Here is a 115,343-nt window from a genome sequence, read left to right on the forward strand (position 1 = left end):
ACCACTTCGACGTCGCGCGGCAGTTCGTCCCGGGCGGGGATGCCGGCGTCCGCGCACACCTCGCGGAGCAGCACCCCGAGGCCGGCGGCGCCGAGCCGGGTGGAGACGTACCAGGCGGTGCCGCGGCCCAGCCGGTGGCGGGTGACGGCGGGCCGTCCCGCGGCGGGTCCGTCGGCGTAGGTCCAGACGGTTCCGGCGCCGCGCGGCACCACGAACTCCGTCCACACGTCGGCGGTGAGGCGGTCCGGGTGCCCTGCGCCGCTGCCGCCGTCGTTGTCGTGGCCGCCGCGGCCGTCCCGCCCGCTCGCGCCGTCCCCGTCCGTCCCGCCGGCCCGGCGGAGCCCCACCCGCTCGCCCTCCCCCAGGGGTGAGAACTCCTCGACGGTCAGCCCCAGCACGTCCCGCAGGGCGCCGGGATACGGGCCGGGGTGGACGGCGTCGTGCTCGTCGACGATCCCGGAGAAGTAGGAGACGAGCAGGGTGCCGCCCTCCTCCACATAGCGGCGGAGATTGCGGCCGGCGGCGGCCTCGGTGAGGTAGAGGGCGGGGACGACGACCAGCGGATAGGCGGAGAGATCGGCCTCCGGATGGGCGAAGTCCACGGTGAGGTGGCGGTCGTAGAGGGCCTCGTAGAAGGTGTCGGCCCGCTCACGGGCGTCGTGGTCCTCGCTGGGGCGCCACTCCAGGGACTGGGCCCACCAGGACTGCCAGTCCCACACCACGGCGGCGTCGGCGGCCGTCGTACCGCCCGCGACCCCGGCGATCGACTCCAGGTCCGCGCCCAGCCGGACGACCTCCCGCCAGACCCGGGAGTCGGTGCCGGCCTGCGGCAGCATGGCGGAGTGGAACTTCTCGGCGCCGCGCCGGGACTGGCGCCACTGAAAGAACATGGCGCCGTCGGAGCCGCGCGCGATGTGGGCGAGGCTGTTGCGGGCCATCTCGCCGGGTGCCTTGGCGGGGTTGCGGGGCTGCCAGCTGACGCCGCTGGTGGAGTGTTCCAGCAGCAGCCAGGGGGAGCCGCCCGCGACGGAGCGGGTGAGGTCGGCGGCCATGGCGAGGTTGACGTGGGTCCGCCGGCCGTCGGTGATGAGGTAGTGGTCGTTGGAGACGAGATCGACCTCGCGCCCCCAGGCCCAGTAGTCGATGGACGAGCACTGGCTGAGCGCGGTCATGAAGTTGGTGGTGACGGGGATGCCCGGGGAGAGCCGGTGCAGGATGTCGCGTTCGGCGGTGAAGTTCTCCCGCAGGGTGGCGTCGGCGAAGCGGGCGTAGTCCAGCCGCTGGGCCGGGTTGCAGACGGTGGGGGTGGCGCGCGGCGGGTCGATCTGGTCGAAGCCGCCGTAGCGCTGCCCCCAGAAGGCGGTGCCCCAGGCCTCGTTGAGGGCGTCGGGCGTGCCGTACCGGGCGCGCAGCCAGCGCCGGAAGTGCTCGGCGCAGGAGTCGCAGTAGCAGGCGGAGACCGGGACGCCGTACTCGTTGTGGACGTGCCAGAGGGCGAGGGCCGGGTGGCCGGCGTAGCGGCGGGCGAGCTGTTCGGTGATCGCGGCGGCGGCTGCGCGGTAGGCGGCCGAGCTGGGGCAGATGGCGCCGCGTGAGCCGAAGGCCAGGCGCACGCCCTCCCGGGTGACGGGCAGGGCCTCGGGGTGGGCGCGGTAGAACCAGGCGGGCGGGGCGACGGTGGGGGTGCCGAGGTCCACGCGGATGCCGTGCGCGTGCAGCAGGTCCAGCAGCCGGTCGAGCCAGCCGAAGTCGTGGCGGCCGGGTTCGGGTTCGAGCAGGGCCCAGGAGAAGATCCCGGCGCTGACCATGGTCACGCCGGCCTCCCGCATCAGCCGGACGTCCTCCTGCCACACCTCCTCGGGCCACTGCTCGGGGTTGTAGTCCCCGCCGAACGCGAGTCGGGTGAGGCCCTGGGGAGGCGTGTACGGCATGGCGGGCTCCTGCTGGGGGTGGCGGGGCATGGCACAAAACTGTGAACGTGCACAGCACATCTCGGCGGCGCACATCCAACATAACCGCACAGCAACAACCATTGACAACGGTTGGAAATGTTTCTCTACTGTGAACGCTCACAGTTCGCCACCGCTTGTCGTCCGCCCAGGGGGCGGAGGCCCTTGCCAGGGGAGATCTCCATGCCATCCACCACGCGCCGCCGGTCGGCGGCCCTCTCCATAGCGGCGGCCCTGACCGCCGCGGCCCTCGCCGGCTGCGGCGGCGGAGGCTCGGACGACTCCGGCGGGGAGGGCTCCGGAGGTTCCGGGCCGGCCAAGCTGACGTACTGGGCCTGGGCCCCCGGCATGGACAAGGTCGTCGCCCTCTGGAACAAGGAACACCCGGACATCAGGGTCACGGTGAAGAAGCAGGCGTCCGGTGACGACCTGGTGACCAAGATCCTCACCGCCGCCAGGGCCCACGAGGCCCCGGACCTCGTGCAGGCCGAATACCAGGCCCTGCCCACCCTCGTCAGCAGCGACGTCCTCACCGACCTCTCCGGCGAGGAACCGGTGAAGAAGGCCGAGAAGGAGTTCGCACCGGGCGTCTGGCAGCAGGTGACCCTCGGCTCGGACGCGGTGTACGCCGTCCCGCAGGACTCCGGGCCGATGATGTTCTACTACCGCGAGGACCTCTTCGAGCAGTACGGCCTCGACGTCCCCGGGACCTGGGCCGAGTTCGCGGACACCGCCCGCGCCCTCAGGAAGAAGGCCCCGAAGAAGACCCTCACCACCTTCTCCGCCAACGACCCCGGCCTCTTCGCCGGACTCGCCCAGCAGGCCGGCGCGCGATGGTGGACCACCACCGGCGAGCAGTGGAAGGTCGGCATCGACGACGCCGCCAGCCGCAAGGTCGCCGACTTCTGGGGCGGTCTCGTCGAGGAGGGCGCCGTCGGCAACCAGCCGATGTACACCCCCGCCTGGAACAAGGCGCTCAACAACGGCTCGCAGATCGCCTGGGTCAGCGCCGTCTGGGCGCCCGGCGTCCTCACCACCGCGGCGCCGGACACCAAGGGCAAGTGGGCGATGGCCCCGCTCCCCCAGTGGTCGCCCGGCGAGAACAGGACCGGCAGCTGGGGCGGCTCGACCACCGCCGTCACCCGGGACAGCGAACACAAGCGGGCCGCCGCCGAGTTCGCCACCTGGCTCAACACCGACCCGGAGGCCCTCGCCGCCATGGTGAAGGAGGGCGGGATCTACCCGGCCGCCACCGCCGCGCAGACCGGCGGCGCGCTGTCCGAGGCGCCCGGCTTCTTCAGCAACCAGCCGGACTTCTACACCGAGGCCGCGGAGATCGCGAAGACCACGGCGCCCGGCGCCTGGGGCCCGAACGTCAACGTCGCCTACTCGGCCTTCCGGGACCGGTTCGGCAAGGCCGCCAAGGAGAAGTCGGACTTCGGGGCCGCGCTCGCCGCCATGGAGCGGGCCACCGTCACCGACCTGAAGAAGCAGGGCTTCGGAGTGGCCGGGTGACCCGCTCCTCCGCCGGCGCGGCCTCCGGGCCGCGCCGGGCCCCGTACCTCTTCCTGCTCCCCGGCGCCGCCCTGTTCGTCCTCTTCCTCGCGCTGCCCATCGGCTACGCCCTCTACCTCAGCCTCCGCAGGACCGAGGTCAAGGGGCTGGGCCTGGGCTCCGGCGCCCGCCAGGAGGTGTGGGCCGGACTCGCCAACTACACCGCCGCGCTCACCGACCCGGAACTGCTGAACGGCGCCCTGCGGGTGCTGGGCTACGGCCTCATCGTCATCCCGGCCATGCTGGGCCTCGCCCTGCTCTTCGCCCTGATGCTGGACGCCGACCGGCGCGGCCGGCGGGACACGGCCCTCCGCGGCTTCGCCCGGCTCTCGATCTTCCTGCCGTACGCGGTGCCCGGGGTCGTCTCGGCGCTGCTGTGGGGCTTCCTCTACCTGCCGTCGGTCAGCCCCTTCCACTACGCGCTGGAGCGGGCGGGCCTGCCCGGACCGGATCTCTTCAGCGGCGGGGCCCTCTATGCCGCACTGGCCAATATCGCCGTCTGGGGCGGCACCGGCTTCAACATGATCGTGATCTACACGGCGCTGCGCGCGATACCGGCGGAGGTGTACGAGGCCGCGCGGCTCGACGGCTGCTCGCAGTGGCAGATCGCCCTGCGCCTCAAGATCCCCATGGTGACGCCCTCGCTGATCCTCACCTTCTTCTTCTCGCTGATCGCCACCCTCCAGGTGTTCAGCGAGCCGACCACCCTGAGGCCGCTCACCAACGCCGTGCCCAGCGACTGGAGTCCGCTGATGAAGATCCACCAGGACGCCTTCGCCCGGGGCGACCTCCACACGGCCGCCGCCGGCGCGGTGGTCATCGCCGCCGTCACCCTGCTGCTGTCCTTCGGCTTCCTCCGGGCCGCCAACTCCCGCTCCCCCCAGGACACCTCACGATGAGCGCCACCACCACCGCCGTCCGCGCCACCACGGCGGACCCCCGCGGCCGCCGCCGCCCGGCCGGCCGGATCCCCACCGCGGTGCTGCTCCTGGGTGCCGCCTACTGCCTGCTGCCGGTCGCCTGGGTCGTGGTGGCTGCCACCAAGTCGGGCAGCGAACTCTTCTCCACCTTCACCTTCCTGCCCGGCTCGGGCCTCGCGGAGAACGTGGCCGAGCTGTCGGCCTACCGTGACGGCGTCTACTGGCGGTGGATGGCCAACTCCGCGCTCTACGCCGGGGTGGGCGCCCTGCTGTCCACGGCCGTCTCCGCGCTGAGCGGCTACGCGCTGGCGCTGCACCGCTTCCGGGGCCGTGAGGTGATCTTCAACGTGCTGATCGCCGGCGTGCTGATGCCGCCCGTCATCCTCGCCATACCGCAGTATCTGCTGCTGGCGAAGGCGGGGATGGCCGACAGCTATGTGTCCGTGCTGCTGCCGAGCATCCTCTCCCCCTACGGCATCTACCTCGCCCGGATCTACGCCGCCGCCGCGGTGCCCTCCGACATCGTGGAGGCGGGCCGCATCGACGGCGCCGGGGAGTGGCGGCTCTTCCGGTCCGTGGCGCTGCCGATGATGCTGCCGGGGCTGGTGACCGTCTTCCTCTTCCAGTCCGTGGCCATCTGGAACAACTTCATGCTGCCGTACATCATGCTCGGTGACGACGAGAAGTTCCCGGTCACGGTGGGGCTGTTCACGCTGCTCCAGCAGGGCGCCTCCGCGCCCGCGCTCTACACCCTGGTGATCACCGGCGCGCTGCTCTCCGTCATCCCGCTGATCGCGCTCTTCCTGGTGATCCAGCGCTTCTGGAGCCTCGATCTGCTCTCGGGGGCCGTGAAGTCCTGACCGCCCTGGACCACGGCGGATCACCGTAGAGTCGGGACCGCAGAACCACCCGGGACCACCGGGGAACGGACAGAGGAAGCAGCCGCATGAGCACCACGGGGCGACGCCGCCCACCGACCATCCACGACGTCGCCCGGGAGGCGGGCGTCTCGCGCGGCACGGTGTCGCGGGTGCTCAACGGCGGGCACAACGTCAGCCCCGCCTCGGCGGACGCCGTCAACGCCGCGATCCGCAAGACGGGGTATGTCGTCAACCGGCACGCCCGCAGTCTCATCACCGGCCGTTCCGACTCGGTGGCGTTCCTGCTGACCGAACCGCAGGAGCGGTTCTTCGAGGACCCCAACTTCAATGTGCTGCTGCGCGGCTGCACCCAGGCGCTGGCCGCGCACGACATCCCGCTGCTGCTGATGATCGCCGGGACGGAGGCGGAGCGGCGCCGGATCAGCCGCTACATCACCGCCGGGCACGTGGACGGGGTCCTGCTGGTCTCCAGCCACTCCGGGAATCCCATGGCCGAGCGGCTGGTCAAGGCGCGCATACCGGTGGTGGCCTGCGGCAAGCCACTGGGACAGGGGGCCCGGATCGCGTATGTGGCCGCCGACGACCGGGACGGGGCCCGGGAGATGGTGCGCCATCTCGCCGCGAGCGGACGGCGCCGGATCGCCACCGTCACCGGCCCGCCGGACACCCCCGGCGGGGTCGAGCGGCTGGCGGGCTACCGGGAGACCCTGGCCGAGGCCGGGCTGCCGGCCGACGAACGGCTCGTCGCCGAGGGCGACTACAGCCGGGCCGGCGGCGAGCGGGCCATGGCGGAGCTGCTGGAGCGGGCCCCGGACGTGGACGCCGTGTTCGTCGCCTCCGACCTGATGGCGCAGGGGGCGCTGACCGCTCTGGAGAGGGCGGGCCGCCGGGTGCCCGAGGACGTCGCGGTCGGCGGTTTCGACGACTCGCCCGCCGCTCTCGGGACGCGTCCGCCGCTGACCACGATCCGCCAGCCCTGGGACCGGATCAGCACCGAGATGGTGCGGGTGCTGCTCGGCCGGATCGCCGGGGAGGACCCGTCGGCGGTCATCCTGCCGACGGAACTCGTCCGGCGGGACTCGGCCTGAGCGGTGCCCTGGCCCGGGGCCGTCCGGACTGCCGGTCCCGCCCGGGCACGGCCCTCCCCGGCACGGCCCTCCCCGGGCGCCCGTCCATGGCGTCCCGACCTCTTCGTGTACCACCAGCGGAGACCGGTAACCGCTCAGCGGTGCGTTTCCGCCGTTACGGACTGGCCTGATCCGGCGTCCGGCCGTCCCGTGTCCGGCGCGGACAGCGCTGTCATCTCCGGCGCGCCACCGCTCCCCGCCGCCACTTCCGGCCAGCACTCCCCCGCACACATGCGCCGAAAAGCGCCGGGTTGATGTGCATTCGGGCGGGGTTCTCGGCAGACTCCGGAAACGTCAAAGCGGCGCACAACACAGCACAACAAGCGGAAGGAAACACATCATGAGGAACCGTGCGAAAGCTGCGTTAACCGGAACTCTGGTGCTGGCGGCTGCGTCCCTCGGCCCTCTGGGCGGCACGGCTCACGCCGGGGACTCCTCGCTCTACGCGCCCTCGGACCTCGTCCTCACCATCGCGCACGGGGAAGACGCGTCCTCCGTGGCCCCGGAACGCGCGGTGACCCTCACCTGTGAGCCGCGGGCCACGGGCACGCACCCCTCCCCGCAGGAAGCCTGCGTGCTTCTCGGGGACGCCGGGGGCGACGTGGACGCGATCGCGCCGCCGGCGGAGCCCCAGCTGTGCACCTACCAGTACGACCCGGTCGTCGTCACCATCAGGGGCGTCTGGCAGGGCCAGCGCATCGAGGAGGAGCGCACCTTCGGCAACGAGTGCGTGATGCGGGCCGAGACCGGGGCCGTCTTCGACTTCTGAGCCCGCGTTCCCCCTGTCCGTCCCCCGGGCTCCCGAGGAGCCCGGCGGACGGCACCGGCACGCCCCTGCCGCGCTGCACCGCCAACTCCCCCGCGCGGCAGGGAGATCAGGGGCCGGACGGGTGTTCTTCCGCGGCGGCGCGGAACGGGTGAGGATACTCCCTGGCGCACGCACCAGGCACATCCCCCACACCACCCCCGCACCCGACGAGGAGCCTGTTCGTGTTGAGAAGAAGCCCGCTGACGGCCCTGCTCGCGGCCCTGCTGTCGCTGTCCTTCGCCACCGCCGCCGCGCCCGCCTCCGGCGACCCGGGCTCCGGCCACGGGCACCGGCACCGGCACGGTCACGAGCACGGGAAGCACCACGGCAAGGGCCACCATCACCCCAGGGGCACCTGCACGGACGCCCCCGCGCTGCTGTTCTGCGAGGACTTCGAGTCCCTGCCACCGGGCGAGGCCGGCAGCCCCCACTGGGAGACCGACACCGAGAACGGCACGCTGACCGTCGAGCCGCACCCGGCGGGCCATCGGGCCGGGAAGCATCTGCGCGTCCGCACCGAGGGCAACGGCAAGGCGTTTCTCACGGTCACGGACCTGGCGCCGCCCGGCAACAGCTTCTGGGGCCGGGTCCGGCTGCGCGTGGCGGCCTTCCCCACCGCCCCGGACTGGGCCCACTGGACGATGGTCGAGGCCACCGGCCGCGGCCCCGGTTACATCCGCCCGCTCGGCGGGCAGTACGTGCCCTCCGCCGGGAAGAACCTGTGGGGAGTCGGCTCCGACGGCGGCCCGACCGGCGACTGGACGGCCTGGCAGGAGTCCGCCCCGGCGCGGGCCGGGAGCTGGAGTTGCGTGGAGTGGCGGATGGACGCCTCCGACAACCGCATCGAGGTGTGGTTCGACGGCGAGCCCCAGCCCGATCTCACCGTCGACACACGCAACCACGGGGGCGCCGAGGTGGACTTCGTCTTCCCCGAGTTCGACACGGTGAAGTTCGGCTGGCAGCTCTACCAGGGCGATCCCTCACCGTCCGGCTATGACGTGCGGATGGACGACCTCGCCCTCGGCACGGAGCGCGTCGGCTGCGAGCGCTGACCGGCTCCGGCGGAGGGCCCGGCCCCGGCCCCGGTCCCGGCCCCGTCACCGGATCTGCCGCCGCACCAGTTCGTGGAAGAGGCCGGTGGTGTCGGCGAGCAGGTCCGCGGGACGGCCCTGCTGGACGACGCGGCCCTCCGCCATGACGACGACCCGGTCGGCGTCCATGACCGTGGACAGCCGGTGGGCGATGACCACACGGGTGGCGCGGAGTTCACGGGTGCTCTCCGTGACGACGCGCTGGGTCTCGTTGTCCAGCGCGCTGGTCGCCTCGTCGAAGAAGAGGATCCGGGGCCGGCGGATCAGGGCCTGGGCGATCATCAGCCGCTGCCGCTGCCCTCCGGAGACGGTGCCGCCGCCGTCGGAGAGCACGGTGTGCATGCCCATCGGCATCCGCTGGATGTCCTCGGCCAGCCCGGCGAGGCGGGCGGCCTCCCACGCCTCCTCCAGGGAGAAGTTCTCGGCGCCGCGGATGCAGTCGAGGACGGAGCCGGAGAAGGGCTGCGCGTTCTGCAGGACGACGCCGCACTGGCGGCGGACGGCGGCCTGGTCGAGCGCGGCCAGGTCCTGGCCGTCGTAGAGGACCTCGCCGGAGGCCGGCCGGTCGAAGCCGATGAGCAGCCGCAGCAGGGTGGACTTGCCGCAGCCGCTGGCCCCCACGACGGCCACGAACTCGCCCGGTTCCACCCGGAAGGAGACGTCGTCCAGGACGAGCGGCCCGTCCTCGGTGTAGCGGAAGGAGAGCTGCCGGGCCTCGATGGCGCCGGAGAGGGCGCCGGGCCGGGTGGAGCCGCCGCGGACCTCGGGCAGCGCCCGGAAGACCGGCCGGACCTGTTCGAACATCGGCAGGACGGCCGCGGCGGAGATCAGCGCCCCGGTCAGCTGGGTGACCGAGCTCAGCATCATCGTCACGGCGGTGTTGAAGGTGAGGAAGCCGCTCGGTGAGAGGGCGCCGCGGGCCGGGCCGGCGAGCAGCATGAACATGATGAGGGTGCAGAGCGGCAGGTAGACCGCGTTGAGAACGGTGATGAGGTTCTTGATCCGGCCGACGCGCTGCTGGAGTTCGCGGCTGCGGGCGAACTCGCGCGCCCAGGCGGCGTAGGCGAAGCTCTCGGCGGCGGCGACGCGCAGCTTGGGCAGCCCGCGCAGGGTCTGGAAAGCCTGGTTGTTCAGCTTGTTGCCGAGGACGACGAGCCTGCGCTGCCAGCGCAGCTGCCACAGCCCCATGCCGAGGAACAGCGCGGCGATGACGACGAGCATGGCGACGGCCACCAGGGCCAGCTCGACGCTGAAGAGGAGCAGCAGCACGAGGTTGACGGCGCCGACCGTGCCAGCCTGGACGAGCACCGAGCTGATCCCGGACAGCACCTTGCGGATGGAGCTGATGCCCATCGCCGCGCTCGCCAGCTCACCGGTGGAGCGCTCGGCGAAGAACCGGGTCGGCAGGCGCAGCAGCCGGTCCCAGACCGCGGGTTGCAGGGTGGCCTCGACGCGGCCCTCCATGCGGAGGATGGCGGTGTTCTGCAGCAGCATGAACGCGGCGGCGACCACGGCGCTGATGATCAGCGCCAGGGAGACCTGGACGATCAGGCCGTTCTCGGCGGCCGGGACGTACACACCGAGGACCTGTCCGGTGGCGAGGGGCACCAGCGTGCCCAGGCCGACGGCGACGAGTCCGCCCAGCGTCAGGTTGCGCAGGTCGGTGCGGGTGCCGCGGAGGCTGAAGAGCAGCAGCCGCCAGGCGGGCAGCGGCTCGTCGGGCAGCGGCCGGTAGAACATGACGGCGCGGTCGTCGAACTCGGCGGCGTTGTCCCTGCCGACGCGCCACCGCTCGCCGCTCGCCGGGTCCACGGCCTCGTAGCGGCCGCGGCGCCACAGCAGCGCGACCGGGTCGCCGTTGTCGGACCAGTAGCCGACCAGGGGGCCGGAGTTGTCGCGCCACCAGCTGCCGGTGAGCCGGACGTCGCGGGTGCGGAAGCCGGAGCTCAGGGCGGTGCGTTCGACGGGGTCGAGCCTGCTCTCGGGCGCCCCGCCGGTGTCGGGATCGGTCACCGGGATCCGGGCCGCGGCGGCGACCGTGCGGCAGACGGCGAGGGCGGCGTCGTCGGTGCCGGCGGCCGTGCCGGACGGGGCTCCGCGGCGGCGCGGCCGGCCGATGGAGTTCAGCAGGGCCCGGTCGGCGCTCTCCCGTTCGGCCTCGCCGGCCTGGATGCCGGCGGCGGTGCGGTCCTCGTGGGCGCGTTCGAGCCGTTCGATCCAGCGGTCCAGGGCGGACAGCAGCCGCGTCTGCTGGTTGACCATGTCCTGCCACAGCGCGCCGTCGATGAGCAGGTCGGTGGCGGTGTCCGCGCCATAGGCGGAGCCGTACTGGACGCTGCCGGGGGCCATCGACATCCACAGGATGTTCTCGTCGCCGGTCCCGGCCGCGTCGTGGGGCGCGCCCGTTCCGTGGCCGCCGTCCGGGGCGTCCGCGTCCCCGTCCCCGTCCCCGTCCCCGGAGGGCCGCGGGGTCAGGTGCTGCCCGTCGAAGGGGGCTTCGAAGAGGACGCGCAGGCTGCGTCCGTAGCCGCGGGCGAAGGCGTCGTCCAGCGGGCTGAGGACCGGCTCGTGGGCGGGGTGCGTCCACGGGGTGCCGTGCACGTCGTAGGCGGCGTGGGTGGCGTGGGTGCCGTACGTGCCGTAGGCGTCGTAGGCGTGGTCCGGGCCGCCGTGGTGCGGGCCGTACGGGTCCGTGTACGGCTCGCCGGGGTGGCCGTACTGGGCGTATCCGCCGTAGGGGCTGTACGGGTCGCCGCCCCCGTGGCCGCCCTGCTCTCCGTACGGTTCGTACGCGCCGTACGGCCCCGGCCCGGGGCGGTGCAGCTCGCGGAGCTGGATACGGCGCAGCACGCAGTCCTGGAGCGGCCGGCCCACGAGGGTGTGCCGCGGGCCGTCGACGGGGCCGAGCAGCAGGGTGCCGGTCTCCAGCCGGCCGAGGAAGTGCCAGTGGCCCTGCCGGCCGGCGTCGACGGCGAAGAGGTCCATGGCCCCGGCGGTGACCAGCCACAGCACCTGCGGGCCTTCGAGGCCGAGGCTGCGGGCGGCGGTGTGGTCGACGGGGGTGCCGAGACCGCCCATGGCCGCGACGACCACATCGGCGGGCGAGACGACGGCGGGCGGGGCCCCGGAGAGCCCGGCCCCAGTACCGGTGCCGGTGCCGGAGGCGCCGGTCCCGCCGGCGCCGGCCCCGTGGCCGCCGGTTCCGGCCGGACCGGGGCCGAGGGCCGGGACGGCGCCGGTGGCGGTGAGGGCGGAGCCCTCGGCGGAGGGGTGGGGGGATGCCACGTCAGTGCTCCCTGACCAGGGCGGCGTACGCCCCGCCGGCGGCGGCCAGCTGCTCGTGCCGGCCGCGCTCCACGACGGTGCCGCGGTCGAGGACGACGATCTCGTCGCTGTCCCGCACGGTGCTCAGCCGGTGCGCGATCACGACGCAGGCGCAGCCGCGCCGCCGCAGGTTGTCGATGATGATCTGTTCGGTCTCGGCGTCGAGGGCGCTGGTCACCTCGTCGAGGACCAGGACGCTGGGGCGCCGGACGAGGGCACGGGCGATCTCCAGCCGCTGCCGCTGCCCGCCGGAGAAGTTGCGGCCGTCCTGCTCGACCCGGCTGTGGATGCCTCCGGGCCGGCGGGCGACGGTGTCGTACACCGCGGCGTCCCGGAGGGCGGCGACGACGGCCTCCTCCGGGATGGAGGGGTCCCAGAGGGCCACGTTGTCGCGGACCGTGCCCTCGAACAGGAAGACGTCCTGGTCGACGAAGGAGACGGAGGCGGACAGCGCGCTGCGCGGGATCTCGTCCAGCCGCCGCCCGTCGATGCGGATGACGCCCTCCCAGGGCTGGTAGAGGCCGGAGATCAGCCGGGAGACGGTGGACTTGCCGCTGCCGGAGCCGCCGACGAGGGCGACCTGGCGGCCCGGTCCGACCTCCAGGGAGAAGCCGTTCAGCAGCGGCTTGTCGAGCGGGCTGTAGCCGAAGGTGACGTTCTCCAGGGTGACGTGGCCGCGGAGCCGCTTGGTGCTGGCGGGTGGTTCGCGCCGGGTGTAGAGGGTGTCGGCGGGGAAGTTCTCGACGTCCTTGAGGCGGGCCACGTCGGCGGCGAAGTCCTGGAGCCGGCCGGCGACGCCGTTGAGCCGGGTCAGGGGCGCGGTGAAATTGGTGACGAGGGCCTGGAAAGCCACGAGCAGGCCGATGGAGACGGCGCCCTCCACGGCCCGCTGCCCGCCGATGAGGAGGATCAGCGCGCTGTTGAGGGTGGCGAGGGTGGGGGCGACGACGGCCAGGAAGGCGCTGGGCACGCCGAGCCGCTGCTGGGTGTCGAGGGTGGTGGCGTGCTGCCCGGCCCAGCGGCGGAACCAGCCGTTCTCGCCGCCGGTGGCCTTCATGGTCTCGATCAGCTGGAGGCCGCTGTAGGAGGTGTTGGTGAGCCGGGCGCTGTCGGCGCGGAGCTTCTGGGTGCCGACGGAGCGCAGATGCATCACGACGCGCAGTGCGACCACGTTGAGCAGGGCGATGCCGATGCCGACCACCGTGAGCTGGGGGTCGTAGCTCCACAGCAGCACGGCGTAGAGGACCACGACCACGACGTCGACCCCGGCGGCGGCGAGGTCCCGGGCCAGGGTCTCGGCGACGGTGTCGTTGGACTGCAGGCGCTGGACGAGGTCGGCCGGGTTGCGCTGGGAGTAGAAGGTGACCGGCAGCCGGAGGAGGTGGCGCAGGAAGCGGGCGCTGCCGAGGGTGGAGGAGATGATGCGGCCGCGCAGCAGGTTGGCCTGCTGCAGTCCGGTGAGGACGGCCGTGAGGACCACCATCGTGCCCATGGCGGCGAAGAGGACGCCCAGCAGCGAGGTCTGGTCCCCGAAAAGGAACATGTCGATATAGGTACGGCTGAGCGCGGGAACGGCGGCACCGACGAGGACGAGCAGGAAGCTGGCGACGAGAGCGGCCAGCAGGGTGCCGCTGGTGCCGCGGAGCCGTACGGGCATGGCGCCGAGGACGCCCGGCCTGCGGCCGCCGCGGCGGAATCCCTCACCGGGTTCGAAGACGAGGACGACGCCGGTGAAGCTGGTGTCGAAATCCTCCGGGGAGACGTAACGGCGGCCGCGGGCGGGGTCGTTGATGCGGACCATGCGGCGGCCGAAGCGGCGCACCGTCCCCTCGTAGACCACGTAGTGGTTGAACTCCCAGAAGAGGATGGCCGGCGCCCGCACCTCGGCGAGGGCGGCGGGCTCCATCTGCATGCCCTTGGCGGTGAGGCCGTAACTCCGGGCGGCCTTGAGGAGGTTGCTGGCCCGGGAGCCGTCGCGGGACACGCCGCAGGCGATGCGGAGCTCCTCCAGCGGGACGTGCTTGCCGTGGTGGCCGAGCACCATCGCCAGGGACGCGGCGCCGCACTCCACGGCCTCCATCTGGAGGACGACGGGGCTGCGGACGCCCCTCGGCACCCGGGCGCGCTGCTTCTTCCCGCCGCCCCGCGGCTGCCTGCGGCCTCCCTTGCCGCGGCCCCTCGGCGGCGCGTCCCGGCGGGCGCGGTCCGCGCGGCGGCGGCCGTCGGCGGGCGGGCGGCGGCGGCCGTGCCCGGGAAGCTGCGCCCGGGGGGCGGCGGCCGTCCCCTCGGCGGGCCGGGCCGAGGGCCTGCCGGCGGGGGCGGCAGGCTCGACGGGCGCGGCAGATCCGGCGGGCGCGGCAGCCCCGGCGGCGGCCGGAGCCGGCCCGCCGGCGGGCATCGCGGCGGACGGCGCGGGGAGGGCGCCGGCGGGGGCCTCCGGCCCGGCCGCGGCGCCGGTCTCGTAGGGGGAGTTCATGGCAGCAGCCAGTCGACGGGACGTTCGGCGGTGAGGTGGATGGCGCCGCTCACCGGCGTGGGGGACTCGATCGCGAACGGCGGGCCGTCGTCGCGCGACCAGGCGTAGCCGGACGGCGTCCCGGCGGACCGCTCCAGCTCGACGAGGACGGCCACGGCCGGGCCGTCGGCGGAGAACCGCTCGGCCAGTTCGGCGCTGCCGAGGAAGCCCGCGATGCGCTGCGCGGTCTGCGGCACCCGGCCGACGGTCTTGACCCGCCCCTTCAGCACGCCGAACTGCTGGGCGGGCGCGGACTGGACGGTGAGGTCGACACGGGCGCCCACCGGCACGGGGGAGCCCTTGCCGCCGGGGACGTAGAGCATGGCCACCAGCGGCTCGTCCCGGTCCTTGACGCGCTCGACGGTCGCCACCTGGGCGCCGGGGGTGATGACGGAGCCGGTCTCCGCGACGAGCGAGGTGACCCGGCCCGCCTCCACGGTGCGGACGGCGCGGGTGCCCTGCTCCGTACGGACGGCCAGCACGGGCGCCTTGGCGGGGAGGCTGTCGCCCTCGCGGGCCAGGACCTCGGTCACCTGCCCGGCGAAGGGGCTCTGCAGGACGTAACTGCCCCCGGCGCGGGTGAGCACCCCCGGGGACTCCAGCCGGGACGAGACGGAACCGGTCACGGCCCAGAAGGCCGCCCCCGCCATCACGAGGAGCGTGACCACCAGCACCAGCAGGCCCTGGGGCCGTGCGAAGCGCACCGGAATGTCGAGCTCTTCGGGTGACTGCAGCTTGGACAGCGCCTTGTGGCGGAACTGCACGGTCTCCATCCCTCGCCTGCGAAGATGTCGGGCGTTCCGACGCGGTGGCGCACGGCCGCCCGGCCGCCGGCCGACGGCATGCATGGGCCCCGGAAGGGGAATTCCGGGGCCCATGGTCAACCCTTTCCGGTCTCAGCCAAACCGGCGGGTCGTGAAACGCTCCGGCTTTTCAGGGCCGGACAGCGGACGTCCGGATCAGAGACCCGCGACGAGACCGGTGACCTGGCTGGTCGGCAGGCCGGTGACGTCCTGCACGAGACCCAGGCCCTCGGAGAGCGGGGCGACGGAGTCGACGGCGCCCAGAACCGGGGCGACGTTGACGCCGACACCGCCGGACACGGTGTCGAGGTCGGCGTCGTCGATCTCGCGGGTCTCGACCTGGGGGGTGAAGTCGTTGCGCACTTGGGCTTCCCTTCAATTTCTGCTGGGTGTTTCTGCATCACACCGGCCGGTTCAAGGGGGACGAAAACCGAGCCGATTTGATGGGGCGTCAGCTGCCCCTAAACCCGGGAACCATTTTTCAACAGCTTCCGTGTACCGCCAGATGAAAGCACGTCACGCCGCCGGCGGGCCACCCGCGGCGGCCGTCACACGAGTCCGCCGGCCGGGTCGTACCGCAGGTCGGGCACGGGATGGTGACGCCTTCTTCACAGACTCCACTGCCTGGTCACCGCGGGCGGACACCCCGGCGGAGACAAAGCGGACTGAACGCCTCCGCCCCCGCGGGGGATTCGGGGAAAACCGTTTCCACACCCCGCCCTGTGCCGCTTCTGCGAAAACGGTGTGCAGGACCGGCCGAATGCGACATGGCCCGACAAGAGAACCCGCGAGGGAACACCCGGCGGAGCCGGTATTCCCTGCCGCGCCGTCCGTATCGGGTATGTCCGGCCGATCTCGTATGACCCGCGGTATACGTCATCGCGCCCCTTCCGCCGGTTGGCCACGCCTTTCCGGCACAGGCGGTCCGCGGCTCCGCCGGAACCGGTCCGGTCGGGCCCGGTCCGACCCAAAAGGGAATACGAGAAGGAGAAGGTGTGAAGAAAGGAAGACGGTTGGCGCCGGAAAAGGTTTCCGGTTTCCGGCCGGCTGCCGGGACGGCGGTATCGGTACCCCGCCGGACCGTACGCGGACGGCACCGGCCGCGGCGCCCTCAGTGCTTCAGGCCGCCGCCGAGGTTCATCACCAGGACCCCGGCGACCACCAGCCCGACGCCGATCAGCGTCGTGGGGCGGGCTTCCTCGCCGAACAGCAGAACGCCCCCGATGAACGCCCCCACCGTCCCCACGCCGGACCAGATGGCGTAGACGGGGCCCACGTTGAGGGTCTTGAGCGCCTGTGCCAGGAGCACGAAGGCGAGCATGTATCCGACCACGACCACGGCCGAGGGCCCGAGCCGGCTGAAGCCGTTCGAGGCGCGCAGCGCGAGGGTGGCGACCACCTCGGAGACGATCGCACAGGCGACCAGCAACGCCGCGACCATGACGATTCCTCCTCCGTGGCTCTCCGGTCCCGCACAGCACAGTAGCGCGTGGTCAGGCCGGTCCCCGACCACGGAGCCCTGGTGAGGGGCCCGGCCGCTCCTACCGGGTGCGGTAGGCGTCGAGGATCGTCTGGGTCAGCTCGTGGCCGCTGCCGCCGGTGACCTCCGCCCTGAGGGAGACACCCGCCCCGGGCTCCTCCGGGTTGCGGACCCGGACCACGCCCCCGCGGACCGGGAGCTCCGTCCAGGTGCGGCCGCCGTCGGTGGAGGCGTGGACGGTGAGCGCCCCGGCCCCGTCCGCCGCGGCGGAGCCCTGCACGGTCACCGGGATCTCCGTGACGGATCCGGCGGGGACGGTGGAGTCGGGGGCGAGCCGGGGGGTGAAGCGGACCGCCGAGGCCGGCAGCCGCACCCGCTCCCCCTCCCCCGCCGCCTCCGAGGTGAACGTCCAGGAGGAGGTGACCTCGCGGGAGACGGTGGCGGCACCGCTGCGGGTGACGGTGGTGACGAGCCGGTAGTCCGCCTTCTCCGGGGGCAGGGTGAACTCGGCGCGGTCGAGGATGTCGCCGGCCGTGGCGTGGAGTTCCCCGTTGCGGTAGAGCGTCGTGGAGGCCGTGTCGTGGAGGCTCTCGCCGCGGTGCCCCGCGCCGTCGGCCAGGGGGTTGAGGCGGCCGGAGAGGGTGTCGCCGCGCCGGAAGAGCCCGTCGTCCCCGCCGCCGTCGCCGCTGCCGTCCCCGTCCCCGCCGCCGATCAGGGGTCCGAAGACCCCCGTGTTGTAGGTGTGTTCGTACCGCTCGCCCGCCGTGTACGCGGACCGCCGCGGACCGGTGTACACCGCCTCCACGACGTCCCCGCGGGTCTGCTGGAAGCGGTGCGACCAGCGCACGCCCTCGGTGTTGAGGTACTGCGTGAGGGTACCGGGGAGGTCCCGGACGCCGGCCACCGTCCAGCCGTGACCGGCGTCGCCGGTGTCCGGCTCGGTGATCACCGAGCCCTGCCGCCCGGCCGCCGACGCGCCCTGGTGGATCGTCAGCTCGGCGAGTTCCTCCGGCCCGACGTCCTTGCGCAGGCCGGTGAAGAGGCCGCCCTCCCGGCCGTACGCCACCCGGTACTCGGTGCCGGGGCCGCTGTGGAAGCTGCCGACCGTCTTGGCGTGCATCCGTCCGTCCGGCAGTTCGGGGCCGACGTGCCGGGTGCGGAAGCCCAGCGGCATCGGCGGCCGCACCAGCAGGACGCTGCCGATGCCGCGGCCGTCCACCGTCGCGTCGAACGACATGGCGGTGTCGGACGGCTCGGCCTCCGGGTCCGGCACGGTGATCTCCACCGGCTCGGCCTTCCGGGCGTCGAAGGTGACGGTGGTGTCCCCGGTGAGGTCCAGCCGCGGCTGGAGCTGCCAGTCCAGTCCGGCGACGTCCTCCCCGGCGCCGGAGAGGACGGTCTGGTGGCTCAGGAGATAGGTGCCCCTCGGCAGCCGGAGCGTGGAGGTTCCGCCGTCACCCGTGGTGCCCGTGAAGCCGCCGCGCTCGTAGTCGTGGACGATGACGGACCAGTCGGCGGGCGCCCCGCCGTCCCGGCCGACGGTCTCCACCGTGAGGTCGTACGACTCCCCCTCACGGGTCACGGCGCCGACCGTGCGGACCGACTGCCCGCCGCCGCTCGCCGTGACCGCCACCTCGAAGTCCCCGTACCGCTCCCCGCCGGGCCGGGTGTCGGCGGTCAGCCCGGTGGAGACGGTGCCGCCCGCGGGGACGGTGATCCGCTCGGTCTCCAGGACGAACATGCCCTCGGGGGCGGGTTCGCCGTCCGGGCCCGTGGCCTCGGCGGAGAGGGTGAGGGTGAGGTCCTCCTCCCCCGTGTTCCGGTGGACGAGGTCCCTGGTGACCGGTTCGTCGTCGGCGTGCGGCCAGCGCGCGGAACCGAACCCGACGGAGGACGTGCCAGCGGCGAGGGTCTGCGCGGCGGCCCGGCCCACGTCGAGCCGGCCGGCGCCCTCCTCGTGGACACCCTGCCCCTCCCCCGCCGCGGCGGCTCCGGTCAGCGCCGACTTGATCCGCTCACCGCTCCAGTCCGGGTGCCGCTCCGCCAGCAGGGCGGCGGCGCCCGCGGCGTGCGGGGCCGCCATCGACGTCCCGGAGAGCGCGCCGTAGCCGTCGGCGACCGGCCCGGCCTCCCCCGCCAGCACGCTGCCCTCGGCGAGCGCGGCGCCGATGGAGACGCCCGGGGCGGTCAGATCGGGCTTCAGCCCGCCGTCCCCGGTGCGCGGGCCGACGGAGGAGAAGCCCGCGAGCCGGTCCTCCCGGTCGACGGCGCCCACGGTGAGCGCGGCCTCCGCGCTGCCCGGTGTGCTGATGGAGCCCGGGCGGGGGCCGGCGTTGCCCGCGGCGGCCACGAACAGGGCGCCGCTCTCCGCCGACAGCCGGTTCACGGCCTCCTCCATCGGGCCCACCCCCGGGGCGTCGCCCGCGCCGATGCTGAGGTTGACGACATCGGCGCCCTGCCCGACCGCCCACTCCATGCCCGCGATGACCGAGGACTCGGTGCCGCTGTTGTCGTCCCCGATCACCTTGGCGTTCAGCAGCCGCGCGGCGGGCGCCACCCCGCGGTAGACGCCGCCGGACGCGGCCCCCGTCCCCGCGGCGATGGACGCCACATGGGTGCCGTGGCCGTACCGGTCGGTGGTACCGGGGGACGCGGAGAAGTTCTTCGCCGCGGCGACCTTGCCGCCGGACAGATCGGGGTGCGCGGTGTCGATGCCGGAGTCCACGACCGCGATGGTGACGCCCTCGCCCTCCCGGCCCGTCTCCCAGGCGGCGGGGGCGCCGATCTGCCGGACGCTGCGGTCGAGTGCGGCCCGGACCAGCCCGTCGAGCCGGAGGGAGGCCACGCCCGGCGCGGCGGTGCGCCCGCCGCTCCCGCCGGAGGGGCGGGTGAGGGCGGCCCAGGCCGCCGCGGTGTCCCGGGGCCCGGTGGCCACGGCGTCGGCGCCGATGCTGCGCAGCGGGCGGACGCCGGCGTCCCCGGCGGCGGCGCGCAGCCGCTGCCCGGCGCCGGGGCCGCTCTCCCCCGGGCCGCTCCGCCCGGCGTCCCCGTCCCCGTCCTCGTCCTCGTCCTCGTCCTCGTAACGGACGATGAACGGCAGCGCGTCGCCGTGCAGGGCGCGGAAGGCGGGCCGGCTCAGCTCGGTGACGTCGAACAGCCTGCGGTCCACGGTGCCGTCGAGGACGAGGGCGGTCGCGTCCCGGGGGATGACGTAGGTGTGGCCGTCGCCGTCGCGCTGCGCCTGGACGGGGATGTGCTCGCGGCCCTCGGCGGGGAGGACGGCGGTGACCCGGCCGGCGCCGCTCACGCGGACCCGGTCGCCGGTGATCAGCGTGACGAGGCGCTCCCCGCCGGCCGGCGGACCGGCGGCGGGACCGGCCGCCAGGGGTGCGGCGGCGGGGGCCGGTGACGCGGCGGCGGGCGAGGCCGCGGCGGGTAACGCCGACACGGCCGTGACGGCCGCGGCCAGCGCGGCCAGGGCTCTCTGGGCGCGGATGGGCACGGGGTTCCCCCTGCTCGCCTCGGAAGGGCCGCGGACCGGCCTCGGAGTGGAGAGCCCGGCCGGAGCGGCCGGACGCGGCACCTTCCGCGTCACGGGGGACAGCTCGGTCACAGACGTGTCCCCGGGCTCTGCGCGCCTCAGTATCGACGGCACGGAGAGGGCGGACAACGGTCGGAAACCGGCCAGGAGCGAGCAGGCGAAGAAACGGGAAAGTTCCGGGAATGTCATGGAGAAACCGCAACGCCCTTGTGGGGCGGTGCGGTTGACACGGACCGGTGACCCTCATGGGACCGGCGGCTCTCATGGGCGGCCGCGGAGCGCCGCGGCTCTCCGCTCCCCCGCTTCGGCCCTGCCGCAAGCCGTCCGCCGCGCTCGCGTGGCCCGTCCCGCCGGTCTCCTCGTGGGGGCGGGGCGAGGGCGGTCGCGCGCGGCGGTGGGCGGCTCAGCGCCGGTCGTACGACTGCTGGGCCGGCGCCTGGATGGGCGGCGCCGGGCGCGTCTGCAGCCCGAACAGCGAGCCCGCCGAGACGACGAGTTCACCGGCGGAGCCGATGGCGACGTCGGCGGGGACGTTCATCCGGCGCAGCGCCCCGGAGAGGGTGTCCTCCACGAGCGCCAGGCGCACATTGAGCGCGCCGGGTCCGCCGCGGGCGCGGCCGGACAGATCCGTCAGCACCTCCTGGGCGCTGTTCTGCAGATCGGCCATCGTCTGCCAGCCCCCCGGCTGGCGGGCGGGAGCCTGGCCTCCGGCGGCCGGGGCGCCGAGCGTCTGGGGCAGGCGGACGGCGAGATCCGCGTACCACTCGGAGAGCACACCGGACATCTCCGAACGCAGTCCGTCGAGGAAGACCAGGAGGACGGCCGCCCCCATGTTCGTGCTGACGGGCGGATGGGCCGCGGGGCCACCGCCGTTCGGGCCTCCGTTGGACTGAACCCCCAGGTACGAACGGAGGACGACGGGTACGTCCTCCTGCTGCTGCTGGGGCCGGAAGGGCACCAGTATGTCCCGGACGGGGGTGATCCCTCGAGCGGCCCGCTCCGCCGCTGCCTGGCAGGCGTAATCAGTGGGCACGGGGCACACCACTCCTCTCCACTGGCCATATCGGCAGTGGCTTCACATGTTTGGCTTGAATGATCGAGGTCGTACCGTACCCCCATTCGAGTGGTTCGGGGAGGTCTTCGGGCAAGTGGAATTTCACGCATCGGAGGCGGACGGTAGCGGAGCGGGTTGCGGCGGAGCCCCAACTCTCCTTCCTCCGAAGGGCGTACCGATCGGTAGCCGGATAGTGGAGGTTCCGGCGGAAAACCGGATGGGACGGGGGCGGGCCTCTCCGCCGGCTTAGGACGGGCACCCGGCGGCCGGCCCGGACACGCTCCGGCGGCACCGCGGGACGCTGCGGGGCGGCGGGCCGGTTCTCCGCTTCCCGCGCCGGGGCGGTGACCGGTGCCGGACCGCCGGGACGCCTCCGGGGGCGGCGGCGAACCCGCGGGCCGTCCCCCACGAGAGCTACGCGCAGGTGTCCACCCGGTGGTGACGACTCGGGGCCGCCGGATCCGTAGCGTCCGGTGCAGCCGCGGCGCTCCGGCCGCGGATCCGGCGAAGGACATCTCATGAGACTGGTTTGGCAACTCCTGGCCGTCGTGGCGGTCATGCTCATCGGCGGCAGTGTCGGCACCGGGCTGCGGGACGACCCGTGGCTCGCACTCGCCTCCGGCATCGCGACAGCCGTGCTCACGGTGCTGGTCTACGGGTGGGTCGTGCGGCGCACCGAGCGCCGCCCGTCCACGGAAGTGGCCCTGGAGGGTGCCGGGGCCGCGACCGGCCGCGGGGTGCTGACCGGCGTCGCGCTGTTCGGAGCCGTCATCGCGAACCTCGCCTTCCCCGGGCATTACGAGATCCACGGCATCGGCACGGTGACCGGCGCGGTGGGCCTGTTCGGCCTCATGGCCGGCGCCTCCGTGACGGAGGAAGTGCTGTACCGCGGCGTGCTGTTCCGGATCATCGAGGAACGCACCGGCACAGTGATCTCGCTGGCGGTGACCAGCGTGCTCTTCGGCCTGTCGCACCTGCTCAACCCGCACGCCGGTCTCTGGGGCGCCGTCACCATCGCGATCGCGGGCGCCATGCTCGGCGCCGCGTACGCCGCCACCCGCACACTGTGGCTGCCCATCGGCCTGCACTTCGGCTGGAACTTCGCCGCGGCCGGCATCTTCAGCACCGAGGTCTCGGGCAACAACACCCCGCAAGGGCTCCTGGACGCCTCGGTGTCGGGCCCCGCGGTGATCACCGGCGGCGATTTCGGCCCGGAGGGAAGCCTGTACACGGTGCTGTTCACCGCGCTGGCGACGGCCGTGTTCCTGTGGCTGGCCCGCCGGCGCGGGCATCTGGTGCCCCGCCGCCGGCCCGCCGAGCGGGTCGGCGCCGCCCCTACAATGCCCCGGTGATCAGTCGTCCGCGGGTCCCGGAGCGGTGGCGCCGGTTCGACGTCACCGTCCGGGACCTGCCGCTCGCTCTGGCGTTCCTCGCCGCGACGTTCCTGCCGGCGTTCCAGAGCCAGGGGACACGGCTCGGCGGCCTGCCGGACCGCCCCTTCGACGCACTGGCCCTCGCGGCCGTCGCCCTCCAATGCCTTCCGCTCGCCGTGCGCCGGCGGTGGCCCGTGGTCTGTCTGGCCCTGGTGTCGCTGGGCTTCGCCGCCGACCAGCTCCGCGGCTACCACTCGGTCGCGGGTGCCGCGCTGCCCATCGCGCTGCTGAGCGCGGGCGCGCATCTGGAACGGCACCGGCGCGCCACCGCGCTGCTCTTCTCCGCCGCCTACGTGCCGCTGGCGGTCGCGCTCTCCCGGCTGGGTTCGGGCGAGCCGCCGGGCGAGTTCGTGACCTTCTATCTCGCGCTGGTCCTGGCGTGGGGCGCCGGGGCGTGGCTGCGTTCCACCCGGGCCGCGGAGGCCGCGCACCGGCTCCGCGTCGCCGAGGAGACCCGCGCCGCCGAACGCACCCGCATCGCCCGCGAATTGCACGACGTCGTGACCCACCATGTGACGGCGATGGTCGTGCAGGCCGAGGCGGCACGCTATCTGACCGCGGCGCCCGACCGCCTCGACGGGACCCTGACCGCCGTGAGCGACACCGGCCGCCGGGCGCTCACCGATCTGCGCCACCTGCTCGGCCTGCTCAGCCCCGGCCACGGCACCGGGGCGGGCTCCGGGGCCGGGATCCCGCCCGCCGGCGGGCTGCTCACGCTCGTGGAGCAGACGCGCCGGGCCGGCCAGCCCGTGGAGTTCAGCGAGGAGGGCACGCCGGCGGTGGCGGCCGGCAGCGCCGACCTCGTGGCCCACCGGGTCGTGCAGGAGTCCCTGACGAACGCCCTCAAGTACGCCCACGGGAGCCCGACTTCGGTCCGGGTGCGCCATGGCGGGCAGGAGATCTCCGTGGAGGTCGGCACGGACGGCCCCGGCTCGCGGGCCGGGTTCACCGGCGGGAGCGGGCGGGGCCTCGCCGGGCTCCGGGAACGGGTCGAGGTCCTGGGCGGTGACTTCAGCGCGGGCCCCGGGGCGGGCGGCGGGTTCGTCGTGCGGGCCCGCATACCGGCGGGGAGCCCGTCGTGACCGCGCCGGTCCGGGTCCTGGTCTGCGACGACCAGGTGATGGTCCGCACCGGGCTGGCGACCATCATCGACGCGCAGCCGGACCTGGAGGTGGTGGGCGAGTGCGGGGACGGGCGGACGGCGGTGGACCTCGCCGGCCGGCTGCGTCCGGACGTCGTCGTGATGGACGTGCGCATGCCGGTGCTCGACGGCATCGAGGCCACCCGCCTGCTGGCCGGAGCCCGCGTGCCGCGTCCCGTCAAGGTGCTCGTGGTGACCACGTTCAACCTGGACGAGTACGTCTACGAGGCGCTGCGCGCGGGAGCGAGCGGGTTCCTGCTGAAGGACGCGCCTCCGGATCAACTGCTGCACGGGATCAGGACGGTGGCCACGGGGGCGGCCCTGCTGGACCCCGAGGTGACGCGCCAGCTCGTGGGCCTGTTCGCCGAGCGGATCCGGCCCGCCGCGGCCACTCCGCACGACCTCCCGCTGACCCCTCGCGAGCTGGAGGTCCTGCGCCTCATCGCGGACGGCCGCTCCAACAGCGAGATCGCCGGGATCCTGCTGATCAGCCAGGAGACCGTCAAGACCTTCGTCTCGCGCATCCTGGCCAAGCTCCATCTCCGCGACCGCGTACAGGCGGTCGTCTATGCCTACCGCCACGGCCTGGTGACCTGAGCCCCGGCCCGAGCGCGCCGAGTGCGGGCGCGCCGCGCGGCCCGCCGGGCGCCGGGGCGGTCAGTCGGTCAGCGGGCAGGTCCGCCGCTCGCCGGACTCCGGGGTGGGGAGGGTGAAGCGGACCCGCACCTTCGTGTTCCGCGACCCGCCGCTCTGCACGTGCACGCCCAGCGCCGTGCACACGATCTGGTGGATGCCCAGCTCGGTCACGTCGTCGATCGTCAACGGCATCATCAGCCGGATCGTGTCCGGTGTGGTGGTCACCACGGTCCGCGGGGTCGCGCTCGGCGCGATCTCCGTGCGCAAGCCCGAGGTGCCGGGCCCGGACAGCAGCAGCGCCAGCGCCTCGGAGACCGTGCCCAGACGGCCGGTCCGCCGCAGCTGCGGCCGGAGTTGGCCGTGCGCGTCGACGAAGTAGAGCGTCACCCCGGGGGCCACGCCCGTCGGGGCCTCGCCCCCGCGGGTCACCCCGGAGGGCTGGATTGCGCAGCCCGCGAGCAGCACGGCCGCCGCCACCCACACGATCCGTCTCAACCGTCCTCCCCGTCCGCCCAGTCCGCCCCGACCGCCCCGTACCGCGGCAACCGCAGCACGAACCGCGCCCCGGCACCGCCGGCATGGCCCGCGGTGAGGTCGCCGCCGTGCAGGCGGGCGTTCTCCAGGGCGATCGCCAGCCCGAGCCCGCTGCCCGGCGTGCGGGTGCGCACGGCGTCGGCCTTGTAGAAGCGGTCGAACACCTGCGGCACCACCTGCTCGGGCAGGCCCGGTCCGCCGTCGGTGACCTCGGCCCGCACCTGTTCGCGGGAGGCCGAGAGGCGTATCCGCACCGGCGGTCCGCCGTGCCGCAGCGCGTTGCCGACCAGGTTGGCCATGATGACGTCCAGCCGGCGCCGGTCCAGCCGCAGCCGGATGTCCTCCGGTGCCTCCACGTCGACCCGGTCCAGCCAGCCCCGGGCGCGCAGGCAGTCCCGCACGGCGCCGGTCAGTTCGGTCTCCTCCAGCCGCAGCCGGGCGGTGCCGGCGTCGAAGCGGGACACCTCCATCAGGTCCTCGACGAGCCGGACCAGCCGGTGGGTCTCGGTGATCGCCAGCTCGGCGGACTCCCGCGCGTCCGCCGGCATCCCGTCGGCGGCGGTCGCCAGCACCTCCACCACCGCCGTCAGCGTGCTCAGCGGAGTGCGCAGCTCGTGGGAGACGTCGGCGGCGAACCTCCTGGCGTCGGCCTGCATCCGCCGCATCGCCGTCATCGACGTCTGCAGCGACTCGGCCATCCCGTTGACGGTGGCGGTCAGTTCGGCCAGTTCGTCGGCGCCCCGGGGCGGCAGCCGCGCGCCGAGGTCCCCGTCGGCCAGGCGCTGTGCCGTGTCGCGGAGCCGGCGGACCGGGCGCAGGACGCTGCGCGAGGCCAGCAGCGCCAGGAGCACCGCGGGCGGCAGCGCCAGGGCCGCGGTGCCGGCCGCGGCGGCGGCGAGGCCGTCGATCTGCCGCTCGACGCCGGTGAGGTCGTGCACGGAGTACACCTCGATGCCGGACGGGGTGCGGGCGCCGTCCGGCGCCGTGATCATGACGGGTGTGCCGACCAGCAGCCTCGGTCCGCCGTCCGCGGTGATCCGCTGTGTGACGAGCTCGTGCCGGGTGCGCACGGCGGTGCGCAGCTCGCCGGTGACGAGACCGGTGCCGTCGCCGTCCGCCGACCGCAGGTTCCGGTAGGTCACCAGCGTGTCCGGGCCGGCGGCGGCGCGCAGCCGGTCGAGCGCGTCCCGGTCCGGCGGGTGGGGCAGCTGGGGGGTGACCGCGTCGATCCGGCCGGTGAGGCCCTCGGTGAGCCGCTGTTCGGCCGAGGCGACGAGCGCCGTGCTCGCGGATCCGGCGCCCGACCAGGCCGCCGCGGCGGCGCCGAGGACGGTCACCAGCACGAACGCGACGAGCAGCCGGGCGCGCAGCCCGCGCGGCCGCGGCCTCACCGTCACAGCGGCCCGAAGCGGTAGCCGAACCCGCGCACCGTCTGGACGTAGGACGGGGGCGCCGAGCCGTCCTCGATCTTGAGGCGCAGGCGCTGCACGCAGTTGTCGACCAGCCGTGAGTCGCCGAGGTAGTCCTGCTCCCACACCTCCTCCAGCAGCTGCTGCCGGCTGAACACCCGGCCGGGAGAGCGGGAGAGGGTCAGCAGCAGCCGCAGTTCGGTCGGCGTCAGCATCACCGGCTCGCCGCGCAGCGACACCGTCAGCGCGGTGCGGTCGACGCGCAGGCCGCCGTACTCCCGGACGCCGTCGGGGGTACTGGTGCGGCGCAGCACGGCGCGGATCCGCGCGTCGAGGACGGTGGGCCGGGCCGGCTTGACGACGTAGTCGTCCGCCCCCGCCTCCAGGCCGCCGACGACGTCGAAGTCGTCGCCCCGCGCGGTGAGGATGATCACGGGCACGTCGCCGTCCGCCCGGATGCGGCGGCACACGCCGAACCCGTCGAGGCCCGGCAGCATCAGGTCGAGGACCACCAACTCCGGTTGTTCGGAGGCGAATTGACGCAGTCCGTTCTCGCCGGTGTCGGCCGTGCGGACGGCGTGGCCGTGCCGGTTCAGCGCGAGCTGGAGCCCGCGCCGGACCAGGGGGTCGTCCTCGATGAGCAGAATCGCCGCCACCCGCCCAGTATGAACAGCGCCGGGACGGCCGGGGGTGGCGGCGGTGTCCTGCGACACGTCTGCGACACAGTTCGGAAGCCGCTCGGACAGTGCCGGGCGAGGGTGCCGCTCATGGATCTCTCAGGGAACGAACGCATCCGCCGCGGCCGCGGACGGGGCGGGCACCGCGGGCCGCTGGTCGCCGCGGTCGTGCTGGCCGGTCTGCTGGTGGGCGTCGGCACGAGCTTCGGCACCGGCGCACCGCCGCAGACCCGCCCGCCGGCGGGCACGGGGCACGGAAAGGCGGCCGGCGGGAGCATCGACGTCACCGGCTACGACATCACGATGAACTATCGGCCGGACTCCGGCACCCTCCGGGGCGTCACGGTGGTCAGCGCGACAACGGCCGGAACACTGGACAGCTTCACGCTGCACCTCGGCGGGCTGACGGTCCGTTCGGTCACGGTCGACGCGGAGGCGGCGAAGTCCTTCTCCCGGTCGGGCGAGAAGGACCTCGTCGTCGTACCGGCGCGGACGATCGGCCCCGGCGACCGGTTCCGGGTCCGGATCGCGTACGACGGAGAACCGGGAGCCGGGTGGCTGCCCACCGAGTCGGGCGGGGCCACGGCGTTCATGGGAAGCTCCAGCGCGTGGTTCCCGGTCCACGAGGACGCCCGCGACAAGGCGGACTTCCGCCTCACGGCGACCGTGCCGGAGGACTGGAGCGTCATCGCCGTCGGGCGGGAGGGCCCGGTGCGGCGCGAGGCCGCCACGGCCACGTTCTCCTGGACGGAGCCGGACGTCGACCCCGCCCACATCGCCGTGTCCGTCGACCGCTTCACGGTGGAGCGATCGGCGCCGGCCGACGGCACCCCGGTGGTCAACGCCTACGCGCCGGGTCTGCGGGAGCGGACGAAACCCCTGGCGGACCGGCTGCCGGAGATCCTCGAGTTCCTGTCCGGCAGGTTCGGCCGGTACCCGTTCCGGGCGGCCGGCAACGTCTTCGTCCAGGTGAACGACGACGGACCGGCCACCGCGCCGCAGACCCGGCCGGTGTATCTCGGCGCGGGCAACGAGCGGTTCATGACGCTGGAGTCCGTCGTCCACGAGCAGGCCCACCAGTGGTACGGGGTCTCGGCCGCCGCCCGCCGGCCGGAGGACAAGTGCCTGGCCGAGTGCTTCGCCGTCTACGCCACATGGCTGTGGGACGAGGCCGAGGAGGGCGCCGACCTCGACGCCCGCTACCGCCAGCGGGTCGTAGCCGGGAGGGACGACCCGTCCCTCTGGGAGGAGCTGTACCGCCCCGGCCGCACCCCGGGGATACGCATCTACGACAAGGGGCCGCTCGCCCTGCACGCCCTCCGCCGGCAGGTGGGCGACGAGGCGTTCGGCCGGCTGCTCAAGCGGTGGCCGCAGGAACACCGCGGTGACTACGCCGGCTGGCCGCGGTTCGAGGAGTTCGCCGAGAAGGTCACCGGGCAGGATCTGACCGGCTTCTCCCGGGCGTGGTTCCGCGGTGCGACGGTGCCCGCGGACCCGTACCTCTGGCCCGGCGGGCTGAAGCCGTAGCGCGCCGCCGGCCGCGGCACGCCGGGGGCGGCCGGGACCGGGACCGGATACGTCGCAGCCTGCCAACTCCGGTTCGGGAAGGGATCAGTTGCTGTGTGAGGATGCCGGGCAGGGACCGGTCCGCTTCGGAGACCGGCCATCCGGATCTGGGGACAGGGCAGGAGCGCAGGGTGGGGAAGAACGGGGCGTCCATACCCGACGAGGAGTGGGAACGCTTTCTGCGGGAGGCCGAGGCCGGCACGCAGGACGCACCGCGGGAACCGTCCGCACGGGCCCGCATGGTGGCACGGCGGCTGCGGGAGGAGCCCGGCCCGCCCGCCGGGTGGCGGACCCATGAACCGCCCCGGCGGCCACGGGGCAGGGGCTGGTACGCGGTCGGTTTCGTTCTCGTGGTCGGCCTGCTGGCCGTGGCCCTGTTCCCGGGGCGGGTGGCGGGATGGTTCGCCGGCGGGAGCGGCGGAGGTGCTCCGCTCGCCGCGGAGTCGGAGCGCCCGGTTCAGCCCCCGGTCACGGAGGCGGCGGTTGAACCGCCCACGCCGGAGGAGCCGTTCAGAGGATCACCCGCGGCCCGCTGGAGCGACGGGGCGGCGGGCATTCACGTGCCCGCGGCGCGGGCGACCGGCTGGATGAGCGAGGACCGGGTCGCGCAGGCGCTCGACCGGACCCGGTCCTTCCTCGTCGCGTCCAGCCTGGACGCCGGTGTGCTGCGCGGGGAGCGGCCGGAGAAGGCCATCGCGTTGATCAACCCGCATCAGCGGGACGTCCAGGACTATCTGGCGGCCGCGTTCCGCGCGCCCGGCCGGGACAGCAATCCGCTGCTGCTGTTCAGCCGTTTCGCGCGGGCGGAGGTGCGGCCGGCCGGGAACGTGGTCAAGACCCGGGGCCGGATCACGTACCGGGAGGGCAAGCGCGGCGCGCTGGAGGTGACCGCCGATGTCACCTACGTCTATCCGGTCGTCCGCGCCGCGGCCGGCAGCGACGAGGTCACGCGGACCATCGTCCGCCGCGAGACCGTGATGAGCTGGGACGACCCGGCGAAGGTCGTGGTGGAGCCGGGAACGTTCTCTCTCGTGTCGTACCGGGCCGACATCACCAACGGAGGCTGCGGCCCCGTCACCGGCTACCTCACCCCCGAGTTCGGCGCCGAACGCGCCGCCGGCCCGGGGGACGGCCCCGGGACCGATCCGTACGACCGGAGCACCACGATGGACGTCCGCATGCGCGAGTCCGCCGGAACGGAATGCGGGACCGCCACCCGGTCGTGACCAGGCCCGGCCGCCCTCCCGCCCGTGACGGGATGAGGGGGTTGCCCGTGCTCAGGGTGACACGAGAGGATGACGTCGCGCCGGGCCCCGGGCCCGGCGATGTTCCGCTCCCCACCGGGAGGATCAAGCACACCCGGGGCACACCCGGGACGCACGTCCGGGGAAACCCGTCGATCACCGCGATGTGATCGCGCCGCACACCGTTCCGCGCACTGAGTACCGCCGAGTCGAGCAGGATGGATGACCGGTACATGGGGTTAGGGAAACGCACGCTTGTCGAACTGTTCGACAGCAGGGCCGCGCAGTTCTCGGACAGGGTGGCGGTGACAGCCGAGGACGGCGACCTCACCTACCAGGAGCTGAACCGGCGCTCCGGCCTGCTCGCCGCTGAACTGCGCGCCGTGGGCGCGGGACCCGGAACCACGGTGGTCCTGCTGGCCCCGCGCGGTGCCCGGCTGCTGATCGGCGTCCTGGGAATCCTCAAGACGGGCGCCGCCTACGTCCCCGTCGATCCCGGCGACCCGCCGGAGCGCATCGCCTGGACGGTCGGCGACAGCGGAGCGGCCGTGATCGTGACGACGCCGGAGCGGGCCGGGACCGTCGTGGGCCACGGGGCCCGCGTCGTGCTGCTGGACCGGCCGGCGGCGGAACCCGCGGCCGGGGCGGAGCCCTCGGCGGAGGGCGCGGCCCCGACCCCCGGCAGTCCGGCCTACGTCATCTACACCTCCGGTTCCACGGGCGTCCCCAAGGGCGTACCGGTGGAGCACCACCAGGTGGTCCGCCTCTTCGACGTCACCCGGGAGCGGTTCGGCTTCGACGAGAACGACGTGTGGACCCTGTGCCACTCGGCGGCCTTCGACTTCTCCGTCTGGGAGATGTGGGGCGCCCTGCTGTTCGGCGGGCGGCTCGTCGTCGTCCCGCTGGAGACCGTGCGCTCCCCCGAGGCGCTGCACGCACTCCTGCGCCGTGAGCGGGTGACCGTCCTGAACCAGACGCCGTCCGCCTTCGGCCGGCTCGCCGCGGCCGACGCGAGGTCCCCCGAGCGCCTGACGAGCCTGCGCGTGGTGGTGTTCGGCGGTGAGCGCCTCGAACCGGCGATGCTGCGCGACTGGTTCGAACGCCACGGCGACGAGAGCCCCCGCCTGGTGAACATGTACGGCCTCACGGAGGCCACCGTCCACGCCTCCTGCCGGCCGCTCACCGTGGGCGACCTGGACGCGCACGGGGTGAGCCCCATCGGCCACCCGCTGCCCGGCCTGGTCTTCCACGTGCTCGGCGACGACGGGCGGCCCGTGGCGGAGGGCGAGCCGGGAGAGCTGTACATCGAGGGGGCCGGCCTCGCCCGCGGCTATCTCGGGCGCCCGGACCTGAACAAGGAGCGCTTCGTCGACCACACCGCTCCCGACGGCACGGTGCGCCGCTGCTACCGCACCGGGGACCGGGTCGTCGCGCTGCCCGGGGGCGGCTACGGCTATCTCGGCCGGACGGACGACCAGATGAAGATCCGGGGTTACCGGGTGGAGCCGGGTGAGATCGAGGCGGTTCTCGTCCGCCACGAGGCCGTGTCGGCGGCCGTCGTCCTGCCCCACGACTACGGCGGGAGCGACGTGCGCGTGGTGGCCTACGTCGAGTCCGGGGCGCGGGCGGAGACACTCGCCCCGGAGCTGGGCGAGGCGGCGGGCGCCGCCCTTCCGCCCCATATGCGTCCGTCCGCGTACGTGGTCCTGCCGGAACTCCCGCTGACCCGCAACGGCAAGGTGGACAAGGAGAGACTGCCGGCACCGGTGGCCGGGGCCGCGAGCGCTCCCGTCCACCTCCCCGCCGGCGACGGCCCGGAACTCACCGGCACCGAGCGGCGCATCGCCGGAATCTGGCAGTCCGTCCTGGACGTGTCCGAGGTGCCCGCCGACGCGGACTTCTTCGATCTCGGCGGCACGTCGCTGTCCCTGTTGCGCATGTTCGAGCAGGTCAACGAGGCCTTCGGCAGCGAACTCGAGATCACCGTACTGATCGACGGCGCGACGGTGCGGGCCCTCGCCCGCCACGTCGACGGCGCCCTGCCCGCGTCGCCGGCCCCCACCGGCTGAGCGTCTCCGGACCAGCCGGCCCCGCATCCCCCAGGAGGGACACGTGACCACCCCGCAGCGCCCCGGCTTATCCCCGAACGACTCCTCCCCGACCGGCTTCTCCCTCAGCGACGAGGAACTGGCGGCCTTCCACCGCGACGGCTACGCCGGCCCCTTCACCCTGTACGAGCCCGACGAGATCAAGAAGACGTGGGCGCGCACACGTCTGGAACTGCTCGACCGCAGCGCCGCTGTCTACCGGGACGACGCGGCGATATCCGGCGCGACGAACATCTCCAACTACGACCGCCACCTCGACCACGGCTTCCTGGCGGAGCACGTCACCCGCCCGGAGATCGTCCACCGGGTCGCGAGCGTCCTCGGCCCGGACGTGCTGTGCTGGCGCACCGAGTTCTTCCCGAAGTACCCGGGGGACGAGGGCACCGACTGGCACCAGGCGGACACCTTCGCCAACGCCTCGGGCACACCGCAGATCCAGTGGCCCGGCGGTTCGGACTTCGGCGGCACCATCACCGTGTGGTGCGCGTTCACGGACGCCTCCGCCGACATGGGCTGTCTGCAGTTCATCCCCGGCTCGCACCGCAGCATGCACTACGACGAGGCCAAGCGCATGCACTACGACCCGGACCGGAACTCCTCCGTCGAGAAGGGGGGCGTACGGCGGGGGTTCTTCGGCTACGACTACCGCGAACTGCAGATCGACCCGGACTGGAAGCCGGACGAGTCGAAGGCCGTGTCCATGGAGATGAAGGCGGGGCAGTTCATCGTCTTCTGGTCCACGCTGATGCACGCCTCCCATCCGCACGAGGGCAGGACCAGAGGCATGCGCATGGGCTTCGCGGCCCGCTATGTGCCCACCTCCGTGGAGGTCTACCCCGGCACCGGCGAGATCGAGGAGTACGGCGGCCGGGTCAGCCTCGAACGCTACGGAGCAGTGCTGGTCAGCGGCGACGACACATACGGCCACAACCGGATCGCCGAACGCACGACCCGCGGCCGGCCCTTCCGGCCCGCTTCCGGGGCCGGGGAGTGATGCCGGCGGGTACCGCGGCGGGTGCCGTGCCGGAGACCGGGGCGCTGGACGCACTGGCCCGGGCCCTCCTCGACACGGCGTCCCTCACCCGGGTCCTGCCGGAACCGGTACGGGTCGCCCCGGCCGGACCGTTCCCCGGTGGCATGTCGTCCGCCCAGGCGCTCCTCGACCGGGTCACCGGTGCGCTCGGCCTCCCGCGGCTCGCGGTGGTGCCGGTGCCCGGACCGCTGCCGGCCGCGGAACTCGCCGTCAGCCGGCGCCTGGCGCTGCGCCCGCCGCCCGGCGGGCCCCCCGGCGGCGACCTGCTCGGTGACGTGGCGCGCCGCGCCCTGGCGGCGTTCCCCGGCCGGCCCGTCGTGGTGCCCGCCCACGACGGCACCCCGTTGCGCTGCTGGGCGGCCGGGCCGGAGGGCGCCCCGGCCGTCGCGGTGGTCAGCGCCTGCGGCATGCCGGCCGGGCTGGCGGTGCGGTGGATGGCGGCCCTGTCCTCCACGCACCGCGTCGTCACCTGGGAGAGCCGCGGGCTGTTCGCGGGGGACGACGGGTCCGGGCTCGGTGAACTGAAGGGCCACGGCCTCGACGTCCAGGGCGACGACCTGCTCGCGGTGCTCGACGGCTTCGGCATCCCCGGAGCCCACGCCATGGGGCTGTGCGGAGGTGCGGCGGTCGCCCTGTCGGCGGCCGCCCGCTCGGAGCGGATCACCTCCCTGAGCCTCTGGCACGGGGACTACGAACTCGGGGACGGGGCACCGAAGACGGCACACCAGCGGGACATGGAGTCGCTGCTGGCCATGGCCGCACGCGGCCGGCGGCAGGCCGCCGGGATGCACCGGCTGATGAGCCGTCCGCCGACGCTGGAGGCGTTGCGCCCGGACATCGCCCACTACCTGATCCATCCGTACGCGACGCCGGAACTGCTGTACCGCTACGGCCTGCTGAACGGGGCGATCATGTCCACCGACTGCCGTCCGCTGCTCACCGCCGCCCCGCCGGCCCTGGTCGTCACCAGCGCCGGGGACTCGACGGCTCACCCCGCGGGCTCCGCGTACGTCGCCGCGCATCTGCCGCGGGCGGAACTGCGCACCCTGCCGGAGGGGGATCACCTCACGGCCTTCGATGCGGGGAGCGACCTGGTCGGTCTGGCCCGGCGGTTCCTGTGCGACCTGACCACCGAGGACCGGAAGGGCCCATGAACGACTCCGCCGGCAGCACTCGGGAGCACGCCCTGACCGAGGTGCTGCGGAGCCATCCCGCCGTGGCCGACGCGGCCGTCGTCACCGGCGAGGACGGGCGGTGCCCGTCCGCCCGGATCGTGCCCGACCCGGGCGTGGCGCCCGTGCTGCACCGGTCCGCGGCCCTGGAAGCGGCCGGCCGGCTCGGCGGCCTCGCCTGGCACGAGCCCGCGGCCGGGGTGCGGGTGGCCGGCGTCAACCGCGGCGAGACGGACTTCCTGTACCGGGAGATCTTCACCGAGAACGCCTACTTCCGGCACGGCATCACGCTGCCCCGCGACGCGGTGGTGGTGGACGTCGGAGCCAACATCGGCATGTTCACACTCGCCGCCGCCCTGCACGGTCCCGGTGCCGGGATCATCGCCGTGGAGCCGGTCGCCGAACTGGCCGACGCGGTCGCGCTCAACGCCGAACTGCACGGGGTGGACGCCACCGTGCTGCGCGTGGCGCTGGGCCGCGCCGACGGCGAGACCGCGTTCACGTTCTATCCGGGCAACAGCGTGATGTCCGGGCGGTTCGCCGACGCCGCCGAGGACTTCGACGTGCTCAGGGGTTTTCTGCGCACGGGGCGGGACGCCGAGCGGGGAGCGCAGCTGGACCGGCTCGTCGCGGACCGGATGCGCGCCGAGCCCCGGCGCGTACCGGTGACCACGCTCGCGGGCGTGGCGGACGGACTCGGGCTGCGGCGGATCGATCTGCTGAAGATCGACGTGGAGAAGGCGGAGGCCGAGGTTCTGGAGGGCATCGGGGACGCGCTGTGGCCCCGGATCGACCGGATCGTCATGGAGGTCCACGACATCGGCGGCCGGCTGGACGCCGTCCTCGGGCAGCTCCGCTCCCGGGGTTTCGAGGTCGCGCACGACCAGGACCCGCGCCTGCTGCTGACGCCCTGTCACAACGTGTACGCGCGACGGCCCGAAGCGGAGGCCGGGCCCTCCCCGGAGGCGCCACCGGCGTTCCACGGCGGTCCGGTGGAGCGCGACCTGGAGGCCGAGCTGCGGGAGCTCATCGCCCGGCGCCTGCCCTCGGCGGTGCCGCCGGACCGGTTCACCGTGGCCGCGGATCTCGCCGCGGCGGACGGACCGACGGCCGCACCGGCCGCGGCGCCGGACCCCGCCGGCGGACCGCGTGCCGCCGCGCTCGCCCGCATATGGGCGGGGCTCTTCGGCGCGGAGGCGGTGCGGCAGGACGCCGACTTCTTCGATCTGGGCGGTGACTCCCTCACCGCTGTGCGGATGCTGGCCGAGATCGAGGCGGAACTCGGCGAGGGAGCGCTCACTCCGGACCTGATCTTCACCGAGAGCACGTTCGGCGCTCTGGCCGCCGCGGTCGAGGCCGGCCCGCTCCCCGGAGGGCCCGCCGACCGATGACGTCCCTCGTACGGCGGCTGCGCCGGGCAGCGCCCGCCTCGGCGGTGGTCGCCGGTCTGATCGCGGTGCTGATCGGCTTCACCAGCTCGGCGGCGATCGTCTTCACGGCGGCCGAGGCCGCGGGAGCCACTCCCGGCGAACTCGCGTCGTGGATGCTGGTGCTGGGCGTCGGCATGGGCGTCACCAGCATCGGGCTGTCGCTCGGCTACCGCACCCCCGTGGTCACGGCGTGGTCCACACCCGGCGCCGCCCTGATGGCCGGCGGTCTCCAGGGAGTGACGATGGCGCAGGCCGTCGGTGCCTTCGTCGTCTCGGCCGCCCTGATCACGCTCAGCGGAGCGACGGGCTGGTTCGAGCGGATCATGGACCGGATCCCGGTGGCCCTGGCCGCGGGCCTCCTGGCCGGGGTGCTCGTCCAGTTCGGCACGCAGCTGTTCACCACCATGCGCGGCGGTTTCGCCGTGGTGTTCCCCATGTTCGCGACCTATCTGCTGTGCCGGCGCCTGCTGCCCCGGTACGCCGTCATCGCAGCGCTGGCCGTGGGTGTCGCGGCCGCCGCCGTGACCGGCTCGCTGCGCCCGGGACGCGCGGAACTCGCGCTCGCCGCACCGGTGTTCACGGCTCCCGCGTTCTCCTGGCAGGTGATCGTCAGTGTGGGGCTGCCGCTCTTCGTGGTGACCATGGCCTCGCAGAACCTGCCGGGGGTGGCGGTGCTGCGCAACGACGGCTACGGCGTCCCCGTCTCTCCGCTGATCGGCTGGACCGGCGGCGTGAATCTGCTGCTGGCCCCCTTCGGCTGCTTCGGACTCAACCTCGCCGCCATCACCGCCGCCATCTGCACCGGCCGGGAGGCCCACGAGGACCGGGACCGGCGGTATCTGGCGGCTGTCTGGGCCGGCGTGTTCTACCTCTGCGTCGGCGTCTTCGGCGGTGCGGTGGGCTCCCTGCTCACCGCGCTGCCCGCCGCCCTCGTGCTGGGCATCGCCGGGCTGGGCCTGCTCGGAACCATCGCGAGTTCGCTCGCCTCGGCCCTCCGGGACGAGAAGTGGCGGGAGTCCGCGGTGGTGACGTTCCTGGCCACCACCTCCGGAGTGACCCTGCTGGGCATCGGCTCCGCCTTCTGGGGCCTGCTCGCCGGCCTGCTCACCGCCCTGGTCACCCACGGCGGGCGCCGGGCCCGGGCCGGCACCCCGCACCGCACGACGACGGAGGCGGCGGCGGCCGAGGCGCCGGGGGGACCGGGGACTCCGGTGCCCGGGGAGCGCCGGTGACCAGGGCGGCTGACGTCCGGAGCAGCGGGCCGGGGCGATGGTTCCACCGGCCCGCACCGCGGCCGGCCGCCCGGCTCCGGCTGGTCTGCGTGCCGCACGCCGGAGCGGGGGCCGCCGCGTACGGCACATGGGGCGACCGGCTGCCCGCCGACGTCGAACTGGTGGGAGTGCGGTTGCCCGGCCGGGAGAACCGGCTGCGCGAGCCCCCGTTCCGTGACTGGCCGTCACTGACCGGGGCCTTCGCCGACGCACTGGACGATCAGGTGCGCTCCCCGTACGTCCTCTTCGGCCACAGCATGGGCGCCATGCTGGTGTACGAGACGGTCGTACGCGGCACGGGCCGCCGGCCCGAACGCGTCATCCTCTCCGGCTGCCGGGCCCCCGCCGTCCGGCGCGCCCTCCCCGCGATCCACGGCCTCCCGGACGAGCGGTTCCGGGAAGAACTCGGCAGGCTGGCCGGAACACCCCGGGAGGTCCTGGCCGATCCGCGCCTCATGGCCGTACTCGACCCCATGCTCCGTGCGGACATCCGGCTCGCCGAGACCTGGTCGCACCGGACCCCTGCGCCGATTCCCGTGCCCGTCACGACCTTCCGCGGGGCGGACGACGAGGTGGCGCCGGCGGAGGCGGTGGCGGCCTGGCGGACGCTGGCGCCCCGGGGGATCAGAAGCCACCGGATGCCCGGCGGTCACTTCTCCCTCCACGACCATGCGCCGGAGTTCTTCCGTCTGCTCACCCGTGAACTCTCGCTCTGCTGACACACCCGAGGAGGAGCGGATCGTGAAGTCCCCCTATTTCACCGCGGACCACGAGGTGTTCCGTGCCGAGGTCCGCGCGTTCCTCGCCGACGAGGTCCTGCCCCACGCCGCACGCTGGGAGCGGGAGGGCGGCCTGCCCCGGGAGTTGTGGAAGCTGTTCGGGCAGCGGGGCTACCTCGGGCTGCTCCACCCGCGCGACGCGGGGGGCGGCGGCCGGGACGTCTTCACCTCGGTCGTGTTCCTGGAGGAGCTCGGACGCACGGGCTTCGGAGGGCTGCGCGCCGCCGTCTCCGTCCACGCGTACATGGCCACCCACTACCTCGCCGCGGCCGGCGGCCGCGAGCTGCGCCACCGGTATCTGGCCCCGGCGGTGCGGGGCGACTCGGTGGCGGCCCTGGCCATCACCGAGCCGGCGGCGGGTGCGGATCTGGCGGGGCTGACCACCACGGCGACGCGGGACGGCGATCACTATGTGGTCAACGGCACCAAGACCATGGTCAGCAACGGCATGGTGGCGGACTTCGCCGTCGTGGCCGTGCGCACGGGCGGCGCGGCCGGCGGTTCCGGCCGGGCGGGCATGACGGGGCTGTCGCTGCTGGTGGCCGACTCCGGTCTGCCGGGTATCGGCCGCGAGCCCGTGCGGACACTCGGCTGGCGTTCGGCGGGGACGGCCACCGTCACCTACGACGACGTGCGCGTTCCCGCGGACCGTCTGATCGGACGGCGGAACAGCGGCTTCTACTACCTCATGAGAGGACTCCAGCTGGAGCGGCTGGCCGCGGCCACGCTGGCTCTCGGCGGTATCGAGCGGAGCCTCGACGAGCTGCGCGGATTCCTCCGGGGACGCCGTGTGGCCGGCGACGTCCTCGCCGGGAAGCAGGCGCTGGTGCACCGCGTCGCGGACCTCGCCACCGAACTGGCCGCCGCCCGGCAGCTCGTCCACCACACGGCCTGGCTCTACGGCGAGGGCGAGCTGCCCGCCGCGGAGTGCTCCATGGCCAAGCTCTACACCACCGAGCTGGCGTGCCGGCTGGCCGACACCAGTCTGCAGCTCCACGGGTCGCACGGCTACCTGGAGGAGTCCGACGTGGCCCGGGCCCACCGCGACGCCCGGGCGGCCACGATCGCCGCCGGGCCGAGTGAGGTGATGCGGGACCTCATCGGACGGGACGTGCTGAGAGGCCCGGCCGGCGGGGGCACCGGGCCCGCGTCCCGACCCGCCGGCTCCTGACTCACCCGGATACGCCGGCCCTGAGCGACCGGACGCGGCCCGGGGCTGTGTCGGCGCCGAACGCCAAGGCACAGCAGGGCAGTTGGTGGAACGACATACGGCCGGCACAGGTCCGGCCCCGGCCCGGGCCTCGGTGGGCGAGCACTCCGGGAGCCGAAATCCCCTGCCTCCGTCAAACTTTCAACTCGTTGATGACAAAGTATGGACGCACTCGGAAGAAGTCCCCTACGGTGACGGCGGCGCGACCGCACGAGCACTGCCTTGCCCCACACCCGCGTCCCCGCACATCCGTACATCCGTACAGCTCGACCGGAGTACGATCCGGCGGCCTCCGGTCCCGACCTGGAGGACCGATGCACTCACGGCTGTTCTTACGTGCCCGAAGACGGCTCACCACCCTGCTCGTGGGCAGTTTCCTCGCAGGGGGTGTGTGGGCCGCGCCCCCGTCCGCTGCCGCTGCCGACGACATTCCGCCCCAGGAACCGGGGGTCACCCTGCGGGTCTTCGACACCCAGTCCCCGCTGAGCAGGCTCTGCACGCTCAAACCCGGCCAGACCCCCAACCACGACCAGCTGATGCCCACCGTGGACTGGTCCACGACCGGCGACTTCGGGGGCTTCACCGACAACTTCTCGGCCGAGGCGACCGGTTACCTGGTCATCCCCAGCGACGGGACCTACACCTTCCGTCTCACCAGTGACGACGGTTCGCGGCTCACCGTCGACGGCCGGGAGGTCATCGACCACGACGGGCTGCACGGCGCGGAGCCGAAGGACGGATCGGTCCATCTCACCGCCGGATCCCACCCGTTCCGCGTCGACTACTTCGAGCGGGGCGGCGAGCAGCAACTCACGCTGGCGTGGCGGCCGCCGGGCGCGGGAGACTTCAGTGTGGTGCCGCGCGAGGCGCTGAGCACCGACGCCGGCGTCGTCCGGGTCACCGCGCCGGGGCGCAAGGAGTGCGCGGCGGGCGCGGACAGCCCCGGTGACGGCCTGCCGCTCACCGGCGTACGCCCCGATCTCACGCTCACGGATCTCCGTCCGGACGGCTTCGAGCCGCAGGTCACCGGCATGGACTGGCTGCCCGGCGGACGGCTGGCGATCACCACGTGGGGCGGTTCGGAGAAGACGGCCGGGGAGGTGTACCTCCTCGACCACGTCACCGGCGACACCAGCCGCGACAAGGTGACGGTGCGGAAGATCGCGACCGGGCTGCGCGAGCCGATGGGCATCCAGCACGTCGACGGGGCCCTGTACGTCTCGCAGAAGCATGAGCTGACCCAACTCGTCGACACCGACGGTGACTTCGTCACCGACGAGTACCGAACCACCGCCACCTGGCCGTACGGCGGGAACTTCCACGAGTTCGCCTTCGGACTGCTCTACCGGGACGGCTACTTCTACGTGAACCTGTCCGTCGCCATCGACTACGGAGGAGCGACCACCACTCCGCAGCCGGCACCGGGCCGCGGCACCACGTACAAGATCAGCAGGGAGACGGGGAAGATCCATCCGGTCGCTGGGGGCCTGCGCACCCCCAACGGGATCGGCTGGGGCCCCGGCGGTGACATCTTCACCACCGACAACCAGGGCGGCTGGCTCCCGGCGTCCAAGCTCGTCCACATCGAGCAGGACCGCTTCTTCAACCACTACACCGAGCCGCCGGGTCCGTTCGACGACCGTCCCGTGACCCGGCCGGTGCTGTGGCTGCCCCAGAACGAGATAGCCAACTCGCCCAGCACACCACTGCGGTTGACGGAGGGCCGGTTCGCCGGCCAGATGCTCATCGGTGACGTCACCTACGGCGGACTCCAGCGCGCCTACCTGGAGAAGGTGAAGGGCCAGTACCAGGGCGCCGTGTTCCGCTACACGCAAGGACTCGAAGCCGGCGTCAACCGGATCACCCTGGGCCCCGACGGCGCGATCTACGCGGGCGGCCTGGGCGCCGACGGCAACTGGGGCCAGGAGGGCAAGCTGAAGTTCGGCCTGCAGAAGCTCGCACCGAACGGCGGCAACACCTTCGACATCAAGGAGATGCGTGCCGTACCGGGCGGCTTCGACCTGGAGTACACCCAGCCGCTGTCGCCAGCCACCGCCGAGAAGCTGGCCTCCCGCTACCAGGCCGAGCAGTGGCGCTACACCCCGACATCCGACTACGGCGGCCCGAAGATCGCCGAGGAGCGCCTCGCCGTCCGCTCGGCGACGCTCGCCGGCGACGGCCGCACGGTCCGGCTGCGCCTCGACGGGCTCAAGCCCGACCGCGTCGTGCACATCCGCTCCCCGCGCCCCTTCGCGTCCGCATCCGGCGAGACGCTGTGGAGCACGGAGGCCTGGTACACGCTCAACGCGCTGCCGGGCGAGCAGCCGCCGCCCGCCACGCTGTACGAGGCCGAGGAGGCACACCTGACCGGCACGGCCGGCATCAACACCGACCATTCCGGCTACTCCGGCAGCGGCTTCGTCGACCGCTTCAGCACGGAGGGCAGGGCCGCCACGACCTTCGACGTGACGGTCCCCGAAGCGGGCGACTACGACGTGAACCTGCGCTACTCCAACGGCCCCCACCCTTTCCAGGGCACCAAGTCCCTTTCGCTGTATACCAACGGGGAGAAGCTGCGGCAGACGGAGCTCGCCCCGACCGGCGACTGGGACACCTGGTCGACGCGGACCGAACGCGTCACCCTCCGCGCGGGACGCAACACCGTCGCGTACCGCTACGACACCGGCGACACGGGCCATGTCAACCTCGACATGATCACCGTGCGCCCGCACGGCGCGCCGGTCACCCTCTTCGACGGCACCGCCGCCTCCCTGGCGCAGTGGCAGCACACGGACGGGCGGCCCGCCGCATGGCCGCTCTCGGCCGAGGAGTCGATGGAGGTGTGCTGCGGTGACATCCGCACCAAGGACGCCTACCGGGACTTCAGGCTCCATGTGGAGTTCCGCGTCCCGCTGCTGCCCGACGACGTCACCGGCCAGGACCGCGGCAACAGCGGAATCTACCTCCAGGACCGCTACGAGCTGCAGATCCTCGACTCGTACGGCGACACCACCCCGGACACGAACGAGGCCGGGGCCATCTACCAGAAGAAGGCACCGGACGTGAACGCGGCGACGGCACCGGAGACCTGGCAGACGTACGACATCACGTTCCGCGCGGCACGCTTCGACGACAGCGGCCGCAAGACCGCCGACGCGCGGGTGACCGTGGTGTGGAACGGCGAGACGGTCCACGACGCCATCACGATCGACGGGCCGACCGGCGGCGGAGCCCCGGAGGGCCCCTCCCTCGGGCCGATCCGTCTGCAGGACCACGGAAACACGGTGCGGTTCCGCGATGTACGGGTGGAACCGCTGAGCTGAGGACCGCCCGGGAACCCACCCCGGAACCGGAGGCGCGCCCACGACACCGTGGGCGTGCCTCTCCCCCCTTTCGCTTCCGCACGAGTGGTCCGGTGATGAGAAGCCGGACCGGACGACGCACGCTTGCCGTGTGCGTCGGGCATGTCGGTGCGCCGGGCTTGTCGAGGTCAGCCGCCCTGCTCACGGACCAGGGCCGCCAGCCGGTCAAGGCCGAGTTCGATCCGTTCCGGTGTGAGCAGGCTGTAGGAGAGCCGGACCTGCCTGGCCGCCGACTCTCCCTCATAGAAGTGCCGCATGGGCGTCCACAGCACGCCGTGCTCCCTGGCGGAGTGTTCCAGAAGGGCATCGTCGGCGCGGAACGGCACCGTGAGGACCAGGAAGAACCCTCCGCGGGGAGCGTTCCAGCCGACTCGGGTTCCGCCGTCCGGCGGGAAGCGGCCGGCCAGTCCGTCGAGCATCCGCCGGAGGTTGTCGCGGTACACCTCGATCTCGCGCCGGTTGGCCTTCTCCAGGCTGTATCCGTGTTCCAGCAGTTTCCCCGCGATCACTGCCTGGGAGAGGGGTGAGGTGTTCACCGTCACCATGCTTTTGATCTTCGAGAGCTCGTCGGCGAGAAGCCCGGTCCGCCCGTCGGCGATCCGGACGAGTTGGTCGGCGACGGCGAAGCCCACTCTCGCTCCGGGGAAGCCGGTCTTCGCGAAGGACCCGAGGTAGACGACCTGCCCCGCGGTGTCCAGGGCCTTCAGCGTCGGCGGCCGCTCGCCGCCGGCGTTGAACACGCCGTAGGGATTGTCCTCCAGGAGCAACAGATCCTCCTGGCCGGCGAGTTCGAGGAGAGCGCGTCGGGTCGGGAGGTCCAGGCTGACGCCGGTCGGGTTCGAGAAGTCCGGGACCACGTAGCAGGCCCTGGGCCGCAGTCCCTCGTGCCGGGCGCGGTGCAGTGTGGCCGTCAGGTCGTCGAGGTCCACCCCTCGCGGTCCCGAGGCGACGGGCAGCACCTCCATGTCCACCAGGCGTGCGGCACCCGTGAGTCCCACGTACGACGGAGCGACGGCCAGGACGGCGTCCTTCTCGTCGGCGCGCAGTGCCCGGAGCACGAGGTACATCGCCTCCTGGCAGCCCACGGTGATGACGAGCGCGTCCGGGTCGGTGCGGATGCCCTCGTCCGTCTCCAGGTAACGGGCAACGACCTCGTGCACGATGCCCTTGGTCCGGCCGTACTGGAACAGCGTCCGCCGCACCTGTTCGGGCGGCAGTGCCCGGTCGTCCGTCAGATACCGCTCGTAGCGGCGGAGGTGGTCATGGACCTGCTCGACCTCGAAGAACTCTTCGTACGGCCGGCCGGGGGCGAACGAGATCGCGTCGGGGTACCGCCCCGCGACCTCGTTGAGGAAGTTCATGGACTCCATGGCCGGGTCCCGCAGTCCGGGATGCAGGTCCGCGAGGTCCAGCTGCACTTTTCCGGTGCCGGACGACGGTGTTGCGGTCATCGCTGATCGTCCCCCTCGCCTGCGGGGGCGGGCCACGCCGGATGCCCGACCGTACCCAGGCGTGCCGCGTCGGTGACGGAGGCACAGCCCGCGAGCCCCAGGGCGGTGTGCAGTTCGGTGGCCAGCAAGCGCAGGACGTGCTCCGCACCGGCCGCTCCGCCTGCCGCCAGGCCCCAAAGCACCGGTCGGCCGACGAGCACACCGTCCGCGCCCAGGGCGAGGGCTCGCAGAATGTCGAGACCCGAGCGGATCCCGCTGTCGAACAGCACCTGGCAGCCGGGGCCCACCGCCCGGCGCACGGGTTCCAGCGCGCCGATACTCGGTACGGCGCCGTCGAGCTGACGCCCGCCGTGGTTGGACACCACCACGGCGTCGGCGCCGCACTCCTCGGCGCGACGGGCGTCAGCCGGGTCTAGCACCCCCTTGACGACCAGCGGCAGCCGGGTGAAGGCCCGCAGCCGCTCCAGTTCGGCCCAGCTCACGGCCGGGGAGAACACCTCCCCCGTGTGCACCGCCAGGGCCGAGCGGCCGGCCCCGGGGCGGTGCGCGGCGGTTCCGCCGTGCGAGGCCAGGTGCGCGGCGGTGACATCCGGGGGAAGCACGAACTGGTTGCGCACATCGCGCAGTCGATGCCCCATCCACGGCACGTCGACCGTGAGCACGATCGCCGTGCAGCCCGCTTCCTCCGCCCGGCGGACGAGTTGCAGGGACGCTTCGGCGTCGCGCAGCCAGTAGAGCTGGAACCAGGTCTCCGCACCGGCCGCGGCGATCCGCTCCACCGGGTGGTTGCTCAGCACAGCCGCGGCGAAGGGAACGCCCGCCTGTGCGGCGGCCTTCGCCGCGGCGATCTCCCCGTCGGGGTGGACGAGTTGGTGGTAGCCCATGGGGGCGACCGCCACCGGCATCGGTACCGCCCTGCCGAGCAGCGTGGTCGAGCTCCGGCACCGGGAGACGTCCCGCAGCACGCGGGGCAGCAGGTGCACCCGGTCAAGCGCGGCGCGGTTGGCCGCGAGCGTCAGTTCGGCGCCGCTGCCCCCGGCCACGAAGTCGCGTACCGCCGCGGGCAGTTTCGCCGCGGCGATCCGTTCGATGTCCTCCAGGCACACCGCGTCCTGCCACCGCTCGTGCGCCGTGTGCGCTTGCGGGGGCGGGCCGGCGTGCGGGGGTACGGCGCCGGCCGTCACCACCGTGCCCCGCTGTGCTCGCGCAGCCGCTCGGCCTCGACGGCCTCGTAGAGGGCCTTGATGTTCGAGCTTCCGAAAGTGCGGGCGCCGATCCGCTCGATCACCTCGAAGAACAGCGTCCGCCGGGGGTGTTCCGACCGGGTGAAGATCTGGAACAGCTGGCCGGCGTGGTCCTCGTCCACCAGGAGCCCCCGCTCGCGGAGTTCGGCCACGGTGTGGCCCCGGGGCGCGATCCGGTCCGCCAGCGCCTCGTAGTAGGCGCCCGGGGTGGTCAGGAAACCGACGCCCCGCCGGCCCAGGGCGCGCACGGCCCGTACCGCGTCATCGGTCCGGAAGGCGACGTGCTGGACGCCGGCGCCCTCGTGGCCGGCGATGAACTCGTCGATCTGGCCCGGTTCGGCCGTGGGATCCGGCGCGATCACCGTGAAGGTGACTCCGCCCGCCGCGCTGCGTACGACTTTGGAGACCATCGCCTGCTTTCCGACGACGATGTGCTCTTCGAACGCCTCGTGGAAGCCGAGAGCCCGCTCGTAGAACTCGATCGTGCGGTCGAGTGCACCGTCCTCGACGCACACCGCGAAGTGATCGACATCGAGGAGTCCCGGGTCGTCCACGGCGCGGTGCCGGCCCCCGGCCGTCTCCGGCAGGGGCCGGAACCCCGGGGGCCGGCCCGGTTCCTCGTTTGGGGTGCGCTCCACGAGGGTGTGCACGACGTCGCCGAAGGTGCCGACAGCCGCCGTCACGACCGGTCCCGGGTGCAGGGCGGGTTCGGCGACCGGCCTGGCGCCCCGCCGGACGGCGGCCGCGAAAGCCGAACGGACATCGGCGCAGCGCAGGGCGATGTCCGCGACTCCGTCACCGTGCGCGGCGACGTAGCCGACCGCCGGATGTCCGGGCGCGGTGCCCTGGGTCAGCACCAGGGAGATCTCTCCCTGGCGCAACTGCACGCTGCGGAATCCCTGCTCCGCCGAGCCCGCCGTCGCCACCCTGGTGAAGGCGTAGCGCTCGGTCCATTCGGCCGCGGCGGCATCGAGGTCGCTCACGTATATCTCTGTGTAGTCGAGTTCGAGGTCATGGGGGATGCCGTTCGAAGATGCCGTACGCATGGATTCCTCGTCCTCACTCGATAAGGGGGATCGCCTTCGGTCGGCCGCCGCGGCGGCGTACTCGCCGAACCGGCGCGCATGCCGGCCGAGGGGGACGGCGATACGGGGCGGCGGCGGGAGGTCGGGCGCGCTGAGGACGCAGCGCAGGAAGGCCGGGCTCCGGCAGTCGGCGAGGTGTGCCTCGAGGTGCCTCCTCAGCTCCGAGGTGTGCCGCACCGTCGCCACCGTGGGGAAGCCGCAACCACGTGCCATGGCTTCCAGGTCGACACCGTCCGCGCCGGTCCGCTGCCCGCCCGTCGAGGCGTACTGGCCGTCGTCCAGAACGACCTGCACGAGAGGGAGGTCCGGGTGCTGTGCCGCGGCGAGCATTCCGGCCGGGTTCATCAGGACGCTTCCGTCGCCGTCGACGACGACCGTGGTGGCCTTGGCCGTGAGTGCCACGCCCACGCCGATGGGCAGTGCCAGCCCCATGGAGCCGGTCATGTAGAAGTGTCCGGGCCGGTCGGCGATCGACGCGCCGATCCGGGCGGCGTAGCCCGTGGTGAAGACGGTCGGAGCGGTCCGGGCGGTGTCGAGGACGGTCGCGATGGCCTCGGTTTTGTTCACGCGGTCACGCCTTCCATCCAAAGGTGTCCGGGCGTACCAACAGGGCTGCGGCGGAACGGGGTTTCCGGAGGACCTGGCGTGCCCAGCGGACCCGTTCCGCGGCCGTTCCGGCTTCCAGAACGCGATACGGAATGCCGAACGTGTCCAGAGCGGCCGCGGTGATCCGGCCCATGCCGAGGTTCTCCGGCGTCGGGTCCGGGTCGACTCCGCGCAGGCTGACGATCAGGAGCATCGGAATCTCGTACGGGACGACCAGCGACGCCAGGGCGTTGACGGACTGTCCGAAGCCGGAGTTCTGCATCAGCGCCACCGGCGCGGCGCCGGCGAGTGCGGCTCCCGCCGCTTGACCGATGGCATTGTCCTCCCGGGTGACGACGTGATAGTCGGGTTCCGCTTCCAGCCGGTCCAGGAGCGGTGCGAGGATGCCGCACGGGGTGGCGAAGTACGGTCCGAAGCCGTGCCGGATCAGGGCCTCATGGGTGTCGTGGACCGTGCTGACGGCCGGGGCGCTCATGATCCTGTGCCTGCGGAGGGCAGCCGGGACCACAGGAAGTAGTAGTCCTCCAGGCCCGGGCCGCAGTCGAAGACACCGACGTGGTCGAGCCCGGACTCCGCGACGAGGCCCTTGAAGTCCTCCGGGGAGGAGAACCGGTGGTTCTCCTGGAGGATGACGTTGCCGCCGGGCCGCAGGCGGTCCCGCACCTGCCGGTAGAAGCGCCGGTGGATGGCCCAGTCGCTGTCCTGCCAGATCAGCGGAGAGTGCCGGCGCCGGTAATCGGTCTGCGCGTCATCGGAGTTGACGTGTGGCGGGTTCCCGACGACCAGGTCCCAGCTCAGCTCCGGCGGTATCTGCGCGAAGCAGTCCGACACGTGGGCCGCTGCCCGCCCGTCCAGGCCGTTCACCCGCACCGTGTCCCGGACGGCCGGCTCGGTGTCCTCGTTGATGTCCGCCAGGTCGAGTGTTCCGCACAGCCCGGCGGCGAGGAGGGAGAAACCGATGAATCCCGGGCCGGCGCACCACTCCAGGAGCCGGTCGACCGGGCCGAGTCGCTCCCTCACGAACGGCACGTAGGCCTGTCCGAACTCCATGCCGCCGCCGTCGAGTGCGGGGGTGTACGACACCCGGATGTCTCCGAAGGTGACATGGCGGTACGCCATCAGGGACTCCCCCTCCGTCATGAGGGCCGGGCCGGGCTCTGAGGCCGCATGTCGGTCCAGTTCTCGCCGATGTGGTCCGTGCACGCCTGCCGGGATCCGGTGAAGACCGGCCGCCAGCCCTTCGGCACACGGGCGGCGCGTTCGGGGAACAGCGAGTGCTGCCCTTCCGCGTTCACCAGGACCGTGTACGCGCCGTGCTCGGCCTCGAATGGATTGCTCATGGTTCACCTCAGGAACTCGTCCAGCTCAACGTGTCGTATGCGGTACCCGTCCGGCGATTTCGCCGACAGTTCCAGCCGGGCGGGGCGTTCCCGGTCGTGGAAGTAGACCGCTTCCATCGATCCGTCATCGGCCTCGGCGAGGACCGGGTTGGCCACCAGGAAGTCGCGCACGGCCGGGGAGTCACGCTTCACGTGGAGCCAGAGCCGCTTTGCGCCGAAGTGATTCGGGGGCAGCACGATGCGGGTGCCGAAACGGCGTTTCCACTGAAAGGTTCCCTTGCTGAGAAAGGGTTCCGTGCCGCCGAAGTCCAGACGCCTCACCCCGTTCCGCGCGGACCATGTGATGAGGAAATGGAAGACCGCGCCGAGGGCACCGCTCTCGTAGTGCTTCTTGTCTCCGTCCAGCACGCCGAAGAGCCGGAGCGTCAGCACCTTGGCCGACGCGTTCCAGTGGCAGAGGGCTCCGCCGATGCGCTCGCCGCCCTGGCGGAGGAAGAACAGCCGGCCGGTGCGGAAGAGGCATTCATAGGACGCCTCCTTGCCCTCCACCCGCTCCCGGTCGCCGTGGCTCTGCCGCATCGTCGGCCGGTAGATGCGGTCGTAGAAGAAGTCGAACAGTCCCGGGTCGTCCTCCGTCTCCCAGGTCCATTGGGCCAGCCGCTGGTTGCGCAGATACTGCGCGCGCTCTCGTTTGGAGACGCGCTTGTGGAGGGTCTCGGCGTCGTCGTCGACGTCGACGACGAAGTGGAACCGCATGGGGAACACCAGGGAGGCCGCGCAAGGCAGCCGCCGTGCCTTGCCCGCGCTGGTGCCGACGATCACTATGTCCGCGTCCGGCAGGTGCGCCGGATCGGCCAGTTGGTGCCCGCGCAGCGCCCCGCTGGTCCGCTCCGCCGCCGGGCCGCCCCATTTTTCTCGCTGCGACTCCGTGAACTCCAGGGTGTACCGCAGCCCTTCGGGGACTCCGGCGTAGGCCACGGACATGCCTCCCATACGGGAGACCACCACGGGAAACTCGGCGCCGTCGCGGCTCTCCCACTGAGTACGCAGGCCCGTGAGGAGCCGGTTGCCGCTGTTGCGCCACTCGTATCCCGCGTGCAGGCGCAGGCGGCGAAGCGGGTTCACCCGGCTCACGGCGCTCGCGCCCTCGGCCGCGGGGCGGATTCCGGTCAGGGCCGGTGCGCCGGACCCGGGCATCGCTCCGGGCTCAGGCATGCGACGGTCCCGTGATCGGTGCGCCCTCGTAGGCGAGGCGGTACAGCAGCCGGTCCTGAGTGATCTCGTCAACGGCGTACGAACCCACGCTCACTCCTCTTCCGATAGAGAACTTTTTTTCCGGGGTTTCCGGGGTTTCCAGAGGTCGCTGTCGCTCCCGCGGGAAAGGGGCCGGAGCCGGCTGCCGGCGGGCTCCGGAGGTCAGACCACCGTTTCCCTGTGCGCCACGCGGGTCCAGGGATAGGCACTCCACACGACCACCGCGGCCAGGGCGATCGCGGCCACCGCCAGGAGCAGCCCCGCACGGACATGGACGGCGACCGTCACCGCACTCGCGACCAGCGCTCCCAGCGGGACTCCAAGGCCTGACGAAAGCATCCGCCGGGTCGTGTTCACCCGGCCCTGGAGGTCCTCAGGGGTGACTTCCTGGGCGTAGGTCATGGTGTTGACGATGACCATCAGATACGTCGAGCCCCATGCGGTGATCGCGACCATCGCGACGCGCCAGTCGGTGGCCAGCACGGCCGCGAGGCCGAGCACCGTACTCGCCGGCAGAGCGATCAGCATGATCCGCAGGGCGCCGGCCCGGCGCCGCAGCCGCGGCAACAGCACAGCCCCGAGGATCCCGCCGGCGCTCCATGACGTGAACAGCAGGCCGATCCGGGCATCCGACGTCCCGATGCCGAGCACCCGGTCGGCGAAGACGACCAACTGGCCGATGAACGCGCCGCCCGCGAAGGACTGGAGGCTGCCGGCCAGGGTCATGGTCCGCAGCACCGGGTGCCCCCACAGGAAGCGCAGCCCCTCGCGGATGGACGCCACCAGGCCGGGCCGGTCCCCCGTGGCGTCGCCCAGGTGGGCCGGCGTGTAGACGATGCCCCGGATCAGCAGCGCCGAGGCGAGAAACGACAGCGCGTCCAGGGCCAGCGCGCCGGCGGCGCCGGTGACCGCGATCAGGGCACCGGCCGTCGCCGTACCCGCGATCCGCACGGCCGTCTCGCCGCCCCACAGCGCGCTGTTGGCCTCGGGGAGCCGGTCGCGTCCCACGGCTGCCGGGATCAGTCCGTAGCCGGCGGCGTCGAAGAAGAGGTACAGCGTGGACGACAGGAACGCGGCCGCGAGGATGTGCCCGGACGTCAGCACGCCCAGGGCAGCGGCGAGGGGCACGCTGCCGAGGCAGACGCAGTTGAGCAGGTCGGCGGCGACCATGAGACGGCGGCGGTGCACACGGTCGGCGATGGCTCCGGCAAGGAGCCCGAAGAATACGTAGGGGAGAGCCTCGCCCGCGGCGACCATGGAAACGAGAACAGGAGATTTCGTCTCCTGGTACACCAGTACCGGCATGGCCACGAGCGTGACGGACGAGCCCAATACGGAAAGCACCCGGGACAGCCAGAGGTTTCTGAAGTTGCGCATTCTGCGCAGCGGAGGATTCACGGTCACCGGCCGGCCGTCCGCCGGATCAGGTGGTGAGGTAGCCATGAGAAGTTGTAGACATAACGCACCCTTGTCTGTCAATTCGCACGGGATCACAGGTCGAAGACGTAGGCCTCCGGGCCCGTACGTCGTGTCGATATCTTTTCCGCCATCGCGACGAGTGTCCGGCGGCTTCCGGTATAGGGGCGCCGGCCGTGCGATACGAGCAGATTATTGACGAGCAGCAGGTCACCGCGCTCCCAGGGAAAAGCGAAGGAGCACGCGTCGTACGCCGCCCGGACCAGGTCCATCTCCTCGTCCGGGATCGTCGTGCCGTCCCCGTAGTGGGCGGCGCGCGGCATGTCCTCCTCCGCGTACAACTCGGCGAGGGATTCCCGGACATCGGGCGGAAGATTGGAGGAATGGAAAAGGTGAGCCTGGTTGAACCAGGACTCCTCGCCGCTGCGCGGGTCAGCGACCAGGGCCGGACCGTGCTGCCGGGTGCGCAATCCGTCCGCGGTCCACTCGAGGTCGATGCCATGCGCCCCGCAGTACCTCTCGACCTCCCGCGGATCGCGGGTCTGGAAAGCCTCCTGCCAGGTCAGGCCCATGCCCTCGCGATAGGTACGGGAGTAGCGCACACCCTTGGCCCGGAAACGGTCCACCAGCTCCCGCGGCAGGCGCCGGACCAGGGCCCGGCTGTCGGCCAGCGGCGTCTCGCCTCCGGTCGTGGCGGTCTCCAGCGCGGCGAAGAAGAGCCAGCGGGGGTAACTGCGGGCGTAGGCGTTCTCGTTGTGCTGCGCGATCGTCTGGGCGGCCGGATATTCGGTGGATGTGTAGACGTGGCCGCCGACCCGGCTGCGCGGGGTGGATCGCTCGGTGTAGTCGAGCAGTTCACCGCCCACGCACGCGGCCACCCGGTCGAGTGTCTCCGCCTGGTCGACGGCACGCCGCACGAGCACGGCTCCGCAGTGGTCCAGGGCGTCGATGAGGTGCGACCGGTGTTCCGCCGCCCATCGTGTGGTCCGCAGGCCGGCCGGCCCGGGTTCGTACACGATGACTCGGGTGTGCGCGGTGCCCTCGCTGCGACCGGAGCACTCTCCGAGCACAGCTGGATACGCCGTCGGTTCCGTCTGCATGGCCCCTTTTCTCCCTTGAACGCTCAGTGGTCGGCACGCACGGATGCCGTCGGCCCTTCGGCCAGGGCGGCAAGGGCGCGGATACTCTCGCTGCGGTAGACATCTGTGGGGGTCAGGCGGTAGCCGGCGCGACGGGCCCGCGCGACGAGCCGGATGGCGAGGAGGGAGTCGCCCCCCACGGTGAAGAAGTTGTCCGTGACGGACACCGCGTCGAGTTCCAGGAGCTCTCGGCAGATACCGGCGAGCACCCGTTCCGGCTCCGTGGCCGGCGCGGCCGCCTCAGACGAGGCTCCGGAGGCTCCCGCACCCGGGCCGGCGACGGACACGGGCGGTGGGAGCGCCCCGCGGTCCACCTTGCCGTTGACGGTCAGCGGCAGCTGGTCCAGGACGACGATGTCCGTGGGGCACATGTACCGCGGAAGCCGGTCCTCCACGTATGCGCGGAGGTGGTGCACATCGAGCGTGGCGGTGTCCGGGTCCGGTGCCACGTAGGCGACCAGGCGCGGGCCCCCGGGTCCGTCGGCGGCGACGACGCAGGCCTGGCCCACGCCGGGCCCGCCGACCAGGCAGCTCTCCACCTCACCGGGTTCGATCCGGTGGGAGCGGATCTTGAGCTGGTCGTCGGTCCGGCCGAGGAATTCCAGCGGTCCGCCGGAGGTCTGCCGTACGAGGTCGCCCGTGCGGTACATCCGCTCTCCGGCCGGCCCGTACGGGTCGGCCACGAATCGCTCGGCCGTCAGGCCGGGCCGCCCCAGATAGCCGCGGGCGAGCTGGCCACCCGCGATGTACAGCTCCCCGGGTGCTCCGGCGGCCACGGGGCGGAGCCGCTCGTCCAGCACGTGGGCGCGTGTGTCCCCGCAGGGCATACCGATCGGAACCGCGCCGGTGACGGGGCCTTCGCCCGGTGCCACCCGGTGCACCACACAGCCGACGGTGGACTCGGTGGGGCCGTACTCGTTGACCACCGACACCTGCGGGTGCCGGAGGCGGAATCGCCTCAGCGACTCGCCCCACAGTTGTTCTCCGCCGACGACCAACTCGCCTGTTTCCAGAGCGCCTTGGGGCAATGACTCCAGCAGCGGCAGATGGCTCGGCGTGACTTTGAGGAAGGTGGGAGCGGGCCGTCCGGCACGCCACAGCCCCGGGTCGAGATGGCCGAGGTCGCCCAGGTAGAGGGTGCCGCCGGCGGTGAGCGGGCCGAAGAGTGTGGTCACGGTGAGGTCGAAAGACACCGAGGAGTGCAGGATCGCGCCACCACCGAGCCCCGGATAGGCCTTGTGGGCCCACCGGAGATAGCCACTGAGCGCGTGGTGGGCGACCACCACTCCCTTGGGCCGGCCGGTCGACCCGGAGGTGTAGATGACGTAGGCCGCGTTCTCCGGCCGCAACGGGCCTTTCCGGTCCGCGTCCGTGAGATTTCCGGCGGGCAGCTGTGCGAGCGCGGCGCGGGTGGCCGGGGAGTCGGGGCACAGGAGTTCAACCCCGGACGTCGCCGCGTACGGGTGGAGAACATCGCCGAGCGACTCATCGGTCAGCACACAGGCCGGTTGTGCGTCGTCCAGGAGCGTCCTGATGCGGCCGGCCGGATACCGGGGGTCCACCGGCAGATAGGCGGCTCCGGCCTTGAGCACCGCATACAGCGCCACCAGCAGTCCGGCGCTCCGCTCCCTCGCGACGGCCACGATGTCCTCGGGCCCGATGCCGCGGGAAACCAGCAGCCGGGCCAGCCGGTTGGCGCGTGCGTTCAGTTCGCCATAGTCGTACTCGGCATGGTCGGACACCACCGCGAGGTTGTCCGGCGTGCGACCGGCCTGTGCCTCGAACCGATCGATGACGAGGGCCGTCGGCCGGGGTTCCGGGGCGGTCACAGGCCCGAAGCCTTGAGTACGACGTCCTTGAGCGAGGACTCGTCCTCGACGGGCCACATGTCCTGGGCCGAGAGCGGGACGTACCCGGTGGAGGCATAGCTGCCGGAACCGTGCACGAGGACGTCCCGCTCCTGGACCAGGTCGCGGTCGATGGCGTTGAGGATTCCGGTCATCGCCATGACCAGCGACCATTCGCGCAGCGCGCGAGGGTCGGCCGGCAGTTCCACTCCGGCCTCGCCGAGTACGGCGCGGATGTAGGGGTAGCGCTCGAGGCACTCGTAGAGCGAGACGACGATGCCGCCGCCGCCCTGTTCCCGGATGAGCTTGTTCATACGCGGCGAGGTGACCGGTTTGCGCGTGTAGAAGGTCGTGTCGAGGATTTCCCGGGGGTCGAACGTGAGCGCCGGGAAGCGCTGGTCCCGCTGCTGGCCGTAGAGACCCGAGTCCGGGTCGTAGACGTAGGCGGGCGCGTGCTCGGGGGCGGCCGACCCGTGGTAGAGGCTGAGCACCATGTCCGGGGCGCCGAGGTGCTGTACGAGGAAGTACCGCGGCGGCAGGCGGCGTTGGGTGTTCGACTGCTTCAGGAGGCTGTGGCCGTAGGCGTGGCCGAGCAGGCCGTACGCACTGGACACCGCGTGCACGTGGAGGCGGGGTTCGTTGTCGGCGGGCGCGAAGAATTCCGCCTCGGCGAAGGCGCGGACCACGTCGGCCGCCAGGTAGTTCTCCAGTCGCAGTGTGTACCAGAGGTTGGTGCCCACGGCCTTCCGTATGTGCCCGCCGTGCTCCTCGACGACGCTCTGGGCCAGAGCCTTGACCGTGCCGGGCTCGTCTCCCGCGTAGACGGCGATGGGGTTGCGGGCCCGCAGCTCGGGGTCCGTGAACAGCCCGGAGTCGCGCATCTTCGGAGTCGACCCGACCGGCACGACGACGACCACGTTCAGCTGCTGCGGGGTCACCAGTCCGAGTTCGATCGCGCGCAGCACGGCGTCGCGCAGGGCAGCGGCCTTGTTCGCCGACGAGGGGGTGACGATCGTGACCCGCTCCCCCGTGTCCTGGATGAAGCGGATGGCCCGGGCCACGATGACCAGCGAGGCGAAGGTCTTGGTGGTGAGCGTCGCCGGATTGCGCATCAGGTCGAGGAGCGCCAGGCTCCTGCCCCGGTAGGCGCGCAGGGGTGTGTGCGCCAGATCGGAGGCGGCGAAGTACTCCCGGACCGCCGGGGTGAGTTCCGGTAGTTCGATGCCCGGTGAGAACGCGGGCCCGTCGCCGTTTTCCGGTTCCGGAAGCAGCCGGCGCAGTACCGGCCCGAGTCGCTCGTAATAGCGGGAGATGGCGTTCTCAAGAAGCATGCGGATCCCTTTTCATACGCCGCCTACTGCCTACTGGTTGCCGCTCCTGTCACGTGCCCACTGCAAATGCATCCGGGCCCATGATGCATGGGCCCGGATGCAAAACCTAGCCACGGATTACACATCGACTGAAAAATACTGCGGCCATCCGGTCCATCCGCAGGAAAAAATTGACGCAATCAACCAATATCGGACGGGAGGCAGGGGCTCGTAACATCAGGGGGCGCACGACGGCAAGATCGCCTATCCAGACGAGTTGCCTTATGGACTTGCCCGCCCCAGGGCCACTGACGTTGTATGCCTTCGGCCGCACGACTCCCCACCTCCCACCTCTCCATCACTTCACGGCCGGCTCAGGAAGAGGCACCATGGCAATCTCGGGCGAGAAATCTTCAGCGTCACGGAAAGAAGCGGAGGGCCGTTCCGCATCCGGCCTCATCACCTGGATTTATCAGGCCGAGGATCTGGATCCCGGACAGACCGTGGAGTTCGAGAAGAGCCTCTACGAGCGTTACTCCGCGGCAGCGGCGACCATCGATTTCGATTTTCGGGTGCTCAGGGCGGGCGAGCTCATACCGTCATGCCTTGAAAAACCGGTACTGCGTTATCAGGGCACGGATCTTCTCGGGCGGCGGCAGTGCTTCATCGTCGAGGACCAGAGCCAGGATCCTCAGGGGCTGCAGGGATTGCGTGCCATCTACCGCACGATCCAGGCCAGTGATTCCGTGCTGCTCAACCGCACGTTGTCCGGCCCGGACTATCTGGAGCGGGACAAGCTCGCGCTCCTCCAGCATGCAGCCGGGCTCGGCATTCCCACCCCCAGGACCATCGCGGTGCCCTTCGGCCGGTACGCCCGCAGCGCGGTCACCGAGGCGGTGCGCGAGATCGGCGACGGGCCCTACATCGTCAAGCCCCGCGAGATGGGCATGGGCGTCGCCGTGCTCAAGGTCGACTCCGAACGGCAACTCACCGCCGCGATCGACATCGTCGCCCAGGCCACCGGCGGGTATATCGTTCAGCCCTTCATCCCGCACTCCGGTGACATGCGGGTGTACGTGGCCGACGGGGAGGTGGTGACTTCCCTGACCCGCAGGCCGCGGCCCGGCGACTACCTCGCGAATATCAGCCAGGGCGGCAGCGCAGCCGCCACGGACGACCACCGCCAGGTTGCGGACATGTGCCGCCGCATCGCCGGGAGCCTCGGAGCGGAGTACATCTGCATCGACTGGCTGATGACCGAGCAGGGGCCTGTCCTCAACGAGTGGAGCACGGCCAGCGCCGGCTTCACCGTGCTGCCGGAACCCGGGCGCACCCAGGTCATCGAGGCATTCTTCGGCTGGATCAAGCGCACATTCGAGAAGGGGGCGTAACCCATGACGCTCCGCCACTGGTACGGGACCGGTGAAGTCCCCCTTTCCACCCGGATGCCGGTACCCGAAGTCACCGCCCACATGCAACAGGCCCTGGACGACTTGGACTACCCGGCGAATCTCCGGTCGATGCGGCCCGTGGTCCTGCCGCAATCCTCGTACGAGGAACTCTTCACCGCGACCCGACGCGTTCTGGGCCTCCTGCGAAGGGCGCTGCTCGCCAGCGCCCCCGACCCCCTGGGCCGCATGGCGGCACTCGGCGTGCCGGAGGAGCGCTACCCGCTCTGGGTGGACAGTCCCTGGGAAGTGGATTACGCGACGTGCATGGCCCGCCCGGACATCACCGTGACCGCCGACGGTCCCAAGTTCCTGGAGATGAACGTCGGTTCCGGTATCGGCGGGGTGGTCGAAACACATGTGAACTCCTCCGCGTGGCAGACCGTATTCGGCGGGGCCGACCGGGCTCCCTTCACCGGATACGACCCGCTGTCGGCCCGCGCCGGACTCTTCTCCCGCGCGGCGCGGGAATTCGGCGTCACACCGGCCGTCGCGGTGGTCGGCACGCTGCGCGATCTGGGCTCGGTCCGGACCACGCGCTACTTCGATCTGCAGGTGACGGCCTTCCGACGCCACGGGCTGCGCGCCGAGTTCTTCGAACCCGAGGATCTGCTCGACGGTCTGGGCCTTCCGGGCACACAGCGCTACGCACTCGGGCTGCGCCACCTCACCGTCTACGACTGGACCCGTCTCGGTCTCGACCTGTCCCCGATACGTGCGGCTCTCGACGAGGGCTGTGTGCTCCTCGCTCCGCAGAGCGCCTATCTCATCGCCAACAAGCAGGTTCTCGGATGGATCTCCGAGGGCCTGCCCTGGATGACCGAGGACGACCGGGCCGTGGTGGACCGCTATGTGCCCTGGACGAGGGTCGTGGGCGACCGGCCGGCCGAGTGGCGGGGCATCACCAAGTCGATCCCCGACCTGCTCCTGGCCCACCCCGGGGAGTTCGTCCTCAAGCCCGGCCTCGGCCTCGGCGGCCACGGCGTGGTGTTCGGCCGCTCCAGCGACGAGACCACATGGCACGACGCGGTCACCCATGCCGTGCGCACGGGAGGTTACATCGCCCAGGAGCACCTCGACTCCGTCCCCCACCGGATGGAGCTCACCGCCGAGGACGGCTCCGGAACCTACGAAGACGATGTCTTCCCCCTGCTCAGCCCCTATCTCTTCGACGGCCGGCCCGCGGGCTGCCTGGTGCGCTATCTGCCCCCGGGCCGGGACGGGCTCATCAGCGTCCAGGGCACCGGGGCCCTTCCCTCGATAGCCGTCGCGGCGCGTTCGTAACGTCCCGTCAGATGGCTCGCGCACCGGGCTCGCACGCCACCGCGTGACCGCCGCACAACGAAGCCGCACCACGAAGGGGGCCGGATCCGGCATGACCGCACCCGAACCGCACGAGGGCCGGCACCACGCGCTGTGGCTACGGCGCTTCCACCCGGCGCCCGACCGCGCGCTTCGGCTGCTCTGCCTGCCCCATGCGGGCGGAGCGGCCAGTTTCTTCGTCCCGCTCTCCCGGGCTCTCTCGGCGGACCTCGACGTGCTCGCCGTGCAGTATCCGGGGCGTCAGGACCGCTGGCGGGAAGAGGGCGTGGAGAGCCTCGACGAACTGGCCCGGCAGATCTACGCGTCGATCGCTCCGCTGACCGACCGGCCGTTGGCGCTGTTCGGACACAGCATGGGCGCCACACTCGCCTTCGAAGTGGCCCGGCTCCTCGAGCAGCGAGCCGGTACCGTACCGGCGCACCTGTTCGTCTCGGGGCGCCGGGCTCCCTCACGACACTGCGACGAGGCCGTGCACCGGCTCGGCGACGAAGCGCTCCTCGCCGATGTGCGCCTCCTCAGCGGCACCGACAGCAGCATCCTCGGCGACGAAGAGTTCCTGCACCTGGCGCTGCCGGCTTTCCGTGCCGACTACAAGGCCATTGAGACCTACCGCTACCGTCCCGGACCGCCACTGCGGTGCCCGATCACAGCACTCACCGGCGACAGCGATCCGAAGACGACCCTCGACGAGGTGCGCTCCTGGTCGGAGCACACCGCCGCCGACTTCGGCATGAAGGTCTACCCGGGGGGCCACTTCTTCCTCTCCGGGCACCAGGATGCGATTTTCCGCGACATCACCGGCACCTTGCTCACCGAGCACGGGGGCTGCGCTGTCCGGCACTGAGGCGGTCGGCCCCGACGGCCCCAGGACCGGCGGCAGCTGCCGCCGGGTCCGGCCCGTCGTGCCAACGGAGATGATCGCGGCCAGTGCCTCGCGATCCCCGTACCGGCGCGGACCGCAGCCCTGCGGCCGCAATGGAGCTGGTGACACCACCTTCCTCGCGGCCGTGGCCGCCCTCTCCGGCGTTGGCGGAGAGGGCGCTCTCGTCACCGGGGCGCAAGCAGCGGTGACAGGAAGCGGCTCGGTTCGCCGTGCCACGTGATGGCGAGCGCATCGCGGGCGCGGGTCGCCGCGACGAAGAGCAGTGAGCGCGCCCGGTGCAGTTCTCGCCGGTGGCGAGTCGGGTCCGTGCGCTCCCACGCGTCCACGGAGGCGCGGGGGACGAGCCCCTCGGCCACCCCGGCGATGACCAGACAGCGGTACTCCAGCCCTTTGAAGCGGTAGGGCCTGTCGCGGCCGGGGGAAGCTTGCCGCCCATGTGGCACACGCGGTGGAGGGCGACGATCGTCTTGCCCGCCCCCGCCCCCGTCCCCGGCCGCCCCCGCGTCAGCCGTCCAGGGAGGTCATCACATGCTTGATGCGCGTGTAGTCGTCGAAGCCGTACGCCGACAGGTCCTTGCCGTAGCCGGACTTCTTGTAGCCGCCGTGCGGCATCTCCGCGACCAGCGGGATGTGCGTGTTGATCCAGACGGTGCCGAAGTCGAGGTTCTTCGACATCCGCATGGCCCGCGCGTGGTCCTGCGTCCAGACCGAGGAGGCCAGCGCGTACTCGACTCCGTTCGCGTACTCCAGCGCCTGCGCCTCGTCGGTGAACGACTGGACGGTGATGACCGGGCCGAAGACCTCGTTCTGGATGATCTCGTCGTCCTGCCTCAGGCCCGAGACGACGGTCGGGGCGTAGAAGAAGCCCTTCTCACCGGCCCGGTGGCCGCCCGTCTCGATGGTGGCGTGCGCGGGCAGGCGCTCGATGAAACCGGCCACCTGATGCAGCTGGTTGGGGTTGTTCAGCGGCCCGTAGAGGACGTCCTCGTCGTCCGGAGCGCCGGTCCTGGTGTCCGCGGCGGCCTTGGTGAGGGCGGCGACGAACGCGTCGTGGATACCCTCCTGCACGAGCACCCGGGTGGCGGCGGTGCAGTCCTGCCCGGCGTTGAAGAAGCCCGCCGCCGTGATGCCCTCGACGGCCTGGGCGAGGTCGGCGTCCTCGAAGACGACGACCGGGGCCTTGCCGCCCAGCTCCAGGTGCACGCGCTTGACGTCCTTGGACGCCGACTCGGCGACCGACATGCCCGCGCGTACGGAACCGGTGATGGAGACCATCGCCGGGACCGGGTGCTCGACCATCGCCCGGCCGGTGTCACGGTCGCCGCAGATGACGTTGAAGACGCCCGCGGGCAGGATCCCGCCGAGGATCTCCGCGATCAGAACGGTGGAGGCGGGCGTGGTGTCGGAGGGCTTGAGAACAACCGTGTTGCCCGCGGCGAGCGCCGGGGCGAACTTCCACACGGCCATCATCATCGGGTAGTTCCACGGCGCGACCTGCGCGCAGACACCGACCGGCTCCCGGCGGACGAAGGAGGTCATGCCCTCCATGTACTCGCCGGCCGACCGGCCTTCGAGCATGCGCGCCGCGCCCGCGAAGAAGCGGATCTGGTCCACCATCGGGGGGATTTCCTCGGTCCGCGTCAGGCCGGTCGGCTTGCCGGTGTTCTCCACTTCCGCGGCGATCAGTTCCTCGGCCCTCTCCTCGAAGGCGTCCGCGATCCTCAGGAGGTACTTCTGCCGTTCGGCGGGGGTCCGGTCGCGCCAGGCCGGGAAGGCCGCGGCGGCGGCGGCCATCGCCGCGTCGACGTCCGCCGGCCCGGACAGCGGCGCGGTGGCGTACGCCTCGCCGGTGGCGGGGTTGACCACCGCGGTGGTCCGTCCGTCGGCGGCGTCGCGGGGCTCACCGTCGATGTGGTTGCGCAGGGCGCGGAGTGTGGTCATGGTGCGTCTCCTCGGGAGGGTCGGCGGGGCGGGTGTTGCGTGGTGGGCGGGGGTCAGACCCGGCTGCCGGCCGCGGTGTCGGACGACAGCCGCTGGGCGAGGTAGATCGGGATGACGGAGAGCAGGACGAGCACGGCGGCGACGACGTTGACCACCGGCGCCTGCTGGGGGCGGGCCATGTTGGAGAAGATCCAGACGGGCAGGGTCTGGATGCCGGGGCCCGCGGTGAAGGTGGTCACCACGATCTCGTCGAAGGACAGCGCGAAGGCCAGCAGCCCGCCCGCGACCAGCGCGGAACGCACCAGCGGGAAGGTGACGTCGGCGAAGGCGCGGAAGCTGTGGGCCCCGAGGTCCATGGCCGCTTCCTCGTACGATCCGGGCATCCGCCTCAGCCGGGCGATGACGTTGTTGAAGACGACCACGATGCAGAAGGTGGCGTGGCCGACGACGACGGTGAACATGCCGAGCCCGACCCCGAGCGGTTCGAGGACCGTGCGGAAGGCGGTGTTGAGCGCGACACCGGTGACGATGCCGGGCAGGGCGATCGGCAGGACGACGAGGAAGGAGACGGTCTCGCGGCCGAAGAACGAGTAACGCTGGATGGCGAAGGCGATGAGCGTGCCCAGGACCAGAGCGATGGCGGTGGCGCCGAGCCCGGCCTTGACGGAGGTCCACACGGCTTCGCGGGCGCCGTCGCTCTCCCAGGCGGCTGACCACCAGTGGAAGGTGAGGCCGGGGGGCGGCCAGCCGGAGCTGCGGTCGGGATTGAGGGAGTTGACCAGGACCAGCAGCAGCGGGATGTAGATGGCCGCGAAGCCGAGCCCGGCGGTGACGCGCAGGACGATGCGCGCGGGGCGGGAGAGATTCATCGTGGGGCCTTCGCTGTGCGTCGTACGGTCGTACGGTCGGAGGGTTGCGGAGTTGCGGAGTTGCGGGGGCGCGGGGGTGTGAGGTTCCGGCGGCCCGGGGACCTCAGAGGCTGCTGAGTGCTCCGGTGCGGCGCACCGCCAGCAGATAGAGCACGATGATCACCACGGGTACCGTGCCGAGGGCCGCGGCCAGCGGCAGGTTCAGGCTGATGTTGGAGTAGATGAGATTGCCGATGAGCTGGGTCTTTCCGCCGACGATCTGCACGGCGATGTAGTCGCCGAGGCTGAGCGAGAAGGTGAAGACCGAGCCGGCCGCGACGGACGGCAGGAGCACCGGCAGCACCACGGAGCGGACGGTGCGTGCGGTGCGGGCACCGAGGTCGGCGGAGGCGTCCAGCAGGTTGGCCGGGAGCTGTTCGAGTCCGGCGTGGATCGGCAGGATCATGTACGGCAGCCACAGATACGTCAGGACCAGGATGGTCGCGGTGAGTCCGTAGCCGGGGCCTTCGAGACCGAACGGGGCCAGCGCCCAGTCCAGCAACCCGCCGTCGGCGAGGATGAGACGCCAGGCGTACGCCTTGACCAGGTAGCTGGCCCAGAGCGGGGTGAGGATCGCGACGACCAGCAGCGGCCGCCACGTGGGCTTGGCGATGCGGGCCGTGTAGAAGGCGACGGGGAAGGCGATCAGGGCGCACAGGGCGGTGACCGCGAGGGCGATGCCGACGCTGCGCAGGGCGACCTGGCGGTAGGCCTCGGTGGTGAACAGGGCGGTGAAGTTGTCCGTGTTCCAGATCTTCACCACGTTCGAGGTGAAGCTGTCCGTGGTCCAGAACGCGGACAGGAACAGCGCGGCCAGCGAGCCCAGGTAGGCCAGGACCAGCCAGGTCAGCGGCGCGGAGAGGAGCAGGGACAGCCGCAGCCGGGGGCGGCGGTGCAGGGTCCCGGCGAGCCGCCGGGCGAACCCGGCGGCAGGCACGGTGTTCGTCATCGGTCCTTGACCCTCAGCCCTTGATCCCGGTCCACGCCTGGACCCACTCGGCATACGGCACGCACTCCGCGTCCGTCCGGCCGTCGATGCACTGGGAGATGGGCGTGGTCCAGTAGTGGACGTTCTTCCAGTACGCCTCGTCGCCCGCGTGGTAGGTGGCGCAGTGGTCCTTGTCCGCGGTGAGTTCGCAGGACTTGGCGTTGGACGGGGCCTCGCCGAAGTACTCGGCGACCTGGGCGTTCACCTCGGGCGAGATGATCCAGTCCATCCATTTGTAGGCACAGTTGGGGTGCTCCGCCTTGGCGGAGAGCATCCAGGTGTCGGACCAGCCGGTGGCGCCCTCCTCGGGGAGGACGGCCTCGACGGGGGCCTTCTCGGCCTTGGCCGCGTTGACGATGACCTGCCAGGTGGTGCCGACGACGGAGTCGCCGCTCTTGAACGCGGAGATCTCCTTGAGGTAGTCGCTCCAGTACTCGCCGATGTTGGCGTTCTGCTCCTTCAGCAGGGCGACGGAGGCGTCGAACTGCTTCTGGTCGAGCGCGTACGGGTTCTTGATGCCGAGGTCGGGCTGGGTCGCCATCAGGTAGAGAGCGGCGTCCGCGATGTAGATCGGGGAGTCGTACGCGGTGACCTTGCCCTTGTACTGCGAGCCCTTGTCGAAGACCACGGACCAGGAGGTGGGGGCCGGCTTGACCTTCTCCGTGTTGTACATGAGGAGGTTGGCGCCGCGGCCGTGCGGGACGCCGTACGCGACATCGTTGACGGTGTTCCAGTCCTTGTTCTTCAGCCCCTCGAAGACGTCTGCGTAGTTGGGGGTCAGGTCCGTGTTGACGGGCGCCGCGTCCCCGGAGGCTATGAGCCGCAGCGAGGCGTCGCCCGAGGCGGACACGGCGTCGTACTGTCCGGTCTTCATCAGGCTGACCATCTCGTCGGAGGAGGCGGCGGTCTTGGTGTTGACCTGGCATCCGGTCTCCTTCTCGAAGCCGGAGACCCAGTCGACGTCCGGGTTGTTGGTGCCGTCCTCGACATAGCCGGCCCAGGCGATGAGGTTGACCTCGCCCTCGGTCTTGCCGAGCTTCTCCTGGGCCTTGAGGTCCGGCGGGTTCAGTCCGGAGGCGTCGGAGCCGGAGCCGTTCGACGAGCCGCAGGCGGTGGCGAGCAGCAGCACACCGACCGCGGTGGCTGCCTTGAGCGAAGGGGACATGCGCACGGGAATCTCCAGGGGAAGGCATGAAGGGGACAGCACGGGCCAGGGGGCCGGCACAGACAGGGGGACGGGCGGGGGCGATGCGGGCACAGCGCTGGTACAGGCGCGGTTCAGCGCGGGCGGAGCGCGGCGGGTGCTATCGGGTGCGGAGGGGCTGCCGATCGGCCGGGGCCGCTTCCGGGGGCACGTCCGGAGGCACGTCCGGGACACGGAAGTTGTGGCGGTGGTGCCATTGGAGCCTGACCCGGGAGCCGCGGTAGGCGGCGACGTCCTCGGACGAGGTCTCCAGGTTCTGCTGAAGGGCGGTGAGCCGCCCGCCGGCGTCCAGGTCGACCAGGAGACGGGTCGCGTCCCCCAGGTAGACGACCTCGGCGACCGTACCCACGGCGGTGGAGCAGTCCGGATCGCCGGCGTTCCCGGAGTCCCGCACCACCCGGATCTTCTCCGGACGGACGCTGTAGGTGCCGGCCCTGCCCACCACCCGCTCGGCGGCCTCGCCGGTGAGCAGGTTGGAGGTGCCGACGAAGCCCGCGACGAAGGGGGTGGCGGGCCGTTCGTAGATGTCGGCCGGGGTACCGATCTGTTCGATGCGGCCCTGGTTGAACACCGCGATCCGGTCGCTCATCGTCAGCGCTTCCTCCTGGTCGTGCGTGACGAAGACGAAGGTGATGCCGACCTCGCGCTGGATCGCTTTCAGCTCGATCTGCATCTGCTCGCGCAGCTTCAGGTCGAGGGCGCCGAGCGGCTCGTCGAGCAGCAGCACCTTCGGCCGGCCGACCAGGGCGCGGGCGAGTGCCACGCGCTGCCGCTGCCCCCCGGAGAGCTGGGACGGGCGGCGTGCGCCGAAGCCCTCGAGCCGTACGCTCGCCAGCGCCTCCCGGGCCTGCGCCAGCCGCTGGGCCCTGGGCACTCCGCGGATCTTGAGACTGTAGGCGACGTTCTGTTCCAGGGTCATGTGCGGGAAGAGCGCGTAGTCCTGGAACACGGTGTGCACATCGCGTTCGAAGGGTGCCAGGCGGGTGACATCGGAACCCGCGAGTTCGATGGTGCCGCCCGTGGGCGCCTCGAAGCCCGCGATCATCCGGAGGACCGTGGTCTTGCCCGAGCCGGAGGGCCCCAGCATCGAGAAGAACTCGCCGTCCGCTATCTCCAGATCGACTCCTGCCACGGCCTCCGTCCGGCCGAACGCCTTGCGCAGGCCCTGAAGCCGGATCGCCATTCCCTCCATGGGCGGGAACCTTTCTGATGCCGTCGGACGTTGGCCGTAAACATATGAAGTCATAGTTCTAATTTCAAGACCCCGGTAAGGTAACGGCTGAGTCAACAAGCAAGGTGGTGGCCATGAACCGCGACAAACCGGGCATCCGGCAGGCCGTGTTCACGCCCGTCGACACCCAGGCCCGGGTGGAGGCCGTCGTGCGCAGGCTGGGTGACGCCATAGACCTCGGTTTGCTGGCCGACGGGGAGCAGCTGCCCGGTGAGACCGAACTCGCGGCCCGGCTCGGCGTCTCGACCGTGACCTTGCGGGAAGCCCTGATGTCCCTGCGCCAGCAGGGTCTGGTCACCACCCGCAGGGGCCGCGGCGGAGGCAGCTTCGTCACCGTGCCCGACGGGCCCGCGGAGGACCGGCTGCGCGCCCGCCTCTCCGACTGGAGCACCGAGGAACTCCGCGACCTCTCCGACCACTGGGCGGCCGTCTCGGGTGCCGCCGCCCGGCTCGCCGCCCAGCGCACGGAACCCGAGGACCTGGAGCAGCTGAACCGGTCCCTGGAAGAGCTGACGCGCGCGGCGGACACCGCGGCGCGCAGCCGGATCTACGGACGCTTCCACGTGGAACTGGCCGCGGCCGCCCAGTCCGCCCGGCTGACCAGGGCGGAGGTCACCCTCCAGACCGAGGTGGGAGCGCTGATGCGCCTCGTCCTCGGCGAGGACGGATACCTCGGGGACGTCCTGGATCGTCACCGCGCCGTAATCTCCGCCGTGCATGATGGCGAGGAGCATCGCGCCAGGGATCTGGCCGAACAGTGCGTGCGGACCTCCATGACGCGCCTGATCGAACTCCGCCTCGGTTCGGCCCGCGGAGCGCGCGGCCCCCGCCCGAAGGAGGACCTCCATGGGGAGCGAGCCCCGTCCCGTACCCGCCTCGGCGGCGGTTCTTGACGAGTGCACGGTCGCCGATGCGGCCGCCCGGGTCCGTGACGTGCTCGAAGGAGTCTTCGACGCCGTGATCCGGACGGGGGCGGACGCGGAAGCGGTGCTCACCGCGGCCGGCACGGACGGCCGCCGCCCCGTATCGGCCGATCTCGCGGCGCTCCGCCCCGGCCTGCACGCCCGGCTCAGCCGGTACGACCTGATCTCGGGGGCCGGCTTCGTGGCGGCGCCCGGGCTGCTCGGCGACGTACCGGCGTGCCTGGAGTGGTGGCAGACCACCGCGGACGGGGCCCTCCGGCCGCTCCTGCTGAACCTGGACCCGGAGCACTCGGCGTACTACGACTACACCCACTGGGACTGGTTCACACTGCCCCGCGACACCGGGCAGCGGGCGGTCGCCGGGCCCTACGTGGACTATCTCTGCTCGGACGAGTACAGCCTCACCCTCTCCGCACCGGTGACCGTCGGGGGCCGCTTCACGGGGGTGGCCGCGGCCGACGTCTATCTGCGGCATTTCGAAGCGGGCGTCGTCCCGCTCCTCCAGTGCCTGCCGGAACCCGCCCGCCTGGTCAACGTGCGCGGCCGCGTCGCCGCCTCCACCGACCCCCACCACCTGGCCGGATCGCTCAGCAGGGGCCCGGACTACGCGGCGGTGCTGGCCGGCCCCGCCGACGGCGTCGAGCACGGCGGACTGCACCTGCGCCCGTGCGACGGCGTCCCGCTGATCCTGGTGACGGCGGCCCCCGGCCCCCGGCCCCGGGCAGAAAGCCGGAGATCCCTCCAGCAGTGACCCTGCGTGTCCCGTCGTGCAGCGCCGGAGTGCCGGCCAGTGGTGATCCGCGCTCGGCTGCGCTGGTCACGACGATGCGGGAGTCGCCGCGCGGGCCCGGGAGACAGCAGGCCGGCGGGGTGCGGTGGGCCGGCGCCTCCGCGTCGTGAACACCCGGTCAGTCGTGCGGGGCCTGCCCGCTCACCCGGTGGTCCGCGTGACTGAGCGCCTCCACGACCAGGCGCCGCAGATGCCCGTCGCTGAGGCGGTAGTGGATGTGCCGCCCTTCCCTGCGGGTGTCCACGAGCCCGGCGAGCCGCAGCTTGGCCAGATGCTGGCTGACCGCCGTGCGCGACGCGTCGCACCGCTCGGCGAGTGAGCCGACGTCCGCCTCACCCTGCGCGAGCAGCCACAGCAGATGCAGGCGGGTGGCGTCCGAGAGCATCGCGAACACCCCGGTCGCCTCGGCCAGCCGCGCACTGTCGGGAGCCCCCAGATGCGCACCGGCCGCAGGTGACATGGCTTGGCGCTCGGACATGAGGCCAGCCTAGAGCCATCGGCCGGGGAGAACACATTCAGCCATCATGTGCGCAGGTGCGCACATGATGGCTATACTCCCGGCACCGCCGTGCCCGCCGACCGTCCGGGGAGCCGCCCCCATGCTCGCCGTCCTCCGCGACCGCACCTACCGCCGCCTCTTCACCGCCCAGGTCGTCGCTCTGACCGGCACCGGGCTGGCCACCGTCGCGCTCGCTCTGCTGGCCTACGACCTCGCCGGTGCCGAGGCCGGCTCCGTGCTCGGCACCGCGCTCGCCCTCAAGATGACGGCGTACGTGGCGATCGCCCCGGCCGCCGGCGCGCTGGCCGGCCGGCTGCCGCGCCGGGCGCTCATGGTGAGCGCGGACCTCGTCCGCGCCGGGGTGGCACTGTTCCTGCCGTTCGTCGACCAGGTGTGGCAGGTGTACGTCCTGGTCCTCCTGCTCCAGTCCGCCTCGGCCGTGTTCACGCCGGTGTTCCAGGCCGTCATTCCGGAGGTGCTGCCCGGGGAGCACGACTACACGCGGGCCCTGTCCCTGTCGCGGCTCGCGTACGACCTGGAGAGTCTGTTCTCCCCCGCGCTCGCGGCCGTGCTGCTGTCGCTGATCACATACAACTGGCTGTTCACCGGCACCGTGCTGGGCTTCCTCGCCTCGGCCGCGCTGGTGGTCTCCGCGGCCCTGCCCGGACCGGCCGCCCGGCCGGCGCCGCGCACCGGCAGCGCCTTCACCCGGGCGACCGCGGGCACCCGTCTCTTCCTCACCGTCCCGCGGCTGCGGGCGCTGCTCGCCCTGAACCTGGCCGTCGCGGCGGCCGGTGCGATGGTGACGGTCAACTCCATCGTCTACGTCCGGGACCACCTGGGACTGCCGCAGGCTGCCGTGCCGGTCGCGCTGGGCGCGTACGGTGCCGGGTCGATGACCGTGGCCCTGGTCCTGCCCCGGGTTCTGGACAGGCTGCCGGACCGGGCCGTGATGCTGCCGGGCGCGCTGGCGCTCGCCGTGATCTTCGCCGGGCTCGGGGCGGTCACCACCGCGCAGAGCGGAAGCTGGCGCCTGCCCGTGCTGCTCGCCGTGTGGGCGGCGTTCGGCGCCGCCTGCTCGCTGGTGCTCACTCCGGCAGGGCGGCTCATCCGCCGTTCGGCACCGCCGGAGGAACGTACGGCGGCGTTCGCCGCGCAGTTCTCCCTCTCCCACGGCTGCTGGCTGCTGACGTACCCACTGGCCGGATGGCTGGGGGCGGCGGCCGGGCTCGTGTGGGCGGTCGCGGCCCTGGGCGGGATCGCGCTGGCCGCCTCCCTGCTGGCGGCGCGGCTGTGGCCGTCGCCCCCCGCGCACGTCCACACCGGCCTGCCCGCCGGGCACCCCCACGTGACGGGTGCCCGGCGAGTGCGGGCCGGCCGGCGGCACCGCCACGGCGACCTCGACGACGGCCTGCACGCCCGCCTGTAGATCCGGCGGGGCGCCCGCGGTCAGGCGACCCCGGTGGCCCCGGTGGCCACGGGGTGCGGGGCCCCGAGACGCCCCGCCCGGTGCAGTCTCACGACCAGCCCCGCGCACAGAAACCCGGTCGCCGCCAGCACCGCCCAGGGCAGCCACCCCACCCCCGCGTCGAAGAGCGCCCCCACGGCCAGGTTGCCCACGGAGATCGCGATGCCGGAGGCAGTGTTGTAGGCGCCGTAGTACGTCGCGACGAGCCGGTCCCCGGACAGCCGGACGACGGTGTCCATCTCGAAGGGGTAGAGCAGTGCCCCGCCCCAGGCCAGCAGGGCCGCGCAGGCGGCGAGGGAGAGGACGCCCGTCGCACGGCCGATGCCACCGGGGGGCGCGCCCGGCATCAGCGGCACGAAGGCCGCGCCCATCACCGCCAGGCCGCAGGCGACGGCCCGCGGTCCGGAGAGGTGCCGCTTCGCCCACGCGGTCAGCCTGAGCTGCCCGGACAGCGCGGCCAGGGCGGAAACGGCGAAGACCGCCCCGGTCACCAGTCCGGCCCGTTCGCCGAAGAGTTCGCGGGCCCGGAGCGGTAGGGCGAGGTAGACCTGGAAGGCGAGGACGTAGGAGCCGGTCATCGCGGCGGCGAAGAGGAGGAAAGGACGGTTGGCGGCGACGGTGCGCCAGTCGGAGGCGACGGCCCGCCAGGCCGGCTCGGCACCGCGGTCACGGGGCGGGCGGGCCGGAAGCGCACGCCACTGCAGGATTGCCAGGATCCCGAAGACGAGGGCGGCGACCGCGCAGACCACGCGGAAGTCCCAGGCCAGCAGGGCCAGTCCGGCGAGCGGACCGATGAGGATGCCGGCCTGGTAGAAGACATGGAAGGCGGCGAACGCCTCCACCCTCCGCTCCTCGCCCGCCGCCTCGGCGAGGTAGGCGCGCACGGCCGGGTTGAACAGCGCGCCCGCCAGACCGGTCACCGCCGAGGCCGCGACGAGGGCGGGCAGCGAGTCCACCAGCCCCAGCAGCGCGAAGGCCACCGTACGCAGGGCGCACCCGGCCAGGATCAGCGGTTTGCAGCCGTAGCGGTCGGCGAGGGTGCCGCCGATCAGGAACATGCCCTGCTGGGAGAGGTTGCGCACGCCCAGGACCAGGCCGACCGTCCAGGCCGCGAGGCCGAGGCCGTGCGAGAGGTGGTCGGCGAGGTACGGCATCAGCATGTAGAAGCCGAGGTTGATGCCGAACTGATTGACCATCAGCAGTCGTACGGACGGGTCGAAGGAGGCCATCTGGGCCCGCAGGCGCCTCATCGGACGACCGCCTTCGTGATGTCACGGCCCAGCGGGTCGCGGACCCGGCCGCAACGGGTCCAGCCGGTCACCACCCGCTCGCCGGGTTCGGCGATCTCGTCGGGCCCGTCCGGCCGCTCGCGGCCGAGGAGGCCGTGCTCGTCGCACCAGGTGTCGTTGTAGACGGTCTCCAGGTAGCGGTGCGGGCCGTCGGGAAAGATCCCGGCGATCCGGGCGCCCGGCGGGAAGGTGCGGGCCGCCCAGCCGGCGACCAGGGCGACCGCGCCCACGCTCCAGCCGCCGGAGACGCAGTGGTGCCGGGCCAGTTGGCGGCAGGCCCAGACGGCTTCCGCCGGGGCGACCCAGTGGACCTCGTCGAAGGCCGGATAGTCGACGTTGGAGGGGTGGATGCTGGAGCCCAGGCCGCGCATCAGCCGTGGCCCGGCGGGCTGGCCGAAAATCGCGGAGCCCACCGAGTCGACGCCGATGAGCGTGAGGCCGGGGGCGTACTCGCGCAGCACCCGGGCGGTGCCGGCCGAGTGGCCGCCGGTACCGACCGCCGTCACCAGGACGTCCACCCGGCCGAGTTGGGCGATCAGCTCGGTGGCCAGCGGACGGTAGGCGGCCGCGTTGTCGGGATTGCCGTACTGGTCCGGGCAGTACCCGTCCGGGGTGCGGGCGAGGAGTTCGGCGACGCGCCGGCGCCGGGCCTCCTGCCAGCCGCCCTCGGGGTGCGGCGCGGCGACCCGCTCGACGCGCGCCCCGAAGGCGGTGAGCAGCCGGACCACGGCCGGTTCCATACCGCTGTCCGAGACGACGGTGACGGGATGGCCGTAGGTCAGCCCGGCCAGGGCCAGACCCAGGCCGAGCGTGCCGCTGGAGGACTCGACGATCGGCGCGCCCGGGGCGAGCTCGCCCCGCCTGCGGGCCTCACGGATCATGTGGAGGCCGGGACGGTCCTTGATGCCACCGGGGTTGGCGCCCTCCAGCTTCGCGTGGAAGCCGAGCCCGGGCGGGGCGAAGGGCTCGTCGACCCACAGGACCGGCGTACCGCCGACCAGATGGGCGGGGTGACGGGCGGTCCGGGGCGCCGGGGCGAATGCCCCGGGCGAGAGCGGAGGGACGGATTCGAGCAGGGAGATATCCATGGTGCTGACGGCTCCTTCGCGCCCCGGCACTCGTGCGGGCGGGGCGGCGTTGGCGTTCGGGTTGCAGTGGCGCGCGGGCGCACCCGGCCACAGCCCGCCGCCGTCCTGGACGGGGAGCGGGAGTGACATGGGGTGCGGCTGCGGCTACTGACGCCAGACGCAGTGGAGCGCGAGAGCGGACCGGCCGTCCGGGGCGCGGGGACCGCCCCGCGATCCCTCGGGGGCCATGCCGGTGGGGACGGACTGCCGGGCGTCCGCGGCCGGGAGCCTGGACCAGGACGGAGAGAGCCCGGACGCGTCGGGGCTCTGCGCCGTCAGGGCCTGCGGTTGGGCGAGAGCCCGCGGACGGTCGACAGCATGGTCCACGTGACCGTGACTGTGCTCGTGGTCGTGCTCGTGGTCCTGGTCGCGCTCGTGGCCGTGTCCGTGTCCGTGCTCGGGGAGAGGCCCGGAACCTCCGGTGGCGGAGTGGGCTCGGGCCGATACACCGGCCCCGGCATGCGCCCCGGTGAAGACCGGCCCATGGACCGTCCCCGCGAGGTGAGCCGCGATCAGCACGACGAGACCGAGCAGCAGAGCCGCCCGGCCCGCTCGCACGGCGGCCGGCAGACCGGTACACAGCCCCATCACATACGGAAGGTATGCGATCGGACACCCCTTGTTACGGAACGCGGTGCTTGGGGTGTCGTCAGCGCCGCCCCCGGGTACGGCCGGGGACCGCGGAGGGTGCCGTCCGGCGGCCGGATCACACCGGCCGCCTGCTCCTCCCCCGCACTCGTAGGCATGGTCCTCGTCAAGCAGGACGGCGCCTCAGGCCCAGCCGTGGGCCTGCTGGGTGCGGTGCGCGAGGGTGTCGATGACGACCGCGCCGAGCAGCACCACACCGGTGATCATGAACTGGACGGCCGCCGGGATGCCCAGCAGCGCCATTCCGGAGGCGACCGACTGGATCACCAGGATGCCCAGGAGCGCCGACCAGGTGCGGCCCCGGCCGCCGAAGAGGCTGGTGCCGCCGATGACGGCCGCGGCGATGGCCTCGATCAGCAGGTTGCCGGAACCCGCCGTCGCACTGGCCGAGCTGACCCGGGAGGCCAGGAACAGACCCCCGATCGCGGCCATCGTGCTGGAGATCATGAAGACGGACACGCGCACCGACGTCACGGCGATACCGGCGCGCCGGGCCGGCTCGATGTTGCCGCCGAGGGCGACGATCCTGCGGCCATAGGGAGTACGGCGCAGCAGCACATCGAGGCAGACCAGGAAGACCAGGAAGACCAGCAGGGCGAGGGGCAGGCCCAGGAACTGGTTGAGTGTCCAGCCGGCGGTGAAGGAGACGGCGGCGAGGGCCAGGGTGCGCAACACGATCTCGGGCAGGCCCCGGGCCGGCAGGGCGCCGGCGGCTCTGCGGCGCCGCGCGGTCCGGTAGGACAGCAGGAAGTAGGCGAGCGTGCCCAGCGCTGCCAGGGCGTAGGCGACGGCGACGTTGTGGAAGTAGGAGTGGGTGAGCCTGACGACCGGGCCGTTCTCGTCCAGGAGGATGGTGCCCTGCCCGGCGAAGATGTACAGCGTCAGACCGTTCCAGCCCAGCAGTCCCGCGAGCGTGACGACGAAGGACGGGACGCCGACTCTGGCGACGAAGAAGCCGTGGACGGCGCCGATCGCCGCACCGACGGCGAGCGCGAGGAGGACGGCGGTCGGCTCCGGAACGCCGTGCCGCACGTTGAGCGCCGCGAACAGGGCCGCGGACAGGGCACCGACCGAGGCGACCGAGAGGTCGATCTCGGCCAGGAGCAGCACGAACACCACGCCGACGGCCACGAGGCCGGCGCCGACGATGTCGATGCCCAGGTTGGAGAGGTTGCGCGGGCTGAGGAAGTCGGGGTCCATGATGCCGAAGACGGCCCAGATCACGGCGAGGGCGACGATGGCGGGGGCGGAGCCGAGCTGTCCCTCGCGCATCCGTCGCCGCGTGGCGTCCAGGTGGCCCTTCAGCCGGCGTCGCGCCTCCCGGCCGCGGGAGCCGGACGGCTCGGGCGGGCCGGGCGGCTCGGGCGCGTCGGCCGGGTGCGGTTTCGTGGAGGTCACAGTTGCCACTCCGGTGTCGTGCGCTGGACGACGGCGTTGTCCGTGGCGCCGGTGATGGAGGAGACGATCTGCTCCTGGGAGGTGGTCGGGACGTCGAAGAAGCCGTTGTTGTGTCCCAGCCGCAGGACCGCCGCGCGGTCCGCGACGGCCTTGACGTCGCCGAGGTTATGGCTGATGAGCAGGACACCGAGACCGCGCTCGCGCAGTCGCTCGATGAGATCGAGGACCTGGACGGACTGCTGGACGCTCATGGCCGCGGTGGGCTCGTCCAGCAGGAGCAGCCGGGGGTCACCGAGGAGGCAGCGGCAGATCGCGATTCCCCTCCGGTGACCGGCCGACAGCGAGGCGACGGGTACCCGCAGGTCGGGAATGCGGAGGGACAAGGTGCTCAGCAGTTCCCGGGCCTGCTGCTCCATCCGCACCTCGTCCAGGAACCCCAGCCGGCTGATCTCCCGCCCGAGGAAGAGGTTCCCGATCACGTCGATGTTCTCGCACAGGGAGAGGTCCTGGTAGGCGGCGGCGATGCCCAGTTCGCGGGCGTCCCGGGGCCGGGAGATCCGGACGGTGCGGCCCTGCCATGCGATGACGCCCTCGTCGGCCGGCCCGGCACCGCTGATGACTTTGAGGAGTGTGGACTTGCCCGCGCCATTGCCACCGACCAGGGCGACGACCTCTCCGGCATGGATCTCGAGGCCGACGTCCAGCAGTGCCTGCACGGCGCCGAACCGTTTGGAGATGCCGCGCAGCGCCAGCAGCACAGGTGGGGTCGGCACGTGAGATCTTCCCTTGCTTGAGTGCCTGCGCTCCGGACACGGCCCTAGCCAAGGAGACCGGCCTCCTCGCAGGCGGAGCGGATGTCGGGGGTGCAGATCTGGTCGGTGGTGTACTTGCCGCTTCTGATCACGGTGTCGATGGTCTCGGCGGTCAGCGCGATGGGCTCGAGTACCACGGAGGGGATGTCCCGGCGGGAACCGTTGTCGACCGTCCCGGTGGCGATGTCCTCCACGCTCTCCCCCCGCCCCAGGGCGACGGCCATCTCGGCGGCGGCACGGGCCTCGGGGGTGAAGGGTTTGTAGACGGTCATGTACTGCTCGCCGGTGACGATGCGCTGCACGGCCGCGAGGTCCGCGTCCTGGCCGGTGATCGGAGGCAGGGGACGGACGCTGGCCGACCTCAGAGCGGCGATGGCTCCTGAGGCGAGGCCGTCGTTGGCGGCGTAGACGCCGTCGATCCGGTCGGGGCCGAGGTCGGCGATGGCGGCGGTCATATCGGCGTAGGCGTTCAGGGGGTCCCAGTTGAGCACTTCATACCGCTTGGCGATCTCCACCCGGCCCTTGAGGACGGAGAGGGCTCCTTTCTTCAGGTCGGCCGCGTTCGGGTCGGTCGGCGAGCCGTTCAGCATGACGATGCGGGGCCGGGACGCGTTCGGGCCCAGTGCCCTCAGCAGGGCCGTGGCCTGCAGCCTGCCGATCTCCTCGCCGTTGTAGGAGACGTATCCGGAGAGGGGGCCCTTGGCCAGTTGGTCGTAGGCGACGACGGGCACCCCGGCCGCCGCAGCGCCGCGCACCGTGGGACGTGCCGCCCTGGAGTCGACGGAGCCGAGAATCAGCACGTCGATCCCGCTGGTCAGCAACGCCCGGAGCTGTCGCTGCTGAGCGGCGGCGTCCGGCCCGCTCGGGGAGTAACGCACCGTGCAGGTCGGGCACAGTTCGCGGACTCTGCTCTCGATCAGCGGCCGGTCGAACCGCTCCCAGCGGTCCGCCTGATTGGCCGGGAGGAGGAGTCCGATGGTGAAGCCCCCCGTGCGGGGTGTGGCGCTGGCCCCGTCCGGCTGTCTTCCGGCTTGGGCGGCCTGCCCGCAGGCCGCGATGACCAGCACGAGTGCCGCGGCGCCCAGCGCGGCCACGGCCCGGCCCCGGCGTGGCTTCATCCCCGGCACCTCCCGGGCCGCCCGGCCCACCTCGATTCAGCGACTGGACGATATTTTCCTATTATGTCTCATTTTGCACCCAGAGTGTCTTCTCGGCCGGTCCGGTTCCCCTGGGTGGGCTCCTCCTCGGAGCCGAGCGGTTCCGGTTCCGGTTCCCGCGACGGCAGGGCGATCTCGCTCCACACCTGCTTGCCGCCGCTGAGCGGCACCGAACCCCAGGACTCCGACACCGCTTCGACCATGAGGATGCCCCTGCCGCCGGTCGCCTCCCAGTCCATGCTGGCCGGCTTGACCGGCGTACGCGGCGAGGAGTCGCTGACCGCGACACGCAGCCGGTTCCCCGTCAGCGCGAGGTCCAGCCGGACCTCTCCCCGGGTGTGCACCAGAGCGTTGGTCACCAGCTCGCTGACCACCAGGAGAACGGTGTCGGCCTCGTCCACCGCGTCCCACCCGCGCAGCGTCCGAAGGGTGAAGCGGCGCGCGTGTGCGGCCGCGTCGGGCAGCCGCCAGACCGCCCAGCCCGCCCGGAGCGGCCGGACCGCCATCCCGTCGTAGCGCAGCAGGAGCAGCGCCAGGTCGTCGTCGCGGCGCGCACTACGGCCGAGCAGGGCCGCCGCCATGCCCTCGGGGTCGGAGGGGTCGGCGGCCGCCAGGGAGTCACCCACCCGGCGCATCCCCTCCTCCGCCCCGGTCTCCGGCGACTCCACCAGGCCGTCCGTCATCAGGGCCAGGACGGAGCCGGGCGCGATGGCGGCGGTGGCCATCGGGAACGCCGCCTGGGCGTCCACGCCCAGGGGCGGGCCCCCTTCGACCTGCAGCTCCCTCGTTCTGCCCTCCGGATCGCGCAGCACGGGCGGCAGGTGCCCCGCCCGTACGATCCAGGCGTTGCCCTCCTCCATGTCCAGGGCGACATAGCAGACGGTGGCGAACAGGTCGGTCTCCATCCCGGTCAGCAGCCGGTTGGCGTGCGAGATGACCACGTCGGGGGTGTGGCCCTCCACGGCGTAGGCCCTGATCGCCGTACGCATCTGGCCCATGACGGTGGCGGCCGCGGCGCTGTGCCCCTCCACGTCCCCGATGACGAAGGCCATCTGCCGGTCGGACAGCGGGATCACGTCGTACCAGTCACCTCCCACCTCCAGCCCCGCGGCGGCGGGGAGGTAGCGGACGACGGCCACGCCGCCCGGCAGGGCGGGCAGCGTGCGGGGCAGCAGACTGCGCTGAAGCATCGTGACCAGCTCGCGCTCGGCGTCGAACGCGCGGGCCCGCATCAGGGCCTGCCCCGCCAGGGACGCGGTGGCGGTCAGCAGGGAACGCTCCTGCAGGCCGAACTCCTGTGCCCCGTTCCAGCCGATCACGCACGCGCCGAGCGTCCGGCCCTCGGCGGGCAGCGGCAGCAGCGCCAGTCCTCCGGGGCCCAGCCCCACCAGATCCGGTGGGGCGGCCGTGCCCGGCGGCCACAGGTGCACGTTCCCCTCGCGCAGAGTGCCCTCCACCGTGGGAAGGGAGCCGGGGAGGGCGTCGCGCCACTCCGCGCGCCAGGCCGACCGCCATGCCTGCGGCCAGGCGCCCGGATCCCGGGGGTCGAGGACGGTGACCATCAGCCGGTCGCTCACGAGTTCGGCGAGCGCCACCCGGTCGGCGCCCAGCGAATCGCGCAGGACGCCGACGATGTCGCGGGGGCTCGTGGTGTCGGCGAGGGCGGTGGCCAGCCGCTGGACCCTGGAGACCTCGTGGGCCCGGGGCCGCAGACGGGAGGCTTCCGCGACGACGCCGAGCAGCCGGTCCGGCCGTCCCTCCGGATCGAGGACCAGCCGGCAGCTGAGCGACAGCCAGCACAGTTCTCCGGTGCCCAGCCGGATCCGGAACTCCAGGTCGCGGAGGCCGGTGGCGCGCTCGTCCGGCTCGACGAGGGACATCAGGGCCGGCAGGTCGTCGGGAACGGCGCGCCAGAGCAGGGTCTCGACGCGTCCGTCGAAGTCCTCCGGCGCGATGCCGAACAGCTCGGGCAGCCGGCTGTCCGCCTCGATACCGCCGGTGTCCAGAGCCAGGGTGAAGGCACCCGGGCGGATCCGGCGCAGCACCGCATCGGCCGGGGCCGGCTCCCGTGCGCTGTCGGTGTCGGGCGTGGTGTGGGGCCGGCCGTCCGCCTCCAGCCGGGTCGTGAGCTGGCCGGCGTACATCTCCAGCAGGTGGCGGCGTGTGGTGTCGAAGCCGTACGGGCCGTCGTCGACGACGAGCAGGCAGCCCAGCCGTCCGCCCTCCGCGCCCAGCGGCAGGGCCGCCGCCGACACCCCCGGCGCCCCCGACACCCCCGGCGCCCCCGGCGCCTCGGCGGCGGTGGCCGTCCCGACCGTGGCCGTCCCGCTCGTGGCCCTCTCGGTGGTGGCCCTCTCCGTGGTGGCCCTCTCCCCCGTGGCCGGCCACACGGAGCGGCCGGTGCGGTAGGCATCCGTCACCGGGGAGTGGTCGTCCGGTGACAGCGTCTCGGGCACCTCGTACGGTGTACTGGTCCGGCCGAGGGTCTCGATCAGCCGCAGCCTGCCGGTGCCCTCCGCGTCGCGCACGTAGACGGCCGCCATCGCCGCCCCCGCGAAACCGAACGCCGTCCCTGCGTTCTCCCTCATCCCGTCGCCTCCGAACCGGCCGGATACGGCCGCCTCCAGAGTATGGAGAAACCGCCGCCCGTACCCTGCCGGGAAACGCGCATGGGGCGCACCACGGGCCCCTCGCGCGTGTCAGCCCCCGGACGGCGCCCGAGCCGGCCCGGGGCCCACAGCAGTCGGCTGAAGGGGTCCGCGATCACCTGCACAGCCCAAGCGCACTGCCGGACTGCCACCGGAGGCTGGAAAGGGCTCAGTGGCCGACTGCGGCTCTCTCTGCCGCCCGGGCCGTCATGTCCTTGCCGAAGCCGTGCGCTGCCAGCACGAACAGCAACCCGCCGAGAATGAACCAGGGGTTCCACAAAGCGAGCGTCCAGAACTTCTGCGCGGCACTGATCTCGCCCACCGCGGACACCTCGGTGATGAGCAGCACCTCGACGAGAAGCCCCCGGGTCAGCAGCAGCGCGCCGATCCCGACGCCGAGCCACCGGAGCGCACGCCACCGGCGCCCGTGCACACCGCGCCGCCGCAGCCCGAGCGCCACCGCGGCGCCGACCAGACACAACAGGCCAACGCCCCACAGACCTCCGGCCACGAACCAGGCCGGCCGCTCGGAGGCAAGACGCTCACCCGACGAGACGGCCAGTCCCACTTCCCCGCCGAGCGCCCAGAAGACATGCAAACCGGCGAACGTTGTCGCCCAGCCGACAGCGAGATACGCAAACCACCGCGACGCACTGAACCGCAACTCCGAACCCCCGTTTCAACCGCATGGCAGAACCCAGCGACACTGCCGATCCTTTCCAGCAGCGTCAGGCAATGCAAGCGTCCTGGCGAGCGCCCCTTCTCGCAGTCCTCTGTCGGCAACTACTCACCGTTCAAGGGACGTTGAATGTGTCATTGGATCGCAGATCAGGCTTGGGGCTTGCCCTCCCGCCGGTACGGCGTACCTCACCGATCGGTTGCCCAGAGCCGTGTGGTCGGGCACCGGAGCTTGCGGAGGGGCACCAGAGTTTGAGGGTGGCCACGGTTCCAGGCCGTACGGCCAGTGCTACACCCGGTGGTTTCACGGTGCGTGAGCGCGTGCGGCTCAGGTGCCGTAGCGGCTGGTGCGGGCTCGGGTCCGGTGGCGGGTGCGCCAGCGGCGCCAGTGCATGGCGAGCCAGGTCCGGGCGGTGCTGGCGAGGACGCGGACGATCCGGTCGTAGAGGCGGACGGCGAGCGACCAAGCGGGATTTCGCGCGGGTGCCCGAAGCGGTCATGGCAGGCGCGTGGTCGTCCACGTCCCGACGCCGTAGAGGACCCGGGCGGTGCCGCCGTCCGGGATGAACTGGGCCAGCTCGTACGCCAGTTCCTCCGCCAGCCTCGCCTCGGTGGTCGCGCCGGACCCAGGCGGCGAAGCCCGGTACATCTCCGATGCGGGCGAGGAAGAAGTCGCTGTAGACGACGAGCCCACTTCCAATCGAACAGTCCGGTGGGGTCGCTGCGGTGGACGGGGTCGCCGTCGGCAGGTGGTGGGAGCCCTGCCGGGTCACGGCTCGGAGGGCGGGAGGGCGCACGCACCGTCCGGGCCGCACCCGGCTCCGTCGAACAGCGGCGCCGGCACTTCCTCGCCCGCCGGAATCCGCCAGGCCGGAACCCGCACCGTCCGCCCACCGGGGACGCCTGCGCCCCGTGGCCCCGGACGGCTGCCCGGTCAGGAGGTCGCCCCGCGCAGGGGTCGGCCGCTCGTGCCGTGCCGGGTCGGTACCGTGCGGCGGGCCGGGATCGACCAGGACCGTCGTGTTCTCCCCGGCCCGACATCAGCCGTACTCGCGCGGCTGACCTGAGCGCCCTGCAAGCAAACCCAAGGAGGGGGGCCGGCTCACGGAGCAGGGCCCCTTCTCGGTGAGTTGTCGTGAGTTGTCAGCCCGACAGGGATCGCCACCGGCGCTCCTGTGTGGCATCGAGCCTGCTGCCCCACACCAACGCCCCACCGACCAGACCGGGCTGGTCCCGCGTGGCCAGGGCCGGGGATTCGAGCATGTCGGCGACGTCTTCCAGATAAGTGACCAACGTGTCGCGTTCGCCGCCGGAGTCTTCGTTGTAGCGGGACCAGCGGCCCAGGTATCCGGTCTCGGCGTCCAGGTACAGACCCGAGGTACGGTCGGCCACGCCGTAGGAGACAACCGGGATCCAGGCCGCCTTCCACACGGTGATCCGGTCATGTTCCGGACGGCGGGTGTTGAGGGTGTCCTGGTGCGCCTGGGATTCCATCTGCTGCCGGTGGACGGCGGCCACGGCGTCCAGGGTCATCAGGGCCTCATTGCCCGGCAGGCATCCCGCGCCGTTGACCCCGTCGTCACCTGCTGCCAGAGACCACAGGGTGCGCAGCTCAGCGGGTACCTGAACGCCGAGGTCCTCTTCGAGGGCGGTGATGGCGGCAGGGTCCGCGCCGCGGCGCAGCGCGGCTTGGGACTCGGGGGCGTCGTGCTGGAGCCGGCGGCTGATGCGCTGCCAGGCGTCGGTGATCTCCCGTATGACCACGTCGGTGCCGGGGTCGGCGTGCTGCACCTGCTCCCGGCCCTGATCTCGAATGTCCGCGGCGGGCTCTGCGGCGGGGGCCGGGTTCACATACCGGATCTCGATCCGGTCGGGCTCGCGGATGTAGCCGATGGCCAGGGCGGGGCAGTCCTCGAACAAGTCGGCGTCGACCATCACGGTGAGAATGCCCGGCAGCCCCGAGGGCCGGCCCATGTCCGGGTCGTCGGCCAGGTGGCCGGCCAGGACCTTCAGAGCGTAGGGGACGCCGGCCCCGAGCTGGATCGCGGTGTCGCGTATGTGCGGAGGGATCCCGACGTTCACAGCCTGGTGCTCCTTACCGGTCGGATGCAGGGCGGTGCCCCACACAGTAGGACGCGGGCGATTGAGGCAGCACCGGCGCTTCCGACCGCCCTGTCACCGCTTCGGCACTCTGGACATCGCCGAAGACCTCCGAGTCCGCTGGGCGCGCGAAAGCACGAGGCCAGCGAACTCGTGCATGGTTGGTGGCGAGGCGTCGGGGACCGCGGCGGGGAGGCACCGCGGGCGTGGAACGTCTGGCAGCCCGTCGGGCCGGACGAAAAACAGGGGGTGCCGCCGCTCGCCGAGCCGGACCGTCTTCGCCGGCCGGTCAAGCGCCCGGGTGCGGGGCCAGACTGCCGCGCAGGGCGTGCATGGCTTCCACGGCATCGTCGTCACCGATCTGCCGGTAGATCTCGACGGCGCGGTCCACGTCGTCCAAGGCGCCCTGGGTCTGCCCCAGTTGGCGGCGCGCCCGGCCGAGCGCGGCGTATACATCTGCGCCTGCCACTGCGGCATGTCCGACGCCGATTCCCAGGCAACGGCCGACTCGAGTGTCTCCACTGCCTCCCGCCACCTTCCCTGCGCCATGTGCAGCAGGCCGATGTGGCGTGCTGCCGACACCCGTGTCATTCCCGCGATCACAGGCGACGGAGCCGTGGCCGGGTCGGACGCCGGCGCGAACCTGTGCTGGTAGGCCCGCAGCGCCTCGTCGGGCCTTCCAGCGCGCTCGAGCGACCTGCCCAGGACTGACAGCGCGTGATTCACCATGCCCTCCCGGTCGTCCACGGCGTGGAACCCCCGCATCGCCCGGGCGGCCGGCGGCAGCGCGCCGTGGGCATCCCCGGCCTTCAGCAGCGCCACCGCCAGGTACGAGTCGGCCCACGCCTGCTGTCGCAGATCCCCGGCCACGACCGCTTCCGCGTGGGCCCGGCGGGCGCAGTCGCTCGCTCCCGCGGTGTCGCCGAGGCAGTTGTTGTGCGCCCAGGAGAGGTAGTTCAGGTGCGTCGCGACGGCAGCGTGATCGGCCAGCTCGGCGGCGGCGTTGCTGGACAGGGTGAATACCCGGGGCCAGTAGCCCCAGTGGATCCAGCGGTCGGAGAACCAGTGCATGGCCTCGGCCACGTCGACCACCCGTACCTGGTCGCGGTGTGCGAAGCCGGCCAGGGCTTTCTCGAAGCGGGCGGTGCCGATGCAGCACCAGGGGCAGACGACGTCGCCCCAGATCTCCACGCGCAAGGCCGTGCCGTTCCTTGCGTCCGTACGGATGCCAGGGGGCTGTGCGGCGGATGTCAGGCCGCGAGGGCCTGGGTGACGACGGTGGACAGCGGGGTGGTCGGCCGCCCCAGGAGTCCTCTCAGGTCGGCGGTGACACCGGCCAGCGCGCCGTGGGAGACCTGCACGTCGGCGTCGACGATCAGGTCGGTGACGAAGTCGGGCAGCCCGGCCCCGGCGAGGATCTGCCGGTACTGCTCGGCGGGCAGGTCCGTGTAGGTGACCGGCCTGCCCGACTGCGCGGCGCTCTCGGCAGCCAGCTCCGGCAGCGACCAGGCGGTGTCACCGGTGAGCTCGTAGACCTTTCCGGCCTGGTCGTCGCGGGTGAGGACCACGGCGGCGGCTTCGGCGAAGTCCGCGCGGGCGGCGGAGGCGATCCGCCCTCGGCCCGCGCTGCCCGCAAGAGCGCCGCGCTCAACGGCCTCGGGGAGGGCTGCGGTGTAGTTCTCGGTGTACCAGCCGTTGCGCAGCAGCACTGCGGGCAGGCCGGAGTCGGCGATGGCCTGCTCGGTGTCGCGGTGTACGCGCGCCAGGCCCAGCGGATTGGCAGGGGCTCCGATGACCGACGTGTAGGCAATCAGGCCGACACCGGCCTTGGCCGCCGTCTCGACGGCCGCGCGGTGCTGGGCAACGCGGGCGTCGTCCGGGCCGGTCGAGGAGACGAGCAGGAGCTTGTCGGCACCGGCGAAGGCGGTGAGCAGGGTCTCGGGCCTGTCGTAGTCGGCCAGGCGGATGTCGACGCCCTGGGCGGCGAGGTCCGCGGCCTTGGCGGGGGTGCGCACCGCGGCGGCGATCCGGTCGGCGGGCACCCCGCGCTGAAGCAGGTGTTCGATGACCTGGCGGCCGAACTGTCCGGTGGCACCGGTGACGACGATCATGACCAATTCCTTCGTGTGGTGAGGGAGGGGGCCGGGCGACTCCCGGCTCCCTCACCGTACGCTAACTAATAGTTAGTGCAAACTTTTACACCGCGCTGTGTTCGAGGTAACGTGAAGGAGAAGGAGGTACCCATGAACGAGCCGTCCACCGAGGACGAGCGCCAGGCGGCCGCGCTGGAGTTCGACGTCTTCGCCAAGCACTGTCCCTCCCGCCAGGTCCTGGACCACCTCACGGGCCGCTGGGGCGTCCTGGTCCTCGCAGGTCTGCGCAAGGGGCCCGCGCGCTTCAACGCCCTGCGTCGGCGCATCGACGGAGTCAGCGAGAAGATGCTCGCCCAGACGCTCCAGGCCCTGGAGCGCGACGGCTTCGTCAGCCGCGAGGTCCTCACCGCAATGCCCCCGAGCGTCAACTACTCCCTCACGCCCCTGGGGGAAACCACCGCCGACCACCTCATGGCCTTCATCGGCCACATCGAGGCCAACATGCCCGCAGTCCTCGCGTCCCAGGAATCGCACACCGCCACGGCCCCGGCGTGACCTCCCGGCGTGCGGCCGGGTCCGCCCGCACGCCGAAGAAGCCGAAGAAGCCGAAGAAGCAGAGCCACGTCCCTCTCACACACGACCAGTTGCGAGAGTTCTGCGAACACCCCGGAGCCGCTCACGAATCCGCAGGTCCCCGTTGGCGGAACCCCTCGGGGGATCGTGGCGTTCCCGGCGCCGCTCAGGGGCCCGACCCGGCCCACCTGACCTGGCTGCCGCGATCCCGAGCGGGTTCGTCTCCGTGAAGCAACGCGTTGTTCCTTGACGGCTTCTACGTGGCGGTGCCGTTGGCGTCCATGGTCATGCGGGCCACATGGAGTGCCATGTAGGAAACCTCGTCCTCGCTCAGTTGCTGTCCCAGACGCAGTTCGACGATCGTCGCCAACTGCTGCGCGGTGCGGGTCGCCTCCGGGTAGTGCTGGCGGATGCCCTTGCCGATCGTGGACTCCTGGCCCTTGAGCTGCTGCCGCTGCTGGATACGCACGAAGAGGTAGCGCACGTGGGTGATGAACCGCGCCGCGCCCATGGACGCGTCGAAGGCACCCAGGCTGTAGCGCTCCCGCACCACGGCGAGCATCTGCTGTATGACCCCGGTCATCGTGTACGTGAAGGACAGATCGCCGGAGACGAAGCCCGCGTTGACCAGGTGCAGCGCGAGCGCGGTCGCCTCGGACGCATCCAGTTCCGGGGTCAGGCGCTCGTTGATGGCGCGCAGCAGGCGCTGCGCCTGGGCGTACTCGGTGGCGTACAGGGTCTGGACCTCGTCGCGCAGCGGGTACTCGATGGCGATACCTTGCGCGGCCCGCTCCAGCGCGCCGGCGATGTGGTCGGCGACGGCGATGGCGAGGGTGGGGCGGGTGGACTCGCGCTCTTCGATGCCGACCTCGCCGAGAGCGGTCACGACAGCGTGGAGTACCTCCTCGCTGATGAGGGCGAGAGCCTCGGCCAGGTGGCCGGGGTCACGGCCATCGGCCGGGACGAAGACCCGTTTCACCAGCGCGGCATCGACAGGCTTGCCCTGGCTGGAGCTGAAGCCGATGCCGCGTCCGGTGAGGATGACCTCCTGGCCCTTCTCATCACGTGCGAGGACCACATTGTTGTTGAGGACCCGCAGTACCTTCACCGCCGTCCCCCTCCTGTCCGTGCCCCGTCCTGCGTCTTCCGGTCCGGCGCGCCCATCATGCCAAGGGGCGTGCGCGCGCCGGACCGGCAGCGGGACATCACCGCCGTACGGTCACCACGAGGGCACCGGCGGTGACGTCCTGCCCGGTGTGCGGCTCCACCGCGGCGAGATCCGCGGTGTTCAGGACGGTCATGAGGGTAACGGTCGGGTGGTTCGCGGCGCGTATGGCGTCGAGGTCAACCTCGGCCAGGAGGTCACCGGAGCTGACCCGCTGGCCGGGCGCGACGTGCACGTCGAAGCCCTCGCCCTGCATCTGTACCGTGTCGATGCCGATGTGGATGAGCACCTCGATGCCGTGCGTGGTGCGGATACCGAAGGCGTGGCCGGTGTCCGCGACAGTGATCAGCTCGCCGTCGACCGGGGCGACGACACGGCCGTCAGCCGGCTCAATGCCCACGCCCTCACCGAGCGCGCGGGAGGAGAAGACCGGGTCCTCGACCTTGTCGAGGCCGGTCACGCGGCCCGCGACCGGCGCGCAGAGGGCGGTGCTGTTCGCGGCGGGAGCGCCGGAAGCGGTGCCGGTGGGTGCGCCGCGCGGGGCGGCGGTGGCGGGGCCCGTGGCATCGGCGGTGGCTTCCGCGTACGCGGCGCCGACGGTGACCAGTTCACGGTCGTCGGCCGCTGCGGTTTCACGGTCGGTGTCGGTGTCAATGTCGGCGTCGGCGTCGGTGGCCGCACCGCGGGCGGCGGCCTCGGCGGCGTCGCGCTCAGCGTTGGCCTGGGCGCGCTCCTCGCGAGTGCGGTAGTCGGAAAGGTAGACGAGCACCATCGAGGTGACGAAGGCCGCCGTGATCGCGATGAGGTAGACGCCCACCGGGGAGAAGACCGGGATGGTCAGCACAGAGGTGAAGGCGAATACCTCGGTGTCCACGCCGCCCAGGACGCCCACGATCACACCGCCCACCAGGCAGCCCACGAGCATGCGCGGGTAGATCCGCTTGAAGCGCAGGTGGATGCCGTACAGCGACGGTTCGGAGATGCCGCCGAACAGGCCCGCGGCCAGGGCGCCGGTGGCGGTCTGGCGCATGAGCGGCTCGCGGTGGCGGATCGAGAGCAGCAGTACGCCCGCGGTCGCACCGAAGCAGGCGAAGTTCCAGGCGCCCATCGGGCCCTGGATGAAGTCGTAGCCGATGGTGTTGATGTTCTGGAGCATCAGCGCGTTCAGCGGCCAGTGCAGGCCCAGCGGCACCAGGAACGGGTACAGCAGCGGGATGAAGATCGCGAAGACGAGCGGGGCGTTGTCGTTCAGCCAGGCCAGGCCCTCCCCGATGCCGTTGCCGGCCCAGACCCCCAGGGGGCCGACGAGGAAGGCGGTCACCGGGATCATGATCAGCATGCTGAAGAACGGCACGAAGACCAGCTGGATGTTCTCGGGGAACACGCGCTGCAGACCCTTGTGGACCAGGGCGAGCAGAGCGACCATCAGCAGCGGTACGAACACCTGGCCGCCATAGTCGTTGAGCTGGAGCGGCAGGCCGAAAACGTCCGCCACGCACTGCTGGGTGCCCAGCGTGGAGTTGGTGGAACAGGTGACGCCCGGGATGCCGGAGTCGGGGTTGAGCATCCCCGTGAAGTTCGGGGTCATCACCGCGGCCATCACCGTGGCGCCCACCCACGGGTCGATCTGCAGCTTCTTGGCCGCGTTGTAGGCGACCATGATCGGCAGGAAGTACAGCACCGAGCGCCACATCGCGTCGACGAACACCCAGGTGGCCGACTTGTCCTCGGCACGGAAGTCGACCACGCCCAGGGCATCCAGGACCGAGGCGATCGCGATGATCAGCGAGGCGCCCAGCAGCACGCCGAGCAGCGGGCGGAACGAGTCGGAGAGGTACTCGAAGAAGTTGTCGAGCCAGGCGAAGCGGCCCCGGCTCTTGGCGCGAACCGCGGCCTTGACCTCCGCGTCGGACTTCGGGCGCGCCGCGCCGGAGCGGCTCATCGACGGCAAGTTGATGATCTTCGAGTGGACGTTCGCGACAGCGCCGCCGATCACGATCTGGAAGCGGTCTCCGGACTGCGGCACCGTGCCCATGACGCCGTCGAGGGCGTCGAGCGCGGCCTGGTCGACCTTGCTGCCGTCATGGAGCTGGAAGCGCAGCCGCGTCGCGCAGTGTGTGAGGCTCTCGATGTTCTCCGCTCCACCGACGTCACGGAGGATCTCCTCCGCCAGCCCGTCGATGCCCGGTGTTGGTGTGTTCATGATGCGTCCCTGCATCCCTGGTCCCTGCCGTCCTGCGTAGGTCCGCGATCTCTCCCGCCCGGATTCAGGCAACGAAAAAGGCCCGGGTCGCGCACGCGGCGCTACCCAGGCCTTGCCTCTCCTCAAGCGGTACACCGCCGTGGCGTCGCGCGGGGCAACGACGGTGGCGTCCTCGGAGAGTAACAACCCTGCGATCGAGATCGATCGTTCACAACTGTAGCACCGGGCGGGGACGGGGCGGGACACGCTGCTCTCTCACACTCGCCGCTCGCCACTTACCACCCGGCGCACGGACCGTCAGCGCATGGCGCGGGACACCGTCAGGTACGGCGTCCGGCCCTGCCCGGCGAAGCCGTGAAGGACAGGGGCCGCATCCTTCACTCGCTGAGCGAGCGGCTGTGGAACGGCGGCGCCCTCGTCGTCATCACCCCGGCGACGAGGGCGGTCAGGAAGGCCGGCGCGAGCCGTTTCACCCGGAATGAATCCCGCTGCCCGCAAGGAGCCCACCGAATTCCATGACGAAAAGGCCAAGGAGGCCCCCGGGTTTCCTCATCGGCCTTTCGCCTGCCCGACGGTCCGGCTACTTCGACATCACCGCCCGAAGCGTTCCCGCAGTGGTGGCCTCGAACTCACCGAAGGCCGTCGTTCCGTCGGAGAAGAGGACGTAGGCCCGGGACCCGGCGATGTCGAGGACGCGCACCCCGGCCGACGAGGAGCCGGTGAAGTCGGGGTCTATTCCGCTGAACGCCACCTGCTCCCCGGGGGCGAAACCGGAGAAGTTGGCGATCACCACCTCGGTGTTCACGCCGACCGTGCTGGTGAGCGTCGCGGGACCGGAGAAGCTGCCCATACTGTCCCACGTGATGGGGAACTTGGCGGTACGGCCGCTGATACCGAACGACTGAACCTGCGCGCCGCTTCCATTGTTGATGGTGAGGCTGACGGAGAACGAGTTGAGTGGACCAGCAAACGTGGCCACGACTTCCTGAGCCATGTGCAATCTCCCGTCTGATCACTGCCGGGCCGAAGTCCGGCCCGCACAGACGTGTTTATGGTGCGCCCATTTCGGCATCGTCAACCGGTTCCGGGACAATCGAAAAGAAGCACAGTAGCGCTGACGGAGAATCCTCCGTGAGGTCGCACTTCCCCCCAATGCATCATTGCGCCGTTTCACCCTGACCCCGAATGGTAATACCACGAATAAAACGGCGCAGGATACTACATTCGGATAGTGCGAGAAATCAGCACGCTTTCACCGTGCCGGTCCGGAGCCGGATGCCGCCGAATCGCTCCGGCCACGGATTCGGGACCTTCGTGTCCGGACACGCCAAACCCGCCGCATTCTCGCCCCGTTCACCGCGCGTGGCACGGCTGGCGGACCCGGGCGAGGGCCGGGTCACCCGGGCCGTCCTGCACGACGTGGACGGCGGGCGGCTGACGGCGTGAACCGCTCCGGGTCACTCCAGGCTCACCACTGCCGTCGCGGCCGCGGTGAAGGACGTGGCGGGGATGGGGTGGGGGTGGTCGAGGTCGTAGGCGCGGCGCAGGCGGTTGCGGTGGGTGACGCCGCCGACGAGTGCCTCCAGGTGGACCGCGTGGGCCAGGCCGGCGAGGCCCGTGTCGTCGAGCTGGAGGCGCCAGCGGTTGGCATCGCGGTCGAAGTGGGCCTCCGTCAGCGCCTCCCACAGGGTTTCGGCCGGTGCCGGGGCGCCGGTCAGGTCGGGGACGAGATGGGCGTAGCGGCGCAGCAGCAGCATCTCGGCGGGTTGGAGGGCGATCTCGCGCCAGGCGGGGTCGGTTGCCTTGGCCGCCCAGGCCGGGGAGGGCGGGGTGGTGTGGGTGCGGCCGTGTCGCCAGGCCAGGGCGTCCAGGCCGTCGGGGGTGATGCGGGTGGCCCGTGTGGGGGCGGGGCGGGAGGCGTCGGGGGTGAGGGCTTCTTCGGCCGGCGCGGTGGTGGCCAGCCCGACCCATTCCAGGGCCCGTACCGCGTGGCCGTCCACCACGCCGCTGACCGGGATCCAGCACTGGCGTACCGTCTCGGCGGCCCGTTCTGCCTCCGCGAGGCGCTCCAGGACCTCCCACTGCCTATCGCTGATCTTGCCGAGCATCTGCCGTGCTCCTTCCCGCGCCGGCTCCGGCGGCCGGTGTCACCGGACAGTGCGGGGATCCTGCCGTATCGGCCACCGGCTCGGCAGGGCTTTCGCCCGTACACCACGCGTACAGTTCCCGACTGTCCGCGGCCGGGTCCGGCTGTGTCCGGTGGCCGTTGCGGGCAGTCCCGCCGGCCGCCTCGGTAGTGGCCGTAAGCCAAACGGGCTGGTGGATACGGCGCGGCTCCCGTTCCGTGCCTGTCCGGGGTACCTGAGCTGGATCAGCAGTTCGCTGCCTGCGTCGCCGTCGTCACCATGACCGGCCGCGGCAGGTCCGGTCGCCGCCACGGCGCCCCGGTTCGCGGCCGCCACAGCGCGCCGCTCACCACCTGATGATGGTCACGTCACGGACGGCCGCGCCCGTCCGTCCGTCCGTCCGTGACAGCAAGGGCTCTGTCCGCTCTCGCGCCGCGTCCGCCAACTCGCTTCGGCCGCCGCAGGATCACGGACCGGACCGCTCGCGGTCCGACTCGCGGGCGAGGTCCGTCACGAACCGGCTCTGCCTACCAGCCGACCCGGTCGCAGCCGATGTGGTCGGCCGGTTCGACCTGCAAGGTCGCATGGGCGACGCCATGGCGCTCACGCAGCAGATCGCGGGCCCGGTCGAGAACGGCGTGGCCGTCGGCGAGGTCGGCGGTGACCAGGTGGGCGGTGGCCACGTGCATGCCCGACGTCAGTGTCCACAGGTGCAGGTCGTGCACCTCACGGACCCCGCCGACCTTGGCCAGGTCATCGGCCACGGTGGCCGGTTCCATACCTGTCGGCGCATGCTGCCCCAGGACGGCGAAGACCTCCCGGCCCAGCACGACGGCGCGGACCGCCACGAACGTTCCGATCGCCAGGGCGATCAGGGTGTCCCAGACCGGCCGGCCGGTCGCGGCCACCAGCCACCCCGCCACGATCACCCCGACCGAGCCGGCGGTATCGGCCACCACTTCCAGGTAGGCGCCCTTGACGTTCAGGCTCTCCGACGCCCCTGACCGCAGCAGCATCAGAGCCGCCACGTTGACGGCCAGTCCGATCGCCCCGACCACGAGCATCGGCCCGAAGGCGACCTCGGCACCCTCACCGATCCGGCCCACTGCTTCGACGACCACGTAGACCGCGACCCCGAGCATCAGCAACACCGACAGCAGGGATGCGAACACCTCCGCCCGGTAGGAGCCGTAGGTGCGCCGACCAGTGGAGTCCGGCCGGGTGGCGAGCCGGGTCGCCAACAGCGCCGCGCCCAGCGCCACCACGTCGGCGGCCATGTGCCCGGCATCCGACAGCAGCGCGAGCGACCCCGACAGCAGCCCGTAGATCAGCTCGACCACGAAGAAGGAACCGATCAGGGCGAAGGACACCCCCAGCCGCCACCGATGCCGGCCCGCCGCGTGATCGCCCACTCCGTGATGCTGTCCGCCCATGACCGCGAGTCCTCCCCCGGTTCCGGTGACTGTCTCCGGCAGAGAAACACACAGTGCACCAATGGGGCAAAGGCTGCATCGGTGACCGTTGTCATCACCGATAAAGAGCCTATGACCTGCACAAACATAAAAGATCTCCGGAAGGACGAGAGACCGGCTCGGCAACGACCGAGGGTCTCCGGCGCGGCGGCCCCTGCCCGCGGAACACCAACCGCTCCGCCCGTCGAGGACGGTGAGAAGAGGGCATCGCCTCGCCGGCGACATCAGCGACCGTCCCGTCCTGGCGATGGCCTGTTCCGGGCGGCGGTGTGGTGTTGTTCCGGCCGCACTGCTCAGGCAGCCGGTGGGAGCCGTGGTGGGGACGGCGTGCTCGCCCCCACCACGGTGGTGGTTCAGGCGCCGACCGGCTCTGCCCGCGCAGCCGGCACGCCTGCCGCGCACCCGGGTCGAAGCTCATAATGAAGGAGTCAGTACCTTCAGTTACCTCCGAGGGGGATCGACCGGCCACGGGTGGGCGAAACGTCAAACTGGTGGACGGTCAAGCCGAGCACCTTGGGTCGGCGGCAGATCCGCCGATGCCGCGTCAGGGGCCGTTGCCCACCGAAGGCCGCGGTGCGGTGGAGGGCGATGAAACGGTGGGGTCGGCTCCGAAGGCCGCCGTCTTCTCGATGGTTCCGCCGAGCTTCTCCCGAGCCCTGTCCAGGTACTTCTTCGGATCGGCCGCAACCACCCATCGGTTGCCCACCAGATAGACGCCGCCGTACATTTGCGCGTACTCGAGCCAGTCCCGCTGCCCCTTGGCCGTGGTGAAGCTGACGAAGACGTATCTGGCCTTGGAGGCAGTGCAGATTCCCTGGCGGTAGTCGTCGACGTCGGTGGTGATGTCGGCGGTGCAGTCAACAGCGGAGGCGAGTTCCTCCACACTGGCGGGCCGGGCCGCCGGTGGACGTGCGCTCGGCGTGCCGGAGTCCTGCCCGCCGGCGCTTGCGCCGGTTCCGCCGCACCCGCCGACCAGCACCATCACCGTCAGCGTGAGGACGGACGCCGCAAGGGTCCGCAACGATGACGGCGAGCGGCGCAGGACACGGCCACGGGCGGAGACGGGGCACGGGAGAGGGTTCATCGAGCACTCCTTGGGACGGAAGTGTGCGTCGCCGAAGTCCCGTACGCATGAGGGTGACCACCTGTTCACCACGGCGGGCACGAGGCAGGCAAGGCTTTCGTCGCGGCGGTGCGTGCCGGCAGTGCCGTATCCGGCGGGGCCTCACTGCGCAAGCCGCTCGTCCGCAGCGCGGCGAACGCCCTCGTAGGACTGCGGGGTCGCCACCGTCTGCCCGTCGATGAGGAAGGGTCGATGAGGAAGGTCGGTGTGCCCTGCACGCCCAGGGCCAGGCCGTCCGCCTGGTCGGCCTGTACGCGGACAGTGGTGCGCTCGTCGTCCAGTGCCGCGGCGAACTTCTCCATGTCCAGGCCAGATCGCGTGCGTAGCCGCGGAAGACCTGCCGCCGGGGCTCCTGCGCCTCGCCCCCTCGGCTCCTTGGCCTTCGTTCCAGCCCCCGTGACATCTGCCCGGACACCGGCTTCGCCCGGCTGTCGTACGGGTCGGCCCGCGCGCTGCTGGAGGAGCACACCGCCGTACGCGGGCCCGGGACGGGCTGGGATCTGGACGAGTACCGGCACTCCTCCCTGACCCGCCTCGGCGAGGCGGGGGCGAGTCTGCTGATGCTGGTGGCGGAGTCCCGTCACAAGAAGCCGGAGAACGTCCGCCGGTACTTCAGGCCCTCCCCGGGGCCATCGCCGAGCTGGCCGGCCTGCTCTCTCCAGCAGATGCACGGCGCTGATCCGCCGACGGCCGGGCTTGCAACCGGTACCCAGGTACAGGTTTACCGTCGGAGGTATCCCCACCACCGGGGACGTGAGGACCGGGAGTGAGCGCGATGAGTGGTCTCGCCTGGGTGCCGCAGTCCTGCACCCTGCCCACCGAGGAACGGCCCCTGCGGGTCGCCGAGTGGGACGCACTGTTCGCCGAGCGGCTGGTCTCCCTGTCCCGGCCGCAGCCACTCCACCTGCGCCTTGACCTGGCCGCCGGAAAAGGCATCCAGGGCCGGGTGCATGACCTGGTGGAGCGCGAGAGCGTCTGCTGCTCGTTCTTCACCTTCACCACCACCGCCGGCCAGGACCTGATCCGGCTGGACATCTCCGTGGACCAGGCGTACGCGGCGGTCCTGGACGCCTTGGCCGCACGGACCGCTGCCGCCGGGGAGCAGCGGTGAGCACGGAGCTGCGCAGCGGGCAGGTGGCCGAGGCGGCCGGGGTGAACATCCAGACGCTGCGCTACTACGAGCGGCGCGGCCTGCTGGCCGAGCCGGAACGCAGCAACGGCGGTCACCGGCTCTACAGCGAGGACGCGGTGACCGCGCTGCGGGTGATCAAGGCCGCCCAACGGCTCGGGTTCACACTGGAGGAGGTCGCCGAACTTCTGGAGGCCGGCCGCCATCGGCACGGCCGTCCTGTGGCCGGGCTCCGGGACCGTGCCGCGGCCAAGCTCGCCGAGGTTGACGCCAAGATCGCAGATCTCACCACCATCCGCACCACCCTGGCCGCCGCTGTGGAGGCGGGCTGCGACGACCTGACCGTGTGCGCGTCGAGCATGTGCTGCCCCATCCCCTTCACCGGCCTCGCCGAGGAGAATCTCAGTGACCGTGTCAAGCCGTCTGCGTGACCGGCGGGCGGGGGTGAACAGCCTCTTGTCGCGCAGCATTACCCAGAGCACGTCGACGCGTCGACGTGCGAGCGACAGCAGAGCATGGGTGTGCAGCAGCCCTTCGGACCGCTTCTTCAGGTAGTAGTCCCGCGACGGGCCGGGCCGCGTCATCGCGGTCTGGACGGCCAGGTAGAAGCGGTGCCGCAGGCGCCAGTTGTAACGCTTGGGCCGGTGGTGGTTGCCGATTCGGCGGCCGGAGTCGCGGGCGACTGGGGGTCAGGCCGTCGTGGGGGCCAGACGCCCGGCGTCACGGCAGAGGGACAGGTCGCCCACGATGGCGACGAACTCGGCGCCCAGGTTGGGGTCCATGCCGGGCAGGGACTCGATGGTCTCGGCACGCTCGTCAGCGCGGAAGGTCTCGCGGATGTCCCGATCGTTGTCCTTGATCCGCTCGTCCAGGGCCAGGAGCTGGTGGGCCAGGCTGGAGGGCCGTGACCAGCTCCGGCGGGATGTTCGGCGGGGTGACGTCCCGGGGCCCGGGACACAGACCACCTGCTGGTCATGGACGATCAGCAGGGGCGGCAGCAGCGTGGAGGCCCGGCCGGAGATGCCAACCCCCACCGCACTTCACCGGCTTCTTCGCTTGTGGTGTCAATGAGAGTTCCGAGCACCGGCGCCGAGCCCGGTGCCAGACCGCGAAACAGCCGTTGCGCCGAGCGCCACCGAAGGGCCCAGGCTCCGTGGCGCCTGGAACCCGCGGTTCATCCGTCGGCCGAAATCCTCCGCCGGTCCCCGATGGGCTCAGTCCGCGGACAGCGGGCGGTCGCGCCGGCGGTCGCGGACGCGGCGCAGTTTCTCCCGTTCCGAGACGGCCGGGCGGTCGCGTTCGCCCTCGCGGTGGCGCCGGATGTTCTCGATCTCCTCCGGCGTCAGGGGCCGGGGCGGCAGCAGCGGCTGCCCGGGGTCCCGGCGGGGTTGCTGGTCAGGTTCCCGGAAGGCGGGGTGGTGCTGAGCCCGGTACGCGGCCGTACTGGCACGCCAGCCGGCACCGTAGCGGTCGGTCTGCCGGTGGAGCTCGTCCGGGCGGGCGCGGTCCTCGGGCCAGGTCAGGATGAGGTAGTCCTCCATCGGCTCGACGGCCACACCGTCCGGCGCGGTGTCACGCCCGCGTGCGTGGACGCGGACACGGTAGATGCCGGGGCCATACGGGCTGAGGGAGGGCAGGTCGGGTGGGTCGGCCATCAGGCAGCGGACGCGCAGCGCCCCGGCCGGAGCGTGGAGGCTGTGATCCAGTACTTCGTCCCATCCCCCGGTCTCCACTGCGGCGGGCGGGGTGCGGAGTGTCCGGACCGAGACGGTGACGCGTCCGCTGCCGGCGCCCGTGTAGATCGCCGCCTTGCCCGGCAGCGAGCCGATCAGGCCGTTGTCCGGCAACGGGAGTTCGGCCGCCACCGTGTCCGGTTCCGCTAGGAGGTAGAAGTGGTGGTCAGCCTGCACGGCAGCGGTCATCGGAACGTCGGCAGCGGACCGGCTCATTTCACCTGTTCCTGTCAGAGGATCTCAACGTAGAAGGGATCTTTGTCGATGACGCGGTTGTTGACGTAGAAGGAGTTCAGCCGTGACCCGCCTTGGCTGTTCCGCCCTTCAGGGATCATGCAGGCGCTCCAACCGTCCGGGCCATTGCCGGACGGCAGGGCGGGAATCTGGCACCAGTCAAAGGTGCGGCCCGGAAAGGGCGGGTCAGGCAGGTTGGCTGTGTAGGCGCCCTCGCGGGTGGAGCGGCAGGGGTACTCGTCGCAGCTGTAGCCCGTCGGGCGGGGGTGTCCGTTGGTCCGCGTCGGGCAGGCGGTGCTGCCGTTCCGCTGCCGGAGGTCTTCGTCAGTCAGACGTGTCAGCGACTTGGTGTCCGGCGCGCCGGGCAGTCCGGAAGCCTGGGCATCGCGGATATGCCGGGCGTAGTCCGGGACGGGGCCTGTCATGGATTCGAGGTATGTGGGTGTGTGCGCAGGCAGCACGCAACCGGGGCCTGTACCGGGGTGGCGTTGTCGCAGCGAACGTTCGCCGTCGGCCTGATGACAGCCGCGTTCGTCGGGCCCACCCACCGGGGCCGCTCGGCGCGGTGGTGGCCACCGTGTCTCCGCTGTGGGTGGTCTGCGTGGACCAGCGCACTGCGCCGTGAGTCTTGATGTCATGTTGAACTCATTGTGTGTCAAGGGCCGACCGGGAAGAATGCGCGGGAATATTATGGTTTCCACTGAAGTAGCGCAGCCTCAACAGCGCGAGCTTTGATCTTCGTCCCCCGCAGATCGATACTAATTAAACCGGTCCTCGCAATAGCGCTCATTGTGGGCTCCGTAGTGCGCAAAATGGACGCCGGCTTAGGCTTAACAAGAAGCCGCGGCGCCAGAGTAAAGGGCACGATTCTTACATCGTCTATCTCCGACCACGGCATAGCCATGATGTACCTGCCCCGAACCAACGCCAAATGCGTGGCCGTGAACTCCAGCCTTAATTTCCGCTTACCAATCAAGTCAATAATGCCCCAAATGAGCAAGAGGGCACCAAAAAGCAGCAAGAACAGCCGATCCAGGTGCGGCCGATCATCACGTAAAGCCAAAAGCGAAATCATACTAAAAAGGCCGACAAGGCAGGAGATTGTCCCGCTGAGAAGTTTTCGCTTCCTTCCTCCACCCAGGACTGTGCCAGTTCCTAAAAATAGCCCAGCCCGCAGTGGCGCCGACGCCCCAGAAGAACTTGGACCTGCACCGGACTGAACTAGGTTGCGATATTCAAAGACAATCATCAAGACAGCAGCCAAACCTGCACTTGAAAAAATCCAAGGCGCGTTCTCGTCCGATACCTTGATGGCGCCCGCAGCTATTCCCCCGACGAAACTGAACATAGCGGCAGCTACCAAGGAACCCAAGATGCTCACTCGGTTCACGTAAACCCCCAACGTTTCAGGCCAAGCGCAAGCCACCCCAACGACGCGTGTGAACGCATCTAAGCTTACAGCCGCGGGATTCCACCTTCAGGTTTTCTCAGCGAAATGAGCTACGAAATGGCAGATTACGTTACAGTGAGCTCTTTCAGAGTGGCCACTGATCGAGTGATCCGGGCCGAGTCAGGGTGAGGTCCGCAACGCACAGGGCTCCCGTGCCGTTGAGGGAGGTGTTCGAAGTCTCAACCCATCGGCACAGGAGCCCTGTTGGTTGCCCATCCTGCCGCACTCGACCTGCCTCATGCTCTGGTCGAGTGGGTATCCATGCTCATCGTCACCCGTGAGGGTGACCGACGCTGCAAGCTGCCGCCCCACCAGCGTGCTCTCGTGGGCCTGGTCTACCTTCGCCGGCACGACACGCTCGCACAGATCGCTGCCGGCTTCGGCATATCCGTCGGCACCGCCCATGCCTACGTCACAGCAGTCGTCCAGCACCTGTCCGGCCGGGCACCGGGCCTCCTGCGGGTCCTGCGCGAGGCCGATCCGTACTACGTCCTGCTCGACGGGACGCTCGCCGAGTGCGACCGCGTCGGCGACAGCCGGGCCGACTTCTCCCAGAAGCACCGCCGTCACGGCGTGAACGTGCAGGTCGTGGCCGATCCCGCGGGCAACCTGCTGTGGATCTCACCCGCCCTGCCCGGCCGCACCCACGACCTGACCGCCGCCCGCACCCACCGCATCATCCGGATCTGCGAACGCCAGGGCGTCCCCGTCCTCGCCGACCGCGCCTATATCGGGGCCGACCCCTGGGTGACCACACCGATCAGACGGCTCCCGAACCGGGATCTCACCATGACCCAGCAGACGATCAACCGGGCCCTGTCGGCGGCACGGGCACCGGTCGAACGAAGCATCGCAAGGCTGAAGTCCTGGCAGATCTTCTGCCAGGCCCCGCTGTAGCCCCAATCGCATGACCGTCATCGCCACAGCCGTCCTCACCCTGGAACGTCAACGCTGATGAACCTCATGGCTGTTCCAGGGTGAGGACCGATGGGCAACGGCCGTCATCCGGTCGGGAACCGTCTCACGACCAGACAAGCCGACCTTCGGAGAACCGACTGACCCGGGAGCTTCCACCGGCGATCCTCGTCAGCGTCTCCGCCACAGAGTCGAAATACTGGGCCATCGATTCGTACTCGCCCGTGACCGTGGGGTCACCCACAAACCAGCTGCCGACGCGCCCGTCCCGCACATCAATGAACTTTCCACTCCAGCCGTCCTGGTCGGACAGGAACGGGATCCACTCGTTACGCCAGAACGGGTAGTCCGGCTGGTTCGGAGGGTCGAATCCGCAGGACGTGGAGCGGTTCGCGTAGAGCCTCTCCATCGCCCGGATGCCCAGGAAGCAGCTTCCCTCGTCGGGGAACCCGTCGAAGCCGCAGCACATCACGTCGTCGTCGAAATCTTCCTCCGGCAGATCCAGATTGTTCTGCAACAGCCAGGTCCGCAGGTCCCCATGCAGGGAGATCCCCATCCGTTCTTCGGCTGCCGCGAGCATCTGCTCCGTAGCGGGCCCGGGCAGATCCGCGTGATCGGTCGGCGCGTGCTCCCGAAGAAGACTCATCACACGCGACCAACTCTCAGCCACACTCATCGCCTTCTGTCCTCTCTCCAGGGATGCCTCCGTCCGACTACGCCACTGCGGAGGTCGCCAACGCCCTGCGGGAGCAGGACCAGTTCCTGTCCGCGCCGGAGTCGGTCACCGGCTTCACCGTTCTCGGCCGGCACTTCCCGGAGCTCGGCGGCCAGCCGATGACGATCTTCACGCGGCCGGCGCACCAGGAGCGGGTGCTCGACATCGTCAAGGACACCCGTGGTGTGGCCATGGCCGTCCCGGAGCAGACCAGCGGTGGCTGGGCCAACATCTCCGTGTTCCCGAAGGACGCGCCGGACACCGTCGCAGAGTACGACACGATCAAGCGGGTGCGCACCGCCGTGCACGCGGTGAGCGGGGCGGAGGCGATCGTCGGCGGGCCGAGTGCGGAGAACCTCGACACCGAGGTGACCACCAAGCGCGACGAGAAGCCGGTGATCCCGCTGGTGCTCGCCGTCGTCCTGATCGTCCTCGGGCTGCTGCTGCGCGCGATCCCGGCCCCGCTGGTCCTGATGGCCACCGTGATCGTCTCATTCGCCGCAGCCTTCGGCGGCAGCGTGTTCGTCTTCGACACGATCCTCGGGTTCACGGGTATCGACTCTTCGGTGCCGCTGCTGGCATTCCTGTTCCTGGTGGCGCTCGGCATCGACTACAACATCTTCCTGACCAGCCGGGCCCGGGAGGAGACCGTGCGTCTCGGCACCGGAGAGGGCATGCTCAAAGCCCTCTCGGCCACCGGTGGCGTCATTACCTCGGCAGGCCTGGTCCTGGCGGCCACGTTCGCGGTCCTCGTCACACTTCCGCTGGTGATGCTGGTCCAGGTCGGGTTCCTGGTCGCCTTCGGCGTGCTGCTCGACGCCCTGCTGGTGCGGTCGGTCCTGGTGCCCGCCCTCACCTTGCTGATCGGCCGCCGGATCTGGTGGCCGAGCCGGCTGTCCCGTCCGGCGGCGGAGCTGCCGGACGGTCAACAGCCGCTCGCCGACGACGAGGAGCCCGCGCTGAAACGGTGAGCGCGGCGGCACGGACGAGATCCGGGACGGGGATCCAGGCCCGTCCCGGATTTTTTCATGGGCTCGACGGTCGCCGCCCTTTGATCCTGCGCCACACGCCGGGGCCGGGGTCGGCGCATCGCGGTGTCCTGCCCCGGTGGTGAGCCGCGCGGGGCCATGCCCGAGGGCCGCCGTCCCTTGTCCTGCGCCGCGCCGCCGGGGCGGGTCAGCACGCCGCGGGGTCCTCCCCCGCGGTGAGCCGCGCGACCGGGGCGGGCGGGGCCGCGGCCGGAAGGCCGACCCGAAGCAGCGCGCCACCGCGTGCGGAGCGGCCGACGGTGGCCCGGCCGCCGTGGGCGTCGACGACCCGCTGCACGATCGACAGCCCCAGACCGGATCCCGGCAACGCCCGGGCGCTGTCGGCACGGTAGAACCGGTCGAACACCCGCGGTACGTCGGCGGCGTCGATGCCCGGCCCGGCGTCGTCGACCTCAAGCACCGCCGATGCGCCCTCGGCACGGAGCCGGACCTGGACCGGCTGGTCCGCGGGGGACCACTTGCCGGCGTTGTCGATGAGGTTGAGCACCGCCCGCTGGAGCGCAGCGGGACGCCCGCTCACCCACACCGAGGTCACGTCGAGCGCGACCTCGATGTCGGGCTCGCGGGAACGCGCCCGGGTCGCGGCGGCCACCACCACGTCGGCGAGGTCGAGCACCTCGGTGCTCTCGTCGCTGACGTCACCGCGCGCCAGGTCGGTCAGCTCGGCGGCAAGGGTGCTCAACTCGGTCACCTGGGCGCCGAGATCGCTGAGCAGTCGGGTCCGGCTCTCCGCCGGCAGTGCGCTGTCCAGGGTGCCGCGCCGATCGAGCCGGATCAGCAGCTCGACGTTGAGGCGCAGGCTGGTGAGGGGGGTCTTGAGCTCGTGGGCGGCGTCCTCGGCGAGCAGCCGCTGGGCCCGCCGGGAGTCCCGGAGCGCGGCGAGCATGTCGTTGATCGACTGGATAAGCCGCCGGATCTCCCCGCCGCCCTCATCCGGGATGTCGGCGTCGAGATCCCGGGTATGCGCGACACGTACCGCGGCGGCGGTCAGCCGGTCGATCGGTGCCAGCCCGGTCCGCGCCACGGTCCGCCCGACAAGGGCGCCGCCGACCACGCAGAGCAGCCCGATCAGCAGCATGCCCAACCCGAACCGGTTGATCGGGCTGTCGTCGACGACGCGGGCCACCTGGACCGCGCCGTCGCCCGCCCGCAGCGTGTAGATGCGGTAGCCGTCGTCGTCACTGTCGTTCGACTCCATCAGGTCGGCCGACGCGCCCTGCGCCACGCGCCCGGCCTGCTCGCTGACCGGGGGCAGCGCGGGTTGGCCGGCCGGCGTCCGGATCGAGCCGTCGGGCAGGATGACCCGCACCAGCCGACCGGATCCGGGATACGGCGGTAGCTGGACCTGCGCCAGACCGGCGCGCTCCGCGTTCGTCGCCAGGACGCGGGAGTCGGCGCGCAGCTGATTCTCGGCGGTGTCCCGCAGCTCCCAGTCCAGTAGCTCGCTGGCCACCTGAAAGGCCGCGAACACGCTGACCGCGATGGCCGTCGCCGCGATCACCGTCAGCCTGGCCCGCAGGGACCGCCGGCGCCACCATCGGGTCAGCCGGCGCGGTTCCCGGCCGGCGGGCCTGCTCACGGAGGAGTCTCCCGCATCGTGTATCCCAGGCCGCGCAGCGTGTAGATCAATCGCGGCTCACCCTCGGCCTCCATCTTGCGGCGCAGGTAGCTCACGTATACCTGGAGGTTGTTGGCGGTGGAGCTCATGCCGAAGCCCCAGATCGCCTCGAACAGCGCCTCGCGGGTCAAGACCCGGGTCGCGTTGCACACGAGGACCTGCAGGAGGGAGAACTCGGTCCGGGTCAGGCGCAGCGGCCGCCCGCCCCGCCACGCCTCGAACCTGTCGGGATCGAGCCGGACGTCGGCGAACGACAGGATCTGCGACTCCTCGTCGGTCGGCGTGCGCCGGCGCAGCAGGGCCCGCACCCGGGCCAGCAACTCCTCGGTGGCGAACGGCTTGGGCAGGTAGTCGTCGGCGCCCGCGTCCAGCCCCGCGACCCGGTCGGAGACCTGGTCACGGGCGGTCAGCATCAGCACCGGCAGGTCCCGGCCCGCGGCCCGCAACCGCCGGCAGGTCTCCAACCCGCCGAGGCGGGGCATCATCACGTCGAGGAGCAGCAGATCCAGCGTGTCACCGCCGGCCCCACCGACCCCGTCGAGCACGGCGAGACCGTTGGCGACGATGCTGGTGTCGTAACCCTCGACCTGGAGCACCCGCTCCAGCGACGCACGGATGGCCGGGTCATCATCCGCGATCATGATCCGCACGCCGGCCCGCCCCCTTCCAGTCGATGTTTTGCCGCTCATTCTCCCCGATCAACCTGAGGCCAGGATTAGAGCGTCGCCGCTGTGGTGCCCGCGGGCCGTGCTCATACGGATACCCAAGAGGCTGTCTCACGTGGCAAGTTCCGCGAGCTTGTTCAGGAGCCCGGGCGGTGGCCATGGCCGGGTTTCAGCACTGCAGGTCGTTGCGGTCCACGTACGGGTTCTTGAGGCCACGAGTAGCCCGTGGCCCGTGGCAGGCTCATGCGCATGATCGATGAATTCGCGAAGAACAGCCTGCACGGGCGACTGCGGCGGGACCGCAAGGCGCTGCTCTGGAAGCTCGACGGCCTGTCCGAGTACGACGCCCGCCGACCTTTGACAGTGACCGGGACCAACCTCCTCGGCCTGGTCAAACACGTGGCCGGCGTCGAGGCCCGGTACTTGGGCGAGGTCTTCGACCGGCCGTCCCCGGAACCGCTGCCCCGGTGGCAGGACCACGACGGCAGCGATCTGTGGGCGGCTGAGGACGAGGTGCGCGATCAGATCATCGAGTCCTACCGGCGCACGTGGGAACACTCGGACGCGACGATCGACGCGCTTGCCCTCGACGCCCCGGGCCACGTGCCGTGGTGGCCGGAGCCTCATGCCGACACGAACCTGTTCGCCATCCTGGTCCACGTCCTCGGCGAGACCAACCGGCATGCCGGGCACGCCGACATCCTGCGCGAAGGCGTGGACGGCCGAACCGGGATGCGCCCCGAACACGAGACGCAGATCGATGAGGACGCCCGCACGGCCTACTGCGCGAAGATCGAGCAGGCCGCCAGATCGGCCGCATCAGTCGAGGCATAGAAGGCTGTCCCGTGACGTGATGCTCGATGTTCGAGCATGAAGTCACGGCGGAGGTGCCGGACCCGCTCCGTGCTACGACGAGGCGGGCGGGTGCGGGGAGCGGAGCACGAGCAGGGTGATCTCGCTGGGGGCGAAGACGCGGAACGGCGGGCCCCAGAAGCCGGTGCCGCGGCTGGTGTAGAGGAGGGTGCGGGCGCCGTGGCGGCTGAGGCCGGCGAGGGCGGGCTGGTCAAGGCGGACCAGGTGGTGGAAGGGCCAGATCTGGCCGCCGTGGGTGTGGCCGGAGAGCTGGAGGTCGACGCCGTCGGCCGCCGCCCGGTCGACGAACGCGGGCTGGTGCGCCAGGAGCAGGACGGGCAGCTCGGGGTCGGCGCCCTGCAGAGCGCCGGTGAGATGGGCGCCGTGGCCCGGCAGGCCGGAGAAATCGGCGGTGACATCGTCCACGCCGGCCACCACGAGGGTGTCGCCGCCGCGTTCGAGCAGCAGGTGCCGGTTGCGGAGTGGCTCCCAGCCCAGCTCGTCCATCAGGTCGACCCAGCCCTGGGCCTCGCTGTAGTACTCGTGGTTGCCGGTGACGTACACCCGGGCGCGGGTGGCCCGCACCGTGCCGAGGGGGGCGGCCTGGGCGCGGCGGCGCTGGGCCGTGCCGTCCGCGATGTCGCCGGTGTGGCAGACCAGGTCGGCGTCCAGCTCGTTCACCTTCTCGCACACGCGGGCCGACCAGCGAGCGCGGTCGAGGGGGCCGTAGTGGGTGTCCGTGATGAGGGCGACGCGCAGACCGTCCAGCCCCGCGCCCAGCCGCGGAAGGCGCACGTCCAGCCGGCGCACGCGGGGCACGCGGCGGGCCTCGGCGTACCCCCAGGCGAGCAGCACGGCGGCGGTGCAGAGGACGGCCCAGGTGACGATGCGGGCCCGGTCCTGGCTGTCGCCGGCGCCGGCCACGGCCAGGGCGGGCCTCAGGAGGACCCCGAGCAGCACGGACCAGGTGAACAGAACCCAGCTGGCACCCAGCAGGGTGTCACCGATGATCGCCGCCCGGTCCTGCTGGCGCCGGCCGTGGCCGCGCGCCATCGCGAGCGGCACACCGACGAGGCCGAGAGCGAACAGGGCGGTACCGGAGAGCGTGACGGGCAGGGGCCAGCGCTGGCCGCCGTACAGCAGCACCCAGCAGGGCACGGCCCACAGCAGGAGGGGGGCTATCAGGGGTATGAAGCGCATCAGGCGGTGCAGCAGACGGCCGGACCGCGGCGCTCGCACCTCCTCCTCGGCGGGCCGGGCGTCGCTGGTGTCGGTCACGCTTCCCCTCCCTGGCCGGGCTGCCGCCCCGCGCACTGTATCCGGCCGTCCCCGGGCGCCGTCCGGCGCGCTGCCGCCGGCCGCTTCCGTGCCCTTGCCCGTCGCTGCCCCGCCGCTGCCCCGCCGCTGCCCCGCCGCAGCTCTGCCGGTTCGCGGCCGTGGGAGGTCACACGGGGTCGTCCGGCAGGCCGGGGGAGCGGGCGATCTCCTCCTCGGCGGCTTCGATGATGGCCAGGACGGCGGCCGCCGCGGCCGCGGGATCGCGGGCCTCGACAGCCCGCACGACGGCGCGATGGCGCGGCAGCGAGGCCTCCACCGCGCCGGGGGTCCGGGTGCTGACGAGGAAGCTGTGCTCCAGCGCGATGCCGACGGCGCGGCCCAGCGAGCCGAGGAGACGGTTGCCGCCGGCGTCCAGCAGGGCCCGGTGGAAGGCGATGTCGGCCTCGACGTAGCCGCCGAGGCCGGGGTCCGCCGCCGCGGCCTCCATGGCGGCCAGCGAGTCGTACAGGGCTCGTACGCGCTCGGGTCCGGCCCGTTCGGCGGCGAGGCGCGCCGCCCCGGGCTCGACGATCCGGCGCAGCTCACTCGTGTCGCGCAGCAGGGCCGTGGCGTTCCCGGATTGCCGCCAGCGCAGCACGTCACGGTCCAGGTGGTTCCACTGCTCCGGGGGCAGCACGCGCGTGCCGGTGCGCGGACGCACGCGCAGCATCCCCTTGGCCACCAGCGCCTTGACCGCCTCCCGCACCACTCCCCGGCTGACACCCATCTCGGCCGCGAGCACGTCCTCCACCGGCAGCGGATATCCCGGCCCCCACACGCCACCGGCGATGCGCCGCCCGAGTTCGTCGACCACGCGCTGGTGCATGGTCGGGAAGTGCTGCTCCACGATCTCTGCCCGCCCTCTGGACGCCATTCATCGAATCATTTAATGATTGCGGTACAGGGTACGGCCCGCGGGCCCGCGCCCGGCAACGCCCCATCGCGCAACGCCCCGTCGCGCAGCGGACCGCCATCACCGCCACCACGTACGCCGGAGCCAGAGCCACGGGAGTGCCACATGACCGACGGTCAGCAGAAGAGCCGCCGCAGCCAGGCGTGGTTCGGCGCACAGGGCCGCAGCGGGATGCTGTACCGCTCCTGGATGCGCAACCAGGGGTTCGGGCACGAGGTGTTCGACGGGCGCCCCGTCATCGGCATCGCCACCAGCGCCTCCGAACTCGCCCCGTGCAACGCCCATCTGACCCGCGTCGCCGAAGCCGTCAAGCGCGGTGTGTGGCAGGCGGGCGGCTTTCCCCTCCAGTTCCCCACCATGGCCACCGGCGAGACCCTGATGCGCCCCACCGCCATGCTGTACCGCAACCTCATGGCCATGGAGGTCGAGGAGCTGATCCGGGCCAATCCGCTCGACGGCGTCGTGCTGCTGTCCGGCTGCGACAAGACGACCCCCGCCATGCTCATGGGCGCCGCCAGCGTCGACCTGCCCGCCGTCATGGTCACCGGCGGGCCGATGCTCAACGGCAAGTACCGCGGCCAGGACGTGGGATCCGGCACCCACGTGTGGAAGTTCGAGGAGGACCTGAAGACCGGGCGGATGACCGAGGAGGAGTGCTTCTTCGCGGAAGGGTGCATGGCCCGTTCAAGCGGCCACTGCATGACCATGGGGACCGCCTCCACGATGGCCTGCATGGCCGAGGCGCTCGGCATGCAGCTGCCGGGCTCGGCGGCCTGGCCCGCGGTCGACTCCCGGCGGATGGAGACAGCGCAGGCGGCGGGGCAGCGCATCGTGCGGATGGTGGAGGAGGAGCTGCGCCCCTCGCGGATCCTCACCCGGGAGGCGTTCGAGAACGCCATCCGGGCCAACGCGGCCATCGGCGGCTCCACGAACGCCATCATCCATCTCACCGCCATCGCCGGCCGCGTCGGCGTCGAGCTGGGCCTGCGGGACTTCGACGAGCTGGTCCGGGCGGTGCCGACCCTGGTCAACCTGATGCCCAGCGGCGGGTATCTCATGGAGGACTTCTGCTACGCGGGCGGCCTGCCCGCCGTCATCGCCGAACTGCTCGGCGGCGAGCTGCTGCACGGCGAGCAGATCACGGTCACCGGGCGCACCCTCGCCGAGAACACCGAGACCGCCGAGCGCGTCGGCTCCGAGGTCATCACCCCCCTCGATGCCCCCTTCCAGCCGGCCGGCACCGGTATCGCCGTCCTCCGCGGCAACCTGTGCCCCGACGGCGCCGTGATCAAGCAGTCCGCGGCGTCCCCGCACCTGCTCACCCACCGCGGCCCGGCGCGCGTCTTCGACTCCCCCGAGGCCTACCACGCCGTGGCCGACGACCCGGACCTCGATGTCGACGAGAACACCGTCATCGTCATCCGCAACGCCGGCCCCAAGGGCTACCCCGGGATGCCCGAGGTGTCCAACGTCCCGCTCCCCGCCAAGCTGCTGAAGGCCGGCGTCACGGACATGGTGCGCGTCTGCGACGGCCGCATGAGCGGCACCGGATACGGGACGGTGGTCCTGCACGTGGCGCCCGAGGCCGCCGTCGGCGGACCACTCGCCCTGGTGCGCGACGGGGACCCCGTCGTCCTCGACGTCCCGGACCGCACCCTGCGCCTGGACGTGGACGACGCCGAGCTCACCCGGCGCCGGGAGGCCTGGCGGGCACCCGCCGGGCGGTACGCCGGCGGCTACGCCTGGCTCTACACCCAGCACGTGGAACAGGCCGACCGGGGCGCCGACTTCGGCTTCCTGCGCGGAAGCCGGGGACACGAGGTCCCCCGCGACTCCCACTGACCCCGCCCCGGGGCACCGCGCCCGCTTTCGCGTCACCTCGCGCCCTCTCGCGTCAGCTCGCGCCCCTTCGAAGCCAGGAGAGCATCGTGGAATCGGCAGCAGCGCGCCCCCGCCGGGCGCTCACCCCCGGCTCCGTCCTGCCGGAGGACGCCGGCCGGGCCGCCCTCGTCGCGCGCGTCCACGACCCGGAGTGTGACGGCCCGTGCGTCGCCGCGGTCCGCGGTGAGCACGTCGTCGACCTGACCGCCCTCGCACCCACCGTCTCCGGCCTCATGGAGCGCGAGGACGCGGCGGCGGTCGTCCGCGAGGCCGGCGGCGGGCAGGTCTGGCCCCTGGACGAACTGCTGGAGGCACCGCCCGGCCGCCGTGACGTCCCGCATCTGCTCGCCCCCCTCGACCTGCAGGTGATCAAGGCCGCGGGGGTCACCTTCGCCCGGAGTCTGCTGGAACGCGTCATCGAGGAGCGCACGGGCGGCGATCCGGCGCAGGCCGAGCGGGTGCGGGCCGGCGTCGGGCAGGTGGTGGGCGGCGCGCTCGACGGCATCCGCCCCGGGTCGCCGGAGGCGGCCCGGGCCAAGGAACTGCTCCTCGCCGAAGGGCTGTGGTCGCAGTACCTGGAGGTCGGGATCGGGCCGGACCCGGAGGTGTTCACCAAGGCCCCGGTGCTGTCCGCGGTCGGCACCGGCGCCGACATCGGCGTGCTCTCCGCCTCGGTGTGGAACAACCCCGAGCCCGAGGCCGTGCTCGTCGTGGACTCGCGCGGCCGGGTACGCGGCGCGACGCTCGGCAACGACGTCAACCTCCGCGACATCGAGGGACGCAGCGCCCTGCTGCTGTCCCGCGCGAAGGACAACAACGCCTCCTGCGCGATCGGCCCGTTCATCCGCCTCTTCGACGAGGACTTCGGCCTCGACGCCGTACGCGGGCTCGACATCGACCTGCGGATCGACGGCCCGGACGGCTACGTCCTGCACGGCAGCAGCTCCCTGCGCGAGATCAGCCGCGACGTCCTGGACCTGGTGGCCGCCACGCACGGTCCGCACCACCAGTACCCGGACGGCTTCGTGCTGTTCACCGGCACGCTCTTCGCCCCCACCGAGGACCGGAAGACGCCCGGCGCGGGCTTCACCCACGAGTACGGCGACCTCGTGCGGATCTCCAGCCCGCGCCTCGGCGCCCTGGTCAACACCGTCGTCCCCAGCGAACAGGCCGCGCCGTGGACGTTCGGCGTCGGAGCGCTGATGCGCAACCTCGCCCGGCGCGGGCTGCTGTGAGACGAGCGGCCCGGAGACCACCGGGGGCCCGGCCCCGCGGGCCCCGTGTGCGCCGCCGCCGCTACTCCGGCGGCGCCGCACACTCCCGGTTCATGCCCGGGCGGCCGGCTCCTGCCCGATCGCGGCGTGCAGGCGCCGGGTGTGGTCCACCTGGCGCTCGGCTCCCGTCAGCGTGACCCCGGCCGTCAGGCGCGGCTCCGCGCTGGAGGCGGCCAGGCGCAGTTCCAGCTCGCCCGGTTCGACGACGCGCCGGCCGTCGCGCCCGGTGAAGGAGGCGACGTCGGCGGGGACCGTGGCCCGGAGGCGCCGGGCCTCGCCCGGCTCCAGCGCGACCCGGGTGTAGCCGACGAGGCGCTGCACCGGCTGGACGACGGAGGCCACCGGGTCGTGCAGATAGAGCTGGACGACCTCGGTCCCGGACCGCTCGCCGGTGTTGCGGACGGTGAAGGAGAGGGTGAACTCGCCGTCCGTCGGGGCCTCCTGGGCGTCCACGGTCAGATCGGCCCAGTCGAACCGCGTGTAGGACAGGCCGTGACCGAAGGCGAACGCGGGGGTCGGGTCGAGGCTGGACACCTCGCTGGCGTGGGCGAGCCGCGCCCCGAGGTAGGTGGCCGGCTGGGAGCCCGGCCCGCGCGCCACGCTCACCGGGAGACGCCCCGAGGGATTGACCCGGCCGCTGAGCACCCCGGCGATCGCGTGCGTCCCCTCCTCGCCCGGGAAGAAGGACTGCACGATCGCGGCGGACTCCGTCACGGCGCGGCCGAGGGCGTACGGCCGTCCCGCGAGCAACACGGTGACCACGGGAGTCTCCAGGTCGAGCAGAGTGTCGAGCAGGTGCTGCTGCGCGCCGGGCAGCTCCAGCGTCCCGACGTCGCAGCCCTCGCCGCTGGTGCCCCGCCCGAAGAGACCGGCGCGGTCGCCGAGCACCACCACAGCGAGGTCGGCCGCGCCTGCCACCCGGGCGGCCTCCTCGATGCCGGACAGATCCCCGTCGTCGATCCCGGTGCCGCGGGCGACCGTGATCTCGGCGTCCGGGAACTCGGCGGCGAGCGTGTCGCGCAGCGTGGGCAGCTCGATGCCGAGCGGGGTCCCGGGGTGCCGGACGCCGATGTGCTGGGGGAAGGAGTAGCAGCCCAGCACGGCGGTGGGTTCGTCGGCGTTGGGGCCGAGCAGGGCGATGCGGCGCGGCCCGGCGAGCGGCAGGGTGCCGTCGTTGCTCAGCAACACGACGGCTTCCTCGGCGAGTGTGCGGGCCAGCGCGCGGTTCTCCGGGCCGTCGAGGTCGATCCGGCCGCGCAGGGCGTCCGGATCGACCGGGGTGCCCGGATCATCCGGGCCGGCCCCGCCGAGCGCGGCCGGCAGGGGGTCCCAGTCCGGGTCGAGCAGGCCCAGCTCCGCCTTCTGGGTGAGGACCCGGCGCAGGGCGCGGTCGACCAGCGCCTCCGGTACCCGGCCGTCGGCCACGGCCTCGGCCAGGGGCGCGCCGTAGGTCTTGACGTTGGGCAGCTCGACGTCGATGCCCGCGCGCAGCGCCGAGCCGGCGGCGCCGGCCCAGTCGCCCGCGACGCCGTGCAGGGTCTTCAGGAAGGCGACGGCGAAGTAGTCGGCGACGACGGTGCCCTCGAAGCCCCAGGTGTCGCGGAGCAGCCCGGTGAGCAGATCCTCGTCGGCCGCGGAGGGTATCCCGTCGGTGTCGGTGTAGGCGTTCATCACCGACCGGGCGCCGCCCTCGTGGATCGCCATCTCGAAGGGCGGCAGCAGCACGTCGGCGCGCTCCCGCGGGCCCACGGAGGAGGGGGCGAGGTTGCGGCCGGCGCGGGAGGCCGAGTAGCCGGCGAAATGCTTGAGGGTGGCGACGATTCCCGCGGACTCGAGGCCCCGCACATAGGCCGTCCCGATGGTGCCGACGAGGTACGGGTCCTCGCCGATGGTCTCCTCGACCCGGCCCCAGCGGGCGTCGCGCACCACGTCCAGGACGGGCGCGAGCCCCTGGTGGACGCCGACGGCGCGCATGTCGCGGCCGATGGCGGCGGCCATGCGCCGCACCGTGTCCGGGTCGAAGGTGGCGCCCCAGGACAGCGGGACGGGGTAGGCCGTCGCCCGCCAGGCGGCGAAGCCGGCCAGGCACTCGTCGTGCGCGAGAGCGGGGATGCCGAACCGGTTCGTGGCGGCGATGCGGGCCTGGGTACGGGCCAGCGAGAGCGCGCCCAGGGCGGGGTCGACCGGGACGGTGCCGAAGGGGCGGGTCAACTGGCCCAGCCCGGCGGGCAGGAGCGCGTCGAGATCGACGGGTTCCTCCATGTCGTGCTGATGGGGGGCCACCTCACCGCCCTGGTCGGAGGCGCCCACCCACACTCCGTACAACTGGGCGGTCTTCTCCTCAAGGGTCATCGCGCCGATCAGGGCGTCGACCCGCGCGGTGACGGGGACGGCGGGGTCGTTCCAGAGGGGGGTAGCGGGGGCGGTATCCGAGGCCACGCTGGCGTTCACTTTCCTCCTACGCCCCTCGGGCCCCGGTGCAGGGAGCGACGGGCGAACGGTTCGACGAGCAGGTGTCAGGGCGGGGTGTGGCGTCTCCGGGCGGCGGCGTCGCCGCCGGTCAGCGGCTGAATCCGGCGGTCAGGCCGCTGAGCAGCTGGCGGCGGCCGAACGCGTACAGGACCAGGACGGGCAGGGTGGTGAGGACGACGGCGGCGAGCACGGCGGGGACGTTGACCCCGTACTGGCCCTGGAAGGTCCACAGCGCCAGCGGCAGGGTCCGCAGGTCCGGGCTCTGCGTGAGGACCAGCGGCAGCAGGAATCCGTTCCAGATGGTCAGCGCGTTGAAGATGGTCACGGTGAGGATGGCCGGGCGGGTCAGCGGTGCCGCCAGCCGCCACAGCGTCGCCCACTCGGTGGCGCCGTCGACCCGCATCGAGTCGAAGAGCTCCTTGGGCACGTCGCGGATGAAATTGGCGAGCACCAGCACGGACAGTGGAATGGCGAAGGCGATCGACGGGAGGATCAGCGCCGGCAGGCTGTCGTACAGGTTCAGCCTGATGATGATCAGGTAGACCGGGATCACCGTCGCCTGCAGCGGGATGGCCAGGCCCATGAGGAACAGCCCGTTCATCGCCCGCAGGAACCGCATGCGCCAGCCACGCACGATCGCGTAGGCGGCCATGAAGGAGAACGCGACCGCCGGTACCACGGCGCCGGCGGTGACCACGACGCTGTTCACGAAGTACCGGAGGAAGTCGGACTCGATGACCAGCCGGTAGTTGTCCAGGGTGGGGCTGCCCGTGGGCACCAGCGGGTTGCTCGCGTAGTAGTTGCTCTGGGCCTTGAGGCTGGTGATGAGGGTCCAGTACAGGGGTACGGCGACGACGGCGAGCCAGAGCCATCCGGCCAGCCCGCCGGCCCAGTTGCGCCGGCGGGCGGGCTGCGGGGAACGGTGCTGCCGCTCGCGGTGCGCGGCCTTCTGCGGTCGTCGCGGCTTGGTCAGCGTGGTGGTCACGTCAGGCCCCCTCGAGTTGGCTCGCGCCGGCGTCCCGGCCCCCGAGCCGGCGCAGCAGCAGGGCGAGGGCCAGGCCCACCAGCACCAGGATGACCGCGATGGCGCTGGCCGGTCCCATCAGGCTGGCCTGGAAGCCCCGCTTGTACATGTCCAGGGCGAGGACCCGGGTGGCGTCGCCGGGGCCGCCCGCGGTCAGGACGAAGATGAGGTCGAAGAAGGTCAGCGACCCGACCACCATCAGCGTGGACGAGGTGATGACGGTGTACTTCAGCTGGGGCAGCGTGATGCCGAAGAACTGCCGGATCCGTCCGGCCCCGTCCAGCTGCGCCGCCTCGTACAGGGACTTCGGGATCTGCTGGACACCACCCTGGTAGATCAGGGTGTGAAACGGGATGAACTGCCAGGAGACGACGAAGACGACGACCCCGAGGGCGAGCCCGGGGCGCCCCAGCCAGTCCTGGCTGAGCAGCGGGATCCCCAGCCCGGCGCCGAGCCCGAAGTTGGGGTCCAGCAGGGCCTTGTACGCGATCGCGATGGCCGCGGAGCTGAGCATCAGGGGGACGAAGTACACCACGCCCAGCACCGCACGGTAGCGCTGCCGGCCCGCCAGGAAGACGCCGAGCAGGATGCTCAGCGGCGTCTGGACGGCCCAGGACAGGGCCATCACCGCGAACGTCACCCAGAGGGCGTGCGGGAGTCCGGGGTCGGTGAGCACCGCGCGCCAGCTGGTCAGCCCCGACGGGCGGATGGTGCCGATCCCGTCCCACGTGGTGAAGCTCAGCGCCAGGACACCGACGAGCGGAATCACGGCGAAGCCGACGAAGACCACCAGCGCCGGCGTCGCCAGCCACGGCAGGATGCTGCGCGGTTGCCGACGTGGCGGGTGGCCGGTGAGCGCGCTCATTTCCCGATGACCGCGTTGAGGTTGCGGGCGAACCGCTCGGGGGAGATGGACAGTTGGAACAACTTGACGATGTTGTCCAGCAGGGTCTCGGCGGCCGTCGGGCTGAGCGCCTGGTCCCAGGACTGGACGAACACCTCGGCCTTGCTGGCGATGTCGTAGGTGAACCGCAGGAAGTCGGCGCTCTCGGAGGCGGCCAGCAGCTTCTCCGTGCCCAGTCGGATCGGGACCGACCCGTTGTCGATCCACTGCTTCACCTCGGCCTCCTGGAGGACGCCGGTGGCGAAGAAGTCCTTGGCGATCTTCTTCTGCTCCGCGCTCGCCTTCGAGGAGATGGACAGGTACTGGGCGGGGTTGCCGACCGTGTTACTCGGATCGCCCTTGCCGCCCTCGACGGGCGGGAAGGTCATGTGGCCCAGCCCGCCGCCGGAGACGAAGTCCCCGCCGTCGGTCTGCTGGATGCCGTACGACCAGGCGCCGTGCAGCATCATCGCGGCCTTGCCGGTGTACAGCAGTGCCTGGTCGGCGTTGGAGTCCGCGGTGATCGAGGAGAAGCCCTTGATGAACCCGTCGGCCTCGACCAGCTCCTGCGCCTTGGTCAGCGCCTTGATGGCGTCAGGGTGGGACCAGGCGTCCTTCTCGCCCTCGATGACGGCCTGGAAGACCTCGGAGCCGCCGATGCGATCGAACAGGAACTCCAGCCACATCATGCTCGTCCACCGGGACTGACCACCGAGGGCGAACGGTGCTATGCCCTTCGCGTTGAACTTGGGCACCAGCGCCATGATGTCGTCCCAGGACTCCGGCGGTTCCACGCCGACCTGGTCGAAGACCTTCCTGTTGTAGTAGAGGATGATCGGCTGCACGGTCTCGCACGGCATCGCGTAGATCTTGCCGTCGACCGTCGCCGCGCCGAACGAGGACGGGAACAGCCCCTCCTTGACGTCGGAATGCTCCTCGAAGAACGAGGTGAGGTCCTCGACCTGGCCCGCCTCCGCGTAGGTGCGCAGGGTCCCGCCGCCCCAGCCCCAGATGATGGTGGGCGCCTGCCCGGAACCGATGGCGGTCTTGATCTTCGTCTTGTACGCGTCGTTCTGGAAGGTGGTGTCCTTGATCTGCCCGTCGGGGTGGGCCTTGTTGAACGCGTCCACCGCGCCGGCTCTGGCCGTTTCCTGCGGCTGGCCGTTCAGGTACCAGTACGTGGCCCCGCCACCGCTCGGGCCGGGCCCGGACGAGCCGCCGCAGGCGGTCAGCGCCGCGGAGACCGGCACGCCGGCGGCCAGGGCGAGGAGGGTACGTCGGGAGAGCGCCATGTCTTTTCTCCGTACTCGAGAGCCGCCGGCTTCTCGTGAGTCATGGTGAAAGGTTTTCGAAACATCCTTCTCTGAGCTCTGTCCGTGCAAATTAGGTTTCGGGTCGAGCGACTGTCAAGGTACGTGCGGGCACCTTTGTCGGGCAGCAGATCACTGCGTAGCATCAGGTGGAGGAAGGTCCTGAGGGTCTTGGCAGGGATCGAAACTGTTTCGAAATGAACGCGTCGAGGAGTGCCGTGGCCAGCCGGTCCACCGGCCTCGGTGCAGGTCCGCCGCCGTTCGGGCCGCCGGGCCGGACCGCCCGGCGGCCGGCCCGGCGCGCCGGGGTGCCGCCCCTGGAGCCGGGCGCGGGCGCACGTGGCCGGGACGGCGTGCTGCACGGTGATCGGGCCGCGTTCCCCCACGATCGCCCGCAGCTCACGCGGACCGGGGAGGCGTCGAGGCGAAGGGCCGGCCGGCGCCTCCCCCGACGAGCGCGGCGCCGGATTACCGTACGGTTGACCGGCTCCACCTGCGCCGCCGTCCCGACCGGCGGCTCACCACACCGGTGGACGTACAGCTGAGAGGAACCGATGCGAGCGAACGGCAGGCGCACCACGCTGGCGGACATCGCCCAGGCGGCCGGGGTCTCCGTCGCGACCGTGTCCAAGGTGGTCAACGGCCGCGGTGACGTGGCGCCGCACACCCGCACCCGGGTGCAGGAACTGCTCCACCAGCACGACTACCTCGCGCCCGTGTTCCGTCACACCGAGGCCGTCGAGAGCCCGACCATCGAGGTGCAGTTCAAGGGGGGCCTCAAGTCGTACGTGGCCGAGACCCTGGAGGGCATCGTCGACGCCGCGGCCGAACTGGGGGCCTCGGTGGTGGTCAGCAAGGCGTCCAGCGCCCCGCACTGGGCCCGGGACCTGGTCTCCGCCGGGCGCCGCGCCGTCATCGCGGTCACCAGCGTGTACACCGCGGCGCATCTGAACGAACTGGCCCGGTCCGGGCTGCCGCTGGTCGTGCTCGACCCGCTGCACCTGCCGGACAGCCGAGTCCACAGCGTCGGGGCGACCAACTTCGCGGGCGGCCTGGCCGCGACCCGGTACCTGCTCTCCCTCGGCCACCGCCGCATCGCCTATCTCGGCGGACCCGCCATGGCCGTGTGCAACCAGGCACGCATGCACGGCTACCGCGCCGCGCTGGAGGCGGAAGGCGCACAGGTGCCCGAGGCCTACGTCCGGCCCGGAGAATTCACCTACGAGACCGGGTTGCTCGGCGCCACGGAGCTCCTGGGCCTGGACGAGCGGCCGACGGCGATCTTCGCGGGCAACGACGAGATCGCCCTGGGCGTGATCGAGACCGCCCGCGCCCGGGGCCTGCGCATCCCCGAGGACCTGAGCGTGGTCGGCTTCGACGACACCAGCCTCGCCCGGATGGCCTCACCACCGCTGACCACCGTGCGCCAGCCGCTGCGGGAGATGGGCGGTGCCGCCCTGCGCACCGCCCTCCGGCTGGCAGGCGGTGAGAAGGCCGAGTCCCACCACATCGAACTCGCCACCGAACTCGTGGTACGCGCCTCCACGGCGCCGCCCCGGGGGCGGTAGAGGGCCGGCCGCGGAACGCGCGGTGTGACCCGGCCGTCCCCGTATCAGGGCCGGTCCGGGGCGGGGGGGGTGCGCCGCGTGGCCGCCGTCACTGCTCTCACTGCCCTCACTGCCTTCACCGCGGTGGCAGTCGTGGGCCCGGGCGTACTGGGCGGGTGTCCGGCCGTACTGCTGCTTGAAGGCACGGATGAAGTGACTGCTGTCCGCGAACTGCCAGTAGGCGGCGAGTTCCGAAACGCTCAGCCGGCCGCGCGGCGCGGCCAGGAGCCGGAGACGGGCGTGCTCCAGCGGAAGCCTTCACCGTCACCATCGGCGACTGACACTCCAGCGGGGAGATTACGGCAGACCAAGGCAGGGCTGTCCCCATTCGGGGGCGGCCCTGCGGTCCCACTCCAGCCGTAGATCGTGATCTCGGTGGTGAGGGGCGCCGAGGCAGCAGGTGGCCTGGCCAGCGTCGGTCATCTCGCCCGAGATCGCCCACGCCGTCGCGGGCGTCGGCTCCTTCTCCGTCTACCCGAGTTCACCGAGACGGAGGGCATCCCTTATCTCGCTGAGCTTCGCGGTCGTGGCCGGGGTCCGCTCCTGCGCTTGTTCAGCGAGTCGGAGGGCGTCGTCGATCTCGCAGAGCTTCACGGAGGACAGGACGGCCGCCCGCTCTATCAGGTCGTCCCGGGACACAGTGGTCAGCCACGTGCACGGGGTGAAGCCTGGACGCGGGAACGCGAGCCGCAGCACGCCTTCGAACGGCAGTCCTTCACCGGCGCCGAGTGTCACTTCGATGCCCAGACCGCTGATGTCGACGCCCGCCGGAGCGACGACCTGCATCACCCGGATCCCGGACGTGTCGTCTCCCGACAGCAGTACGACCAACCTCCGCTCGTCGAACTGGACCCACCAGACTTCGCCACGTTGCACAAGTCCTCCGGACACATGACGGCAGACAGACGCTGCGCGACCCTGACGCGCTGTGGAGACGGACGCGGCCACCGTTGATCATCGGTGTGTGAAGACTGAAGATCATGCGGTGGCCGCGGGTCACAGCGTAGACCCCGCCCGCTGGCAGGAGCGTTCGAGGACCTGATGGCCCAGATCGCGGGCCGGTTCGCACAGGTCGAACCGCGACGTCGGGTCGGGCGGTTCGTGCGCGGGCTGCTGTCGGACCTGCCCCGCAAAAACTGCTGGACGATCGGTCGAAGAAGAAGCCCTGACCCCGGGTGCCCCTCGCCCGGCCGGCGCGCGGGCCGCCCGCATCAGCCCCGACGGCGAGTGACGACCGCCGAGGAGGAGTACGAGACCGCTCTGGAGCCGGTGGAGCTGGTCGACGCCGAGCTGGTGGTCTCACCCAGCCCGGCGGTGCCCCCGGTACGGCCGGAAGATCC

The 115,343-nt window shown here is 71.8% G+C and carries 91 protein-coding genes and 8 pseudogenes (1 of these 99 cut by a window edge); 37 read left to right on the forward strand and 62 right to left on the reverse strand.

Going from position 1 to position 115,343, the window contains the following annotated elements; translation table 11 throughout:
* Positions 1–1,931, reverse strand: the 5' portion of a protein-coding gene (locus tag LIX60_RS03135; protein ID WP_227962602.1) for a beta-galactosidase. It extends 175 nt beyond the left edge of the window; the window shows 1,931 of its 2,106 coding nt (coding positions 1–1,931); its start codon is at positions 1,929–1,931; its stop codon lies beyond the left edge, outside the window.
* Between the two features lie 201 nt (positions 1,932–2,132).
* On the opposite strand from LIX60_RS03135, the gene LIX60_RS03140 reads away from it, so the two are divergent.
* The 6 genes from LIX60_RS03140 to LIX60_RS03165 all read left to right on the forward strand — a co-directional run bounded on the left by LIX60_RS03140 (position 2,133) and on the right by LIX60_RS03165 (position 8,291).
* A complete protein-coding gene (locus LIX60_RS03140) occupies positions 2,133–3,464 on the forward strand; it encodes an extracellular solute-binding protein (protein WP_227957090.1) in 1,332 nt (443 codons plus the stop codon).
* Positions 3,461–4,402 carry a carbohydrate ABC transporter permease gene (locus LIX60_RS03145; RefSeq protein WP_227957091.1) on the forward strand — a complete coding sequence of 314 codons (942 nt, stop codon included), beginning with the start codon at positions 3,461–3,463 and terminating at the stop codon, positions 4,400–4,402. Before LIX60_RS03140 ends, LIX60_RS03145 begins: the two co-directional genes overlap by 4 nt.
* Positions 4,399–5,283, forward strand: a complete 885-nt coding sequence (locus LIX60_RS03150; RefSeq protein ID WP_227957092.1) for a carbohydrate ABC transporter permease — start codon at positions 4,399–4,401, stop codon at positions 5,281–5,283. Before LIX60_RS03145 ends, LIX60_RS03150 begins: the two co-directional genes overlap by 4 nt.
* Before the next feature lie 86 nt (positions 5,284–5,369).
* A complete protein-coding gene (locus LIX60_RS03155; protein ID WP_125625876.1) occupies positions 5,370–6,392 on the forward strand; it encodes a LacI family DNA-binding transcriptional regulator in 1,023 nt (340 codons plus the stop codon).
* A 379-nt stretch (positions 6,393–6,771) separates the two neighbouring features.
* Entirely contained in the window at positions 6,772–7,200 is a 429-nt protein-coding gene (locus tag LIX60_RS03160) for a subtilase-type protease inhibitor (RefSeq protein WP_227957093.1), read from the forward strand.
* Positions 7,201–7,421: 221 nt separating this feature from the next.
* Entirely contained in the window at positions 7,422–8,291 is an 870-nt protein-coding gene (locus LIX60_RS03165) for a hypothetical protein (protein WP_308101080.1), read from the forward strand.
* Positions 8,292–8,336: 45 nt separating this feature from the next.
* Here LIX60_RS03165 and LIX60_RS03170 read toward each other — a convergent pair whose 3' ends face one another.
* From LIX60_RS03170 to LIX60_RS03200, 7 genes are all read right to left on the reverse strand, one after another.
* The gene (locus LIX60_RS03170) at positions 8,337–11,615 is read right to left on the reverse strand and encodes an NHLP bacteriocin export ABC transporter permease/ATPase subunit (RefSeq protein ID WP_374117785.1); all 3,279 of its coding nucleotides are present in this window, start codon (positions 11,613–11,615) and stop codon (positions 8,337–8,339) included.
* A gap of 1 nt (position 11,616) precedes the next feature.
* On the reverse strand, positions 11,617–13,734 hold the full coding sequence (locus LIX60_RS03175; protein ID WP_374117955.1) for an NHLP family bacteriocin export ABC transporter peptidase/permease/ATPase subunit: 2,118 nt from the start codon (positions 13,732–13,734) through the stop codon (positions 11,617–11,619).
* Positions 13,735–14,126: 392 nt separating this feature from the next.
* Positions 14,127–14,933, reverse strand: a complete 807-nt coding sequence (locus LIX60_RS03180) for an HlyD family efflux transporter periplasmic adaptor subunit (RefSeq protein WP_227962605.1) — start codon at positions 14,931–14,933, stop codon at positions 14,127–14,129.
* 195 nt (positions 14,934–15,128) lie between these two features.
* Positions 15,129–15,335, reverse strand: a complete 207-nt coding sequence (locus LIX60_RS03185; RefSeq protein WP_019710549.1) for a hypothetical protein — start codon at positions 15,333–15,335, stop codon at positions 15,129–15,131.
* 748 nt (positions 15,336–16,083) lie between these two features.
* On the reverse strand, positions 16,084–16,413 hold the full coding sequence (locus LIX60_RS03190) for a multidrug efflux SMR transporter (RefSeq protein ID WP_019710550.1): 330 nt from the start codon (positions 16,411–16,413) through the stop codon (positions 16,084–16,086).
* A gap of 100 nt (positions 16,414–16,513) precedes the next feature.
* Positions 16,514–19,954, reverse strand: coding sequence for a S8 family serine peptidase (locus tag LIX60_RS03195; RefSeq protein WP_227957095.1), 3,441 nt, complete (start codon positions 19,952–19,954; stop codon positions 16,514–16,516).
* Positions 19,955–20,396: 442 nt separating this feature from the next.
* Positions 20,397–21,026 (reverse strand): hypothetical protein, encoded by a 630-nt coding sequence (locus tag LIX60_RS03200; RefSeq protein WP_125623891.1) that lies wholly within the window; start codon positions 21,024–21,026, stop codon positions 20,397–20,399.
* Positions 21,027–21,565: 539 nt separating this feature from the next.
* Here LIX60_RS03200 and LIX60_RS03205 point away from each other — a divergent pair.
* The 3 genes from LIX60_RS03205 to LIX60_RS03215 are packed head-to-tail and all read left to right on the forward strand — an operon-like array spanning position 21,566 to position 24,218.
* Complete coding sequence (locus tag LIX60_RS03205; RefSeq protein ID WP_227957096.1) at positions 21,566–22,399, forward strand: CPBP family intramembrane glutamic endopeptidase; 834 nt, start codon at positions 21,566–21,568, stop codon at positions 22,397–22,399.
* The gene (locus tag LIX60_RS03210) at positions 22,396–23,562 is read left to right on the forward strand and encodes a histidine kinase (RefSeq protein WP_227957097.1); all 1,167 of its coding nucleotides are present in this window, start codon (positions 22,396–22,398) and stop codon (positions 23,560–23,562) included. The genes LIX60_RS03205 and LIX60_RS03210 overlap by 4 nt, the downstream gene beginning before the upstream one ends.
* A complete protein-coding gene (locus tag LIX60_RS03215) occupies positions 23,559–24,218 on the forward strand; it encodes a response regulator transcription factor (protein ID WP_227957098.1) in 660 nt (219 codons plus the stop codon). Before LIX60_RS03210 ends, LIX60_RS03215 begins: the two co-directional genes overlap by 4 nt.
* Positions 24,219–24,278: 60 nt before the next feature.
* Here the strand turns inward: LIX60_RS03215 and LIX60_RS03220 are convergent, their stop codons facing one another.
* From LIX60_RS03220 to LIX60_RS03230, 3 genes are read right to left on the reverse strand one after another with little or no spacing between them, the layout of a single operon-like run.
* Entirely contained in the window at positions 24,279–24,752 is a 474-nt protein-coding gene (locus LIX60_RS03220; protein ID WP_227957099.1) for a hypothetical protein, read from the reverse strand.
* Positions 24,749–26,182, reverse strand: coding sequence for a HAMP domain-containing sensor histidine kinase (locus tag LIX60_RS03225; protein ID WP_227957100.1), 1,434 nt, complete (start codon positions 26,180–26,182; stop codon positions 24,749–24,751). Before LIX60_RS03225 ends, LIX60_RS03220 begins: the two co-directional genes overlap by 4 nt.
* Positions 26,183–26,184: 2 nt before the next feature.
* Positions 26,185–26,856, reverse strand: coding sequence for a response regulator transcription factor (locus tag LIX60_RS03230; protein ID WP_227957101.1), 672 nt, complete (start codon positions 26,854–26,856; stop codon positions 26,185–26,187).
* Positions 26,857–26,967: 111 nt separating this feature from the next.
* Between LIX60_RS03230 and LIX60_RS03235 the strand changes: the two genes are divergently transcribed.
* The 10 genes from LIX60_RS03235 (at position 26,968) to LIX60_RS03280 (ending at position 42,013) form a co-directional block, all read left to right on the forward strand.
* Positions 26,968–28,404, forward strand: coding sequence for a M1 family metallopeptidase (locus LIX60_RS03235; RefSeq protein WP_227957102.1), 1,437 nt, complete (start codon positions 26,968–26,970; stop codon positions 28,402–28,404).
* A 170-nt stretch (positions 28,405–28,574) separates the two neighbouring features.
* Positions 28,575–29,669, forward strand: coding sequence for a hypothetical protein (locus tag LIX60_RS03240; RefSeq protein WP_227957103.1), 1,095 nt, complete (start codon positions 28,575–28,577; stop codon positions 29,667–29,669).
* 251 nt (positions 29,670–29,920) lie between these two features.
* The gene (locus LIX60_RS03245) at positions 29,921–31,756 is read left to right on the forward strand and encodes an amino acid adenylation domain-containing protein (protein WP_227957104.1); all 1,836 of its coding nucleotides are present in this window, start codon (positions 29,921–29,923) and stop codon (positions 31,754–31,756) included.
* A gap of 43 nt (positions 31,757–31,799) precedes the next feature.
* The gene (locus LIX60_RS03250; protein WP_227957105.1) at positions 31,800–32,789 is read left to right on the forward strand and encodes a chlorinating enzyme; all 990 of its coding nucleotides are present in this window, start codon (positions 31,800–31,802) and stop codon (positions 32,787–32,789) included.
* Entirely contained in the window at positions 32,789–33,982 is a 1,194-nt protein-coding gene (locus LIX60_RS03255; RefSeq protein ID WP_227957106.1) for an alpha/beta fold hydrolase, read from the forward strand. The genes LIX60_RS03250 and LIX60_RS03255 overlap by 1 nt, the downstream gene beginning before the upstream one ends.
* Complete coding sequence (locus LIX60_RS03260) at positions 33,979–35,391, forward strand: FkbM family methyltransferase (RefSeq protein WP_227957107.1); 1,413 nt, start codon at positions 33,979–33,981, stop codon at positions 35,389–35,391. The genes LIX60_RS03255 and LIX60_RS03260 overlap by 4 nt, the downstream gene beginning before the upstream one ends.
* Entirely contained in the window at positions 35,388–36,662 is a 1,275-nt protein-coding gene (locus tag LIX60_RS03265) for a benzoate/H(+) symporter BenE family transporter (protein WP_227957108.1), read from the forward strand. Before LIX60_RS03260 ends, LIX60_RS03265 begins: the two co-directional genes overlap by 4 nt.
* Positions 36,659–37,420 carry a thioesterase II family protein gene (locus LIX60_RS03270; protein WP_227957109.1) on the forward strand — a complete coding sequence of 254 codons (762 nt, stop codon included), beginning with the start codon at positions 36,659–36,661 and terminating at the stop codon, positions 37,418–37,420. The genes LIX60_RS03265 and LIX60_RS03270 overlap by 4 nt, the downstream gene beginning before the upstream one ends.
* Before the next feature lie 22 nt (positions 37,421–37,442).
* Positions 37,443–38,651, forward strand: a complete 1,209-nt coding sequence (locus LIX60_RS03275; protein WP_227957110.1) for an acyl-CoA dehydrogenase family protein — start codon at positions 37,443–37,445, stop codon at positions 38,649–38,651.
* Between the two features lie 353 nt (positions 38,652–39,004).
* Positions 39,005–42,013, forward strand: a complete 3,009-nt coding sequence (locus tag LIX60_RS03280) for a family 16 glycoside hydrolase (protein WP_227957111.1) — start codon at positions 39,005–39,007, stop codon at positions 42,011–42,013.
* Positions 42,014–42,180: 167 nt separating this feature from the next.
* On the opposite strand, the gene LIX60_RS03285 is transcribed toward LIX60_RS03280, so the two are convergent.
* From LIX60_RS03285 to LIX60_RS03340, 11 genes are all read right to left on the reverse strand, one after another.
* Positions 42,181–43,503 carry a PLP-dependent aminotransferase family protein gene (locus LIX60_RS03285; RefSeq protein WP_227957112.1) on the reverse strand — a complete coding sequence of 441 codons (1,323 nt, stop codon included), beginning with the start codon at positions 43,501–43,503 and terminating at the stop codon, positions 42,181–42,183.
* A complete protein-coding gene (locus LIX60_RS03290; protein ID WP_374117956.1) occupies positions 43,500–44,609 on the reverse strand; it encodes an alpha-hydroxy acid oxidase in 1,110 nt (369 codons plus the stop codon). The genes LIX60_RS03285 and LIX60_RS03290 overlap by 4 nt, the downstream gene beginning before the upstream one ends.
* Before the next feature lie 74 nt (positions 44,610–44,683).
* Positions 44,684–46,399, reverse strand: coding sequence for a 4-hydroxyphenylpyruvate dioxygenase (gene hppD / locus LIX60_RS31685; RefSeq protein WP_308101081.1), 1,716 nt, complete (start codon positions 46,397–46,399; stop codon positions 44,684–44,686).
* A 4-nt stretch (positions 46,400–46,403) separates the two neighbouring features.
* Entirely contained in the window at positions 46,404–46,913 is a 510-nt protein-coding gene (locus LIX60_RS03305) for a thiamine pyrophosphate-binding protein (protein WP_227957114.1), read from the reverse strand.
* The gene (locus tag LIX60_RS03310; protein WP_227957115.1) at positions 46,910–47,557 is read right to left on the reverse strand and encodes a methyltransferase; all 648 of its coding nucleotides are present in this window, start codon (positions 47,555–47,557) and stop codon (positions 46,910–46,912) included. Before LIX60_RS03310 ends, LIX60_RS03305 begins: the two co-directional genes overlap by 4 nt.
* A 17-nt stretch (positions 47,558–47,574) precedes the next feature.
* Positions 47,575–47,778 (reverse strand): MbtH family NRPS accessory protein, encoded by a 204-nt coding sequence (locus tag LIX60_RS03315; protein WP_227957116.1) that lies wholly within the window; start codon positions 47,776–47,778, stop codon positions 47,575–47,577.
* A 3-nt stretch (positions 47,779–47,781) separates the two neighbouring features.
* A complete protein-coding gene (locus LIX60_RS03320; RefSeq protein ID WP_227957117.1) occupies positions 47,782–48,993 on the reverse strand; it encodes a GNAT family N-acetyltransferase in 1,212 nt (403 codons plus the stop codon).
* 201 nt (positions 48,994–49,194) lie between these two features.
* Complete coding sequence (locus LIX60_RS03325; protein WP_265584788.1) at positions 49,195–50,409, reverse strand: MFS transporter; 1,215 nt, start codon at positions 50,407–50,409, stop codon at positions 49,195–49,197.
* A gap of 113 nt (positions 50,410–50,522) precedes the next feature.
* The gene (locus tag LIX60_RS03330) at positions 50,523–51,548 is read right to left on the reverse strand and encodes a TauD/TfdA family dioxygenase (RefSeq protein ID WP_227957119.1); all 1,026 of its coding nucleotides are present in this window, start codon (positions 51,546–51,548) and stop codon (positions 50,523–50,525) included.
* A gap of 23 nt (positions 51,549–51,571) precedes the next feature.
* Positions 51,572–53,416 (reverse strand): non-ribosomal peptide synthetase, encoded by a 1,845-nt coding sequence (locus LIX60_RS03335; RefSeq protein ID WP_227957120.1) that lies wholly within the window; start codon positions 53,414–53,416, stop codon positions 51,572–51,574.
* Positions 53,413–54,765: a DUF6002 family protein gene (locus LIX60_RS03340; RefSeq protein WP_227957121.1), complete on the reverse strand. Its 1,353-nt coding sequence runs from the start codon at positions 54,763–54,765 to the stop codon at positions 53,413–53,415. The genes LIX60_RS03335 and LIX60_RS03340 overlap by 4 nt, the downstream gene beginning before the upstream one ends.
* A gap of 368 nt (positions 54,766–55,133) precedes the next feature.
* Between LIX60_RS03340 and LIX60_RS03345 the strand changes: the two genes are divergently transcribed.
* The 3 genes from LIX60_RS03345 to LIX60_RS03355 all read left to right on the forward strand — a co-directional run bounded on the left by LIX60_RS03345 (position 55,134) and on the right by LIX60_RS03355 (position 58,359).
* Positions 55,134–56,135, forward strand: a complete 1,002-nt coding sequence (locus LIX60_RS03345) for a RimK family alpha-L-glutamate ligase (RefSeq protein WP_227957122.1) — start codon at positions 55,134–55,136, stop codon at positions 56,133–56,135.
* Between the two features lie 3 nt (positions 56,136–56,138).
* The gene (locus LIX60_RS03350; RefSeq protein WP_227957123.1) at positions 56,139–57,476 is read left to right on the forward strand and encodes a hypothetical protein; all 1,338 of its coding nucleotides are present in this window, start codon (positions 56,139–56,141) and stop codon (positions 57,474–57,476) included.
* A 91-nt stretch (positions 57,477–57,567) separates the two neighbouring features.
* On the forward strand, positions 57,568–58,359 hold the full coding sequence (locus LIX60_RS03355; RefSeq protein ID WP_227957124.1) for a thioesterase II family protein: 792 nt from the start codon (positions 57,568–57,570) through the stop codon (positions 58,357–58,359).
* Between the two features lie 203 nt (positions 58,360–58,562).
* Here LIX60_RS03355 and LIX60_RS03360 read toward each other — a convergent pair.
* The 6 genes and pseudogenes from LIX60_RS03360 to LIX60_RS03385 form a co-directional block, all read right to left on the reverse strand.
* Positions 58,563–58,799: pseudogene (locus LIX60_RS03360) on the reverse strand (3'-5' exonuclease); the annotation flags it as partial.
* 103 nt (positions 58,800–58,902) lie between these two features.
* Positions 58,903–60,339 carry a gamma-aminobutyraldehyde dehydrogenase gene (locus LIX60_RS03365; protein WP_227957125.1) on the reverse strand — a complete coding sequence of 479 codons (1,437 nt, stop codon included), beginning with the start codon at positions 60,337–60,339 and terminating at the stop codon, positions 58,903–58,905.
* A 53-nt stretch (positions 60,340–60,392) separates the two neighbouring features.
* Positions 60,393–61,208 carry an ABC transporter permease gene (locus tag LIX60_RS03370; RefSeq protein WP_227957126.1) on the reverse strand — a complete coding sequence of 272 codons (816 nt, stop codon included), beginning with the start codon at positions 61,206–61,208 and terminating at the stop codon, positions 60,393–60,395.
* 103 nt (positions 61,209–61,311) lie between these two features.
* A complete protein-coding gene (locus tag LIX60_RS03375; RefSeq protein ID WP_227957127.1) occupies positions 61,312–62,196 on the reverse strand; it encodes an ABC transporter permease in 885 nt (294 codons plus the stop codon).
* 13 nt (positions 62,197–62,209) lie between these two features.
* Complete coding sequence (locus LIX60_RS03380; RefSeq protein ID WP_227962607.1) at positions 62,210–63,400, reverse strand: ABC transporter substrate-binding protein; 1,191 nt, start codon at positions 63,398–63,400, stop codon at positions 62,210–62,212.
* 139 nt (positions 63,401–63,539) lie between these two features.
* On the reverse strand, positions 63,540–64,631 hold the full coding sequence (locus tag LIX60_RS03385) for an ABC transporter ATP-binding protein (RefSeq protein WP_227957128.1): 1,092 nt from the start codon (positions 64,629–64,631) through the stop codon (positions 63,540–63,542).
* Positions 64,632–64,744: 113 nt separating this feature from the next.
* Between LIX60_RS03385 and LIX60_RS03390 the strand changes: the two genes are divergently transcribed.
* Together LIX60_RS03390 and LIX60_RS03395 are read left to right on the forward strand one after the other, a co-directional pair.
* Complete coding sequence (locus LIX60_RS03390) at positions 64,745–65,563, forward strand: FadR/GntR family transcriptional regulator (protein WP_227957129.1); 819 nt, start codon at positions 64,745–64,747, stop codon at positions 65,561–65,563.
* Positions 65,517–66,344: a cache domain-containing protein gene (locus LIX60_RS03395; protein WP_227957130.1), complete on the forward strand. Its 828-nt coding sequence runs from the start codon at positions 65,517–65,519 to the stop codon at positions 66,342–66,344. The genes LIX60_RS03390 and LIX60_RS03395 overlap by 47 nt, the downstream gene beginning before the upstream one ends.
* Before the next feature lie 157 nt (positions 66,345–66,501).
* Here LIX60_RS03395 and LIX60_RS03400 read toward each other — a convergent pair whose 3' ends face one another.
* Positions 66,502–66,861: a metalloregulator ArsR/SmtB family transcription factor gene (locus LIX60_RS03400; protein ID WP_227957131.1), complete on the reverse strand. Its 360-nt coding sequence runs from the start codon at positions 66,859–66,861 to the stop codon at positions 66,502–66,504.
* A 121-nt stretch (positions 66,862–66,982) separates the two neighbouring features.
* On the opposite strand from LIX60_RS03400, the gene LIX60_RS03405 reads away from it, so the two are divergent.
* Positions 66,983–68,311: an MFS transporter gene (locus LIX60_RS03405; protein WP_227957132.1), complete on the forward strand. Its 1,329-nt coding sequence runs from the start codon at positions 66,983–66,985 to the stop codon at positions 68,309–68,311.
* A 20-nt stretch (positions 68,312–68,331) separates the two neighbouring features.
* Here LIX60_RS03405 and LIX60_RS03410 read toward each other — a convergent pair whose 3' ends face one another.
* The 12 genes and pseudogenes from LIX60_RS03410 to LIX60_RS03465 form a co-directional block, all read right to left on the reverse strand.
* Positions 68,332–69,600: an MFS transporter gene (locus tag LIX60_RS03410; RefSeq protein ID WP_227957133.1), complete on the reverse strand. Its 1,269-nt coding sequence runs from the start codon at positions 69,598–69,600 to the stop codon at positions 68,332–68,334.
* The gene (locus tag LIX60_RS03415; RefSeq protein ID WP_227957134.1) at positions 69,597–70,727 is read right to left on the reverse strand and encodes a PLP-dependent cysteine synthase family protein; all 1,131 of its coding nucleotides are present in this window, start codon (positions 70,725–70,727) and stop codon (positions 69,597–69,599) included. Before LIX60_RS03415 ends, LIX60_RS03410 begins: the two co-directional genes overlap by 4 nt.
* A gap of 144 nt (positions 70,728–70,871) precedes the next feature.
* Positions 70,872–71,357, reverse strand: a complete 486-nt coding sequence (locus LIX60_RS03420) for a hypothetical protein (protein ID WP_227957135.1) — start codon at positions 71,355–71,357, stop codon at positions 70,872–70,874.
* A gap of 180 nt (positions 71,358–71,537) precedes the next feature.
* The gene (locus tag LIX60_RS03425; RefSeq protein WP_374117786.1) at positions 71,538–72,812 is read right to left on the reverse strand and encodes a sugar ABC transporter permease; all 1,275 of its coding nucleotides are present in this window, start codon (positions 72,810–72,812) and stop codon (positions 71,538–71,540) included.
* Complete coding sequence (locus LIX60_RS03430) at positions 72,809–73,585, reverse strand: ATP-binding cassette domain-containing protein (RefSeq protein WP_227957136.1); 777 nt, start codon at positions 73,583–73,585, stop codon at positions 72,809–72,811. The genes LIX60_RS03425 and LIX60_RS03430 overlap by 4 nt, the downstream gene beginning before the upstream one ends.
* 44 nt (positions 73,586–73,629) lie before the next feature.
* Positions 73,630–74,742 carry a sugar ABC transporter substrate-binding protein gene (locus LIX60_RS03435; protein ID WP_227957137.1) on the reverse strand — a complete coding sequence of 371 codons (1,113 nt, stop codon included), beginning with the start codon at positions 74,740–74,742 and terminating at the stop codon, positions 73,630–73,632.
* 68 nt (positions 74,743–74,810) lie between these two features.
* Positions 74,811–77,369, reverse strand: coding sequence for a SpoIIE family protein phosphatase (locus LIX60_RS03440; protein ID WP_227957138.1), 2,559 nt, complete (start codon positions 77,367–77,369; stop codon positions 74,811–74,813).
* A 229-nt stretch (positions 77,370–77,598) separates the two neighbouring features.
* Complete coding sequence (locus tag LIX60_RS03445; RefSeq protein ID WP_227957139.1) at positions 77,599–78,093, reverse strand: DUF3995 domain-containing protein; 495 nt, start codon at positions 78,091–78,093, stop codon at positions 77,599–77,601.
* 510 nt (positions 78,094–78,603) lie between these two features.
* Positions 78,604–78,756 (reverse strand): hypothetical protein, encoded by a 153-nt coding sequence (locus LIX60_RS03450; protein WP_227957140.1) that lies wholly within the window; start codon positions 78,754–78,756, stop codon positions 78,604–78,606.
* 494 nt (positions 78,757–79,250) lie between these two features.
* Positions 79,251–80,189: an SMI1/KNR4 family protein gene (locus LIX60_RS03455; RefSeq protein WP_227957141.1), complete on the reverse strand. Its 939-nt coding sequence runs from the start codon at positions 80,187–80,189 to the stop codon at positions 79,251–79,253.
* Positions 80,190–81,293: 1,104 nt separating this feature from the next.
* A pseudogene (locus tag LIX60_RS03460) lies at positions 81,294–81,404 on the reverse strand (DsbA family oxidoreductase); the annotation flags it as partial.
* A 53-nt stretch (positions 81,405–81,457) separates the two neighbouring features.
* Positions 81,458–82,318, reverse strand: coding sequence for an SDR family oxidoreductase (locus tag LIX60_RS03465; protein WP_227957142.1), 861 nt, complete (start codon positions 82,316–82,318; stop codon positions 81,458–81,460).
* A gap of 132 nt (positions 82,319–82,450) precedes the next feature.
* Between LIX60_RS03465 and LIX60_RS03470 the strand changes: the two genes are divergently transcribed.
* Positions 82,451–82,855: a helix-turn-helix domain-containing protein gene (locus LIX60_RS03470; RefSeq protein ID WP_227957143.1), complete on the forward strand. Its 405-nt coding sequence runs from the start codon at positions 82,451–82,453 to the stop codon at positions 82,853–82,855.
* A gap of 274 nt (positions 82,856–83,129) precedes the next feature.
* On the opposite strand, the gene LIX60_RS03475 is transcribed toward LIX60_RS03470, so the two are convergent.
* The 3 genes from LIX60_RS03475 to LIX60_RS03485 all read right to left on the reverse strand — a co-directional run bounded on the left by LIX60_RS03475 (position 83,130) and on the right by LIX60_RS03485 (position 87,235).
* On the reverse strand, positions 83,130–83,981 hold the full coding sequence (locus LIX60_RS03475) for a PRD domain-containing protein (RefSeq protein ID WP_227957144.1): 852 nt from the start codon (positions 83,979–83,981) through the stop codon (positions 83,130–83,132).
* A gap of 97 nt (positions 83,982–84,078) precedes the next feature.
* Positions 84,079–86,241, reverse strand: a complete 2,163-nt coding sequence (locus tag LIX60_RS03480; RefSeq protein WP_227957145.1) for a glucose PTS transporter subunit IIA — start codon at positions 86,239–86,241, stop codon at positions 84,079–84,081.
* A gap of 580 nt (positions 86,242–86,821) precedes the next feature.
* The gene (locus tag LIX60_RS03485) at positions 86,822–87,235 is read right to left on the reverse strand and encodes a hypothetical protein (protein ID WP_227957146.1); all 414 of its coding nucleotides are present in this window, start codon (positions 87,233–87,235) and stop codon (positions 86,822–86,824) included.
* Between the two features lie 320 nt (positions 87,236–87,555).
* On the opposite strand from LIX60_RS03485, the gene LIX60_RS31375 reads away from it, so the two are divergent.
* Positions 87,556–87,687, forward strand: a complete 132-nt coding sequence (locus LIX60_RS31375; protein WP_265584789.1) for a hypothetical protein — start codon at positions 87,556–87,558, stop codon at positions 87,685–87,687.
* Positions 87,688–87,698: 11 nt separating this feature from the next.
* Here the strand turns inward: LIX60_RS31375 and LIX60_RS03490 are convergent, their stop codons facing one another.
* The 3 genes from LIX60_RS03490 to LIX60_RS03505 form a co-directional block, all read right to left on the reverse strand.
* Positions 87,699–88,349 carry a DUF6417 family protein gene (locus tag LIX60_RS03490; RefSeq protein ID WP_227957147.1) on the reverse strand — a complete coding sequence of 217 codons (651 nt, stop codon included), beginning with the start codon at positions 88,347–88,349 and terminating at the stop codon, positions 87,699–87,701.
* Between the two features lie 545 nt (positions 88,350–88,894).
* Complete coding sequence (locus LIX60_RS03500) at positions 88,895–89,779, reverse strand: cation diffusion facilitator family transporter (RefSeq protein WP_227957148.1); 885 nt, start codon at positions 89,777–89,779, stop codon at positions 88,895–88,897.
* A 604-nt stretch (positions 89,780–90,383) separates the two neighbouring features.
* On the reverse strand, positions 90,384–90,923 hold the full coding sequence (locus tag LIX60_RS03505; RefSeq protein ID WP_227957149.1) for a hypothetical protein: 540 nt from the start codon (positions 90,921–90,923) through the stop codon (positions 90,384–90,386).
* Between the two features lie 428 nt (positions 90,924–91,351).
* On the opposite strand from LIX60_RS03505, the pseudogene LIX60_RS03515 reads away from it, so the two are divergent.
* From LIX60_RS03515 to LIX60_RS03525, 3 genes and pseudogenes are all read left to right on the forward strand, one after another.
* A pseudogene (locus LIX60_RS03515) lies at positions 91,352–91,641 on the forward strand (site-specific integrase); the annotation flags it as partial.
* A gap of 96 nt (positions 91,642–91,737) precedes the next feature.
* Positions 91,738–92,073 carry a hypothetical protein gene (locus tag LIX60_RS03520; RefSeq protein ID WP_227962610.1) on the forward strand — a complete coding sequence of 112 codons (336 nt, stop codon included), beginning with the start codon at positions 91,738–91,740 and terminating at the stop codon, positions 92,071–92,073.
* Entirely contained in the window at positions 92,070–92,522 is a 453-nt protein-coding gene (locus tag LIX60_RS03525) for a MerR family transcriptional regulator (protein ID WP_227957150.1), read from the forward strand. The genes LIX60_RS03520 and LIX60_RS03525 overlap by 4 nt, the downstream gene beginning before the upstream one ends.
* Here LIX60_RS03525 and LIX60_RS03530 read toward each other — a convergent pair.
* The 4 genes and pseudogenes from LIX60_RS03530 to LIX60_RS03545 all read right to left on the reverse strand — a co-directional run.
* Positions 92,506–93,059 (reverse strand): annotated as a pseudogene (locus tag LIX60_RS03530) (transposase); the annotation flags it as partial. The gene LIX60_RS03525 and the pseudogene LIX60_RS03530 overlap by 17 nt on opposite strands.
* A gap of 246 nt (positions 93,060–93,305) precedes the next feature.
* A complete protein-coding gene (locus tag LIX60_RS03535) occupies positions 93,306–94,040 on the reverse strand; it encodes a hypothetical protein (protein WP_227957151.1) in 735 nt (244 codons plus the stop codon).
* A 14-nt stretch (positions 94,041–94,054) separates the two neighbouring features.
* Complete coding sequence (locus LIX60_RS03540) at positions 94,055–94,483, reverse strand: hypothetical protein (protein WP_227957152.1); 429 nt, start codon at positions 94,481–94,483, stop codon at positions 94,055–94,057.
* A 263-nt stretch (positions 94,484–94,746) separates the two neighbouring features.
* Positions 94,747–95,439: a hypothetical protein gene (locus LIX60_RS03545; RefSeq protein ID WP_227957153.1), complete on the reverse strand. Its 693-nt coding sequence runs from the start codon at positions 95,437–95,439 to the stop codon at positions 94,747–94,749.
* Positions 95,440–95,712: 273 nt separating this feature from the next.
* On the opposite strand from LIX60_RS03545, the pseudogene LIX60_RS03550 reads away from it, so the two are divergent.
* Positions 95,713–96,463 (forward strand): annotated as a pseudogene (locus LIX60_RS03550) (transposase family protein).
* A 66-nt stretch (positions 96,464–96,529) separates the two neighbouring features.
* Here the strand turns inward: LIX60_RS03550 and LIX60_RS03555 are convergent.
* Positions 96,530–97,099, reverse strand: a complete 570-nt coding sequence (locus LIX60_RS03555; RefSeq protein WP_227957154.1) for an SMI1/KNR4 family protein — start codon at positions 97,097–97,099, stop codon at positions 96,530–96,532.
* A gap of 62 nt (positions 97,100–97,161) precedes the next feature.
* Between LIX60_RS03555 and LIX60_RS03560 the strand changes: the two are divergent.
* Positions 97,162–98,109, forward strand: a pseudogene (locus LIX60_RS03560) (MMPL family transporter); the annotation flags it as partial.
* Positions 98,110–98,314: 205 nt separating this feature from the next.
* Here the strand turns inward: LIX60_RS03560 and LIX60_RS03565 are convergent.
* Both LIX60_RS03565 and LIX60_RS03570 read right to left on the reverse strand, forming a co-directional pair.
* Positions 98,315–99,766 (reverse strand): HAMP domain-containing sensor histidine kinase, encoded by a 1,452-nt coding sequence (locus LIX60_RS03565; RefSeq protein ID WP_227957155.1) that lies wholly within the window; start codon positions 99,764–99,766, stop codon positions 98,315–98,317.
* Positions 99,763–100,455 (reverse strand): response regulator transcription factor, encoded by a 693-nt coding sequence (locus LIX60_RS03570; RefSeq protein ID WP_308101084.1) that lies wholly within the window; start codon positions 100,453–100,455, stop codon positions 99,763–99,765. The genes LIX60_RS03565 and LIX60_RS03570 overlap by 4 nt, the downstream gene beginning before the upstream one ends.
* A gap of 264 nt (positions 100,456–100,719) precedes the next feature.
* Here LIX60_RS03570 and LIX60_RS03575 point away from each other — a divergent pair, with 264 nt between their 5' ends.
* Positions 100,720–101,304 carry a DinB family protein gene (locus LIX60_RS03575; protein WP_227957157.1) on the forward strand — a complete coding sequence of 195 codons (585 nt, stop codon included), beginning with the start codon at positions 100,720–100,722 and terminating at the stop codon, positions 101,302–101,304.
* A 72-nt stretch (positions 101,305–101,376) separates the two neighbouring features.
* Here the strand turns inward: LIX60_RS03575 and LIX60_RS03580 are convergent, their stop codons facing one another.
* Both LIX60_RS03580 and LIX60_RS03585 read right to left on the reverse strand, forming a co-directional pair.
* Positions 101,377–102,600 carry a metallophosphoesterase gene (locus LIX60_RS03580; protein ID WP_227957158.1) on the reverse strand — a complete coding sequence of 408 codons (1,224 nt, stop codon included), beginning with the start codon at positions 102,598–102,600 and terminating at the stop codon, positions 101,377–101,379.
* Between the two features lie 166 nt (positions 102,601–102,766).
* The gene (locus LIX60_RS03585; protein ID WP_227957159.1) at positions 102,767–103,513 is read right to left on the reverse strand and encodes a FadR/GntR family transcriptional regulator; all 747 of its coding nucleotides are present in this window, start codon (positions 103,511–103,513) and stop codon (positions 102,767–102,769) included.
* A gap of 144 nt (positions 103,514–103,657) precedes the next feature.
* On the opposite strand from LIX60_RS03585, the gene LIX60_RS03590 reads away from it, so the two are divergent.
* The gene (locus tag LIX60_RS03590) at positions 103,658–105,394 is read left to right on the forward strand and encodes an IlvD/Edd family dehydratase (protein WP_227957160.1); all 1,737 of its coding nucleotides are present in this window, start codon (positions 103,658–103,660) and stop codon (positions 105,392–105,394) included.
* An 86-nt stretch (positions 105,395–105,480) separates the two neighbouring features.
* Positions 105,481–106,668, forward strand: a complete 1,188-nt coding sequence (locus LIX60_RS03595) for a fumarylacetoacetate hydrolase family protein (RefSeq protein ID WP_227957161.1) — start codon at positions 105,481–105,483, stop codon at positions 106,666–106,668.
* A 90-nt stretch (positions 106,669–106,758) separates the two neighbouring features.
* On the opposite strand, the gene LIX60_RS03600 is transcribed toward LIX60_RS03595, so the two are convergent.
* From LIX60_RS03600 to LIX60_RS03615, 4 genes are all read right to left on the reverse strand, one after another.
* Positions 106,759–109,158 (reverse strand): glycoside hydrolase family 3 N-terminal domain-containing protein, encoded by a 2,400-nt coding sequence (locus tag LIX60_RS03600; protein WP_227957162.1) that lies wholly within the window; start codon positions 109,156–109,158, stop codon positions 106,759–106,761.
* Positions 109,159–109,267: 109 nt separating this feature from the next.
* Positions 109,268–110,164 (reverse strand): carbohydrate ABC transporter permease, encoded by an 897-nt coding sequence (locus tag LIX60_RS03605; RefSeq protein ID WP_125621508.1) that lies wholly within the window; start codon positions 110,162–110,164, stop codon positions 109,268–109,270.
* A 1-nt stretch (position 110,165) separates the two neighbouring features.
* Positions 110,166–111,068 carry a carbohydrate ABC transporter permease gene (locus LIX60_RS03610; RefSeq protein ID WP_227957163.1) on the reverse strand — a complete coding sequence of 301 codons (903 nt, stop codon included), beginning with the start codon at positions 111,066–111,068 and terminating at the stop codon, positions 110,166–110,168.
* Positions 111,065–112,378, reverse strand: coding sequence for an extracellular solute-binding protein (locus LIX60_RS03615; RefSeq protein WP_227957164.1), 1,314 nt, complete (start codon positions 112,376–112,378; stop codon positions 111,065–111,067). Before LIX60_RS03615 ends, LIX60_RS03610 begins: the two co-directional genes overlap by 4 nt.
* Before the next feature lie 572 nt (positions 112,379–112,950).
* On the opposite strand from LIX60_RS03615, the gene LIX60_RS03620 reads away from it, so the two are divergent.
* On the forward strand, positions 112,951–113,964 hold the full coding sequence (locus LIX60_RS03620; RefSeq protein ID WP_227957165.1) for a LacI family DNA-binding transcriptional regulator: 1,014 nt from the start codon (positions 112,951–112,953) through the stop codon (positions 113,962–113,964).
* A gap of 150 nt (positions 113,965–114,114) precedes the next feature.
* Here the strand turns inward: LIX60_RS03620 and LIX60_RS03625 are convergent.
* Together LIX60_RS03625 and LIX60_RS03630 are read right to left on the reverse strand one after the other, a co-directional pair.
* Positions 114,115–114,252, reverse strand: a pseudogene (locus LIX60_RS03625) (helix-turn-helix domain-containing protein); the annotation flags it as partial.
* A gap of 222 nt (positions 114,253–114,474) precedes the next feature.
* Positions 114,475–114,879, reverse strand: a complete 405-nt coding sequence (locus tag LIX60_RS03630; RefSeq protein ID WP_227957166.1) for a type II toxin-antitoxin system PemK/MazF family toxin — start codon at positions 114,877–114,879, stop codon at positions 114,475–114,477.
* A gap of 165 nt (positions 114,880–115,044) precedes the next feature.
* On the opposite strand from LIX60_RS03630, the pseudogene LIX60_RS31880 reads away from it, so the two are divergent.
* Positions 115,045–115,173: pseudogene (locus LIX60_RS31880) on the forward strand (IS701 family transposase); the annotation flags it as partial.
* Positions 115,174–115,343 lie beyond the last annotated feature (170 nt).

The organism is Streptomyces sp. S07_1.15 (assembly GCF_020739505.1).
Classification (GTDB): Bacteria; Actinomycetota; Actinomycetes; order Streptomycetales; family Streptomycetaceae; genus Streptomyces; species Streptomyces xinghaiensis.

Coding starts and splice junctions, on each gene's coding strand:
- LIX60_RS03140 (WP_227957090.1), top strand. CDS start 2,133: ATGCCATCCACCACGCGCCGCCGGTCGGCGGCCCTCTCCATAGCGGCG.
- LIX60_RS03150 (WP_227957092.1), top strand. CDS start 4,399: ATGAGCGCCACCACCACCGCCGTCCGCGCCACCACGGCGGACCCCCGC.
- LIX60_RS03155 (WP_125625876.1), top strand. CDS start 5,370: ATGAGCACCACGGGGCGACGCCGCCCACCGACCATCCACGACGTCGCC.
- LIX60_RS03160 (WP_227957093.1), top strand. CDS start 6,772: ATGAGGAACCGTGCGAAAGCTGCGTTAACCGGAACTCTGGTGCTGGCG.
- LIX60_RS03175 (WP_374117955.1), bottom strand. CDS start 13,734: ATGGAGGCCGTGGAGTGCGGCGCCGCGTCCCTGGCGATGGTGCTCGGC.
- LIX60_RS03190 (WP_019710550.1), bottom strand. CDS start 16,413: ATGGTCGCGGCGTTGCTGGTCGCCTGTGCGATCGTCTCCGAGGTGGTC.
- LIX60_RS03205 (WP_227957096.1), top strand. CDS start 21,566: ATGAGACTGGTTTGGCAACTCCTGGCCGTCGTGGCGGTCATGCTCATC.
- LIX60_RS03235 (WP_227957102.1), top strand. CDS start 26,968: ATGGATCTCTCAGGGAACGAACGCATCCGCCGCGGCCGCGGACGGGGC.
- LIX60_RS03245 (WP_227957104.1), top strand. CDS start 29,921: ATGGGGTTAGGGAAACGCACGCTTGTCGAACTGTTCGACAGCAGGGCC.
- LIX60_RS03255 (WP_227957106.1), top strand. CDS start 32,789: ATGCCGGCGGGTACCGCGGCGGGTGCCGTGCCGGAGACCGGGGCGCTG.
- LIX60_RS03260 (WP_227957107.1), top strand. CDS start 33,979: ATGAACGACTCCGCCGGCAGCACTCGGGAGCACGCCCTGACCGAGGTG.
- LIX60_RS03265 (WP_227957108.1), top strand. CDS start 35,388: ATGACGTCCCTCGTACGGCGGCTGCGCCGGGCAGCGCCCGCCTCGGCG.
- LIX60_RS03280 (WP_227957111.1), top strand. CDS start 39,005: ATGCACTCACGGCTGTTCTTACGTGCCCGAAGACGGCTCACCACCCTG.
- LIX60_RS03285 (WP_227957112.1), bottom strand. CDS start 43,503: ATGACCGCAACACCGTCGTCCGGCACCGGAAAAGTGCAGCTGGACCTC.
- LIX60_RS03305 (WP_227957114.1), bottom strand. CDS start 46,913: ATGAGCGCCCCGGCCGTCAGCACGGTCCACGACACCCATGAGGCCCTG.
- LIX60_RS03310 (WP_227957115.1), bottom strand. CDS start 47,557: ATGGCGTACCGCCATGTCACCTTCGGAGACATCCGGGTGTCGTACACC.
- LIX60_RS03315 (WP_227957116.1), bottom strand. CDS start 47,778: ATGAGCAATCCATTCGAGGCCGAGCACGGCGCGTACACGGTCCTGGTG.
- LIX60_RS03320 (WP_227957117.1), bottom strand. CDS start 48,993: ATGCCTGAGCCCGGAGCGATGCCCGGGTCCGGCGCACCGGCCCTGACC.
- LIX60_RS03325 (WP_265584788.1), bottom strand. CDS start 50,409: ATGCGCAACTTCAGAAACCTCTGGCTGTCCCGGGTGCTTTCCGTATTG.
- LIX60_RS03330 (WP_227957119.1), bottom strand. CDS start 51,548: ATGCAGACGGAACCGACGGCGTATCCAGCTGTGCTCGGAGAGTGCTCC.
- LIX60_RS03340 (WP_227957121.1), bottom strand. CDS start 54,765: ATGCTTCTTGAGAACGCCATCTCCCGCTATTACGAGCGACTCGGGCCG.
- LIX60_RS03345 (WP_227957122.1), top strand. CDS start 55,134: ATGGCAATCTCGGGCGAGAAATCTTCAGCGTCACGGAAAGAAGCGGAG.
- LIX60_RS03350 (WP_227957123.1), top strand. CDS start 56,139: ATGACGCTCCGCCACTGGTACGGGACCGGTGAAGTCCCCCTTTCCACC.
- LIX60_RS03355 (WP_227957124.1), top strand. CDS start 57,568: ATGACCGCACCCGAACCGCACGAGGGCCGGCACCACGCGCTGTGGCTA.
- LIX60_RS03365 (WP_227957125.1), bottom strand. CDS start 60,339: ATGACCACACTCCGCGCCCTGCGCAACCACATCGACGGTGAGCCCCGC.
- LIX60_RS03370 (WP_227957126.1), bottom strand. CDS start 61,208: ATGAATCTCTCCCGCCCCGCGCGCATCGTCCTGCGCGTCACCGCCGGG.
- LIX60_RS03375 (WP_227957127.1), bottom strand. CDS start 62,196: ATGACGAACACCGTGCCTGCCGCCGGGTTCGCCCGGCGGCTCGCCGGG.
- LIX60_RS03380 (WP_227962607.1), bottom strand. CDS start 63,400: ATGTCCCCTTCGCTCAAGGCAGCCACCGCGGTCGGTGTGCTGCTGCTC.
- LIX60_RS03385 (WP_227957128.1), bottom strand. CDS start 64,631: ATGGAGGGAATGGCGATCCGGCTTCAGGGCCTGCGCAAGGCGTTCGGC.
- LIX60_RS03390 (WP_227957129.1), top strand. CDS start 64,745: ATGAACCGCGACAAACCGGGCATCCGGCAGGCCGTGTTCACGCCCGTC.
- LIX60_RS03395 (WP_227957130.1), top strand. CDS start 65,517: ATGGGGAGCGAGCCCCGTCCCGTACCCGCCTCGGCGGCGGTTCTTGAC.
- LIX60_RS03400 (WP_227957131.1), bottom strand. CDS start 66,861: ATGTCCGAGCGCCAAGCCATGTCACCTGCGGCCGGTGCGCATCTGGGG.
- LIX60_RS03405 (WP_227957132.1), top strand. CDS start 66,983: ATGCTCGCCGTCCTCCGCGACCGCACCTACCGCCGCCTCTTCACCGCC.
- LIX60_RS03410 (WP_227957133.1), bottom strand. CDS start 69,600: ATGAGGCGCCTGCGGGCCCAGATGGCCTCCTTCGACCCGTCCGTACGA.
- LIX60_RS03415 (WP_227957134.1), bottom strand. CDS start 70,727: ATGGATATCTCCCTGCTCGAATCCGTCCCTCCGCTCTCGCCCGGGGCA.
- LIX60_RS03435 (WP_227957137.1), bottom strand. CDS start 74,742: ATGAAGCCACGCCGGGGCCGGGCCGTGGCCGCGCTGGGCGCCGCGGCA.
- LIX60_RS03440 (WP_227957138.1), bottom strand. CDS start 77,369: ATGAGGGAGAACGCAGGGACGGCGTTCGGTTTCGCGGGGGCGGCGATG.
- LIX60_RS03450 (WP_227957140.1), bottom strand. CDS start 78,756: ATGTACCGGGCTTCGCCGCCTGGGTCCGGCGCGACCACCGAGGCGAGG.
- LIX60_RS03465 (WP_227957142.1), bottom strand. CDS start 82,318: ATGATCGTCGTCACCGGTGCCACCGGACAGTTCGGCCGCCAGGTCATC.
- LIX60_RS03470 (WP_227957143.1), top strand. CDS start 82,451: ATGAACGAGCCGTCCACCGAGGACGAGCGCCAGGCGGCCGCGCTGGAG.
- LIX60_RS03480 (WP_227957145.1), bottom strand. CDS start 86,241: ATGAACACACCAACACCGGGCATCGACGGGCTGGCGGAGGAGATCCTC.
- LIX60_RS03485 (WP_227957146.1), bottom strand. CDS start 87,235: ATGGCTCAGGAAGTCGTGGCCACGTTTGCTGGTCCACTCAACTCGTTC.
- LIX60_RS03490 (WP_227957147.1), bottom strand. CDS start 88,349: ATGCTCGGCAAGATCAGCGATAGGCAGTGGGAGGTCCTGGAGCGCCTC.
- LIX60_RS03505 (WP_227957149.1), bottom strand. CDS start 90,923: ATGAACCCTCTCCCGTGCCCCGTCTCCGCCCGTGGCCGTGTCCTGCGC.
- LIX60_RS03520 (WP_227962610.1), top strand. CDS start 91,738: ATGAGTGGTCTCGCCTGGGTGCCGCAGTCCTGCACCCTGCCCACCGAG.
- LIX60_RS03535 (WP_227957151.1), bottom strand. CDS start 94,040: ATGAGCCGGTCCGCTGCCGACGTTCCGATGACCGCTGCCGTGCAGGCT.
- LIX60_RS03540 (WP_227957152.1), bottom strand. CDS start 94,483: ATGACAGGCCCCGTCCCGGACTACGCCCGGCATATCCGCGATGCCCAG.
- LIX60_RS03555 (WP_227957154.1), bottom strand. CDS start 97,099: ATGAGTGTGGCTGAGAGTTGGTCGCGTGTGATGAGTCTTCTTCGGGAG.
- LIX60_RS03575 (WP_227957157.1), top strand. CDS start 100,720: ATGATCGATGAATTCGCGAAGAACAGCCTGCACGGGCGACTGCGGCGG.
- LIX60_RS03585 (WP_227957159.1), bottom strand. CDS start 103,513: ATGGCGTCCAGAGGGCGGGCAGAGATCGTGGAGCAGCACTTCCCGACC.
- LIX60_RS03590 (WP_227957160.1), top strand. CDS start 103,658: ATGACCGACGGTCAGCAGAAGAGCCGCCGCAGCCAGGCGTGGTTCGGC.
- LIX60_RS03610 (WP_227957163.1), bottom strand. CDS start 111,068: ATGAGCGCGCTCACCGGCCACCCGCCACGTCGGCAACCGCGCAGCATC.
- LIX60_RS03615 (WP_227957164.1), bottom strand. CDS start 112,378: ATGGCGCTCTCCCGACGTACCCTCCTCGCCCTGGCCGCCGGCGTGCCG.
- LIX60_RS03620 (WP_227957165.1), top strand. CDS start 112,951: ATGCGAGCGAACGGCAGGCGCACCACGCTGGCGGACATCGCCCAGGCG.